The organism is Litoribacillus peritrichatus (assembly GCF_039537985.1).
Lineage (GTDB): Bacteria > Pseudomonadota > Gammaproteobacteria > Pseudomonadales > Litoribrevibacteraceae > Litoribacillus > Litoribacillus peritrichatus.
Map to the genome: position 1 here is coordinate 1,414,680 of NZ_BAABBN010000004.1, position 115,343 is coordinate 1,530,022.

Consider the following 115,343-nt stretch of genomic DNA (forward strand, 5'->3'; position numbering starts at 1 on the left):
GCCTTCTTGAGCAAATGCATCTGTTCGGGCCATGATGAAGAAATCATCATCCGTGCGTGCATCCACGCAAGCTTTAATACGATCAACCATTTCCTGTTTGGACACTATTTCTTTATTAGGACGATGGCCACAACGCTTTTGAGCAACCTGATCCTCAATATGAACAGCAGCAGCACCTGCTTTAGTCATTTCCTTGATTGTACGGCCAATATTGAATGCTCCACCCCAGCCAGTATCAATGTCCACTAATAATGGAAGTTCAGTGACCGCTGTAATTCGGCGTACATCTTCAATAACATCGTTCAGACTGGTCATGCCTAAATCTGGCAGTCCATAAGAAGCATTTGCCACGCCACCGCCAGATAAATAAAGAGCTTTGTGACCAACTCTTTCTGCCATCAGTGCACAGTATGGATTTACCGTTCCAACAACTTGCAAAGGATTATTATCAATAATTGCCTGACGAAATCTTGCACCAGGGGAGGTTTTACCAGTCATACTAATGGTCCTGTGTTTTTAGTTGAGCAAAATAGGCTTCAACAACTTTTCTGGATTGTTGAATATGCCTACGCATTAGAATTTCCGCCAGCTCGCCATCGCCGTCTTCAATTGCTTCAACGATTCGCTGATGATGAGTTAACGCTTGTTGGGGATGAGAAGATAGATTACTGAATTGGTGTCGATACATAAGTATCAGGTGGTAAAGTTCTTCGCATAATAAATGAATTAACTTTTTATTCTTGCTTCCGTAGATGATGCAATAATGAAAATCGAGGTCACCTTGTTGCTTGTAGTACGAGGTTCCGTCTTTAAAGTCTTCATCCTGCTCGTGTTTAAGCAGCAATGCTTTCAACTCGAGGACTTCATCGGCGGACATATTTTCAGCGGCCAGTCGGCAAGCCAAACTTTCCAGAGACTCTCTGATTTGGTAAAGCTCTATAAGCTCTTGGTGTGATAAAGAAACTACGCGGGCGCCAACATTGGGTGCTCTTTCTATCAACCCTCGAGACTCAAGTCTCGAAATGGCTTCTCGAAGCGGTCCTCGGCTCACGCCATACTTTGTCGCTAACGCAGACTCAGATATCTTAGTTCCCGGAGCTACATCCCCCGAGACAATGTCTTCCTGAAATTTCATTAAGACTTTATCGGCAAGCGTTAAATTGTTAACTACTTCCATTGACGACATCGCTCTTAGGTTTAAATTTCAAGAAATTGTAAACCAAAGCTCAATATTGTCAACAATATCAAATTAAATCCTGTCGGTCGGTTATGAAAAACAATGTATTTCTATAAAATTGTCGACACACTTCCTCATTTGTTGACAATTCATCACGTAAGAACAAAAAAAGCCGAGGAACAGTGCCTCGGCCTTTTTAATCTTAAGATATCAGATTGAACGAATGAATTATTTCATTAAGTCCAACACAAGTTTATTCATTCGGGCTACGTAACTTGCTGGGTCAGTTAATTGGCCACCCTCAGCTAGAGTTGCCTGATCAAACAAGATATTAGCCATATCAGAGAAGCGGTTATCATCCGTTTCTGTGTTCAGTTGCTGAATCAGAGGATGATCTGTATTTACTTCCAGTGATGGCTTGGACTCTGGCAACTTCTGACCAGCAGCCTCTAGCATACGACGCATTTGAAGGCCCATATCATACTGACCAACCACCAAACATACCGGCGAATCAGTTAAACGATTGGTGACTCTCACATCGTTGACTTTGTCTTTCAAAACTTCTTTAAGTTGCGAAGTCAGGCTTTCAAACGTTTTTTCTGCTTCTTCTTTCGCTTTTTTATCTTCTTCTGAGTCCAGGCTGTCCAGATCAAGCTCGCCCTTCGCAACATCGACCAATTGCTTGCCATCAAACTCGTTGAGGTGGCTCATCATCCACTCGTCCACACGATCAGAAAGCAACAGCACCTCAATGCCTTTCTTACGGAAAACTTCTAAATGAGGGCTGTTTTTAGCTGTCTCATGGTTTTCTGCAACAACATAGTAGATCTTGTCTTGAGACTCCTGCATACGCTCGATGTAGCTTTCTAAAGAATGCGTTTGCTCTTCTTTATCATCGTTCGTGGTTGCAAAGCGAAGAAGCTTGGCGATTTTTTCCTTATTGGCGAAATCTTCACCTGGGCCTTCTTTAAGTACCTGACCAAATGCCTTCCAGAACGTAGCGTACTTCTCTGGTTCATTGTTTGCCAGCTTACCAAGTACATCCAAGACACGCTTAGTAAGCGCAGTTTTCATGCTGGTTACGGCGCGGTCTTCCTGAAGTATCTCACGGGACACATTCAAAGAAAGATCATTTGAATCAAGCACACCTTTAATAAAGCGCAAATACATAGGTAAGAATTGTTCTGCCTTATCCATGATGAAGACGCGCTGAACATACAGCTTCAATCCACGAGGCGTATCTCTTTCATAAAGATCAAAGGGGGCGTTCGTTGGAATATACAATAAACTGGTGTAATCAAGCTTGCCTTCAACCCGGTTATGAGCCCAGGTAAGAGCATCTTCGAAATCATGCGATACGTGTTTATAGAACTCCTGATATTCTTCCTCAGAGATCTCACTCTTGCTTCTCGTCCATAGCGCTGTGGCGGTGTTGACTGTTTCGTCTTTTGGTTCTTCAGGCGCCTCACCTTCTTCAGTCGCTGGTGCGGGTTCACCTTTCATGATGATCGGCAGCGCAATATGATCGGAATACTTTTTGATCAGGCTACGAATACGGAAACTTTCTGCGAATTCTTTTTCTTCTTCTCGAAGATGAAGCGTTATTTCAGTGCCTCGAGTCTCTTTAGTAATCGCTTCAACAGTAAATTCACCTTCGCCTTCAGAGCTCCAGAATACACCTTGGTCTGCTGCGTCACCGGCTTTACGGGTTCTTACATCCACCTTGCCGGCAACAATAAATGCCGAATAGAAACCTACACCAAATTGACCAATTAACTGAGAATCTTTTTGTTGGTCACCTGTTAATTGCTGTAGGAAAGAAGATGTGCCTGACTTAGCAATCGTCCCCAAGTGCTCAATCACGTCGTCACGGTTCATACCGATGCCGTTGTCAGAAATTGTCAACGTGTTTGCTTCAGAGTCCACAGTGATACGAATGTTAAGTTCGCCATCACCTTCATACAAAGCACTGTCTTCTAAGGCTAAGAATCGTAATTTATCGGCAGCGTCTGATGCATTTGAAATTAATTCACGTAAGAAAATTTCTTTGTTGCTATACAAAGAGTGAATCATTAAATGCAGTAACTGCTTTACTTCCGTTTGAAAGCCCAAAGTTTCTTTTTGTGCTTCTACTGACATTCCTATCCCCTTTAAACTTCTCTATTTTGATCAATGTAATGATCGGCGAGATTTGAGCTCGTCAATCAATAAATGTTTGCTTGTGTTTTAAATGGGGCTGAGGTTTGGTATTTCAAGCAAATAACGTAAAAAAAAATTTATTTTTTGGGATATGTAATGCTTTTGATCTTCTCTTGAGGGACATGATACTCAATACCACCATTGGAGGCGCGTACAGATATGGACTTATGCGGTATGACCTTAACCAGCTCTCCGACCCGGCTTTGATTCTCGTTAGTCGTTACAATCACAAAGCGGCCGATTTTTTCAGTCAATGGGTCTTTTTTAACTACGGATTCGGGTGAGACAACGCTTTCAGGAGCTTCGTGCTTTTTTGCATCGTCCATTGCTTTCTTTTCTTCAAGGCTGTCCTGAGCATCTTGTTTTAATTTGTTGACCTGTGTCGCAGTTACTTGTTGGCCTTCCTGCAAGTCAGTGCCTTCAGGTAAATCATCCAAATATACGACATTCTCTTCTGCGCTATTTTCAGAGGGCTTGGAAGCCACCGTCACCAATAAATCTCGGAATTTTAATTCTTTAATCAAGGTTAGCGGCGTGTTGACCTCAACCACGCCTGATCCTAAACGTTTAGTGACCTTAATTACCCTGCTATTAGAGATTTCTTTAAACTCACCTGTTACGTTGATTTTATCAAGTTTATAAACCGTCACTTGCTTACCAACATACTGAGGTGCAAGACCAATAAATTCTGAAAAGAAAAGGGTATTTTGGTTACTTGGTCGTGTTTTAGGGGGTGTTCGGTAATTAACTAAAGTCTTACGGAGTGACAAAACGCTTCGATGATTAACAACTGGCTTCCCTAGCCTTTGATCTACAGTCAGGGTGACTTCTTTATCTAATACACCGTCTTTAATGATACGGATACCAACAATACTTTGATTATCAGATAAGGGCCTAATCGTCCCAAGCCGGTAATTGATACCTTCAGGTGCTGTTTTCCATATTTGATCAATGGCGTGCTTTATGTCATCTGGACTGATTTTGTCTAGAGAGCTGGCGTCATCGTCTCGGTCAAAATCTGCATAAAGTACTTTTTTCGAATCCTGAAGTGAAATTGAAATGATGAGTTGGTCATCTACTTTGTTTATATCCAACGCCTTGACATCCATTTCTTTGTAATTAAAGGTTTTGGTTGCCGAATCTTTGAAGGAATAATAAGCCTCAGGTGTGGCCAAATTGAGCGGCGTTGCCAGAGCTTGCTTGGATAAAGCAGCATCTAAAAACACCCACTCCTCCTCAGAGATAATATTGCCTTCTTTGGACACACTCAGCTTGCCGTCTTGAATTGATGCCAGATAAGGCGTGTCAGTTGGATCAGGCGTAGTTTCTGATAAGTTTGAAATTGACCAAAATACGGATGTTGCAATAAATAAAAGAGATGTGAGACATAAAGACCAAAACAAAACCTGGTTTTTGTTTCTGTGCTCATAAAGATAAGTAAAACAAAACGGAGGCAACCATTTAATGAGCCAGCCAGAACCGTGAGTTCTGGCCAAAACGACCCAGAGGCACAATATTACAGCAATGAATAGTACTAAGGTTGTTAAAAAAATAAGCCCAGCCATTTACCTTCACAACCCCTGAGTCGGTTGACTATTAGTTTTCAGGGATAAGAAAGTGCGCTCTAGCGGTGGTGATTGGCTCATTACGTGTTTTTTGCCACGCATAAATAGATACATTCGCAACTCTTTTTCCCTGACGAGTTAACTCACACTCTACAAATGTATCCTGATAATAGCCTGCCCTCAAATAATCTATAGAAAAATCTACAATTTTTGGGAGTTTAGGCACATCCTGGAACATCATGAGATAAAGAGCGGCTGATAATTCCATAAAGCCACCGATGACACCGCCGTGAATCGCGGGCAATAATGGGTTCCCGATATTTAATTTATTTGCGGGTAATTTGAAAATTACATCATCACCAAAGCGCTCACAACTTACACCAATTTTGTTTGCATAAGGGATCTGAGCTATCAGTTGAGAGTAATCTCCTGTTTCGTGAGCTTGTTTAACCAATTCTCTGATATTCATTTTCATTATCGCTTACCCTCCAACACTCGTGTTCGGAAATACTCCGGGGTAAATTCCGTTCCCAAACGCATAAAGGTTCCTACACAATGTGCAACAGGGTCATTCATGTCGTCTTGATATGCCGTACCGCGCGTAAAAACCACATTTCTAGAAACGCGATAACACTCTGCAAAGCCATAAATAGGTTTGTCTGGTTCGGCAGATTTTAAATAATCAATTCTAAGGTCTAACGTCGGACAAATCTCGAAGTCTTCAAGCGTACAAATCACTGAAGTACCTGAAGCCGTATCCATCAGAGTGGTAATAGCGCCTCCATGCATGATTCTGGTGTCTGTATTTCCAACCAGTGCTTCGTTAAATGGAAGTATCAAGGTAGTAGCTCCATTGTGGTCGACTTTATAGGCCTGCAAACCTATATCAACACAATGGGCCAACTCATCGATAAAACGCTGCGCCCTGCCAGTCAGTTCTTTGTTCATAATGGTACCGCTGTTTTTCAGAAATTAGTCTAACCGACCTCTAACAAGAGCTCGTAGAGTACTGGAATGAAATTCTCGATAATACAAAACACAAACAACTAAAATAGTGATTGCAATAAATAATGGAGTATTGATAAACCAGGTTAAAAAGGCCATGCCAAAATAATAGCCCCGTAATCCTAGATTGAAATGCTTCCCTGCATTGTCAATTACCTTCGCTGCTGAGCTGGCGAAAGCCTCTTTTCGCCCCGCTGATATATTTGGGTCATCTGAAAGAGGAGCAGCTCCGATCATAACTGAACAGAAACCATACTGTCTTAGGCACCAAGAAAACTTAAAAAAGGCATAAGCAAATATGCCTATGAGAATTAACAATTTAAAATGCCAGTTGCCTGAAGCAGAAACACTAAACAGCTCAAAACTGGTAATAAATTCTTCAACTTGTTGAACAGACCCCATCGCAGTGATCAAACCAGCAAGAATGATGATTGAAGTGGACGCAAAAAATGCAGCATTTCGTTCAAGGTTCGACACAATCGCAGCATCTGCAACACGGTTATCACGTGTGATAACTTTCAACATCCAGTCGTATCGATAATTGTGGAGTGCTGTGGAAAGTGCACTCTTCTTCTTTGCCAGCATCCGCGAAAGATGGACATAGCCAACCCATACAGTGAAAAAGAAAAGTAACGGAAGTACTTCTATTAGTGTCATATATCCCCCAACCAGCGCAGAGGATTTTATAGGAAATATCAAAGTTCACAACTGATTATGAGTATAATCACCGAAGAAACTTTTGAAAAATCCGCACTAACTGATAAGAGAGTCGCTCAAAAACTTTTAAAAAGAAGGCCCTTCTGCTCCACCTGTTCAAGTCAATAGGCTCAGATTTATCAAACTTTGCATTAAAGAATTCATCTATCGAAGCTAAAAAATCTGCATCCGTTGTAGCGTAGTTCAGCTCTTGGTTAAACCTTAGACTCAAAATATCTATATTAAATGAACCTAAAGTTACCCAGTTATCTACTACAATTATTTTAATGTGTAAAAATCGGTCTTTAATTTCATAGATAGAAACCCCTGCCTCAAGCAGTTTCTTATAACGCCCTCTTGCAAGATATTTCATAAAAAGCACGTCAGTAATTCCAGGAAGCAACAATCTCACATCCACACCTGCTAACGATTTTCTGGTGAGGTAACGCACCATTTTCTTAGTTGGGAAAAAATACGCGCTATTGATCCAAATTTTTTGCTTTGCTACCGATAGCTTTTTGTAAACGGCCCTTTTAATCCAATGTGTGGTTAAATGATGGGCGTAAAGCCAGCCCGTTAACTCCCGGTTAGTTTCGTTAAAAGGTCGATAGAGAGGATTGGCCAAACTGAGGCTTTTACGTGTTAAAGATCGAAATTTCCATGCATACAACTGAGCAATTTTCTTCACGCTATCGTCACTCACGCGAATCATTACATCTGACCAGTTAGAACGCTTAGACTCTGGATTATAAAAATGATTCGTTATACCTGCGCCACCGGTATAAGCGACTTCGCCATCAATAATAAAAAGTTTAATATGAGTTCGATACAGATTCCCTGTTAATTTACTCATCTTTAGGGGATGAAACAGGTGAATATCAATGTTTGCTCTTTGGTTTAACGAAATAACATCGCCAGCAATGCGACGGCTACCAAAAGCATCAAAGACCCCTTTTACTATGATGCCTTTGTTCGAGAGATCATGCAGAACCTCTTTAAATCTTTCCCATAAAGAGCCAGGTTCAATTAAGTAATTTTCAATGTAAACAAAACGCTTTGCGGATGATAAATCTCGAAGAATAGACGGATAAAAGTTAATTCCGTCAACATACAATTCAAGAGATCTATTCGATTGAGGTTCTATGTGAGTCATAGAGAAAATCAAGAACGGGATAGCAGAATGCTACCCCGATACCATGGCTACCAGCCAGTTACTTCTTTAAGTGCATTACCAATTTCAGCCAAAGAGCGAACCGTTTTAACACCCGCATCTTCTAACGCAGCGAACTTCTCATCAGCCGTTCCCTTGCCACCTGAAATAATTGCACCTGCGTGCCCCATGCGTTTGCCTTTAGGTGCGGTCACACCAGCAATGTAAGAGACAACCGGCTTGGTTACATTCGCTTTGATGTAAGCAGCCGCCTCTTCTTCAGCACTACCACCAATCTCACCAATCATTACGATCGCTTCGGTTGCCGGATCATTTTGGAACATTTCCAAAATATCGATGAAGTTAGAGCCAGGAATTGGGTCACCACCAATGCCAACACAAGTCGACTGACCAAAGCCGTAATCTGTCGTCTGCTTAACAGCTTCGTAAGTCAACGTACCTGAACGGGATACGATACCCACTTTGCCTGGAAGATGAATATGGCCTGGCATAATGCCGATTTTACATTCCCCCGGAGTAATTACACCTGGACAGTTAGGACCAATTAAACGGACTCCCAGCTCATCACACTTCACTTTTGCGTCAAGCATATCCAATGTAGGAATGCCTTCTGTGATACATACGATCAGTTTGATGCCTGAATTGGCAGCTTCTAATATTGAGTCTTTACAAAAGGGAGCAGGAACATAAATGACCGATGCTTCTGCCCCGGTAGCTTCGACAGCTTCCGCCACAGTATTAAACACAGGCAGGCCAAGGTGCGTTTGACCACCTTTGCCTGGTGTAACACCACCAACCATTTGTGTGCCGTATTCTATTGCTTGCTCAGAATGGAATGTGCCTTGACCACCAGTAAAACCCTGGCAAATAACTTTGGTATTTTTATCGATTAAAATAGACATTGTTTAGTTCCCTCCAGCCGCTTTAACCGCTTGTTGCGCTGCATCCGTTAAACTTGTGGCAGCAATAATGTTCAAGCCACTTTCAGCCAGCTTCTTAGAACCCAGCTCTGCATTATTTCCTTCCAAACGGACAACCACAGGAACCTCTACACCAACTTCTTCTACTGCACCAATAATCCCTTCAGCGATCATGTCACATCGAACGATACCACCGAAAATATTAACCAACACAGCTTTTACTTTGTCATCAGATAAGATGATTTTGAACGCTTCAGCAACACGTTCTTTGGTCGCACCGCCACCAACATCAAGGAAGTTCGCTGGAAACCCTCCATGCAATGCTACGATATCCATAGTGCCCATTGCCAGACCAGCACCATTCACCATGCAGCCAATTGAACCGTCCAAAGCGACGTAGTTTAATTCAAACTTTGCTGCATGCGCTTCACGCTCATCTTCCTGAGAAGGATCGTGCATTGCCTGCAGGTCTTTATGGCGATAAACAGCATTGCTATCAACACCAATTTTTGCGTCCAAACAATGTAAATCACCGTCTTTTTTGATCACAAGAGGGTTAATTTCTATCAGCGCCAAATCTTTTTCAGCAAACAAAGTCGCTAAACCAACAAAGATTTTTGTGAATTGCTTAATTTGCTCGCCTTGCAACCCTAACTTGAACGCCAACTCCCGACCTTGGTAAGGTTGTGGCCCAGCCAATGGATCTATAGTCGCTTTAAGGATTTTTTCAGGTGTTTCTTCCGCGACCTTCTCAATCTCCACGCCACCCTCTGTGGATGCCATGAAAACAATACGTCGCGTAGAACGATCGACTACTGCGCCAAGATAAAGTTCTTGTTCAATATCAGTGCAGCTCTCAACAAGGATTTTGCTGACGGGCTGACCGTTTTCGTCTGTTTGATAGGTGACTAAGTTTTTCCCAAGCCATTGACTAGCAAATGCACTGGCTTCTTCAGCGGTTTTAATTAACTTAACCCCGCCGGCTTTACCTCGACCGCCGGCATGAACCTGAGCCTTAACGACCCATTCATCTCCACCAATCTTCTTTGTTGCTTCTGCTGCTGCTTCGGGAGTATCCACTGCATATCCCTCTGAAACAGGTAATCCATACTGCTTAAAGAGTTGTTTACCCTGATATTCGTGCAGGTTCATAAACTAGTCACCTTCCTTATCATACTTTCGTCAATTATATTTCCGAAAAACGATTTACTTACGACGACGGTTTGCTTTGTGAATTGCATGACCATTCACTGCCAACGCAGCTTCATGAACAGCTTCACACAACGCCGGATGAGGGAACATAGTTAACCCAATATCCTCCGCTGTCGATCCAAATTCCATGGAAATCAAGATTTGTTGACACAGGTCAGCTGCATTAGGGCCAATAATATGACAACCCAAAATGCGATCTGTTTCTTCATCAGCAATGATCTTAACCATACCATCCGTATCATTCGCTGCTAAAGCGCGTCCACTTGCGCTAAATGGGAAAAATCCAGTTTTATAAGACTCTCCCGCAGCTTTTAATTCATCTTCTGTTTTGCCCACCCAAGAAATTTCAGGATGCGTATAAATAACAGAAGGAACTAAATCATAGTTAACCTGTGCTTTTTGGCCAGCAATACGTTCAGCAACCATAACGCCTTCTTCAGAAGCTTTATGTGCCAACATTGGGCCACGAACAACGTCACCAATGGCAAACACGCCAGGTACGTCAGTTGCGCATTGATCGTTAACAAAAATAAAACCACGCTCGTCCAGACCAACACCGCTATCAACAGCAAGCAGGCCTTCCGTATATGGTCGACGACCAACAGCAACAATTAACTTATCAACAACAACTTCTTGCTCGCCGTCTTTATCTGTGTACGAAACAGTAACTTGTTTACGCTTCACATCCGTGCCTGTGACTCTAGCACCCACACGAATATCTATGCCTTGTTTGGCAAATACTTTACTCGCTTCGCGAGCAATCTGACGATCGACAACGCTTAAGAATTCATCCTGAGCTTCAAGTACAACCACTTCAGAGCCTAAACGATTCCAAACACTGCCTAACTCTAAGCCAATCACACCAGCACCAATCACACCTAAGCGTTTTGGAACAGCCTGGAACTCCAGAGCGCCAGTTGAATCAACAATTATGTCGTCTTTAAGTGGTGCAGGAGGAATTTCAACAGGTACGGAACCAGTAGCGATAATGACATTCTCTGCTTCCAATGTTTTGGTATTACCATCATGGTCAGTGAATTCGATTTTTTTACCTGCCAGCAACTTTCCTGTGCCTTCAAAAGGAATCACACCATTCGATTTAAAAAGACCAGCAACACCGAACGTAAGTTTTTCGACTACTTCATCTTTACGCTCAATCATACGAGGAACGTCAATATCGACTTTCTTGATGCCAATACCGTGTGTCTCAAACTCTTCACAAGCATCATGATACTTATGAGAAGTGTCCAGAAGTGCCTTCGACGGAATGCAGCCAACATTCAGACATGTGCCGCCGAATGTAGCCTTGCCATTTTTATTAATATACTTATCGATACAAGCTGTTTTTAAACCCAACTGTGCAGCACGGATTGCAGCTACGTATCCACCTGGCCCACCGCCGATTACAACAACGTCAAATTTATCCGACATGTTAAATTTCCTTATTGGGCCAGCCATAAGGCTGGCCAGATGAGATTATAGATTGAGAAGGATTTTAGCAGGTTCTTCAAGCAATTCTTTGACTGAGACCAAGAACTGTACAGCTTCTTTGCCATCAATCAAACGATGGTCATAAGAAAGCGCTAGATACATCATTGGTTGAATTACCACTTCACCATTAACCGCCATAGGTCTTTCCTGGATTTTATGCATCCCAAGAATGGCTGTTTGAGGTGGGTTCAGAATTGGCGTAGACATTAATGAACCAAACACACCACCGTTGGTGATTGTGAATGTTCCACCCATCATATCTTCAATCGCCAGCTTACCCTCTTTGGCTTTTGAACCGTAATCCTTAATCGTGCTTTCTACATCGGCAAGCGTCATACCGTCGGCATCGCGCAGAACAGGAACAACTAATCCTCTGTCGCTGGAAACAGCCACACCCACATCATAGTAGCCATGATAAACGATGTCGCTACCGTCAATGGAAGCATTTACTTCAGGGAATTTCTTCAATGACTCAACAGCAGCTTTAACGAAGAAAGACATAAAGCCAAGTTTAGTTTGATGTGTTTTCTCAAACTGATCCTTGTACTTTGATCTTAGATCCATAATTGGCTGCATGTTCACTTCATTAAATGTTGTCAACATAGCAGCATTATGCTGCGCATCTAGCAAACGCTTAGCAATGCTGGCGCGTAAACGTGTCATTGGAACACGTTTTTCCAGACGACCTTCTTGGTTCAAAGGTACAATCGCTGGAGGCGGTACTACCACAGGAGCAGGAGCTGCTTCTTCAGCGGGAGCACTGGTTGTTTGCGCAACGGCTGAAGAGCCGGCCAAATCCGCTTGTTTAATAAAGTTAACGACATCTTCTTTGGTGACCAGGCCATTTTTACCTGTACCTGCAACCTGAGAAGAATCAACAGCATTTTCTTCCATCAACTTACGTGCAGCAGGGCTTGCAACTGCGCCCTCTGTGGGTTGAGGAGCATCTTCGCCCTGAGCTTCTGGCTCTGCAGTGGTTGCCTCAACGGCACCTTCCTGGAACAAAGCAATGATTTCATTGCTCAGTACAACATCACCTTCGCTCTTTAATACTTCAGAGATAACACCGTCTGCCGGCGCAGCAACCTCTAGAACAACCTTATCCGTTTCAATATCAACAATCAGCTCATCTCTTGAAACTGCCTCACCAGGCTGCTTATGCCATGTTGCAATATTACCTTCAGCAACTGACTCTGGGAAAGTGGGCGCTTTAATTTCTATGGCCATACTTATTCCTTATTCCTTTATCTGTGTACTGTACTTATTCGTTAACCAATCAAGGCGTCATCAATCATCTTATTCTGCTGCTCAACGTGAAGTGCCATATAACCTGCGGCAGGAGACGCAGAGGCTTCACGACCAGCATATTCAACTTCATAGTCAAGATGAGCAAAGTTAAGAGATCGCACAACCCGACGCATATGATGCTGACTACTGTACCAAGCGCCTTGGTTCATTGGCTCTTCCTGACACCAAACAACCTTCTCGATGCTTTTGTACTTTTTCAGAATATTTTTCAGATCATCTTCAGGGAACGGATACAGTTGTTCAATTCGGACAATCGCAACATTATTTAGTTCACGTGCACGGCGCTGTTCAAGCAAGTCGAAATAAACTTTACCAGAACACATAACAACTCGAGTGACGTCTTTAGCCTTTACGGTATCAACTTCGTCAATCACTGTCTGGAAAGAACCTTCTGATAGCTCTTCCAGTGTTGATATTGCTTCCTTGTGACGTAGCAAGCTCTTAGGTGTTAATGCAACCAACGGTTTTCTTAAAGGTCTGATCGCCTGACGACGAAGCATATGGAAAACCTGAGCCGGCGTCGTTGGCACACAAACCTGAATATTGTGTTCAGCACAAAGCTGAAGATAACGCTCTAAACGTGCAGATGAGTGTTCAGGCCCCTGACCTTCATAACCGTGCGGTAACAACATTGTAAGACCGCATAAACGACCCCATTTATGCTCACCACTGGTAATAAACTGATCAATTACTACCTGAGCGCCGTTTGCAAAATCACCGAACTGAGCCTCCCAGATAACGAGGGTATTTGGTTGCGTGGTGGCGTAACCATACTCAAAGGCCAACACGGCCTCTTCTGAAAGGAAAGAGTCATAGATGTCAAAAGTAACATCGTCCGTTGCTAATGTACTTAACGGAATATGACGAGAGCCATCTTTTTGATTATGCAAGACTGCGTGTCTGTGCGAGAAAGTACCACGACCAACGTCCTGACCAGTAATACGAACAGAATGGCCTTCTGCTAATAGAGAAGCATATGCCATTGTTTCCGCATAACCCCAGTTAATCGGTAGCGCACCGACCGTCATCTTGCGGCGGTCTTCAATGATTTTTTGAACCTGACGCTGAGTTACAAAACCCTCAGGCATTTCGTTTAGTTCATTCGATAAAGACTGAAGTTTCTTGAGGTCAATCGAAGTATCATGGCTTGCCGTCCATTCGTGCCCCAAGAAAGGCCTCCAGTCGACAAACATAGATTCATTTGGCTCACGCACCAAACTCTTAACAACATGACGTCCATTATCGAGTGCATCACGATAATCGTTCGTTAATGTTGCATACTCTTCTTTGGTAATAATACCTTCTGAAATTAACTTATTAGCATACAGCTCACACGTAGACTTCTGTGTACGAATTTTTTCATACATAAGAGGCTGAGTGCCTGATGGCTCATCCGCTTCGTTATGGCCTCGGCGACGATAACAAATCAAGTCAATAACAATGTCTTTCTTAAATTCAAATCGATAATCTGCAGCAAGCTGCGTAACGAAAAACACTGCTTCAGGGTCGTCAGCGTTTACGTGAAAAATTGGTGCCTGAACCATCTTGGCAACGTCAGTACAATACTCGGTAGAGCGAGCGTCTTCCTGCAGTGACGTAGTAAAACCTACCTGGTTGTTCACAATCACGTGAACAGTGCCACCTGTTTTGTAAGCTCTTGTCTGAGATGCCTGGAATGTTTCCATAACCACGCCCTGCCCAGCAAACGCAGCATCACCATGGATGCTGATAGGCATTACTGTTGTACCAATTGGATCTTTTCGGCGATCTTGGCGAGCACGTACCGAGCCCTCAACCACTGGGGATACAATCTCTAGGTGAGACGGGTTGAATGCGAGCGCCAAATGCACTTCTCCGCCAGGGGTCATCACGTTTGATGAGAAACCTTGGTGGTACTTCACATCTCCGGAGCTATCAAACTTGGCTCGACCTTCAAATTCATCAAACAGGTCTGCAGGTGATTTACCCAGAGTATTAATCAATACATTCAAGCGGCCACGGTGTGCCATACCAATTACAACTTCTTGAACTTGGTAGGTTCCAGCACGCTGGATAAGTTCGTCCATTAAAGGAATTAATGACTCACCACCTTCAAGACCAAAGCGCTTAGTACCTGGATACTTAGATTGAAGGTACTTTTCAAGCCCTTCAGATGCAACCAAACGCTCAAGAATGTGTTTTGCAACTTCTGCACTGTATTTAGGGTGTGATTTAACACTTTCAATACGCTGCTGTAGCCACTCTTTTTCTGCTGTATCAACGATGTGCATGTACTCAGCACCTACAGATGAACAGTAAGTTTTTTCCAGAGTATCGATGATTTCAGCTAAAGAAGAGTTATCGGAACCAGTCGCTAAGTTACCGGTTTGAAAAACCGTATCCAAATCCGCATTGGTTAAGCCATGATAGCCAAGCTGCAAATCAGGGACGTCATCACGTTGCATAAGATTCAACGGATCAAGATCTGCTTTTTGGTGCCCACGAACACGATATGCATTAATAAGGTCAAGAACCTTAACTTGTTTAATATCGAAATCGGAGCTAACTGCGCTTGCGGCTTTAGGGCGATTTGTATCTTTATTCTTAGCGTGAAGAATAAATGTTTCACGAATTGTCGAGTGAGGGATATCGTGAGGTGCGGCCTCGGTAGACCTTGGTAATCTTTCAAAATATGAGCGCCACTGCTCTGGCACTTCATTTGGATCTCTTAAATAAGCTTCATACATAGCTTCGACATAAGCTACGTTACCGCCCAAATGAGAGCTACCTCTTAATTGCTCCATAGAAGCTTCTTGCATTCGTTCCCGTCCTTAATGCACTGAGGTTTGACTGTTGTATTACAGCGGATGAGCCGTTTACAAACGAATCGTGGATGGTATCCACCTCTGGGTTAACTTTAGTTAATTTAGAGGATTATACTTTTTGAGTAAAAACCTCTGATTTTTCCGATATTTATCTATTTTTAGAATAAAAATCGAAAGAATGCAAAACTTCCCCCTACTTTCTGCTTGCAATGTTGTAATTAGTATATTTTATGTACTGCAAGCAATAAAAAAAGGGGCTTGCCAGCCCCTTTTTCTACATTACGATCCGCGCGATAGAAGCATGTTACGGATGTGCCCGATTGCCTTTGTAGGATTTAGACCTTTAGGGCAAACGTTAACACAATTCATAATGCCTCGGCAACGGAATACACTGAATGGATCATCCAGTTCTGCCAAGCGCTCTTCCGTGGCAGTATCACGACTATCAATCAAGAATCGATAGGCCTGAAGCAAACCGGAAGGACCGATAAACTTATCTGGATTCCACCAGAAAGATGGGCACGCAGTTGAACAGCATGCACACAAAATACACTCATACAAACCATCAAGGTGCTCACGTTCTTCTGGAGACTGCAAGCGCTCAATAGCAGGTGCTGGCGTATCATTGATCAAGTACGGCTTGATCTTTTCGTACTGCTTATAGAATTGCTCCATATCCACAACAATGTCGCGGATAACTGGCAAGCCAGGAAGAGGACGAAGAATCAGCTTGTCGCCTTTCACACACTCTGATAACGGAGTAATACAAGCAAGACCATTCTTACCGTTAATATTAACACCATCAGAACCACACACGCCTTCACGGCATGAGCGACGGAAAGAAAGACTCTCGTCTTGTTCTTTAATTAGATGCAAAACATCCAATACCATCAGGTCTTTACCACCTGGAATTTCGATATTGTAGTCCTGCATATATGGAGCTTCATCAGTCTCCGGATTGTAACGATATACGCTTACTAACATTATTCTATCTTCCTCATCGACCCTTGGATTAGTATGTTCTCACCTTAGGTGGGAATGCTTCTACAGTTTTAGGGGCGAAGTTTACGTCTCGCTTGCCAACACCTTGAGTGGTTGGATTGTAGATTGAGTGCTTAAGCCAGTTTTCATCATCACGCTCAGTGAAGTCGTTACGGGCGTGAGCACCACGACTTTCTTTACGGATTTCAGCAGAAACTGCAGTCGCGTAGGCAACTTCATATAAATTACCAAGCTCAAGAGCTTCAATACGCGCAGTGTTAAATGCCTGGCTCTTATCTTTGATGCACAAGTTATTTACGCGATTACCGATTTCTTTAAGAATGCCAAGGCCTTTCTGCATGCTTTCGCCGTCTCGGAAAACACCAAAATAAAGCTGCATACATTTCTGAAGGTCTGCACGAACAGTAGCAACATCTTCACCAGTGGTGTTGGTGTTGATTTTGTTCAATCTTTCTAGTGCATTTTCAAGATCGGTATCGGTAGCATCCATTACGTCAAAGCCTTCACGTAATTGCTTCTCAATCTGAATACCAGCAGCACGACCAAATACAACCAGGTCAAGCAACGAGTTACCACCCAGTCGGTTAGCACCATGCACAGATACACAGGCAACTTCACCACAAGCAAACAGACCGTCAATCACTGTTTCAGTGCCATCTTCGGCAACCTGAATTGCCTGACCGCCAATGTTTGTCGGAACACCGCCCATCATGTAGTGACATGTCGGAACAACAGGTACTGGCTCTTTAGCAGGATCTACGTGTGCGAACGTTTTAGATAGCTCACAAATACCAGGAAGACGACTATTAAGTACTTCTTCACCTAAGTGGTCCAACTTCAAGAATACGTGATCGCCATTTTCACCAGCACCACGACCCTCAAGGATCTCCATAACCATTGAGCGAGCAACAACGTCTCGACCCGCCAGGTCTTTAGCATTAGGAGCATAACGCTCCATGAAGCGCTCGCCATCTTTGTTAATTAGATAACCGCCTTCACCACGACAACCTTCGGTTACAAGCACGCCTGCGCCTGCAATACCGGTTGGGTGGAACTGCCACATTTCCATATCCTGCGCAACAAAACCTGCACGCAAAGACATACCAACGCCATCACCAGTATTGATGTGCGCGTTCGTAGTCGATTGATAAATACGACCTGCACCGCCAGTAGCCAGTACAGTTGCTTTTGCTTTAATGTAAACTGTTTCACCAGTTTCCATATCAATAGCAACACAACCAACCACTTGCCCTTTCTTGTTTTTAACAAGATCAACGGCATACCATTCATTTAAGAAAGTAGTGCCTGCAGCAAGGTTTGCCTGATAAAGCGTGTGCAATAATGCATGGCCTGTACGGTCAGCCGCAGCACAAGTACGAGCAGCTTGCCCGCCTTTACCGAAATCTTTAGACTGGCCACCGAAAGGACGCTGATAGATACGACCGTTATCAAAACGAGAGAATGGCAACCCCATGTGGTCAAGCTCAAATACAGCCTGAGGGCCTACGCTACACATGTACTCGATAGCGTCTTGGTCACCAATATAGTCGGAACCCTTGACAGTATCGTACATATGCCAGCGCCAATCATCGTTAGGATCAGCACTTGCAATCGCACATGTAATACCGCCCTGCGCAGATACTGTATGTGAACGAGTTGGGAACACTTTTGAAACTACCGCAGTTTTCAGGCCTGATTCAGCCAACTGCAAACCGGCACGCATACCGGCACCGCCACCACCAATAACGATTGAGTCAAACGTCATGGTGCGAACTTGATTAGACATATATTACAGCCCCCAAAGAATTTCAATCGACCACACTAGAAAAACAAACAATGTAACAATCACGGCTGCATTGAAAACAAAGCGAATCTTAGCTGGCTTAATATAGTCAGTAGCAATCGTCCATAAGCCTACCCAAGAGTGAGCAACTAACGAAAGAACCGCCAATAAAGAATAAATACGAACAGATGTGCAGCTAAAAAGCTCCTTCCACTGAGCGTAAGACATATCAGGGTTTAATAAAATGTAACCCACAATAAAAATTGAGTAGGTTGCCAAGATAACAGCACTTGCTCGTTGAAGTACCCAATCAGACAAACCGCTGCGGCTAAAATTTGTAACGCTAGTTACCATACCCAAACTCCTGCAAGAACAATCATTAATCCGCCCAAAACAAGCGTAATTATTGAGCCAGTTCGACCACCTTCTAAGGTTTCGCCGATGCCCATATCCATAAGCAGGTGCTTAATGCCTGCAACGAAGTGATAGCCAAGAGCAGATAAAATGCCCCAAGTAATAAGTTTTGCCACAGGGCTTTGTAAGCATTCTTTGAACTGGTTGAAACTTTCTTCTGAAGCTAAAGTCATATCTAAAGCAGCAAGAACGAAAGCCATACCGAAGAACAATCCAATGCCTGCTATTCTGTGCAGAATGGAAGCTTTTGCCGTAACCGGCAACTGAATCGTTGTCAGATCTAGGTTTTTAGGTCTATTGCTATTCACGGTTATACACTCTATCCGTTTGGGTCCGCGATGCAGACAATTACATCTACGAATGTTCGCAGTGCGAGTCTATCTTTGTACTAATGCAGAGACATTAGTGCATTACTAATAAGGAACGAGTCCTACTTATCCGGGTGTCACAATCCTGACCTAGGCCAAGAATTAAGAGCGCGGTGATTATAATCAGCAACTTAGAGAAATTCAATCAAGATCAGTGATTACCGGATTTGCACCAAGATCAAACGCAAAATAGACAGCTTTTAAAAAGGCGCACCATAATGAAACCTAACTTTAGAACATAAAATCACCAGCGCCATAAAAATAGCTAATTATCGCACTGAAAAGCTGCCTTTGATTGACAAAAAGAAGTTACAGCTTATAGTTACGGCACCAGTAAGGCACTTTGCGTCCATACTTTATCCGGGGATGAGCGCTAAACAGGGAAAATACCCTGGTCTTCCATAGGAAGTTAAAGAAAACGTATTACAAGGAGGCCTTGCATGGCTGATAAAAAAGCACAGTTGACTATAGACGGGAAAACCCTTGAATTCCCAGTTTATTCTGGAACTGTGGGTCCAGACGTTATTGATGTTCGAAGCTTAACTGCTGAAGGATATTTCACTTACGACCCAGGGTTTGTATCAACAGCAGCCTGTGAATCCGCAATTACCTATATTGATGGTGGCAAAGGTGTACTTCTTCACAGAGGTTACCCAATTGAACAACTGGCAGAAAAAGCCAGCTTCTTAGAAACTTGTCATCTGCTTCTGTTCGGAGAGCTTCCAACAGCAGAAGAAAAAGCAAAGTTTGAAGATACCATCACTCATCATACTATGGTCCATGACCAATTGAGTGATTTCTTCCATGGTTTCCGTCGTGACTCCCACCCAATGGCTATTATGTGTGGTGTAGTAGGCGCTTTATCTGCCTTCTATCATGATTCCTTGGACATCAACGACCCTCGCCATCGTGAAGTTTCTGCATACCGTTTGATTGCAAAAATGCCTACGATTGCTGCCATGGTTTATAAATACAGTATTGGCCAGCCGTTCATGTATCCTAAGAATGAACTTGGCTACTCTGAAAACTTCCTACACATGATGTTCAATACTCCATGTGAAGAAAAACCAATCAACCCTGTTATTGCTCGCGCGATGGATAAGATTTTCTTATTGCACGCTGATCATGAACAGAACGCATCTACATCAACGGTTCGCCTAGCGGGTTCTACTGGTGCAAACCCATTTGCTTGTATCGCTGCAGGTATTGCTGCTCTTTGGGGTCCTGCTCACGGTGGTGCAAACGAAGCCGTACTTAAGATGTTGGATGAAATCGGAAGTTACGACAAAATTCCAGAGTTTATTGACAAAGCAAAAGACAAAGATGATCCATTCCGTCTAATGGGCTTTGGTCACCGAGTTTATAAGAGCTATGACCCTCGTGCAGTAGAAATGAAAAAATGCTGCGACGAAGTACTTGCTGAACTTGGCTTGGAAGATGATCCTCAGCTTAAAATGGCTATGGAGCTTGAGAAAATTGCACTAGAAGATGAATACTTCGTTAAGCGTAACCTATACCCTAACGTTGATTTCTATTCAGGCATCATTCTTAAAGCACTTGGCATTCCAACAGAGATGTTCACTGTAATCTTTGCTACAGGTCGTACTCCAGGCTGGATTGCACATTGGCATGAAATGATCGGCGGCAATAACCGTATCGGTCGTCCTCGTCAGCTATACACTGGCGAAAAAGCAAGAGACTTAAAATAATAAGTTCTTACTTCAAAAAAGGCCGCATTTGCGGCCTTTTTTAATGCCTGTTACCAATTATCAATACTGAGGCTTTAATCGAACAGATACCAGCAATGCCAAAAACGCAGAAACCGCAGCAACATAAAAAATCACGTTTCGCTCTAAACCTGACTCCCATAAAAAACCACTGATAATAGCTCCGATCGCACCACCCAACCCAAAACTCACCCCGCTATACAGCGCCTGACCTCTTCCCGACAATCCAGAAGGAAAAAACCGCTGAACGTAGACCATACTTACCACATGCAAACAACCAAAAGAAAAAGCATGTAATCCCTGAGCAAACAGCACCAATGAAAGCGACTCAGGGAAATAACCAATGACCAGCCAGCGCAACACGGTCAGGATAATCGACAACACCAATAAGACGTATTCACCGTATTTTTTCAAATAATATGGAAAAATCAAAAATAAAATAATCTCAGCGACCACACCAACCGACCACAATCCCCCTATCCAATAATTTGAAAACCCATAACCTTCAAGGTACAAACTGTAAAACGAATAGTAAGCGCCATGGGAAAGTTGAATAAAAAAGCAAATCAGAAGAAAACTAACAACCGCCGGTTTTTTAAGGACAGGCATCAGCTTTTGGACCCTTTTTTTAGGGTCGCTCTCTTCGGTTTTTGCAAGCTCGGAAAGCTGAAAACTGATATAGGACGCAAATACGATTAATGCAATCATAATAAAAGGCAGCCATTGGATAGACAGCCACTCAAACACCACTCCCAAAGAAAATGAGAGCACAATAAACCCAATTGACCCCCATAATCGAATTCTGGAATATCTATTAGCCTGACTATCCAGTCGACACAAGGTATAAGCTTCAAATTGAGAAAGAATTGCATTCCAAAAAACAGAATAAACAACCCCAATAACGATCAGTTCAAGATAGTCAAAGCCCAAGATGTAAAAAGAAAATGAAATACCAGCAAATATTAACGAACAACGTATCACCGACATCAAGATATTAAAGCGATCCGACAAATAACCAGCAATAGAAGGTGCAAATATTTTTGTCGATAAGAATACAGCATGAAATGCGGCAATCTGCAGACCATCAAAGCCTTTTTCGGATAAAAAGATTGGCCAAAAAGGAAGCAAGCACCCCAGAAAAGCAAAATAACAGAAATAGAATGAAGACAGTTTAAAAGCCGGAATGACGTCATTCCGGCCATCACTTAGAAACGGTGAATCAGACATCCACAGAAGAAGGAATCACAGGTACAGATGTAGTCACGTCGGCATTCTGAGCACGGTGTCTCAACACATGATCCATCACCACCATGGCAACCATGGCCTCAGCGATCGGTGTCGCACGTATACCCACGCATGGATCATGACGCCCCTTGGTAATTACATCAATAGGCTCACCTGCTTTGTTAATACTCTTACCCGGAATCAAAATACTCGACGTTGGCTTAAGTGCGATATGAGCAATTAAGTCCTGACCCGTCGTTATACCGCCAGCCACACCACCGGAGTGGTTTGATAAGAATCCCTCTGGGCTCAACTCATCTCTGTGCTCGGAACCCTTTTGCTCAATAGAACCAAAACCATCCCCAATCTCAATGCCTTTAACCGCATTGATACTCATTAGCGCATGAGCCAGATCTGCATCCAAACGATCAAACACCGGCTCTCCCAAACCCGGAGGCATTCCAGAGGCAACGATAGTAATCTTAGCACCAATGGAGTCACCAGACTTGCGAAGCTTTTTCATATAATCTTCAAGCTCCGGCAACTTATCCACATCTGGACAGAAGAACGGGTTTTGATGAACTTGCTCCCAATCCAGCTTCTCCGTCTTGATCGGCCCCAACTGAGACATGTAGCCGCGAATTTCAATACCATAACGCTGCTTCAAATACTTCTTAGCTACAGAGCCTGCTGCAACTCGCATCGCAGTTTCCCGAGCGGATGAACGACCACCACCTCGGTAATCTCTTGCGCCATATTTATGCTCATAAGAGTAATCTGCATGGTTAGGACGAAATGTTTCTTTAATTTCAGAATAGTCTTTGGAGCGCTGATCGGTATTGTGAATAATCATACCAATGGACGTACCGGTTGTTTTGCCCTCAAACACGCCTGACAATATCTCAACCTGATCCGGCTCTTTTCTTTGTGTCGTAAATTTGGACGTTCCTGGTTTACGGCGATCCAAATCAACTTGAATTTCTTCTTCACTGATTTCAATACCAGGAGGGCAACCATCTATGATACAACCTAACGCTTTACCATGACTCTCGCCAAACGTTGTAACGGTAAATAATTTACCAAAACTATTACCAGACATTGATTACCCCTTAAGCTTCTTTACATGCCTCAGCAATTAATTGCTGATTCTCTATTAATTCTTTGCGCGTCATAACAAATACGCCGTCGCCACCATTTTCGAACTTCAGCCACTTGAACTTAACACCGGGAAAAGCAGCTTCTAAATTTTGCATGGAATACCCTACTTCCATGACAAACACACCATCGTCAGATAAATATCTGGCAGCATTCAGTAATATCTGTTTCGGTGCATCCATACCGTCAAAACCAGACAGCAATGCCATTTCCGGTTCATGCTCGAATTCATTTGGCATTAGATCAAAATCCTCCTGATCAACATAAGGAGGGTTTGCGAGAATTAAGTCGTACTTCACTCCATCCGGAATGGAAGAAAATAAATCCGACTGAATTGGAAATACTCGATCAGACAAATTATGGTCATCGATATTCTGCTGTGCCACTTCAAGTGCATCCATGGATAAATCCACTAAATCCACTTCTGCATCTCTAAATTGGTAGGCAGTTGCAATACCTATGCAACCACTGCCTGTACACATATCTAAAATTTTAGAAGGTTCATTTTCAAGCCAGCGATCAAAGCGTGATTTAATTAACTCCGCTATTGGCGAGCGTGGAATTAAGACACGTTCATCGACATAAAACGGTAAGTCACAATACCAAGCTACATTGAAAATATACGGTAAAGGAACACGCTCAACCAAACGAAGGTGTAAATTTTGTACAATTCGGGATCGCTCAGACGCTAACAAACCTGCCTGCTTAAAATCATCATAACTGTGCCATGGTAACGCCAAGGTAAACAGCACCAATTGAACACTCTCATCCCAGGCATTATCCGTTCCATGACCAAAATACACATCGCTTTGATTCATTGAACTGAAACACCAGCGAGCCATGTCTTGTACTGTTTTTAGCTCGGATACAGCAGGATCGTGATCCAAATCTTCTAGCTGATTCATAAGTAGCCCAAAAAAAATAAAGCGCTATTGTAACGAAAGTTAAAAGATTAGGCTAAACATGTTGATTCAATTGTTAATTTATTGCATTTAATACGAGTGAAATTGATTTATAGGGCTCGTTCAGCGCATTCACGCCCCAGTTGAATTAACTCTTCAGCTTTTTGAAAATCCAGTGTACCACATGCCTTAGCCGGTATTTGAATCATCACATCCGGCGGGTAACCTGCAACTTTATATTTGGCCAGAGAGCTTTGCATCGTATCAATGGCCTGATGAATAACATCAATTCGCCCCATTTTGATCATCGGTATCTGGGGGCCTTCATCTACTGCGGTTTGTAAGGACTTGTACCAACGAGATGTCCGCGTTTTAAAACCTTCCCACCAGTCCACATCTTCAGGCTTATTGTGTTCAGCAACTAACGCCTCAATTTCAGGGGTAAATAAATCACTGAACGTATCCAAAGACAAGGAGCTTGAATGACTGAAATCATGAGAGGCATATTCGTTGATGAGCTCTTTGCCTGCATCTGTTGAAATCAGGGATTCTGTTTCGGGTTGCTTCATTTCCTGTTCATCAAGAGGAACCGCATCATCCGCATTCATCATAGTAGGACAGGATTCTTTTCCCGCTAAATCCACGGCCACTATCATATCTGCATGGGCCGACACCGTAGGAATAATAGGTAATGGGTTCAACACCCCACCATCAACCAACAGCATTCCTTTTAGTGACACTGGTGTAAAGAGGCTGGGAATAGAAATAGACGCTCGCATCGCTCTCGTTAAACTGCCCTGCTGAAACCAGACTTCCTTTTGGCTAATCAAATCAGTAGCAACAGCCGTGAATTCAATTGGCAGGTTCTGAATTTTTACGTCCCCGACCATTTCTTTAATCACTTTAAAAAGCCGTTCCCCCCGGATTGCACCTGGCTCACGTAATGAAAAATCAAGCAGCTTAATAAAGCCTAATACAGAAAAATCAGAGGCCCACTCTTTGAATTCCGGCAATTTCCCCGCCGCATAAACGCCACCGACCAGCGCCCCCATAGAAGCGCCGGAAATCGCCTTAATTTTATAGCCCTTTTCCTCAAGAACCTCAATAACACCTATATGTGCGTAGCCTCGGGCTCCACCACTCCCTAGCACCAGTGAAACTGTTTTTGCCATAACCCCTCACTTCAAAGTGTTTAGCCGTTAGTTCTCAACAAAGATTTCGACCCATTGAGTTACGCCTTTCGCCTCAGGGTGTGTTGATGAAAGCGGCCCAACACCTCTTGGATCAAGATTCAAACCCGTTACAGTGGACATGATGTACTCCGAAAGCTGCTTTGCCAATTTCTGGCTTTTATCCATTTCGGTCTCTATGCCTTCATTGCTAATGTAGTGCCCGACCAAATAGACTCTCTGAGGCCTCATGGTTAATAATTTTTGACTTATATCTGCAATTATAGTCCTGGCAGACGTTGTCATAACCAATCGATCGGAAGCATTCAAGGAAACAGGTACAAATAGAGGTGTTTGATTGCGCTCAGGCAAATCACTTTTTTTGGTGATAGGGCCTGCGGCCACCTGATCAACAGCCGCAGTGACTTGATCCACCTGAATGTAAATTCGTTTGTTTGCTCTCACTATTCCATAAATAATGGCAATATGACTTCGCCCAGACGATCGCCAATGATAAACACCATAATGTTGAGATTGCTCCAAACCGCTCAGTTTCGGATCTTCATATATTTCATTCGCCCACAATGAGCTAACACCACAGTCTCGACCATGACACTGAAACCAAACTTCTGCATTGTTTCGTTGAAGTTGTTGCTGATAAAACCCCCACACCTCGCTCAACTCAAAGCCGTCATTCAACCGGTACAAAGATCGCACCAAGTTGGCATTCAGCCTCCGACTGTTACTGACATTGATCCGACCATTAACTTTCGCAACATTACTCAACACCAGGCGATAATCCGGCACTTCCTGAATTTCATTTTTTTCAACGGAGGTATAAGGAAATGGCTGTAGCTCCGCCCTTGTCTCAATAGAAAGCAAACATGTGATTCCAAAAACAAGATTTAATAAACATCGAATGCGACTTCGGTGCATGTACATATTCCTTACTCTTGATCCGTTAATGTTCAGTTTGAATAAATAAGTTTAGTGCTTCCGCCACTAAAGATGCAGACTCTTCCATATGAAGGTGATGCCCTCCGGGAAAAACAGACATTTGATAGTCTGAAAAGTACGTTAACCGTTTTTCTATCATTTCGGCCGGTATCAAGCTCTTTTCGGCTAAAATTAATTTCAGAGGTGATGTGATTTTAGTTAAAAAACCTTTTACTTGAGATTCACTAAGCCGCATCGGCGAAGGGACTCTTAAGCGAGGATCTGAAGACCATTCATACCCATTTTCAACCTTAATTGATGATCGCTCTACCAGTTTTCTTGAAGCCTCAAAACCCAGCCCTCCTATGCCTCGTTGCCGTGCCTTGGCCATAGTTTCCAAATCGGGATACACGGCCATATTATTACCACTTCCGATCAGCTGCTTATCAACAGAGTCCCGAAGTTGATCCGCAATTTCCGCTTCGTTATTCGATATCGGTCCAACCGCTTCAATCAGCGCCACCCTATCGACTAATTCTGGATAAGCAGAGCTGAACGCACTCAATAAAGCTGCGCCCAATGAATGACCAACGACAATGGCTTTTTCAAGCTCTAATGCATCGAAGATTCTTCGAATATCGGCCACACCATCAAGAAAATGATATAGCTGGCCTTCCGGTCGATGCTCTGAGTGGCCATGACCAGTTAAATCAAATGCTAAATAGCGGCGATCTTTTGAAAGTCCTGAAATAACAAGATCGAAACTGTTTGCGTTATCCAACCACCCATGAAAAAAAAGAACAGGAAGCTCACCGGAAGCCTCTCCCCACTCTTTATAAGCCACAGATAAATACCCAAGATCCAATCGTTTTTCCGTAAAGGTCATCCACTCACTCACTATTAATGATTAATTATTCACGCTCTAACTGTTTGCCACTACAACTCTGGCCTAATCTGCTGAACAAGTTCAAAACCGTCCAACCCTACATAATCACCCTTCAAGCAGCATGCATATGCAGTATCAAACATTAACTTGGGCATTGCAGCGCTTTGTAATCCATAGACTAAAGCATTAGTAAGCTGCGTGACCATCGGATTATGAGAAATAATTAAAATGTCGTTATCTTCAATGGACTCCAACCACTTGGCTATTTCTAAAAAATCCGTACCAGCCTGGAGCGTTTTTTCGGGTGTTTTGGCCAGAGACAACTCTTTAGAGACTATATCTGCAGTTTGAACTGTTCTTAGGTATGGACTATAAAAAACGTGGGTCTGAGCTGAAACGAGCGATCCCAGCTGCTTGGCAGTACTTATGACCTCTTTTTTCCCATAATCTGTCAAACATCGCTGAGAGTCGGAATCTGCACCATAAGACGCCTCTCCATGCCTCATTATAATTAACTTCATTATCTTCCCCTGAAAATCGGCTTATATCATGAATGTAGCGCGCTAAGTATATATACTCTATTCTGAATGTTTGCCCTTTAGCCTGAGTTAACTAATAACGTAGCCTTCCAAACATGAATTTTTAGACGGATCATTTTAACTATGTCGAACCAAGCTAAAATCGAATCAACCATTAAAATGCTCGCGCTGGCTGCTGCACAAATTGAAGCAACGATGATAGAGTCTGGCAATTCTGTATCTGCGCTGTCGAATTCGTTTTCGACCATTGCAGAGAAGTTTCATCACCTAGACGACCACAACGATGATACTGTAATCAGCCTGACTACAGAAGATTTTCAAGCGCTTCGAAGCAAGATCAACGAGGCCATTATTGCAATGCAGTTTTATGATCGCATGACACAGCGCTTGCATCACATTAATGAGGGCCTGAGCGCGACCTCATCGCTTCTCGAAAGCTCAACAAGTACTCCAGAGTCGGACTGGGTTAAACTTCAGGAAACCATAAAAAGTCGATACACGATGGAATCTGAAAGGGAGATGTTCGAGCAAATCATTGCAGGTTCACCACTTAAAGAGGCCTTGGCGTCTTTTAAGAATTCCAGCTCGACCTTCAACAACCAAGAAGAAATTGAGCTGTTCTGAAAACAGCTCAGTTAAGTATTTACAATAACTCTACAACATCACCAACGGATAAAGAGCCTTCGGCTCTAGAATGAACAGCGTTTTGACCAAAGTAAGTTTTATTTCCGATTCGGCGAGTGTTGGCCAAAGTAGTTATCACAGCTCGTTCTTTCTCTAAAGAAACAGGGTTTATTGACGGCATGACACACCTTGAACAAGGCTTAACAAATTCAAAGTCAATGCCGTTAACCCGGATGCCCTTCCAATCGTCTTCTTCATAAGCCCTGAGATCTTCGCCATCAATCACAATATTGGGTCTGAAACGAAGTACATCTATATCGTAGCCCAAGTCTTGGTTAAATTGCTTAATGGAGGCAACGGTTGTTATCAAAAAAGGGAAGCCATCCGCAAATCCAACTTTATCGCTCGGGTTGTTTGAGTAATCCTGATCCACCTGCCTCAACTGGTCATCACCGATATATACTAACCTAACGGACTGGCCTATTAATTCAGATAGCCAAGTAGCTACCTGATCGCCCTGATCCCACGCATCTTGGACATCGCCCCACACTTCAGTGGACATAAGGCCACTGCAGGACAAAGGCACATCAATGGAGCTGTTCTTATCACCAGATAAGTAACTTAAGCTCAGCACGGTACCTTCAGGTGTTTCCCTTAAAGAAGTATGAATTCGGCACATTAGCGGGTATTTACGCTGTGTAATAAACTTGCCAGTGTCCTGATCAACCACCATCCAGCGTCTGTCATTCAAAAAACCGGAATGAGATAATGTCCCGGTAGTTAAAGCCACTTGAGAGCAAGACTTCACTGGGTAATGAAAAAGGGAGTGGATAGTAAGACTGGACATAGCAACATTCCTTTGTATATTTCATCCAATCTTATTCAATATCGTATTTCGAATAAAGCCTGAATATTAATAAGTTACGTTAACTTACAATCTTTTATGCGCTGCTGAACCGCATCAGCTAATAAGTCTGGCTGAAATTTTGACAAGAAATCGTCGCAACCCACTTTTTGCACCATGGCTTTGTTAAATCCACCACTCAGTGATGTATGGAGAATTATGTATAGATCTTTGAGTTTTGGATCGTTCCTGATCTCTGTCGTCAAACGATAACCATCCATAGACGGCATCTCAGCATCCGTGATCATCATCAAATATTTTTCAGGTGGACTGACACCGGAACTGACCAACTCCTGAAGGTGACGTAAAGCCTGTAAACCATCGCTGCGTGACGTTACTTTAATACCAATTTTTTCAAGTGTGTCCGTCGCCTGAGCAATAGCGACGGTAGAATCATCAACCAGTAATATTTCTAGTCCTTCGGCGTATTGCATCACCTCAGGGTCAAGCACATCATCTGATACGTCTGTATTATATGGGGTGATTTCTGCCAACACTTTTTCTACATCAATGATTTCAACGATCTTATCTTCAATGCGCGTAATGGCGGTTAAAAAGTTCTGACGCCCTGAACCTTGCGGCGGCGGCAAAATATCTTCCCAGTTTAAGTTAATAATTCGGCTAACACCGCCCACCAAAAACGCCTGAACGGAGCGGTTGTATTCGGTCACGATAATGGTGCACTTTTCATCTGGCTGGATGGGACGCATACCAATGGCAGCACTTAAATCAATGACAGGCAAGGTCGCCCCACGAAGGTGTATCACACCACAAACATGAGGGTGCCTATGAGGAATCAGCGTGAGATTCGGTAATGGCAGAACTTCTTGAATTTTAAATACGTTAATTGCGTACTGCTGATTCCCATGCAAACGAAATGTTAGGATTTCAAGACGATTCTCGCCTACGAGCTGAGTCCTGGAATCAACGGAATCTAATATTCCTGACATTAATAACCTCTGTCATAAAACTATGGTTGAGTTACATTTATCGTGTACTACACTAAAATCTTTAGTTAAGTGTAGAACATTAAGCAACAATGACGTTAATTAAGATCATTATATGGATAACGAGTTATCTGAAAAAAAACCTCTCTTGGCTCGCCAACCTATTTTTGACTCTGGCCTGGCAGTTGCAGCATACGAACTACTCTTTCGAAACAGTGAAACCAACGAAGCAAACGTAATCGACGGTGAAGACAGCGCAACCAGCCAAGTCTTGCTATCAGCGTTTTCAGAAAATGATATTTCACAACTCACGGGCGTAGTTCCCGGCTTTGTTAACTTTACTAAGAACCTTCTTTTGAGTGACGTACCTTTTGATAAAAAAGGCCTGGTCATAGAAGTACTGGAAGACATCACCGATTCCAATGAAGTGATACTGGCAATCACGGAACTTAAAAATCAAGGCTATACCATAGCGTTAGACGACTTTGTCTATTCGCCCGATAAAACTGAACTCATTAAACTGTGTGACATCATTAAAGTTGATTTAATGGCCTACCCGGACCGAAAAGCGTTTCTGGCTGACGTTAAAAAAATTCAACGAACAAGAAAACGATTACTTGCGGAAAAAATTGAAACCCACGAAGAATTTGAACTGTGTAAAGCGTTAGGGTTTGAACTGTTCCAAGGTTACTTCTTTGCAAAGCCTCAGTTAATCAAAGGAAAAAGACTTTCCTACAACAAACAGGTCGTTCTCACTTTGATTGCTCAATTTCAATCGCCGGATGTCAAATGGAGTGATCTTGAGTCCGCACTTTTAAAAGACCCTGAATTAACCTTCAAACTGCTTAAACTCGTCAACTCAGCCGCTTATTCTAAAGGCCGAAAGGTTACTTCTGTTAAACAAGCCCTCACTTGGCTGGGGCTTAAAAAAATCAAATCCTGGGTCATTCTTTTGTCCTTATCCAACCTGGACGACAAGCCCAAAGAACTCACTGCGGTGGCATTAGTCAGAGCCAAAACATGTGAATTACTGTCTAAAAAGTTTGATTCTATCGATAGCGATATTTTCTTCACTGTCGGCATGCTTTCTTGTTTACCTGCGTTCATGGACGTCCCCATGAAACTTCTGCTTGAAAAACTCCCCCTTTCTGAAGAAGTTGTACAAGCCTTGCTGCACTATAAGGGCCACCTTGGTATAGTACTGGCAGCTGTCTTAGCGCATGAAAATGGTCTATGGGATAAAATTAACTGGAAGTTATTAAAAACCATGCAGATTCACGATCAAGACATCAATACTTTTTATCGAACCGCAGTGACATGGAGCAATGAATACATTCATGATGTCTAACACAGATTCAAACCAATGGATCGACATTGGCGTTAACTTATCCAATAAACAATTCAAGTCAGACCAACCTCAGGTTTTACAGGACGCAAAAGAATCCGGGGTCGAATCCATCATTCTGACAGGCACCAGCGTCAAAGAAAGTACTTTAGCGCTCAAACAGGCACAAGAATACGGCCTATATTCGACTGCCGGCATACATCCTCACGATGCTAAAGAGAACTCGACCGACACTTTTAAAAAGATCACCTCGCTTGCTCAAGACCCTAAAGTTGTTGCCATCGGCGAAACGGGATTGGACTTCAATCGCAATTTTTCAACCCCCGAAGATCAAATCGCGTCTTTTCAAAAACACCTTGAGTTAGCCACCCAAATACAAAAGCCTCTTTTTCTTCATGAAAGAGACGCTGCCGACCAAATGATTGACATGCTAAAGGAGTTTAAAAATGACCTGCCGGATGCCGTCATTCATTGCTTTACAGGTGTGAAAGAAGATCTGATACGTTATCTGGACCTTGGTTTATACATTGGGATAACTGGCTGGATTTGTGATGAGCGCAGGGGTTTTCATCTCCATGAGTTGGTCAAAATAATCCCATCAGATCGCTTAATGATTGAGACGGATGCGCCCTACCTTCTTCCCAGAACCCTGACGCCAAAACCTAAAAACCGACGTAACGAGCCAAAGTACTTACCCCACATTGGCGAATACATTGCAAACATCCTAAACAAACCAACACAGCAATTTGCAGAAGAAACGAATGCAAATACCAAACGTTTTTTTAAACTTCCTTAAATTTAGTGCCAAAAGATTCAATCATTAAGGCAGCGGCATCTAAAGAATTGAGAGCGATAAGAAAGTAAACCTTCCAGCAAATCAAGCTAACAATTCAAATATTTGGCCACACCAGCCAAATATTTGTTAACTATTCTGGGTAGCCAGTGATATCTCGAATGGATTTATACAGTGGCTGCAACTGTTTATACATTTTCAAATAAACTTCTTTATAAAGCCTCTGATACATATCCTGTGTTGGCTTATTCGGGTAAAAAATATCGCCAACGTGTGTCATGTTCGCAATGGCCTGATCAAAGCTCTTGTAATACCCTATACCAACTGCGGCATCAATCGCAGCACCTAAGCCAGAGGTTTCATAGGTATGAGGACGCTCAACAGGAATCCCAAAAATATCTGCGGTGATCTGCATTGCCGCGTTACTTTGTGAACCCCCTCCGGCCACCCGCACCTGAGAAATTTTAATTTTACTTCGCTTTTCAATCCGTTCTCGGCCTTCTTTAAGGCCGTAAACAATCCCTTCAAGAATTGCACGATAAATATGAGCTCGATTATGAACATCCCCAAAACCGATAATGGCACCTTTTGCATCCGGTCCAGGATTCTTCAAACCTGGTGTCCAATAGGGCTGAAGCATCAAACCCATGGAACCCGGAGGAACAGAGTTTACTAGCTCATCAAATAATTGCTCTGGTTCAATACCACGCTCTTTCGCCACATTAATTTCACGCAAACCAAATTGCTTTTTGAACCAGCTAACCATCCAAAACCCACGATAAATCATCACTTCAGTGCTGAATGCATTAGGAATAGCCGCTGCGTAAGGCGGGATCATAGGAATGGTTTCAACGTATTTTTCATTGATCGTATTGATCGTTGCCGTTGTTCCAAAACTTAAACAAGCGATATTTGGCGCAATACCTCCGGAGCCAATGATTTCACATGCCTTATCAGACGCTGCAGCAATAACCGGCAAACCCTCTGGTATGCCTGTAAACTCAGCGGCTTCTGACGTAACGGAGCCGATAGACGCTCCAGGATCAACCAACTCTGGCAATTGCTCAGGTTTCACCCCACAGGTAGCCCATTTCCAATCCCAGGAAGCAGCCCACTTCAATCGTTTATAATCAAAAGGGATATAGCCAACCTGAGAACCAATCGAGTCTCGATACTCTCCGGTCAATTTGTAGTTGAGATAACCAGAAAGAAGCAAATACTTAGCCGTTTTAGACCAGACTTCCGGTTGTTGCTGTTGTATCCAACGAGATTGAGTCTTAGCTCTGAAAGTGTTGATGGTATCAGTCAGCCCCAATACTTTAAATGCACTTCCCCACAACCCCCTTACAGGCTCAGAAATGTCAGCCTTACGTTGATCTAACCAAATGATCGCAGGCCTCAATGGTTGGCCATTCTTATCCAAGTTTACAACCGTACCACGTTGAGTGGTGATCGCCATTGACTTAATACGCGCCTTATCAACCGCAGGGTTTTGCCATAGCTGTTGGCAGGCTTGAGACAAACTCTTCCAATAATATTCAGGATACTGTTCGGCCCAGCCTGGATGCTTAGAAAAATACGCCTCTAGAGGCACTTTCGCTTTTGCAATCAAGGTTCCTTTTAAATCAAAAACCAAAGCCCTTAAACTTTGGGTGCCATTATCAATGGTTAAAATGTGATCGGATAGGTCAAGACTTGCTGCCGATACAACCTCAGATACAGACTGACTCACTAGACCGCCTCCTTAAGGTCACTTTGGGCTGAATTATTTTTAACACCGTGCAAAGAAGGTACGGCATAACATGTACGCCAAATATCCTGATAACGTGATAATTCAGAACACCACTTTTGCTCAGACCAACCTTGATGCTCTTCAAAGAGTTCTTGGATTTTTCGCCACTGACCCTTTGTTAAATCGGGCATGACATTACCAATCCGTGTTCGTCTGAATAATAAATCATCAAGATGAACAACCGATTCATGTTTTATTGCCCACTCAAGTTCCAACCAAGATGTATCGGAATGGCCAATTGAGTATTCTGCTTTATCATTTGAATGCATTGCATCAATCAAGTCGAGAGCTTCAAATCCGTAACGGCCGGACAAACGTCGCTTAACCCGGCCAGACAGCCGACCAATTTGATTCATTACATATAACGTGGATCGAAAAAACGGCTGACCAAAATCTTTAGTTCTTCGTAAGGCTGCGGCTTTTGGTAATCGAGATAAAACATCAAGCGCAATGACCCTGAATGTAGTGAGTTTTCCTCCGGAAACAGTGATCAGTCCTGGTTGCTGCCAAATGCTGTGCTCACGTTTTTCTCTGGATGGGTCTAACCCTTTGCCGCTTGAAATGACAGGCCTGACGCCAGCCCACGTTGAAATTACATCCGACTCGCTGATTTTACTGTCAGACAAATAGTAATTTGCGCCCTCAAGCAGATAATCCACTTCTTCCTGGCTGATGGACGCTTCATCATTTAACGACGGTTTATGATCAAGATCGGTTGTGCCAATAACAGCCGCACCTTGCCAGGGAAAGACAAATACGGGCCTGTCATCTTTTGGGTGAATCATCGAAATACTGCAGGACACCGGCAACCGCCAAAACGGCACCACCAAATGGCTGCCTCGTAACGGCCTTACTTCCGGGGAATCTGCACCGCCCAGTTTGGCAGCCCAGGCGCCAGTGGCATTAACCACAGTATCGGCCATCACCGAGTACTGAGCATCCTTCACAAGATCTCTTATCTGAACTCCGGTAACTGTGTCATCATCGTCTTTAAGCAATTCAGACACTTCTGCGTAGTTTACTGCTACCCCGCCATCACCTACAGCTTCTGATAACGTCCTCAGCACAAGTCGACTGTCATCCGTCACCGCATCGGCAAAGACTGATCCACCTGTGGCATTTCCTGGATGAATCGGACCTAACCAAGAGGGCAATTCCTGCGCATCCACAGATTGTCGGTATTTCTTTCCTGCAAAGAAGTCGTAAACACCCAGCAGTATCTGAAAAATCCAGCGCGGAGGAAATTGCTTGGGTTTATGCACCATAAGGTAACGCATAACATTAACAAGCCCAGGCAGTTCGGTCAGGTAACGTTGACGCTCCCGGACGGATTCACGCGTCAGCCGGATTTGCCCCTCTCCCAAATACCGTAACCCACCGTGCACCATTTTCGAGGATCGACTGGACGTACCCCACGCAAAGTCCTTTTGTTCTAACAAAAGCACTTTCAGGCCACGACGGGCCGCTTCCCGTAAGATACCGGCACCTGTAATTCCGCCTCCAATAACGATTAAATCGAACTTGTCAGCACTGGTGTCCTTTAAGACTTTCGAGCGAAAGTCCTCAGCAGACTGAGTTAATGTTTTATTGCGCATAAGACCCACCCGTTAAGCTGGCTTGAGGATTCAGTGTGAAAGTGGTCACACTCAACCACTTTCACACCACTGCGTTAAACAGCCTGTTTTTTTGAACTCACTGATTCGGTAGCCGTTTTTTCAACCAATAACTTTCCAGGGTTCATTTGGCTATTAGGATCAAAAAACTCTGACGTATGATGCAACAGCTCCGTCGCTACCGGGCCTTTTTCAATCGCCATATATGGCGCGTGGTCTTGGCCAACACCGTGTTGATGACTGATTGTTCCCCGATTATTAACAATCAATTCAGAGGTTGTATGCTTGAGCGTTTTCCAGCGCTCCAACGTCCCTTCATAAGTGTCCGCAGTACGGAATACATAGGTGGTGTAGATGCTGCAGCCCTGACCGTAAAAATGAGAAAGATGGGTAAATACATGCACATTCTCATTGTCTTCGCTTAACGCATTTTTTAAATTGGATTCAATGGAATTCAAAAGAAAATCAACGTTATCCCAATCCGTCGCAGTTTCCAGCGTATCTACTGCGTAACCTTTTTCCCAAAGCGTTTCACGCAGGTACGGGAACATGAAACGCTTTTCTTTCCAGCGTTTACCTAACATGGTGCCGGTATAAACACCGTCAAACTTGGCAATAATTTTCTTAATTTGAGTAAGTGACAGTGCATTCTGAGCTTTATTGCCTGTCAGGCCAAATGTCATCATGCACTTTTCATCACTGGCCCCTCGGAATTTCAAAAACTTCTCGAGTAAATTAATTTGATTTTCATGCCCTGCAAGCGCCAGCTGAGTTTCCGTTTCAATGACATTACTGAGACGCATCATGGACATAGGAATGCCGGCCTGAACCATAGTTCGCACACAGTTCAGTGCCATGCCCCATGTTGGTAAAAACGCAACAAAGAACTTTTCCTGATCCGCGATGGGCGTCACTCTGACCTTGGCTTCTGTAATAATCCCGAAACGACCTTCCGAGCCCATAAACCATTCGCGCATGTCCGGCCCTGCAGAGGAAGCCGGGTACGTTGGCAAATCAAAACTGCCATCCAAGGTTTCAATACGACCGCCGGCGAACAATTGCTCAATACGGCCGTACTTCAAAGATTGCTGACCGCTGGAACGGCTGGCAATCCACCCCCCTAACGTTGATAGCTCGAACGATTGGGGAAAATGGCCAAGGGTGTACCCCTTGGCTAAAAGTTGCGATTCCAGGAGCGGTCCAGGGACGCCCGCACCAAAAGTCGCAATTCGGCTTTGCTCGTCAAGATCCAGCAAACGGCACATACGGCTCATATCAACCGTAATGATCGGGCGAACGTCTTCTAACGGATTAATATGCCCCACCACACTGGTGCCGCCGCCGTAAGGAATGATCACCCAATCTTTCTTTTTCGCTTCATCCAATAAAGCTCTGACATCGTCTGATGATTCTGGATAACTGACTGCATCAGGATAAATCCCCATATTGCCGCTCTTCATGGCAAGCCAGTCTGGTAAGCTTTGGCCTCTGGCGTGCAAAATACGGTCTTTTGGTTCAACAGTGTATAACTCTGATTCAGGAAGTCTCGAATCCGGCACAGACGCTTCAACCTCTTCGTAGGTCGCATTCGCTAATGGCGTCGCTTTTCCAACGCGCTCCTCCAGAAATGACTGTCCGTTCTCTGGTAATTCAAGATAGGTGTTCTCGTCACCCCAACCATTCCAACGACGCATATTGCCGACTCCTTTAAATTGCTCTTACACTGGATAAAAAATACTATTTAGTGTCATGATTAGTAATTAGTGACACAGTCTAACCATGTTAAACTATTTTTCAGTGGCCAATTGGGACAGGCAAGTATCAAATTAAGTCAAAGTTCCATTGACCCTGTGTTTCATCAATAAAAGTTGTATAACGAATAAACTATGCAAATAGATAAGACTTCAAATACTTTGGGTACCGCATCCATACCACCTATTTTGCAATACTTGGATTGCTCGAAATCTATGGGCATCGATATTGATTTAGCTCTGTCGAATTCCAGTTTTCCGTCCAAACTTTTAAAAGATGACACCGCTCGGGCGCAAGGCTCTGATTTTCAAGCCCTGCTTTCAGAGCTGATCAAGTTAAGCAACAACCCTCTTTTCGGCTTACATTCTGCGCAATATGTTCAGCCCGGTTCTTATGTGGTGCTCGGCTACATCACAATGAACAGCAGAACAGTCAAGGAAGCGATTGATAAAGCCATGCCTTTTGAGAAGCTGGTCGGAGATATGGGCAGTACTGAGCTGACCCAGACTGACAACGGTTTACTCATGACCTGGCATTGCAACTACACAAACCCTGAGGTCATCCCTCACATGGTCGATAATGTGCTGGCTTCCTGGGTCACTTATTCACGATGGCTGGCTGACCGGCCTGAACAAGCGCCGATCGAAGTATGGCTTACCAAAGACAAACCGAATGAAGAAATACTGGCAGAGTATCAGGAAGTGTTTCGGTGCCCGATTAAATTTAACCAATCCACCAATACACTTGTGCTATCAAACGCACAACTAGAGTTTCCTTTACGTCGGCCAGATCCGATGCTTCTGAAAACATTAGAGCAGCATGCACAAACTCAGTTATCTGAGCTGACCTCCGACAATGACATCATATTCGAAGTAACACGAGCCATCAGAGATATCATGAGAACAGAGCCACCACGAAAAGAAAGGCTGGCGGAAGTATTAGGCGTGTCGGCAAGAACGCTTCAAAGAAAGCTACAAACCGCGAACTCCAGCTATCAGGAGTTATTAGACAATGTTCGCCAGGAGAGCGCCGAGTATTATCTGGCGTACAGTCAACTCCCTATGAGTGAAATTGCTAGTCATTTGGGGTTTTCTGACACCCGATCGTTTCATCGCAGCTTTAAGCTTTGGACAGACACAACACCTGGTGACTATCGAATACAAAAACAAACTCAATAATATGAGAAATGCCACTAAATCATGATAAAAGTTCCAGCCAAGCCAATAGTTGTGTTTGTTCAAACGGCCAACCAATTTCTTTACCGGTTAAAACATGCTGAAAAACAGGGATTCGTTCACCGTATGTACGAATCATGGTCTCAGCATCCTGCCCTTCTGCAATATCAACCAATTCAACAAACACTTCATTCAGATCAATAACAGAAGCGATCACCTGCACGGCCACATCACATAGATGACAACCCTCGGTGGTGTACAACAAAAACTCTGGAGCTTCTTCAGGCATAAAAGTTTGATCTTGAGCCATAGATTGAATCTCTCAATGAAAACAAAACGGCATCTTAACCAGTGTGTCACCATAAAAAAAGGGCGACCCCTTTCGGAGCCACCCTTTTTTGCGTTTACAAAGAAATTAATCGTCCGTCTCACCTAAGACTTCTTCTACTGACGCACCATCCTCCAGTTCTGGTGAAGAGCTTGCCGGTTTATCTCCAAAGAATTCAGGCACAATGCGCTCCAATAACGATTTTGCAAAATCCTGAACTTTTTCATTGGGTTTTGCGTCTTCAGCGTTTGCCCGATCCAGAATAAAATTATCAAGAAGTTCGAGCATCCCTAAAGGAGAGTCGCTTAATAAGCTCGCTTGTTCGACCATTTCAGTCATTCGGTTAGCGAAAGATTCAATGGGGTTAAAGATATTAGGCAAATTTGCCAAGCTCGGCGTTTCTTCACCTAAGTCCTGAACATTCTGATAAGCTCTGGTCGAAGCAGATACTTCGGTATAAGAAAAGTCTAACGCAAAGCTGGCCAATTCAGACGTATCGTATGACAAGTTCATTGCCTGATCCAAAGCACTGCCTAAATCACCATCAAAGAAGGACTGGGCAACCCCATCCACTTGACCTAAAAAGTCGTAAAGCGCTGTTAACTCACCTTCATCAAGATCTCCATCCACAGAAACACTGAATTGAGACCCTGAATATGCGGTGTAACCAAATTGCTCTGAGTCTTGTGTTTGTCGATACGAAGCCGCCTCGTAATCAACGCTGGCAAGACTGATGGTAACGGTATCACCATCGTTGGTTTTGATTTGAACCACACCAGATTGTTCACGGTAGTTTAAATCATTCCCGGCCACCAGGTTGTCCGGTCGAGACAAACCAGACGTTGGCTCCGTAGTTTCATCATCACGAGGCTCAACGACCTGATCAATTCGGTCATAGATTCTGGCTTCAGACGTATCAATATCCTGAGCCAGCTCATCCGACATGATGCCGGCATCACCGATGATTTCCCGAGCTTCACCAAAGCCCTGCTCCACCCCTTGTCTGGCGGCGCTGGCGAGTTCATTGATGCGTTCATCGGAAGCACCCGCATCTCGCTCTCGGTTAATGACCCCTTCAATGTAGCCGGATACGGTATCAACCACTGCGTCGATATCAAAGAATCCGGTTGCCGAAGGCGTTTCTTGAGGTTTTTCAAAACCTACGTTTGCTAATTTATTACCAACAATTCGGCTTAATAAATCGCCAGGAGAAGATAAAGAAGCTTTTTTAGGTTTATCAATGGATTCCCCTGCCTGCTCAGAAGCAGTCTGAGGAAGTTTGTCAGTTTTAGACTGCCCGCCGAATACAGACTGGTAAGAGTCTAAAGCTCCTGAGAAGTTCGTACTGAAGCCAACCATAGCGATATCACCTGTATAAAAAAAGACCAACCTATCTTGCATATCGGTTGGTCTTTTAGAAGCTTTAGCTAGAATTTGTAATTTTTTATTGCCTCGGATGAATGGCAAATCAACCAACATCGGTGAATGTTTTGCCTGCGTTCAAAATCCTTTGGAATTGAACGCTTTGTAACGTCCTGGACAGCAAAATTTGTTAACTCATTTTCTTCTAATTTAAAACTTCTCAGGTTGTTTGAAAAGACCAATACGCCATCTTTCGATAAAAGCTTCATTGCATTTTGAATGAGAGAGGCATGATCTCGCTGAATATCCAAAACACCTTCCATCTTTTTAGAGTTTGAAAAGCTTGGCGGGTCCATAAAAATAACATCAAATTCACCTGAGGCATTGGCCAACCAATCCATACAATCCGCTTTAACAAAGCGGTATTGTTCACCTTCCAGCCTGTTGAGTTCGAAGTTATCGCAAGCCCAGTTTAAGTAAGTGGAAGACATATCAATAGTGGTTACTTCTTTGGCACCACTGAGTGCACACTGGACGGACGCCACACCGGTATAAGCAAAAAGATTGAGAAAGCGTTTATCCTTTGCTTGTTTCGCCATCCATGCCCGCACAGGTCTGTGATCCAAGAATAAACCGGTATCCAGATAATCGGATAAATTGACTTTCAGTGTTGCCTCGCCTTCCTGAACCTGGAAGAAGTTGCCTTGCGAGTCCATTTTTTCGTACTGGCTCTTGCCAGACTGTCTTGCCCTCTGCTTCACATGAACATCATGCGTATTCAGTTCAAAGACTTCTGCTACAGCATCAATGGCATCAGCAAGTCGCTGTTGCGCTTTATGCAGAGGAATCGTTTTAGGTGGCGCATATTCCTGAATATGCACTCTGCCGTCATAGACATCAACAGCTACCGCGTATTCGGGTAAGTCTGCATCATATACACGGTAACAGCTGATTTGGGTCTGCTTGAGCCAGGATTTCAATTTTTTAAGGTTCTTACGAATACGATTGGCCAGCATCAACGAGCCTTCAGAGAGGCTTCCGTCTTCTTTAATCAATCCCTGAATGGCCTTTTCCCGAAGCAGCTTAAACAAAAGCAATCGAGTTTCGATGGCACCGTTCTTGAGTTTGTATTGCTTAAACGGCACCCAAGGCAGGCCCTTGGCAAGCTCCCAGTTACCAGCATAAATAGCGGCCTGATAACCTTCGTACTTATCCAGGAAGGTCACTCCTAATTGCTGATACAATTTGGCTACATCGTGTTTCTCTTCAAGGCGTTCACCGTAAGGAGGGTTCGTCACTAAAAGTCCGCGTTCACACGGATTAGGCGTGAAGCTTTGGAAGTCACCTGTTCTGAAGTGAATGAATTGGGCCACACCCGCTTTGCGAGCATTGTCTTTAGCTCTATGAACGACTTTCGAATCCTGATCCGTTCCATAGTAGATGGCCTTCAGGTTACTTGTGCCCTCAGCCCTGGCTTGCTTTGCTTCCGCAACCACCTCTTCCCAGACTGATTCGTCATGACCTGCCCAATATTCAAAACCAAACCGCTGCCTTAACAGACCTGGCGCGATATTTCCTTTCATAAGCGCCGCTTCAATCAGGAGAGTACCGCTGCCACACATAGGGTCGACCAATTGATCCCAGTCTGCATCTTGCGCGTTCCACCCAGCCCGAACCAAAACAGCAGCAGCCAGGTTTTCTTTCATTGGCGCCATGCCTGCAGACGGGCGATAGCCTCGTCGGTGCAAGCTTTCGCCTGAAATATTAATAAATAACTGAAAGTTGCCTTTCTTTAAAAAGCCATGCACCCGGATGTCCGGGGTATCTTTATCTACTGAAGGCCGGGTGCCTTCCACTGCATTAAATGTGTCTACAATCGCATCTTTGATACGAAAAGCACCGAACTGGGAGTTTTTTACAGATCGGTTGGTTCCCACAAAGTCAATTCGGAACGTATTACTGGACGTGAAGTGCTCTTGCCAAGGCACAGTGACACAGATTTGATAGATATCATCTGCCGTTTCCGCTTCGCTCTCAGCAATTTGCAGTAAAACCCGGCTGGCTAAACGCGACCAAAGACATAGCTTATACGCTTGCTCCAGGGTCGCTTCTAACAAAACAGCCCTGGGAGTTTCCTTCCCCTTAACACCGATTAACTCGGCAACTTCATCAAGCAACAGACCTTCAACGCCGGGAGGACAACTGATTACTAATTTATGAGTCTGCATTTTGAACGCCTATTCTGAAATATGGGGAATTATAGCCAATTTGAAGAGCGGCGATTATACAGTAAGGCTTGGGATTTAACAGCGAGAGACTTAATCTTCACCCTAGAATGATAGACTTTAGATCAAACCCATATTAAAGAGATTTTATTTATGGCCGAACTCCAAATGAGTCCGCCATAAAATCAAAGAATGAAGCCGTTATTCACTGAAACGAAATTGACGATCCGTTGGTTGCTGTTCATTGTCTGAGCCAGTGCCTGACCCTTGGTAACCATTATCTCTTGGAGGCGGACCTCTTCGATCTCGTCGTTTGGGTTCGTACTGACTCATGATGGATTCATACTGCGCTATTTGCTCAGCAGACAGTACAGAGGATAATTGTTCCTTGGTTTCATTTTTATGGTTTTCAATGAAAGAATGGAACTTTTCTCGCTGAATTTGCATCACTCTCTGAAACTCATAACGCTGCTGATCATCTAACTTCAACATACTGGCTATTTGATCAGGTCTAGGAGGATGACCTCTGGAATCTTCCATTCCGCCTCTATTACCCTGAGCTAAGGCCAATTCAGAACCCAGGCATAAAATCATCGCGGCTGTAAACATGTTAAGCCCTGAATGCTTTTTAAGTGTCATGTAGAATATTCCTCATTTATGATAAATCTGGCCAAAGCTTATAGACTAACTTTGCAAACAATATGAACTTACGGAGTAATCGGCCGTTATTGATTCGGTTCGTACTTATAACCTACGCCATAGACTGACTGTATGAGATCATGATCGCTGTACGTCGCAGCAATTTTCTTACGAAGCTTTTTAATGTGACTGTCAATGGTTCGATCACTCACCACTCGATGGTCGTTATAAATTGCATCCATCAACTGTTGCCGGCTATAAATACGCCCTGGTTCATTAAACATAACCAAAAACATTTGAAACTCCAGCGCCGTTAAATCCAGTTTCTCATTGGAGATTTGAACAATCATTTTCGCTTCATCTACCTGAATCAGCTCACTGGATGGTTGGACATCAATAACAGGTTGCTGACCCGCTCTACGCAAAATCGCTTTAACTCGTGCGACAACTTCTTTAGGGCTGTAAGGTTTACAAACGTAGTCGTCTGCCCCTATTTCAAGCCCCAGCAGGCGATCCACCTCTTCTACTTTCGCTGTGACCATGATGATTGGCACATTCGAAAACTCACGAGTGTGTTTTGCCACTTCAATGCCGTCCATACCTGGCAACATCAAATCCAGAAGAATCAAACTTGGTGCCTGCTGCTTAATGGCATTAAAAGCCATCTGGCCATCATAAAACGTCTGGGTTTGATAGCCTGCAGCCATCAGATAGTCTTCCATCAAGCGGGCCAGTTTGACTTCGTCTTCTACAATATAAATTAAATTTTCAACATTCATTCATTAACCTTAATCAGCACTTTCTTGACCCTTTTGAAAATCACAGATGTGTTAATAAAATCACACATCCTTAAATGTGATCGAGACCTTTAAACCACCCAAAGTGGAGTGACTGCAATGAATAACACCACCATGAGCTTCTGTAATGTTCTTACAAATCGCCATACCTAAACCGGAACCACCGGTACCGCGACTTCTGCTTTTATCAACACGATACAGGCGATCAAAGAGCAACGGTAACGATTCAGTCGGCACCCCTGGTGCGCCATCCTCAATGATAATTTCCTGGATGTTATCTTTCACTTGTAAAGCAACATAGACCTGAGACGGTGAGTCGGTATACCTGAGACTGTTGGACAATAAATTATTGATTAACTGCCTTAACCGTTCACGATCACCGTGTATATTCTTAGGTTGTCCAAAGAGGCTGTATTTAAGCGTTAATCCCTGCTTAATAAAGAGAGGCTCCATGCTATTCACAGTGGAAAGCAATATTTGGTTCAGGCTGACGGAGTCCATTTGGTAATCCAGAGCACCAGCATCAGACAAAGTAAGTACCCTTAGGTCTGACACCATTTTCTCAAGCATACTGACTTCTTCCTGGAGACTGGTTACTGAGTCTTGTGTTAACGGCCTGACCCCGTCTCCTATAGCTTCTAACTCGCCTTTTAAAATAGCCACAGGCGTTCTAAGCTCATGCGCTATGTCAGAGCTCCATTGCAGACGGGATTGCTCATTTTTTTCAAGCACTCTAGAAAGGTAATTGAAATCTTTAACGAGCTGACCAATTTCATCTTTTAACTTAACTTCACCCTTGATCAGCTGCACCTGAGCGCCGTACTGACCTTTAGAAAGACTCCTCGCGCCCCTCGCCACAGACATGATGGGATGTGAAATTCTGTTCGCCAACCACCAGGCAATCACGGCGCATAAAGCCAAAGTACATAAAGAGATTACGATAAAACCAATGGTTTGCTGGATGATAAAATTCTTTTCTTGTTTGGCTATTTGGGACTTGGATGCTTTGTATGCGATGTATGCCGTCTTACTCTGACCATTAAATACAGGGAAATACACTACGTCATCTTCTGGCCAGATGTTTCCGAACACTGGGACGTAATCAAGATCGACCAATGAAACTCTGTTCGATATACCACCATTAGGGATCGGCGGAGGTCGTCTGAAACTTTGTCGCTTCGAGTTAAAATCGGGCGTTGGTCGGTCTGAATAGTCGCTTTCAAAGTGGATGGGTGGCGGAGGCTTTCCTCCTCTGTTTAACAGGGACTCGCGTTCATCTGGATCGGCATTAGAGAGCAATGCATCACGCACCGTATCATTCCATTGTTTCGAACGAATGGTTTGAAGACGTATTTCAGACCGAGACACACGGCTGCTCATCAGCTCGGCAATTTTCTCAATGGAAGCAATTTCACGTTGTTTCACATATTCAATCAATCCACGATAAAACGAAAATTGATTAAAAATAAAAAACACAGTGATCAAAACAACTGAAAATCCGGCAAATATTGTAAATAGCCGAGATCTAAGGGTTTTAAAATGATACATCCAGCAGCCAGTATGGATTTCCAATCAAAGTTAAGAAGTCAATAATAAGTCTACCTAATCAAGCCTAACTTAAAAGGTTGGCCGCACAATATCCTTATTTATTTCACAAACCGCCAGTCTTGACAGTTTGTAAAATCATCACTTATTTCAACCCCCTACTTATTGCCGGCTTGACCATAAGTACGCTGTAAGTAGTTGAGGATTTTCTTTGACTGAAACAATTTTTCGCCGGTGTTCGGGTCCTCTAGGTAAGGTACCATCACATCACCATGTTCAGCCAAAAAACGTTCTCGCTTTGAATCTTTTACCGGCTTATAAGGCCCTCGATGAAACCGAAATGCAGCTGGCCCCATGTCTGCACTTTGTTGTTTCCCAAGGCTCACCATAGTGTAAGGTATCTCAAGCTCACACAATAATTCTCTTACTGGCCGGGAAAAAGGGCTGGACTCAAAACTGTAAAGAGTCAGAGGCTTCTCTGGCATCAAAGAAGATCTGGCTTTTTCACCACGGCCACCACGGAGAAGTTGAGATGTCCAGTTGATCACGCCATCAAAACGCGTACCTGAATACTTCTGAGGAACGGCTTTCTTACCATACTCATTAAATAAATATTCAATAATAATTTCTTTTGAAATCAGCTTCTGCCCGGTATTTTCATCCACTAAACAAGGAATCTGCACACTGCCGGAAACCTCCTTCAATGTATGCTTAAAACGAGTACCACCTTCAGGGCAAGGTAAAATCTTAACATCAAGATTTAATTCCGTTATGACTTGCCTGACACTACGACAGTCAGGGCAGCCCTCCCGATCAAATAAAACAATTTCCTTTTCAGGCTGTTCAGTTTTCCGAGAACCAGTTGTACCTTTCCAGCCGGTCAACGAAGAAACCAAGGTGGAAGTGTATACATTGATGAAATGGTTAATCATATTCGCTCCATGAATTTTCAAACGTGCATTTATAGTTTTGCACCACAAGAATAACAATAAGTTGCAATCGCCTTGTGATCTGTTTTGTCACATCCCGCGCATCTCTTAAACGTCAGCCCTTCTTTTTGCATTTTATTGGCCAGTTCAGCAGTGAATATTCCGGTGGGTACTGCGATAATGCTGTAACCCAAAATCATAACCACCGAGGCAATGGCCTGACCAGCTGGCGTGTGCGGGGATATATCTCCATACCCAACTGTGGTCAGAGTAACAATGGCCCAGTAAATACTTTTTGGGATACTGGTAAATCCATTTTCAGGCCCCTCTATCACATACAAAACTGCGCCAAAAATGGTCGCGAGCGTCACCACAAAAAACAAAAACACGGTAATTTTCTGGCGACTGGAATTTAATGCCGACAATAAGAAATTAGCCTGATGAATGTAGGTTGAGAGTTTTAATACTCGGAAAATACGAAGAACACGCAACAGTCTAATGACCAGAAATTCATTCATTCCCGGTATGAACAGCGCAATGTAAGTGGGCAATACTGAGAGTAAATCCACTAAACCATAAAAACTGAAAATATATTTAAAGGGTTTGGGGTTCACCCAAATTCTTACAAAATATTCAATAGTAAAAAGAACGGTAAAAAACCACTCTAAAGAATACAACCAAGTTCCGTGACGTTCATTGATTCTTTCAACGCTGTCGAGCATGACAGCAGCAACACTGAGCAAGATACTAAGAATTAATAAAACATCAAACGCCTTGCCCGCTTTTGTATCAGTTTTATAAATAATATCAAAGACTTGATCACGCCAATCATTAAAGCGAGTCATTGAAAAACAGCTCCTTTCTGTTAGTCTTATTAGTACTACTTTATTAATTTACAACGCTAAAGGTGAAATGACACTATCATGTCGAAAGGATCAGAAAAGCACAAGCAACGAAACGATGCTATCTCCTACTTTGGAAAAGATTTAGTACGCAGATCTGGTTCTCATTGTGAACTGTGCAATGCACACGGCACAAAGCTCATCATTCATGAAGTTCCACCCGTTCCTCGCGAGCCAGATTTTGATCATTGTATTTTTATTTGTGAGACCTGTTCCGGACAAATTGATAAACCAAAAACAGTTAACCCTGATCACTGGCGCTGTTTGAACACTTCAGCCTGGAGCCAGGTCCCTGCCGTTCAGGTAATGTCTGTGATAATGCTTGATCGGTTGGCATCGGAAGACTGGGCTGTAGAGTTAAAAGATCAACTCTATCTTTCGCCTGAAATACAAAATTGGCTAGAAGATATTCACTAAAACGAACACTGCTTTTTTTGAAGCAAAAAAAAGAGCACCTTAGAGGTGCTCTTTTCAGTAACCTTTAATATAAATTAAAGAGCTACGATGTTCTCTGCCTGTGGGCCTTTTTGACCTTGAGTCACAGTGAAAGAAACTTTTTGGCCTTCAGCAAGGGTTTTAAAACCAGCGCCTTCAATTGCACTGAAGTGAGCAAAAACGTCTGGACCAGACTCTTGCTCAATAAAACCAAAACCTTTTGACTCGTTGAACCACTTAACAGTTCCAGTAGATGTAGACATAATATTTCCTATTTACAAAAGTAATTTAATAACCTCTAAGAGGTTGGTCGTGCTGAAAGTATTGCTTTACTTATGGAAACAGGACGAACGAAGTACTACAAAGAACTACGAAAGGTGTTGCATAAATATAAAAATTCTTTCTAAGCTGCGAACGATAATAAACGAGTCTGGCGATTAGTCAATCATAATATCAATATTTTTTGTTTAAATATTAGTCAATCAACATTATGAGCGACTGAAATAGCAACGACACCCATAAAATCACCGGCGATCAAATTTTCTTTTTGACGTTTTAGGCTTTGGCGTAGATTTCGTTGTCCCGGAGCGCTTAGTTTTGGTTCGCTCAGAATCATTTTTTAACTTCGAGCGGTTCTTTGTGGTGTGTTTGAATGCTGGCGTTTGCTTCTGTGGCTGAACTTCTGTTGGACTCTTTGGCAAGCCGGGTGTTGAGGTGGTTTTCCGAGACCCTTTTAAGGCGTCGTTCAACTCCGCCATTTCGTCCCCCGTTAGGTTCCGCCATTGACCCGGCTTTAAATTCCCTAAAGCCACGTTCATAATTCGGGTACGTTTAAGCTTTGTTACCTCATACCCCAAATATTCACACATTCTGCGAATTTGGCGATTAAGACCCTGCGTTAGAATGATTTTAAAAACAAACTTGCTTTGCATGGTCACAACACAAGGCTTAGTCACGGTATCAAGGATCGGCACGCCACGAGACATACGATCAATAAAACGTTCACTCAAAGGTTTGTCGACAGTGACGATATATTCTTTATCGTGCGCATTTTCTGCGCGGAGAATTTTATTAACAATGTCTCCATCCGAAGTAAGAAAGATCAGCCCTTCAGACGGTTTATCTAGGCGGCCAATAGGGAAGATTCTCTCTTTATGACCAATAGCGTCAACAATATTCCCCCGAACATTCCGTTCTGTGGTGCAAGTAATTCCAATAGGCTTGTTATAAGCGATATAAATGCGATCTGATTTATTGACGGCACTTGCTTTGATGTGAGTTTTACCAACGTAGACCTGATCTCCAGGTGACACTTTTGTACCTAACTCAGGAACCTTACCATTAATGGTCACTTGATTTTGTTCAATTAACTTATCCGCTTCTCTTCGAGAACAAAAACCAGAATCGCTGATAAATTTATTAAGCCGAATTTCACCACTACTCACAATACACGCCCAAACGTCACAATTTTAAAAAAGCGTATTAAATCATATTGAAACCAAAGAAGCTTGCAAATCCCCTGCGTGCGAATCAGGGGATTTGATATCGTTCGAAAAGTATCAAACAATAAAACTTGCAGCCATATCTTTCAGTTTGTAGGCAAGTCCTGCCTGCATTTCTGCAGATATTCGGATTTGCTCGCCACCCGTTGCTGTTTGAGTGGTCTGTTCATTGATGTTTTTGATTTTAAGAGCAACTTCATCACTGACAGTGGATTGCTCTTCGGTAGCTGCAGCCACTTGAGAAGATATATCTACCAACGATTCAACTGCCAATAAAATATCGCTCAACATTGTTTTGATGGACTCGGCTTGGTTTGCACTCATGTCTGCACTTTGCTGACTGATTTGCATTTTAGAGTAAGCAGTTTTGCTGTCTTCCTGAAACTGAGCAACGATGTTTTCGATCTCAACCGTCGATTCTTGTGTACGTTTAGCCAAATTTCTCACTTCATCGGCTACAACAGCAAAACCTCTTCCCTGCTCTCCCGCTCTTGCAGCTTCAATGGCTGCATTAAGGGCAAGCAAGTTGGTTTGCTCAGCAATGCTCTTAATCACTTCCAGAACACTGCTGATGGTTTGACTGCTTTCATGTAATTTGTTGATGGACTCGGCCACCTCGAATACTTCATGGGAGACTTGATGGATTGCGGCACTGGTTTCAAGTACCGCTATTTGTCCCTTATTGGCAGCCTCTTCCACTTCTTTTACCGACGTTACTGTTGACTGGGTATTTACGGCAACCTCGTTAATTGACAGCGACATTTGCTCAACTGCCGTTGAAATCTGAATTGTATCAGCACGCTGGCGATCCAGGTGCTTTGCATTGTCAGCGGAGACTGAACTGGCTTCCTCTGCAGTTGTGCTTAACTCAAGGCTTGCATCGTTCAAGTTATTCAATGTTGTACTGAACACATCCAGCATATGATTCAATTGATTTGAAATCATGCCTAACTCGTCGTTTGCGATTAATTCAGATCTGTTTTTTAAATTCTTATCACTGGCTGCGCTGTTAATCACTGAAACAATGGAAGCCACCTGGCGATTGAGATCCCGTACAATTTTAGTTGAAATAACAAGCGCACTGATAATTACAAAACAGCTCATTACCAACCAAGCCCAAAACTTAAAAGATGCTTGATCTGTGTGCTTTTGAGCGAAATTAAGAATGTCCTCCGCTATCTTGTCTTCCACTTCTTTTAGCACATTAATTCTGTCAGTTGCATGCCGAAACCAAGCCGATGCTTCTTCATTGAGTTGTTTTTCTAAAGCTAATACCCGGAATCGATCAACATGAGCAAATGAACTGTCTTTGATGGATTTCTTATATGTTGAAAGTAACGCCTTGGTAGTAAAACGTTCAAAAGACGCCAGATAACTATCCTGCAGCGTCATCAGTCTGATGAACTTTACAAACATGCCTTTTGAAAAAGCTTTTTGTGAGAAGGTCGAGCTTAAAACGGCTCGCTCAATGCCTGCACGCTCTTTGCCTTGTAAAAAATTATAATAGGCAGTTAATTGCTGAGTCAGGTGAGAGTCCGGAGACAATTCACTGATAAAAGGGATCATATCCAGCATCAAAGCATTAACTTCAGTGTAATATCCTAAAGCCTCTGATACAGAAATGGACTGACCATCAACTCGAGACCTCAGACTGTCTATACGTTTCAACTTAGATTGAGCTTTTGAGATCAACCGATTGATCTCTGGCTGATCAATGGACGTTTGTTGATCTTTAAGAAAAGTATTGAGCGCATTTAATTTACTATCCGTACGCTTTCTTTGCGTGCTTAAAGTATCTCCAAAACTGGTTCCTTTCGAACCAAGGAAACCTGCGGTGGCTCCACGCTCCTTTTGCAGCTCATGAACCAGATCACTCGCGCTCACCGTTAATGCAACCAACGTTGATATGCGTTCCATCCCAGTTTTATCTTGGGCAAAACCTACCAAATTAAAACCTGAATAAGCAATGATCGATAAAATCAATGGAATCACTACCAAGCCAAGTTTACTCTTTAAAGATAAATTCATAATCGCGTTCCGCTCCTATAACTGCATTTTGAGCCATTTGCTCAGGAAACATTCTCGATTTTTAATTATTAGGAGTACGAGAAGCGGCGCATTATATGAAAAATGAAAATCAAACCTCAAACAGTTAACCATTTAGTTAACACTCAATAATCCAATCATTTGATCTCAATCATCGAGTGCTGCACTTATTATCTGAATTCAGGATTAAAAAAAGTTACTTAACCCATACAGAACGCAACCAGAAAAAGTACGAAAACTATTTACGGTGCTTATCCCTGATGACCAACAAACGGATTTCTGTCATGTCTTCCATCGCAAACCGGATACCCTCCCTGCCAACGCCCGAGTCCTTAACGCCTCCGTATGGCATATTGTCCACTCGCCAACTGGGTACATCGCCAATGACAACGCCGCCGACATCCAATTCATCCCAGGCTTTATTCATTTTGTAAAGATCACGGGTAAAGATGCCTGCCTGCAAACCAAATTTACTTTCATTGACACTTTTCAATGCCTGATCAAAATCCGAAAACTTACTTAAAACAACCACAGGGCCGAAGGCCTCTTCGGTGACCAACTGAGCATTCTCCGGAACGGACTCAAGAACGGTCGCTTCTAACATCGCCCCATCTTGCGAGCCTCCGGCCAACAAAACGCCACCCATTGTCAACGCCTCATCCACCCAGCCTTTAAGTCGATTTGCTTCTGATAATGAAATCATCGGCCCAACAAACGTATCTTCGTCTTTAGGGTCCCCCATTTTTAAATGCTTCACTTGCTCCACAAATCGCGACTTGAACTCATCGTAAAGCGCGTCGTGCACCATGATTCGCTGAACACCAATACAACTCTGGCCGGACTGATAAAAAGCACCAAAAATAATACGCTCTATGGCATCTTCCAGATCATCAGTGTCTTCATCTACAATGCAGGCTGCATTACCGCCCAGCTCTAAAATCACCGGTTTTTTTCCTGCCCTCGATTTCAAATCCCAACCGACGTCGGGAGAGCCTGTAAAACTCAGTAGCTTCAAACGATCATCCACAGTAAACAGATCCGCCCCATTTCGGCTACAAGGCAAAATGGAAAACGCACCTTTGGGCAAGTCAGTTTCAGCCAACACTTCGCCAATGATCAAAGCACCAATCGGTGTTCTACTCGCCGGCTTTAATACAAACGGACACCCTACCGCCAATGCAGGAGCAACCTTATGTGCAGCCAAATTCAAAGGAAAGTTAAAGGGTGAGATAAAAGAACACGGACCAATCGGAACTCGTTTGTACATGCCACTGTAGCCCCGCGCCCGTGGCGCAACTTCCAGATTCATGATCTCGCCCCCCATACGAACCGACTCTTCTGCTGCAATCCGGAACGTATCTATTAATCGGCTTACTTCTCCTCTAGCATCCTTAATCGGTTTTCCCGCTTCAATACAAAGTGCCATAGCCAATTCATCAAATCGTTCTGTAAATCTTTGAACACAATGATTAAGAATATCTTGCCGTTCATACGGTGCCATCACTCTAAGTGCTTCCTGGCTTTTAACTGCAGCTTCAATGGCCTGATCAATGGCTGCTTCATCCGCTAACGCCACCTTGGTCGCAATCGCTCCCGAGTATTTATCAGTTACATCCAGACTTTCGTTAGCGTATACAGCTTCATTTGCGAGATAATAAGGGTAATTATTCTTCAACATACCAAACACCTTAATCCTTCTGGTTCGTTAAACTTTCGCGCTTAATTTACGTAATTGATTATTTAGAATTTCGTCGTTTTCGCTGTAATCAATTGGAACATCAATCAAGTGCACCGCGTGGTCTTCCATGCACTGTAGAATGAGAGGCAACAGCTCATCGGCGGCCTGAACTCTGTGCCCTTTACCTCCGTACGCTTGAACGTACTTCACAAAGTCCGGGTTGCCGTAATCCAGGCCAAATTCGTCAAATTGCATATTCGCCTGTTTCCACTTAATCATTCCGTAAGCATCATCCCGAAGAATGAGCACAATCAGATGTTGGTTTAAACGAACAGCCGTCTCAAGCTCCTGGCTATTCATCATAAAGCCGCCATCTCCACAAATAGAAATCACAGGCCGATCAGGGTGAACCAGTTTTGCAGCCATCGCGGAAGGCAAGCCAGCGCCCATCGTGGCCAGTGCATTATCCAGTAACACGGTATTCGGCATTTGAGCTTTGTAGTTTCTTGCGAACCAAATCTTATAAACACCATTATCCAACGCAATAATGCCATTTTTCGGCATGGCTCTTCGTACATCCGCTACAAGGCGCTGAGGAAAGATAGGAAACCGGTCATCATTACAACCATGAGGCAATTCTTTTTCTTCAGCCGCTTTAACTTTATCAAAATAGCTAAAGTCCCAGTGGCTTTGGGGTTGTAGGTTTTCAAGAATCGACCACACACTGTTCGCAATATCTCCAATCACTTCAACCTGGGGAAAGTAGACAGGGTCAACTTCGGCTGCGTTGTAGTTAATATGCAAAACTTGCTTGTCGTTATTTCTCATGAAAAAAGGCGGTTTTTCGACAACATCATGACCCACATTAATGATTAAGTCTGCGTGTTCTATGGCCCTATGGACAAAGTCTCCATCAGATAATGTGGTATTCCCCAAGAAGAGAGGTTTCGTTTCATCCACCACCCCTTTCCCCATTTGTGTAGTCACGAAAGGAATGTTCATTTCATCCACTAACCGGGTGAGCATTTTACTGGACATTTTCCGATTGGCAGCCGCTCCGATCAAAACCAACGGTGTTCTTGCAAGCTCGATCATATCAACCGCTTGCTTGATGGATTTTACTTCTGCAGTAGGCCGTCTTATTTTGCTTTCAGGGATCAGGTTCGGGTTGGTTTCTTCACAGGCAATATCTTCAGGTAATTCAAGATGTGCAGCACCCGGACGTTCCGCACTGGCCATTCTGAAGGCCTCCCGTACTTGAGATGCAATCCGTTCACCACTCACAATTTGAGCGGTATATTTGGTTAGAGGACGCATCATATCAACCACATCAAGCACCTGAAACCGCCCTTGTTTACTGGCTTTTATCGGCTTTTGACCTGTAATCATCAACATTGGCATTGCACCAAGTTGAGCATAAGCCGCCGCTGTAACTAAGTTTGTTGCGCCAGGGCCAAGTGTCGACAGACATACACCCACTTTACCGGTTAATCGACCATAAGTTGCAGCCATAAAACCGGCAGCCTGCTCATGACGGGTTAAAATCAACTTGATAGTCGACGTTCTGAGAGACTCCAATAAATCGAGATTTTCTTCACCAGGTATTCCAAATATGTATTCCACGCCCTCTTGCTCTAACGCTTTTACAAACAAATCCGAAGCTTTCATCAGTTAAACGTCCTTTTGTGAATTTCATTTAAGACTAGCAGCCTGAAACTGCTTTAAAATGAAATTAGTATTAAGGAGCGTGTGACAAATGTCTGATTGAATTTAGTAATCGACCTCATTAAAAGACCCAGCCGTTCCAATTATTTAAGTCTGAACCACTTGGTTTTATGCAACCACCTGTTTTCTTTGATTCATAACTCCAACAACCGATAAACAATATAAATCAATAATTTATAGCACACACCCATCTAATCACATTAAGTAATGTCTTTTTCACTATGCTCTGAACTGGCGCTAAACAACCGGGAGATCAACAAAACGCCGACCACAGACAGAGCAAAGGTCAGGAGATTCATTAAAAGAGAATTGAAGTCTTCTTTGGGCCAATAATAAGCAGACATAAACGCCAGAGAGTTATTGATGACATGTGCCAGGATGCAAGGCCAAAGCGACCGGGTCAGATAAAATAACCATCCGATAAAGCAGCCCAGAAAGAAAGCAGATGGCATCTGATACCAGTTCAAATGCACAAATGAAAATAACAACGACGAAAGTAAAATGGCGTTCTTAGGCGCATAATGATAAAGAAAGCTTCTCAGGATGAGGCCTCTGAACAATATTTCCTCAAGCACTGGCCCAATGATGCAAACACTTAACACAGCAAAAATGTCCGGCCGTAACATGTTTGAAAGCACCATGAGACTGTCTCTGTCTTCAGGCACAAAATAGACAATGACCGTAATTAAATCGGAATACCACCATGTTGCGGCAATGAATATCAACATCAGCAATGGCAAGGTAACCACGATCGTACTTTTCACAGAGTTACTCGATGAGTGAAAAACCTGAGCATAATTAATACCCGTCATCGACATTAGAATTGTAATTAAGAATCCGGTACTGACAAAAACAACCACATTTGAAATGGCACCTCCAGACCCCACACCTATCCCAAAATCGTGAATAGTGATAGCTACAATGTATTCAAATGCAAATAACAGAATTGTGGCGCCCAATGCTTCCACAAAGTTGATCGGCTTAAGCTTCATCTCAGTCCCTGAGTTAATATTTTTATAATTGAGACACCATTCTACCTGACATCGTGATTGATTAAATCAGAAGTCAGAGTTTATCCGATTTAAAGTAAAACCGGTTGCATTCCTCAGATTGGAAGTTATTATTCAGGTATGAATATTAAAAACGCACTAAAAATGAACATAGAAAAAACCAGCCTACTTCAAAGTGGCTCTTTTTCTGCGTCCTTACAAAATGCGTTTTCATCAACTAAACAAGTAACTGTTTATTGGTACTTTGCTGAGTATTTCTTTGGCTATTACTTTAGCCAACAGCTGGGCCAACGTTGAGATAACATAAAAAATTCAACAGGCAGCCCGGCAAAATCAGCCGACTGCCAAGAGAACCCCGATTAGCAGTCAGCTGGTCGGGGTTTTTTTATGGTTCGTTCAAACACACCATATTTGCTGTACGAACACTTTTGGGGATCAACAAATTTAAACTTAAAGGAATAAATGATGAGTACGAACGTAAACCACGCTATGACAACGCCAACCAAATCTGTGAGTTCAGTTGCCCCTGCTGCCAACGATGAAACCAGTAAGAAGACCATGGCCAACAGCCTTGCTGTGAGGACGTTACCCACACCAAGGCAGCTAAAGAAAGCAATCCCCCTAAATGAAACATTAAGTGTTCAAGTAGATCAGCACAGACAACAAATATCGGATCTTTTATCCGGAGCGACTGCAGAATCTAACAAGTTCCTGATCATCACAGGCCCTTGCTCCCTTCATGATGAAGAAGCGGCTTTGGATTACGGCCGTCGTTTGAAACTCTTGAACGATCAGCTTTCTGATAAATTACTCATTGTGATGCGCACTTACATCGAAAAGCCAAGGACAACCACTGGCTGGAAAGGACTTGCTTATGACCCGGAAAGAAACGGTAATGGCAACATTGAGCTGGGATTAACTCGCTCAAGATCGGTATTATTGAAGCTGGTAGAAATGGGGCTGCCTCTAGCGGTTGAAGCATTGAACCCAATGACCATGCAATACATTGATGACTTAATCAGCTGGACTGCGATCGGTGCACGCACCGCCGAATCCCAAATTCATCGTGAAATGATCAGCCATCTGGCTATGCCTGTGGGTATAAAAAACGGTACCGACGGTTCAGTCGACACAGCGGTTAATGCGATGATTTCTGCCAGCCGAAGCCATCACTGCTTAGGAACCGACATCGACGGCAATATCGTCATGCTTGATACGCCCGGAAATCCGGATACTCACGTGGTACTGCGCGGTGGCCGCAATCTGACCAACTACGATGCAGACAGTATTCACCGAACATTAGCTCAGCTTGAAAAAGCAGTGGATGAAAACACACTGCACCCAAAAGTAATTGTTGACTGCAGCCACGACAATGCTCAAAAAAAGCACGAGCGCCAGGTCGATATCGCCATTGAAGTCATCGAACAACGGGTTGGATTAGGTAAAAATGCACCTAACCAAGGCATCGCAGGAATTATGCTGGAAAGTTTCATCGAACCAGGAAAGCAAGGGATGAGTGGCCCGAATCAAGACGGCAACTTATGCTATGGCCTTTCCATCACAGACCCTTGTTTGGGGTGGGAACAAACAGAGAAATTACTGAAGGCCTTACACGCTAGAATGGCCTAAGGGCTTGAGCCATTTAAACATCAACCGTTTTTAGGCTTACTGGTAATCGGCCTATCAATTGCGCCCCGGAGTATATTTTCTTAATCTCCGGGGCTAAAGACTCTGTACGGGAAAAAGAAATTAAACCTTAATGGTTCCTTCCATAAAAGTAACAGCACGTCCCGAAATCTTTACCCTATCCCCTTCCAACTTACAAAGCAGTTCACCACCCCTTGAAGACAATTGAAGTGCACTGAATTCATTTTTACCAAGCTTCTCCGCCCAATAAGGAATTAATGAACAATGCGCAGAACCCGTCACAGGGTCTTCAAGAATGGACGCCTGAGGCGTAAAAAACCGAGAAACAAAGTCTACATCTCTACCTTTAGCCGTTACAACAACGCCACCAGGGTCAATATTAATTTGATCAAAAATCGCTTTATTAACCTCCAGGTTTCTTATTTCGTCTTCACTTTCAAACACCAATACATAGTCCCGAGATTTTAAAACAGCCACCGGTTTGAAATTGAGAGCACTTAAAATTGAGTCCGGAGCCGCAGAGCGCTCAGGAGGCCTTGAGGGGAAATTTAAAGTTAATATCGCATCATTAACCTCTACGGCTAACGAACCGCTTTTTGAATCAAAATGAATCACAGAGCTTGGATATTCAAGATGCTTACTGATAACGTGAGCCGCTGCTAAAGTGGCATGACCGCAAAGATCCATTTCAATTTCAGGCGTAAACCAACGAATATCAAAGCCGTGTTTGTTAGGCACAATAAACGCCGTTTCCGCCACTGCATTTTCCATCGCTATGTTTTGCATCATGTCATCCGTAAGCCAGGATTTCAATGGACACACTACCGCAGGATTGCCACCAAAAGTCCGATCTGTAAAAGCATCTACTTGGTAAACCTCTAGTTTCATTTTATTTTCCTTTTAAAAAATGCATTGTAACGAATACTTATGCCCTTTTAACAAAAATACTCAATCAACACATACCCACTAACCAGCGGTCGACTTTTCATCGCAATTATCACACCCATCTTAAGAATGACTATCATTAACTAAAGTGCTTTTGTTAAAGCGAAATTTTCTATGTCTGGCATTTTAAAAGTCTGGATTATCACTCTTCTGCTCGCTTTCCTTGCTCCCCAGGGGCATGCAAGCCCGGCTGCTTGGGTGATTGATATTAAAGGGGCTATCGGGCCTGCAACTTCAGACCATATGATACGAGGACTAGAGTTTGCCAACGAGCAAAATGCTCCTTTTGTCATCCTTAGAGTGGATACCCCCGGCGGACTAAGTTCAGCCATGCGTCAAATGATAAAAGCCATTTTGTCATCAGAGATACCCATCATTGCGTTTGTATCGCCAAGCGGAGCCAGAGCTGCCAGCGCCGGAACATACTTATTGTATGCAAGTCATCTTGCTGCAATGGCACCTGCAACCAACCTGGGTGCGGCCACACCGGTACAAATAGGCACACCATCATTACCTGAATTGCCTAAAACCCCCACACCAAAAGAAGAGTCTCCGGATAGCCCTAACGATCAGCCCAACAATCAAGCCAACAATCAAGCCAACGATCAGCCCAAGGATTCAGAAACGAACTCGGAACACTCAGCGACCAGTGCCATGGAGCGAAAAATAATTAATGACGCCGTAGCCTATATACAAGGGCTGGCGGAGTTAAGACAACGAAACAAAACATGGGCTAAACAAGCCGTTGTGAAAGGCGCTAGCATTTCCAGTGAGCAAGCATTAAAAATCAACGTCATAAACTACATCGCTGAAAGCATCCCGGATTTACTTGACCAAATAGATGGCCAAACCATAGTTATAAATCACCGGGATATCCGAATCCAATCTCAAAAAATCGACGTTTATTATCACCCCATCGATTGGAGAAGCGAGTTTTTAGGGGTAATCACCAACCCTAATGTCGCATACATTTTGTTATTAATCGGTATTTATGGATTGATTTTTGAGTTTTCAAATCCCGGCATGGCCGTGCCTGGCGTTATTGGCGCGGTATGCCTGCTACTTGCCATGTACGCTTTTCAGGTTCTGCCGGTTAACTATGCCGGACTGGCTCTGATCGTGCTTGGGCTAAGCTTAATAATCGCTGAAGCATTCATTCCCAGCTTTGGCATTCTGGGTTTTGGTGGCATTGCGGCCTTTGTAATGGGTTCAATTATCTTAATGGACACGAAGGTGCCTGGATTTCAAATTGCTATCCCATTAATTGCGTCCATCGCTGCCGCTGGCGCACTTCTTTTACTCATCACCTTGATACTGGTGGTTAAAGCAAGACAACAAAAAGTAATTACCGGCACATCTCAGCTGGTAGGGTCGTCCACCTCAATAGAACGAATTCATAACGGCGTTCCTTATGTTCGTCTAGAAGGTGAATTGTGGCAAGCAGAGAGTCATCAACCACTGGACACGGATGACAAAGTCAAAGTCACTTCTGTAGACGGTTTAATTCTTAAAGTTGATAAATTACCTGGAGAGTAGATATGCACTTCATCGCTGGATATTACGGCTTCTTTGTTCTTATCTTGATCATTGTAGTGTTGTTTTACATATTCCGTGTGCTTCGTGAGTACGAACGTGGCGTGATTTTCATGCTTGGCCGTTTCTACAAAGTGAAGGGACCTGGATTGATTATCGTCATCCCTGTGTTGCAACAAATGGTGCGGGTGGATCTGAGAACGGTGGTTATGGATGTCCCGACTCAAGATGTTATTTCACGGGACAATGTTTCGGTCAAAGTGAATGCAGTCATATATTTCCGGGTCGTAGATCCCAATAAAGCAATCATCAATGTTGAGAATTTCTTAGAAGCGACCAGCCAGCTGTCTCAGACCACGTTAAGATCAGTTCTGGGTCAGCACGAGCTGGATGACATGCTTTCAGAACGCGAACAGTTAAATGCAGACATCCAAACTATTCTGGACAAACAAACAGACGCTTGGGGAATCAAAGTTTCTAACGTCGAAATCAAGCATGTTGATTTGGATGAAAGCATGGTACGTGCAATTGCAAAACAAGCCGAAGCCGAAAGAGAAAGACGCGCCAAAGTTATCCACGCAGAAGGTGAATACGAAGCCTCTGAAAAGCTATTAAAAGCCGCAAAAGTGCTGGATCAGCAACATCAAGCCCTCCAGCTTAGGTACTTACAAACACTGGTGGAGGTTGCCGGTGACAAGAGCTCCACCATCGTCTTCCCCATGCCAATAGACATTCTGGAAGGTCTGAATAAACATAGAGAAAAGTGAACAAAAAAGTTTACTTGCCTTAATATGTATTAGTTCGGATTTTATAGGGTCAGGTCGACTACGATTTTGCCCATTTGCTGATTCGACTCCATATATTCGTGCGCTTTTGCAATATTATGAAAACTGAATACTTTATCAATTTCAGGAATTAATACACCTGACTCAAACAACGGCATTAGAAACGCTTTTGCGTGCTCAAGTCGGGTCATATCCTGAGTCAATTCGAACAAAGTATAGCCTCGAATAGTGAGTCCTTTTGCCAATGCAGTAAACAACGGGTATGGAGTTTCAGCGCCATCCAAAGCCCCGTACTCAATGATCATGCCTCCCTGCCCTGCGACTTCCGCTAAGTCAGACAACAACGGGCCTCCAATCGCATCAAATATTAACGCAACGCCTTCACCCTCTGTTAACTGTTCGATAGTGAACACCAAGTCTTCCTGATCGGTCACCACAACATGATCAGCGCCTTTATCCAGAAGAAACTGTTTTTTAGTTTCACGACGGGTCGTCGCGATCACTTTAGCACCACGACTTCTGGCAATCTGAATAGCAGCAACACCGACACTGCTACTTGCTGCTGTAATCAACACAAACTGATCTCTGGCTAATTTTCCAATATCAATCAACGCGCCATAAGCGGTGATGTATTGCATCCATATTGAAGCACTTTGAGCCGCTGTAAAATTAACAGGTGATTTAACCACCGCATAAGAAGGCACGTTTGCACTCTCACCATAAACTCCGAATTTACTCATTGAAAAGGCAGGTACAGTGCTGACGAAGTCCCCCACCTTAACATTTGTAACCTCACTCCCAACGGCCTCGACAACACCAGATGCCTCGTATCCCAATCGGGAAGGTAACTCTGGCGTTTCAATGTATGCGCCATTCCTGAACATAACCTCTGCACGGTTTAGACCGATGGCCCTTACTTTGATTTGCACTTCGTCTTTTTCTGGCGCAAGAATCGGTAATGTTTCCATTCTAAGAACCGAAACATCACCCGTCTGATGAAAGCGTACTACTTTGGCATGCTCTGACGAAGCCTCTCGGTTTTCTTCAGAAAGGTCCGTTTGCGTATTCGAAATTTCTAGATTTTGAGTGCTCATTTAATGATCCTGAACTTGTTTAACCAATAATATGAAATTGGCTGTCCATGCCTTGATCTCTGATTGGAATGATTTCCTGGTAAGCGTCCGAGTTATACCACTTCACGGCACTGTCTTTATCCGGAAACTGAATAACAACTTTCGTTTGAAATGCAGACTCCCCGTGTAATGCCTCAATCGGCCCCTTCCCGACAAACTCGCCACCAAAGGGAACCAAAGTCGCGCCAGCCATGCTGCTGTACAAACTTAGTTTTTCTTTGTCTTTTGGCGTTAAATCAACAACGATCAATGCAGTCATTTGCTTATTTCCTTTGTGAGTTGAAGTTGACACAGCATAGAGAAGCATTAATTATTAAACAATTACCATTAACTTAACCCAGTGTTTAATTTTATGAACAGTGTAAAACTTATCCCCTCTCTTTTAGTCTTTGCAGAAGTCGCTAACCAACAATCTTTCACTGGTGCGGCAAAACATTTGGGCATGAGTAAATCAGCAATCAGTCAACAAATAAGTCGATTGGAGAGTGATATTGGCCAGCAACTGCTCTCAAGAAATACACGCGGCATGTCTTTGACTGCAGCAGGAAAGCGGCTTTTAGGCCGTTGCGAATTGTTAAAGGATCAAGTTAATCTTGCTTTGGATGAAATCAATGACAGCCGAGAAGAGCCTTCAGGTAGCTTCGCTCTGACCATTCCTCATTCATGTGAAAAAAGCATTGTTATTCCGGCATTGCGACAACTCTGTATTGAGTTCCCTAAAATAGAACCTGAGCTGTTAGTCACAGACACGCCAACCGATCTTATCCAAAATAAACTTGATGTATCTATTTATGGTGGCGAGTTAAAGGACAGCAACTACAGAGCACTGCCGATAGGTACTTGCGTTGAAGTCTTTTGTGCAACGCCTGCCTATGTTCAAAAATATGGTCAGCCAGAATACAAAGAGGATTTAACCAATCATAGAGTTATTGGAAATTCATGGCAGACGAGTCCTCTGCCTGTCTTTAAGAACAATATGCTTGCAGAAAAGGAGCTGATAGAGCTCAGATACTTTGCTAAAACGAATACACTGCCAAGTGCTTTAGAAATGGTCAGTCAGGACATGGGCATTTCATTGTTGCCGGAATTTGTGGTTCAAACAGCCATCCAGGACGGGCAGTTGGTTCGGGTGCTTAATCATTATCGTGGCAGTCAATGGCCCTTCTATATGGTTCACCGCTTCCATGGAGATAAACCCGTGCACATCAGCCGTTTCTACCAACTCATCAAACTGTATTTTTCGAAAGCGAATTCAAACATAAGCCAACATAGCAAAGGCAGTACTTAGATTTGATATTCGGGTATTAAAGTTATTCTCTGTCTCGCCCCTATCTGAAATTCCACGTTATTAACATTACTGAAACAATCGCTACCACTTCATCATAGGTGCAGGATTAAGAGGATGCCTTACGAACCACTTTGCAGCTCGTCGCAACAACATTTTATGAAAGCCTGCGTTGGGAAACTATTCTGGTACTGTCTCAACCGTTTCTCTACTCATACACAAAATTTCGGAATGTTTCATTTCTGAACCCTTAACGGTTCGATGGCTATTGATCATAGATTAGTGAAAAAGCTGAAACCTGAAATACCATCAAAGAAACAGCGCGCTAAGAGCTTGAATCAGATACTTCACATCGTCCTCAGAGGTATAACGTCCAAAACTGATTCGTAATGAAGAATGAGCAAGATCAGCTGAACGCCCCATCGCCAGAAGTACATGAGAAGGCTTTCGATCTGCAGATGAACACGCAGAGCCTGACGATACCGCGAAGCGTTTCAAGCGCATCATCAGCTCTTCACTGTCTCTACCAGGAAACGATAGATTTAGAATGCCTGGATAATGACGGTCTTGATCTCCGTTTATGATCACACCGGACAAGCCAGATACAGCGTCAACCACCCGATCATAATACGCTTGTGAGGTGTTCAAATCGGCGTCCATACGCTCCATTGCAATCTCACAGGCCTTACCCAGGCCAACAATTTGTTGTGTCGGAAGCGTACCGGAGCGCATACCCTTCTGATGGCCTCCCCCGTGAATCAAGGACATCAAAAGAGACTGAACCTCTTTTCTTACAAACAATGCCCCAACACCTTTTGGCCCATAGAATTTATGAGCAGACAAAGACAGTAAATCAATGTTTGAAGGATTCACGTCAATGTTCAGTTTTCCAGCGCTTTGTGCTGCATCCACATGAAATAAAACTGATTTTGATCGGCATAACTCACCAATCTCAGTTATGTTCTGAATCACACCCGTTTCGTTGTTTACATGCATCAGACTAACCAACAAGGTATCGTCCCGGATCACAGAGAGCACTTGATCCTTGCTGATTGTCCCCTGCTGATCCGGGGTCAAATAGGTGATACTGAATCCCTTTTGCTCTAGAAAAGCACAGACATCCAACACCGCTTTATGTTCAGTCGCAGAGGTTATGATATGACGCTTGCTGTTGTCAGGATGCAACGCCAGACCTTTCAACGCCAGATTGATGGATTCAGTCGCACCGGAAGTAAACACCAATTCAGAAGGAGCAGCACCTATCAACTTAGCCACTTGCACTTTAGCGCCGTCAATAAGTTCTGCTGAGTCCCAACCAAAAGGATGATACACAGACGCAGCGTTGCCAAACGAACCGTCAAATGACATGCAGTGATTCATTGCCTGAATCACTGCAGGGTCAACCGGTGTCGTGGCCGCATAGTCCAGATAAATACATGGATGATGTGCCGTCATAAATCACCTGTTTAGTTAGGACAAGGGGCACCTTGGTCGATCCAAAGCTGCATAGCAGTGACAAACTCTTGATGTGTACCAGGAGCAGGCGACCGCCCTGGTCCAGGATTCCATGCCCAACGAATCAAAGGATCGTCACTGACATGATGAACGAACTCTTTTTCAAAGGTCTTCATATCATCACGGCTACCACGGAAAGCCAAAAAGCTGTTCTTGCCTGGGTCTAACCAGTTTTCACACAACTGCTGCGGCGAAATATCGGCAGGCACTATCATGGTCGGTGGCGGCATGTGCCAGACAAAGCCCGGCATCAGATCGTTCGCTGCCCCCGGTGGCATACCGGGTGAAGCGCCATTCTTGTTTTGGTGACAACTTCTGCAATTGACCGGCTGGGTCGAGTTGGGCACCTGAACAAAGTGATGGTTTTCTAGGGTTAACCTAAGATTATTGGCACTGCTGATGTTCATTGGATGCGGCCGACGTTCGTCGCCCACGGTTGGCCGATGAACACCACCGTCCATAACGCCATGACAATTACTGCACCTCGGATGTGTAGCCACTTGATGCAGATATTCAAATGCCGTTTCACCACTTGGTGACGCCTTATAGTCCTTATAAGCATCACTAAAAGCCGTGTTAGACAAGACAAAGACACTAAGGATTGCCAGTAGATAACGCCAAGCGAGAGTAAACAAAGAAACCATCACACCGTCTCCTTATTTAATGCATCAAGTACATGTTGCGGCTTCATTGGTAAATCACGCAGACGGACACCCACAGCGTTAAACACCGCATTACCAATGGCCGGAGCTACGCCGATCACGCCTGGCTCACCGAGTCCGGTTGGCACCTGATCACTTTCGACCAATTCAATATCCAACTCGGGCGCATCATTCATACGCAATGGCAAGTAGCTATTTAGGTTTACATCCTTCACCTGACCTTGTTCAATTTCGGTGAATTCGTGCAGTGCCAGACTCACACCCCAATACGCACTGCCTTCGAGCTGAGCCAAGGCACCATCCGGATGAACAATCACCCCGGCATCCGCCACCATAGTGACTTTTTTAACATCGATCTTGCCCGTAGAACGATCCACCTTCACGTGAGCAGCCGTTGCAATCCAGGCTGGCATGGTGCGTTCCTGACCGGCAGTGATAGCGATACCAATGCCTTCATCAGCAGGTAATGACTTACCATACCCTATACGTTTCACCAGCCGTTCCAGAGTGTTCTTCAAGCGCAATGCGCCACCCACACTTTCTGGCGCACGTCCAGCCTGCTTACCTTGGCCATCCAACATTGACAGTCGGAACTGAACTGGGTCAACGCCAGCTTTATGGGCAATCTCATCTATGAAGGATTCCAGCCCCCATACAATCCAGCCTTGCCCAACCGAACGCAGCCAGCCCGGTAAAAACGTTTGTTGAGCCAAAGCGTTGTTAATGGCTCTGGCCCGATGGTTTCTCATGCTGTACCAATGGTCAGCACCACTGGCAGAAAAGGGATCGATCTTGCCCTTCTTATCGACACTTTCCGGCATAAAGCCAGGCGCCATCGTCAGAGTTGGCCAACCTGCTGAAAAGGCATGTTCCAAACCTGTCAGTTGCCCTTGCGCATCCAAACTTGCATCTAAGCGCGCGACCGATGGTGAACGCACTTGATCAAATCGGGAGTCATCCTCTCGGGTGAACAACAACTTAACCGGCTTGCCAATCTGCTTCGCCGTCAACGCTGCCGGGATCAAATAATCACCCCACAAGCGACGACCGAAGCCTCCGCCCAGGTAGTATTGATGCATGATTACCTTATCTTGCTCCACCCCTAAAGCTTTAGCCAAGGTGGGCAAGGTCAGCGACTGCCACTGGTTTCCACCGTGAACATGCCAAATACCCTTATCAAAATGAACAGTGGCATTTAACGGTTCAAGTGCAAAGTGCAACGCCGTATTAGTTCGATAGATGGCATCTAAATGTTTGTCTGCGGACTTACTGGCACCAGGAACATCGCCCTCATCCACAAATAAGTAGCCTTCAGAACGATCATTAACCTGACGCTCACCTTCATCAAGAATATCTTGTTCGGAAACCTTGGCCGTCGGCCCGGCCTGATACGTCACCTTCACCAAGTCCGCTACTTTCATCGCAGTTGGATAATCCGACGCCAACACGGATACCCAGCCTTGTAGCGTCTCACTAGGGTCTTTCAGGATTTCATAGCCGAGATAACCCTTAACCGCTTTTGCCTTACTGTCATCCACCGTGACCACTTTGCTGCCATAGCGAGTTGGCGGCACAATCGGGCGAGCATAGACCATCCCCTCGATTTCAACGTCGATTCCGTATTTTGCTGTGCCATTGGTTTTCGCAGGAATGTCTAACGCCTTAAAGTGACCGCCAATTAATTTATGATTGGCCTTCGCTTTAATAGGCATTTTGGCCAACGCTTCTTGATCAAACGTCTGGTTAAACTGACCTTTTTGAACCAATTCCCCAAAGCTCACCTTACCTTTTGGTGTCAGAACATGGCCATGCTCAGTTGTGCAGTCTTTGGCAGAAACCCCTTTAAGTTTCGCTGCAGCGTCAATCAAGGCAATCCGACCGGCAGCCCCCGCTTGGGAAAGCGGTTTATATGAGGTAAAAATCGACCAGGAGCCCCCGGTCACCATAAAGCCCCATTTTGGGTCTGTATCTACATGGTGAATACTCACTTGTTCCCAGTCTGCACCCAGCTCATCCGCAACAATACGAGCCAATGCCGAACCGACGTGCTGACCCATTTCTGCCTTTGAGATATTCACTACAACCTCACCGGAGCCTTTAATTTCAAACCAAATAGTCGGTGAGAAGACTTTATTTTTAAGGGACTCGGTAGCAGATACCGTAGACGCCATCACCCCCGGTGCAAACGCCATCATTAACGAACCACTGACCGAACCAATCAGAAAGTTACGGCGAGAGATAGTACTTTTGTGTTTCAGTGCTTTTAATGATCTCATCTTAGGCCTCCAACTCTTTATCCGTCTGCGGTTCATAAATTCCCACGCTTGAATCTGCAGCAGCTCGCTTTACCGCTTTTTGGATACGCTTATAAGCCATGCATCGACATAGGTTGGCACTCATGTGATTGACGATGTCCTGATCACTGGGGTTGGGGTTGTACTTCAGCAAGGTAGCAGCCTGCATAATCTGACCTGACTGACAGTAACCGCATTGAGGCACCTGCTCTTCCACCCACGCTTTTTGCATTGGGTGTTCATTGTTCAAACCTTCAATGGTGGTCACCTGAGTGCCCTTTACCAGTCCCACAGGGTAAGAACAGGAACGAATGGCGTTACCATCCACATGCAAAGTACAAGCACCACACATGGCTATACCACAGCCGAACTTAGTGCCTTTCAGTTTAAATTCATCACGAATTACCCAGAGCAATGGGGTATCTTCGGCCGCATTGGTCGTCACTTTCTGACCATTGAGATAGAACTCGATCATTACCTTCTCCTAATCAATGCATTTCCTCTGAAGGGAAACTCTTGTTGGTCGTGCTGCTGTTTGTCGTACTAATATGTTTCTTACTTATATGTGTCGTGCTAATGGCTTTGGTGTCTGAACGTGAACTGAACCTCTCAAACTGCACTCTATCCGTTACTCACTAACTGTTTAGTTAGCCGATCTTCGGGCGCTAATGTAAGGCTCAGAGATTGAGCTGAACGCCCCTCCAACACCGCCTGGCACTCGGCAAGAATCGACAAGGCAATGCTCTCCGGAAGCTCTCCGCCTAGATCAAGGCCAGCAGGCCCAGCGACATACCGAGCCAGGCGTTGAAAGCGATCAGACGTATTAATACCTGCGTTGTCTAACACCTGCTGACGTCGATGAACTGGCCCTAACATCGCCAGATAATTCAGTTCAAAAGGAGCCAGCACCTCCACTGCAGAAGAATCCAGAGTTATGCTATGGCTCATGACAACTGCTGCGTCTACTGGATAGGTGTTGAGGTACTGGCTAAGACAGTCGATACCATGCCGGAGTAAATGATCGACCGATTCAAAAAAGCTAGGCCGTGCGTTTGCAGGCCTCGGGTCCCAGACCGTTGTTTGCCATCCCAACTCTGAAGCCATGTGGGCCAGTGGTCTGGCATCGACGCCACCACCAATAATCAATAGATGAGTTCGAGGTTTCACGGGAATAGGCAACGAATACCCGCTTAGACCAAGCAGATGACCAGATGGTGAACCCGTATCTGTATTTTTTTGATCATCCGCATGAAATTGATTCGCCAAGCCATCGCCACTTGCACGCGTATCAAGGACGTAAACGCCGCCTTTGCCTGAGGCTAATGCGTGGTGCATGTGTTCCAACGCCAGATAGTCGTTATGTTTCGTAATTGGCTGCAACAAGATATCGACAACACCGCCACAACCAATGCCTAACTGAAAGGAGATGTCATCTTCATCGTTACCGTCATAAGTCACTGCTTTAGGTTGCCCCGTTAACATCACCTTTCGTGCATGCCGTTGAATGTCGCTCTCAAGACAGCCACCACTGAGCAAGCCCAATTGATCCCCCTCACCGCTGAACAACATCATGGCTCCAGCCTTACGATAGCTGGAGCCCTGTGTCCGAACGACAGTACCTAATACCCACTCTGTTTGATCCTTACGATCAATCCAAATCGATAGAAGATGTGAAATATGATTTGCCATCAGCTCTACTCTTCGCTACCACGTTTAATGAGTTCAACTCGAAGAAATGCGGGCAATAGTTCACCCTCCCGGCAGTATCCAAGAATTGAAGATTAAAAAAAATTAGTCACCTTTTGGTAACCACCCTAAGAACCAGGGTGGTCAATCTTGATCACTCAAGCTCAAACAACATATCGGTACGTATGATGTATTTAGTGCCTTTGCGGATCGGCTCTGAGCTGTGCAAGCAATGCAACGGGTGACGTCCATGAGGAAAACACAACACACCACCCGCTGGCGTACGCACATCCACCGTTTTAACGGAGGCGTTTCTACGTGCTGGCTGTGTTGGGTCATCAGCGTTAACCAGGAAACGTGTGGCCCCGCCTTCGAAGTCCTCGCTTAACAAAATCAAGAAAGTCATCTGGCTATAACGGTCGGGATACGCGTTGGTAATCAATTCGCGATCAATCACTCGAGATCCCGGCCATGCACCATCAATGTGGTTTTTGAAGAAGTCACCTTCGCCATAGCGATAAAAACGAAACCGAGCGTTTATTCCAACCGGACGTTTCCCGTCGAAAGCATCCAGCTGGGTATTCGCTAATTGCTCAACCCGCTGCCAGATCAGCTGATCAGTGGTTTGATCCGTCACCCAGGTTACGTTGTCGTTATGACGAACTTCTCTGGGTAACGACACTGCCGCGTCTTTGAGATAGCCCAAGTGTTCAGTAATCTCGATAAAGCGCTGGCACTCTTCCTGTGAAAGGACATTCAGTAATTGATAGGCTGCTGGCACCTCGGGCACGTCTTTTCTGATAATCACAGACGTATCGTAATTTTTGTCCAGCCTCACCGGGTTAGGCTGCTCATTTGCCCAGGTCGGTAACGATGGATTCTCAGCCCCTGGTTCGCGGGCTACGACATAAAATGACGAAGTTTCTTCATTCTTCATAGTTTGCTCCTAAAAATTGATCACCCGAACCTGACTGAATTGTCGATGCCCTGCTTTTGAGCCATGAAACCCAAAGCCGCTTTGTTTAGCCCCTACCCAAGGGCTATCCCCTGGGCCACCAACACCCTGATTTACTGAAACCATGCCAGCTTCTAGCTGTTCAGCGACTGCTGCGGCATCCTGTCCGCCAAAGACCACCGCCCCTAAGCCATAGATGGAATCATTAGCGCGCTCGATAGCTTCCTCAACATGCTCAAATTCGGCCATCGCAACAACCGGCCCAAAGGTTTCTGTTTGTTCCAGTTGCATATCAGGTGTCATACCAGCAACGACGGTAGGCTCCACAAACGGTAATGTATAATCGGCCTGCCCCATCAGAAAACGCGCACCTTTCTGCTCCGCATCCTGTAATTGACTTACCACCCGCTGATGCTGGTCAGCAGAGGCTAATGGCCCTATGTTTACACCCGGTTCATCCCACCCACCTGTTAGGTAGTATCGGGCATGAGCCATGACTTGCTGATAAAAAGTATCAGCAATACTTTGATCCACATAGACGCGCTCTGTTGACGTACACATTTGGCCTGCGTTCTCAAAGGAACTGGCTACCGCAAAACGTGCCGCCGCTTTGATATCGGCGCTAGCCAGAACAATCATCGGATCATTACCACCCAATTCCATCACCAAGCGTTTCAGTTGAGGCGCCGCATTGGCCATGATGTTCCGACCTGCGGCAACGGAGCCTGTAAAGGCAATCATCTGTATGTCGGACTGAACCAGTGCTTGCCCGACTTGCCCATCACCATGAACAATTTGCAGGACACCGTCAGGTAACTGGGACTGTAGTGTTTGAATGAATAAATCCGCTACCAAAGGTGTGTGTTCGGAAGGTTTCAAAATCACACTGTTGCCAGCGACCAACGCAGGAATCAACAAATTGTTAGCCATCGCCAAAGGGTAATTCCACGGAGAAATAACCCCGACTACTCCCAAAGCTCGATACTGCAACTCACTTTTGGCCGCCAAGCGTTCCGGTTGAAACGCATCAACGGCCTCTTCAATCATGTAAGCCGCACTTTGCACCACACCATGCGCCTCATAGCTGGCGCGACGGAAATCCTTACCCATTTCCTGACTGATCAAAGTAGCCAGCTGCGCCTGATGGGGCAGTAACTTCTTATAAGCATCAGATAATTGTTGCGCGCGCTCTGAAAGCGCACGTTTGGCCCAAGCCTGTTGTCCGACTTTGGCCCGTTCAACGGCCTGCGTCAGTTGCTCTTGCGTGGTAACAGCCACATCCCCCACCACAGATTGATCTAGAGGGTTCACCGAATAAAGACGACTCATATTAGTGATCCTCAAAGAACGCAATGGTGCGAATTTCTAGACTGCTTCGCAGTGCACTAGGGTGTGCAGCTTCTATCGGATCAACGGCGGTGTGCGGCACCCCGTTGAGCTTGGTGCCCATTTCACTATCGAAGACTTTGATTAATAGCGCTTCTCCCGGCGCCATCTCAGAAAAGTAATACCATTTGTGATCAGGGTTATATGAAATTGCAGCAATTTCACCTTCGCGATCTGGATACAGAAGCCTCAACGGATGGTAATCCGATTCCTTGGCCGTACTGATATCGACCATAGCCAAAGGCGATTCTTCCACCTTGTGATAGATAGGCATCCAAAGGTTGATGAATTGAAAACGTTTCTGTCTTAACTCCGGACGCGAAATCGTTTCTTGATACAAACGGTGTTCCGCAGAATTTGAGGTGTAATCGTTGTGAGCGGTTTTTACAGGCGAACGGTGCTGAGTCGTTTTCTCACTAGCTGCTTTAGATCGAAATGTATGATCAAAGACCAGAACCTCAGAAGCCCCCAAACGGGATTTCAACCACGACGAGACAGCCGGAAGCAGATCGTCTTTAATACCAGAAGAACTATCGAAACGATCATAGTTAAAATCAACCTCAACCAACTCGAAGCCTGAAGCACTCAACGAGAATCGGGTGTTTGCAGCTCGCCCATCCTCAATATCAATCAATCTTTGCTCTATACGGTCACTTAACTGTTCGCTGCCGGGACCAAGATGTCGCTGGTCATACACCAAATCTCGCCCTGGCTTTACATAATTAACGGTAAACATAACCCTCTCCTGACCTATTCAGATCACTTACATTATTTAAAAGCGATTTTAAGAGCCCATAGATACAAACAAAAACAAGATATAAATGTTATTGATACAACAAAAACTTGTATTAATAACATCAACCACTAACATGACTTACCAACAGACATTTTTACCAACCGACATGAGTTACCAACTGACTAGCTAAAAACAGAGAGACAAGTGAGCGCGCTTAGTAGAATCGACATTAAACAACTCAGGGTTCTTCACGGCCTTCTTCAGGAACGTAATCTGTCCAGAGTTGCCAATCAGTTGGGTGTCACCCAACAAGCCGTCAGTGATCAATTGAAAAAACTGAGAACAACCCTCGATGATCGCTTGTTTATTCGCACCAGCAATGGCGTCATTCCTACGCCTTATGCGGAATCACTGCAACCGAAGATAGACCATATTCTGAAGGCCCTTGAGGATTTACTCACGCCCGACGAGTTGGATCTTCAAGCGATCAATAAAACATTTACGATCAGCTCCACTGATTTAGAACAAGTCGTGATTCTGCCTCATCTGGTGAAAATTCTGCGCAGAGAAGCGCCGGGCGTAAAACTGGCAATAAAGAAACTGGAGCTAGACCAATTAGCTTCCGCACTGTTAACCGGAGAAGTGGATCTCGTTATCAGTAACCCGGATTTCGTGCCACCCAACTACCCCTCACAATGTTTATATGTTGAGGAGTATTGCTGTGTCGCCTCTTGTGATAACCAGCAGGTTAAAGATGAGATGACAATCGCAGAAATCGCTCAAATCCCTCAGTTAGTAGTTTCCCCTTCGCGAGGTGATTTTACTGGTGCCGCCAACCAATGGTTTCGTGAACAAGGCCACCCGAGAAATGTGGTGCTTTCAGTCCCAACCTTTACAGCTGCAAAAGCGTGCATTGCACAAAGTGATCTCTGTGGTTTTATACCGTCTCGTCTTCTGCCCAATGCGAACCTGAAGAGGATTACATTAGATAAAAACATTCCGGGCTTTGAAGTCATCTCTGTTTGGCATCAACGATCCAGCCAAGACCCGCTTCATCGCTGGATTCGAGATCAATTGCTCAAGATAACAGACAAAAAAAGAGAGGCTTAATCAGCCTCTCTGCTAGGGAAGAAAAAGCGGTTCGCGCTCAAACTAGCTCCTCTGCAATTACTCGCTCTAATACTGATTTAAAGGTATCGATCTCCTGAGCGCCGGTCAAAGTAACTCCATGGTTAAAGATGAAAGCCGGAACCCCCTGAAAACCATAGCTTAACCATTGCTGCTCTAATGTTTGAATTATTTGGTGCTCCGTATCGTCCCCCAAAAGCTGTCGAGCTTCATCTGCATCAAACCCTACGGATGCCGCGATATCGACTAATTGATCAGAGTCCGAAATGTCTTGCTGATGAGTGAAGAAGGCTTCAAAAAGCGCCTGGGACATAGCCTCTTGCAAGCCTTTTTCTTTCGCCTTATGAATTAATAAATGAGCCTTGCGAGTGTTATACATCCGCATTTCATCAAAGTAGTTAAAACGAAAACCCAGCTCTGCACCTAACTCGGTCAGATGCTTTCGTGCTGCAATACTGCCTTCCAGTGTCGTTCCATACTTTGCCGCTAGATGACTTCGTAAGTTCTCACCCTCCGGACTCATCTGTGGATTCAACTCAAACGGATGCCATTCAATACTGATCTTGTCTTCTAATTGCAGCTCCTGAATGGCCTTTTGTAATCGCTTATAGCCAATCACACACCAAGGGCAAACGACATCAGAAAGAATATCAACCTTCAACAAAGTTGAATGATTCAACGGACTGTTCATTTTTCACCTCTCAGCTGAGTACTTTACGGTTGAACAGACACCTGGCTGATAAGCTGGTTACTGCCTTTACTTTCAACAATCACAGCCACCACATCGGTCTCACCAATATTGGTTACTTGGTGACTCCAGGCTGAATGCCACATCACATGGCCATCCGGCACCTCAACTTCCAGCGCTTTCCCTGTCCCTGTAACAATTCTCAATTTGCCGCCTTTTTCGAAATACACGGTTTCATCCTGGTGACGATGAAGCGCATCCGCCTGATTCGGTTTTAACACCATTTTCAACACCAAGACCTGATCATTTTCCAACAGCACTTGGTACATCTCTGGCGATGCTATATGAGCGGCCGGTATGTTTTCATTAACCCCCGTTCCTTGATTGGTTTGCGCACTCGCTAATGAATTGATCAGCAACAACCCAATGACCAAAACAGACTGAATAACCTTAAACATGCGTAATCCCCCTACTGCATTTTCAATCAGGGCAATGTGTTTAATTCATTGCCCTGGCTTATAACCTGACAATTTGATGGAATTAAAAGTGCTTATCGATATGAGCAGCGAAACGTTTGAAGTCGTTCTCAACGTCTGCATTCTTCATCACGTCGTAGCACACAAACGTCTCCATAGGCTGCATACCGAAGAAACGGAAATTCATGTGCATTGGGAACCACAAGTCATCAACACTCTTGCCTTGGAACAAGTATTCGTCCGGGTTATTAAAGGCTTCTTCCGGTGCATTGAAAGTCAACGACAGCATGTACTTGGTATCCGTTAACGTACCACCTGCCCCGTAGTTTTCTTTCGGTGCCGATTCATTTCGACCATCACCATGACACAGAGCGCCCCCCATGCCAGCGGTGTAAACGTCATCCATATACTTTTTGAAGGTCCAAGGTACACCCATCCAGTTCACGGGTGATTGCAAGAACACAACGTCTGCCCATTGATGATTCGCAAGCTCCTCTTCAACATTATAAGTCTCACCAACATGGACTATTCTTACCTTATGCCCTTTTGCTTTAAGCAATTCTTCAGCCGCCTGTACCAAGGTTGCATTTAACTTGCCTTCAGCAAATGGGTAGTAATGGTGTGCATTTAAAATTAATACGTTACTCATGGGTTCATCCTCACTTAACAAACAATCATTGTTAGCGTTTTCGCTTAGTGGTTTATTATGGTAACCTGTAAACCAAATACAATTAGTTTACTTTTGGTAACCTACTATTTTTTGAGGTTTTAATATGGAAAGCGTCATCAAAGTCGATGCCCGAGGCAAAAAAACGGTGCAGAACGCCTGCAATGAACCCTGCTCGATTGAAAAGGGCATGAGACTGATTGGCGGTAAGTGGAAAGGCTCCATTATTTATCATTTAAAAGATGAGCCAGTGCGATTCAATGATCTAACCCGCATGTTGGGCGGGGCCAGTAAAAAGATGGTAGATCAACGGCTTAAAGAGCTTGAAGAAGAAGGCATGGTGCTTCGAAAAGTCATTAACGAACGTCCAGTCGCAGTAACGTATGAACTCACCGAATTTGGCCAATCGGCATTGGATATTTTAGAAACACTGCGGATTTGGTCTGAAGAACACAACGTCGGGAATTAACTCCAGCTCGATCAACGCCGTTTGTCGGACTTATTCCCAGATCAGTGTGATATATCCAAAGATTCACTAGGTTACCAAAAAGCAACTAATTGTTTTTCTCATCGGCTCTCCAATAATAGAAAAGATCACAAGCACATTATTGGAGAATCGTCATGACAACATTCAAACTTGAAGCGGGTGCCCCGTTTCCATCGTTAACCAAATCCGGCTTGAATGTCTCGGACAGAGATCTAAGCAAACCCCAAGGCAATTTTGACTGGCAAATGCTGGTTGTTTATCGCGGTCGCCACTGCCCTTTGTGCACCCGATACATGAATGAATTGTCTGCGTACACCGCTCGATTGAATGCCATCGGCATTGATGTGGTCGCAGTTTCTGGCGACAGCTTGGCACAGCTGGAAGAACACACCAGTCGCCTTGATGTGAACTTCCCTCTCTTTTATGGTTTAACCACCGAAGAAATGAAATCTTTGGGGCTGTACATTTCACACCCAAGATCAGAACAAGAAACCGACCACCCATTTGCGGAGCCAGGTCTGTTCATCATCAATGAGCAAGGCACCCTTCAGGTTGTCGACATTTCAAACAACCCGTTTGTACGCCCAGATCTGGAAAACCTCATTTCCGGTTTGGAATGGATTCGCAGTAATAACTATCCGATTCGTGGGACTTACGCCTACAGCTAATCAGGAGAGTTATTTCCATGGCACTGCAAGAACACCCGATGTGGAGAAAACCACAACATCATCAGGATCTGGATCACGCCCACGATCACGTCCATTGGGTAGAGCTGTTTTATGATCTGATTCATGTGGTCACTATCTTCCTTCTTGGAAACTACTTATCTCACCACTTAAACCTTGACGGTTTTCTGGTGTTTTGCGGTGTCTTTATTGCCTTGTGGTATGCATGGGGCGAGCTCAGTATTTTTAACTCCATTTACGTCAGTACAGACGTTTGGCACAGAGTCATCATGTCCGTCATGATTTGTACCTTGATGTTTATGGCAGCCGCAATTCCATCCATCGGGGGTAAGGGCTGGGCCTTCTTTGCTCTTGGATTCGCAGCTAACCGGGCCATGCTGGCGATGCTGTATTTCAGAGCCCGAAGAAATAACTCTTCGACCCATTCTTTGTGTAATGAGCAAATCAGGACTTTCTCGATATTTGCCATTATTTTTGCCAGTACAGCATTCATACCACAGCCTTATTGTTATTGGGCCTTCGGGGCAGCCATCGTAGCTACCCAGGCACTGTACATGATCCCCAGGTTATCCATTTTACGATACGAGCGATTTGTCCCTCGCCTCGGTCATATGGCGGAACGTTTCGCACTGCTAACGTTAATCGTGCTTGGTGAAGGGTTCTTTAAGCTGGTTGTAACGCTTTCTGAAAAAGGCATTTATAAAGTTTCCCCTGACGTGCTAGTGAATTTCATCATTGGCGGTGTGTCCATGTTCATCATGTGCTGGATCTACTTTGATTTTGTAGGTAACGGAAAGCCCAAAGATGACAAACTTGGTACTTTGGTCAAGTGGTGGCTGGCTCATTTGGTTCTTATGATTTGTGGCGTGATGGTTGGCGTAGCGCTCGCTGCTGAAGTAAAGATTGGTTTCTGGGAACCCTATCCTACCAAGTACGCTGCGATTGGATGTTTTGGTCTGGCAGGTTATATCGCCATGCTGTGGGTGCTAAAAAACGTTATTGAACATCGCGTTGCTTCGGACTTTGGCCGCTGGGATGTTCGACTTTTTGGCATCGTAATGGCGATTGGCTGTTTCTTTATTGTTCCTCACGTGCCCGCCATCGTAGCAAACTTCATTTGGGGGTTTGCATTACTCTCGCAAATACTTTTTCCATTAACGCGTGCATGGTTGACCTTTCGTCATGAGTAACACCCTATCTTCTAACGCTCACATTGATGAAAGCCTAAGAGCCAAAGTCTATTGGTGGTTAGAGCGACCGGACCGAAACGCCTTCGGTCCTAAGTTGCTAGAAATAATCCTAATCGCACTTATCATTTTGAATGTCAGTGCAGTCATCATTGAAACCGTAGACTCAATATATCAAAGCTGGAAATTCGCCTTTGATCTTTTTGAAACCACCTCACTATGTATCTTTATCTGTGAGTATCTATTGCGGTTATGGGTCGCCCCCGAAAACCCGAATTCACAAAGCCGGATGTCTTGGGTACGCTCACCGGTCGCGATCATAGACCTATTAGCCATATTACCTGCACTACTCTACCTGTTGATCCCCATCGACCTCCGTATTCTTCGTGCTTTCCGAATGCTACGTTTGCTGAAGCTCACCCGCTATTCACCAGCGTTAAGCATGTTACTCGCGGTTTTTGAGGAAGAAGCCGGTGCCTTTTTCGCAAGCTTTTTTATATTAATGCTGATGCTTATCTTTGCAGCCAGCGGTGCCTGGTTGGCTGAGCATACGGTACAACCAGACGCCTTCGGCTCGATACCTTCTGCAATGTGGTGGGCAGTCGCTACTCTCACAACGGTTGGCTATGGTGATGTCACACCAATTACCATAGCAGGTAAGAAATTTGGTGCTTTGATAACAGTCATTGGAATCGGTATGGCCGCTCTGCCTGCCGGTATTATTGCTAGCGGCCTCAATGAACAAATCCACCGCCGCCGTTCCAGCATGCAACGAGAATTCAGAAAAGCCTTAGAAGACGGCATGATTTGCGAACAAGAAGAGGAAGATATCGAAGCCTTGAGAAAGCAATTAGGGATTTCATCTCGCGCTGCAGATCATATTCGTGAATCCGTTTATGCGGAAATGAAGGCCAAGATAGGCATTACCTGCCCCCATTGCGGAAAACCCTTGGATCACGAAAGCAGCAACACGTAAGCACAACCTTCCTTCTAAAAAACAGCTGAGTGTTTAAAGTTTGGAACAAGATCACTCACTACCCGATTTAAGGTTGAAAACTAACCATTTCACTCAACCCATCTTTACACTGTATACCAGCTCTTCTAGAATGTGGCCTTTCTTTCTGCAGAGAGCTCTTTTATGACACTACTTCTGGTAAGTTTGGGAATCGTTTTACTGGCAGCAATTTACTACTTTGCAACTGCAGCAAAGAAGCCATCTTTAATTTATCAAGCCACGTCATTTAATGACGCCATTGTTAAAGCCACCAAAGCCTTAAATCATCGCTATTTTGCAACTCCATGGTTGTTCAATACGCACTTGCAGCTAATAGTGCTTGGTTTCATAAAAGGCTTTGCCAAACCGTTGGAATATGACCGACATGATGTCTTAACCATGAAAGACAGTGGTCAGGTATCCGTTGATTGGCTGGGGTTAGATTTACCGGAAAACACACCCACCATGTTGGTGTTGCATACGATTTCGGGCAACCCACAAAGTATGCGTGGTTTTGTACGCTATGTGCGAGAGAACCTGGGTTGGCGCGTAGCACTGTGCGTTCGCCGTGGTCATGGCGAGTTAAGCCTGAAAACTGCCAACTTCAATACCATGGGTAATACCGATGATTTCGCTGCTCAAATAGAACATATTCAAGCGTGCTTCCCTCAGTCAGACTTATACGCCACAGGCATTTCAGCCGGTTCGGGCGTGCTTGCACATTACTTAGGAAAAGTAGGAAATAATACTCCGATTAAAGCCGCTGTAGCCTACTGCCCAGCCTATGACATGCGTAATGCCTTTACCCGCGCAGTGCCTTTTTACAGCAAAATGATGGCAAAAAAACTTCATAAGCTGTTCATCACACCAAACAAAGCTGTGCTTCAGCATTTAGACTCTTTTGGCGCATTAACCAACACCCAGGATCTGCACGAATTCCATCAACACTTGTATGAAGTCGCGGGTAACGAAAGCACCGAAGACTATATGCTCAAATCCAACCCCTCTGAAGTCTTTGATTCAATCAAAGTTCCTACGCTTATTCTGAATTCCAAAGATGACCCTGTCTGTCACATCGACAATGTCTATGAACATCAACATCGTATTGAAGCAATGGACAACGTCATCCTTGTGCTAACCGATCGAGGCAGCCACTGTGCGTATTTTGAAGGCATGACAGCAAAACCCTGGGCTAACAGGCTAATTACAGAATACTTCACTTCTGTTTATGAGCTTCAAACTGAGATGCAAAATCAAGATGACTACGCAATAGCTGTAACCTAATCAAATTCCCATTGATGAATGGTAACATCTCTGTGGCAAGTTAATAGAAAATCAGGTATTAACGCTAAACGATCCAAAAGAAACAACGATTTAGCCAACCTCACTGACCCAGCCACTCAAAGAACATGGAAGTAAAGAGCGATGGATGAAATGATGGTTAATTGTTCTGATTAGCTACCTAACCTTAATCAGCAGCTTTTTGCTAGCTCTGTTTCTTCATTACCCCAAATAAACGAGCCTTACGAATAGGATTACTAGCAAATGAAAATCGTTGGGATATTTCTTACCTTATTACTCTCGCAGTCAGCTCCCAAACCTAGCTGCACTAGTTAAGTAGCTTTACCATGCGCATTTTAATGCGCATAATAATGTATAGCATTTTTGAGGATCAAACCATGGAACCTTTATTTAATTCAGGCGCACCTAAAAAACCAACAAACCTTAGTATAAACAGTGATTTACTTAGAAAATGTAAGGCTATGAATATAAATCTTTCCGCAACGCTTGAAGAAGCATTAACCGAACTGCTTGCCAAACAGAACCAAGAGAAATGGGCTGAAGAGAATAAAAATGCGATTAGAGCTTACAACGAATTTGTTGAAGAGAACGGCTGCTTTGGCGATGAGTTCAGGGAATTTTAATGGCTCAGTTCGACGTTTACCCAAACCCTAGCCGTACGACACGCAAAACCTTTCCCTACATTGTTGATGTTCAAAGTCCAGTCATCTCTGATATTGCCACGCGTATTGTAATACCACTTGGAAGGCTGGAAAGTTTTAAAAACGAAAAAATGGAAGGTTTAACTCCGGAAGTGGAATACAGCGGGGAAAAGCTCTTATTACTTACCCCTCAACTTGCATCCATTCCTACAAAAGCATTGAAAGAACCGATTGGATCATTAAGCCATCTACGCAACGATATTATCGCTGCGATAGACTTTGCTATTACGGGCATTTAGCGCTTTGTGAATAATATGTCACCTAATCAACGTTACTAGACAAAATTTCGTCATCTAACCAGCGAACAAGTAAGGCGCCAAACTCTGTTGCGATATCTAAATCGGGAAATTGCTCGCTTAGTATTTCGCAAAGAGATTCTATGCTTTGCCCGGACTGAAGTAGCTCTACGGCTTTCGTTTCAATATGAGAAAGGCTGCGAAAGTGAGGAGAAGTCTCTTTTCTCCATACCATGACAGTCATCGGTTCACGCAGTTTAGTAGCAGTTGATGCCTCTTTGTCCAGATTTACGGCATGCCAAATATCTAAACTGTTCCACTTTTGCGTGGTTAAACACACCGTTGGTACGAGTTTCAAATGAGAGATACCTCTGCCAGATGCAACGATCTCCTCCAAGACAGGTTTAGTTAACGCTGGGGAATCTGCCCCATCAAATGCTCGACGCAATAACCAATCCATCATGGCTACTTCAAACACTTCCTGACAACTTGGTAACTCTTGTTTTAAATAATCCGGGAAGTGTTGGCCGTACATGCCAATATTTGTGTTTGTGCTCGGGTGCCCTTCAATATAGGCGTATGCCAGCGTTTCAAACAATTCCTCGGTAATGTAGTTCGCTGTATGTTCAAAGGTATCAAGCAGTGTCTCTGCCAACCTTACCCTGTACGCGTTTTGATAAATGCTTAAACGAAATTCAGCCGTTAGACCTCTTGATGAAGCGGATATCCAATCAGCGTCCTGGCAGTTTTGAGCCAACAATTGACTTTGAAATTGGTTTTGTAATTCCTCCAGTTTCATGACGCCACCCTTTGATTGATCACTTCACTGGCAATACCCCGAGCGATGTCCAATTCTGACAATAAGTCTTCGAGTGGCGGGATATTGTCGTCGCGCTCTATCATGGTTGGAATAGGACCAAAATGTTTAACCGCTTTCCGGTAAAGTTCCCATACGCCATCACATACCGGATGGTCATGCGTGTCAATCAAATGATCACCATTGTTTTGGTGCCCCGCCAAATGGAACTGTGCAATGCTTTCCGCTGGGACGCCCTGCATATAATCATCGGCCGAAAAGCCATGATTAAAGGCGCTGACATAGATGTTGTTGATGTCCAATAGCAGTTTGCAGCCTGTTGAGCGACACAACGCAGACAAAAACTCCCACTCATACATTTCAGAGCTTTCAAATTCCAAATAACTGGAGACATTTTCCAGAACAAGTGGTCGTTGCAATGCATTCTGGGCCTGGTGAATGTTGCGAGAGACTACTTCCAGAGCCTCATGGGTAAATGGCAAAGGCAATAAGTCATGCATCTTTCTGCCATGCACACCGCTCCAGCACAAGTGGTCAGAAACCCACATGGGTTGAACTCGCTGTTCAAGCGCTTTCAGCTTCTTTAAATAAGACGTATCAAGCCCATTGACCGAGCCGACTGATAGCGAAACACCATGCATAACCATGGGATAACGTTCTCGGATTTTGTCCAACATCATTAATGGTTTGCCACCATCAACCATGTAGTTATCGGACAGAATTTCTAACCAGTCAACGGGTTGCTGCGTGTTAAGAAAATCATGATAGTGTTGAGTTCGTAACCCGAGGCCAAAGCTAAACATGAACTACTCTCTTTCAAAGGGCTTGTTATGAAGATGGGAGATCCGGGGAAATCTAATATCTTATCAATCTAGTTTATAAAACTGTTGATGCTCAAGACTGGCAGATCAGTTGAAATTGAGAGCTTTCGCCAGCGGTATGTTTGCCCCCCGTGCAAAGCTCTCAACATCAATAAGCGTCGTTCAATTAACCTTTGATGTCTGCAATGGTGCCACCTGCGTCTAGGCAAGCTTTCGCACTCATACCCTTGAAGCCGTGACCGCCACAAGCGTTCTGGCCTTTACAGGCATGCTCAGCAGTCTTACAGTCGGAATTCCCTTTGCATGAATGAACACCGTAGCAGTGGACTTTGTCGCCTGCACTGATTGCAGCACCTGAACTGCCTGCAGGTTGGTCAGCAGCAATGGCTGATGTGCTAAGTGCAAAAGCAACAGCGGCTGTAGCCAAGCTAAAGTTTGATTTTGTATTTTTCATCTATAATCTCCGGTTTATGTAACACTGTCTAAAAAACGACCACCATAAGGCGAATCTCAATCTCGTATTAAGATTCTGCAAACGACACAATTCCAACATCGGTTTGTAGTTAGAAGGTTTCATTTGCCCTTGTTGTTTGTCGACAGTGTATGCATTTCTTCTACTGGAGTTATCACGAAATTGTCACGGTTCGATAACGATATAAAGAAAACATGAAATTAGCCGCCACGCGATGGATTCGACATGATGACATAAGCCGTAATATCACAAGAGTAAAGATGGCGGGAAGCGAAAACTGCTTGTTCTCTAACCAGCATCGGCGAGGTTCCGGAATCAAAAGTTCGTCGAACACAGCGTGATACACAATGGTAGTAAGATTTGAGCTTTACGTCGCTAGGAGATGGGATTGACCTTGGAAAGTGAAGACAAATGAACCGTATATAAATACAGTCTTGAATACTATCGGCCAATCTTCTAGTATGTTCCCGGTTACCCGATTTAGCTCACGCACCACTCAACAAATTCATTTATATGACTATTGTCTTCAAGCACTTCATTTAGTGGATTATCCAATAGTTTTTGCTTGAACTTATACCATTCACCAGTTTCTTTAGCTTCAAGGCAAAGATGCGGTTCAATTGCCCCAAGCGACCACACCCAAATAGAGCTATTTTTGAAATATTGGCGAATATTTTCAATATGATCTTTAGCTTTTTCTTCTTTCGCTAGTAGCTCAAATATATCCGAAGCTTTAAAGTTATTTCCTCTTGTTGGGTTCCTTCCATTCAGTAAGAAACCATGTTTAGGTTGTATCTCTTGAATTATGTCCAAACAAGACTCCAGATCTGGATGATGTTTATCAATCAAATTTTTTGATTTTGCCACTGTGAAAGCAAAATCTAAATCTGCTAAAGCTTTCGCTGGAATATTCATCTCGTTTAGGATTGAAAGCATACCCGGAATATTCGGTAATCCCGTCGCAATTACTAGCGCTAACTTTTCCTCACCTAAAGTTTTACCTCTAACAGCCTGAAATAGAGTAGGCAATACGTGTTTCTCTGTATCTCCCTCTGCAATCAATACCATATCGGAAAACAAAATTTGCCCTAGGTTATATGTATCAAAAAGCAGCCGAGCTTGTGATTCATTATCATCTAAAACTTTCTCAATTGCCTCTTTTAATCGACTCTCAACAACTGTGCCTTCATCATTTTTACGGACAATATTAGTAATTGAGATATCAATTTGATCAATCATAAAAGGTGAATGAGTAGAAAAAACGACCTGATATCCTTTTTTTGCCAAAGCCTTCAAAGAACCACGTATTTGCTCGATGGCTTGCGGATGGAGAAATAGTTCAGGTTCATCAATAAGCAATAGATTAGTCTTACCTTCTTTCGTTGCATCTTTAGTTATTTCTGCAAGATGTCTAATTAGAGTCATTTGTATAGCTCGTTGAGCTCCATGCCCCATATTAACGAAGTCAGTGACTTGCTGATTCCCAGTTTCCTTTACTTTGATGTTACCTTGTTTAAATAGATCACTAATGTCAGGAGTGGGAATATCTATGTTAAGTGTTAACCCTGGGAAAAAGTCTCCAATTTTGCCATTGATTGAATCATCAAAATCTGAGAATTCCTTCAGTCTTTCTTCTCCGTCAAGGTTAAGCTTTTTACCTATAGCAGATAGAGCAGTATTTATTTCTTCGCCTTTAGTTTTGATGATTTCTTTTTGCAAATTTGAAATCAATTTACCTATTGTGTTGCCTGCTTTGAATTTAGAAACATCTTCTGCTGAATCTTCCATGGAGTTTATAAATGTTGGTTCAGGAAATAATGTCGTAATAGCTTGAGGTAAACCGTTTGGATTAGCCCATTCATCTTGGAGCTTGCCGGGAGACCTTATTCCAAGCACAACAGCATTTTTAGCAGTACCAGGTTTTTCTTGGTAGAAACGAATATCTAATGTGCCATTTTCAATATAGGGCTCAAGGCTAGATTTTTGATTTCCAGAAAGGTGATTAAGAGCTTCGTCCCCCAACCCGACCAAACGAGCAATTATTTCTATAGGTTTGTCAGGGTCAAAAAAGTTTGAAATTGTTTGCCCTTTCCCACGAACCAAAGCATCTAAACACTTTAAGATGTTAGATTTACCCGCATTGTTATAGCCAACTAAAGGCGTGAAAGGTTCTAATTTAATTAGCGTTTTCTTGCATGAACGATAATTGTGAATCTCCATTTCAGCTATGCGGTGCATAGTATTCCTCCTAGTAAGCTAACAATTAATCAACAGAACTAATCCGTAACCCAAACCATTCCCAAAAGTTGGTTATTATTAAATCAATCAATTCCAACTGAAATCAATGAGATAGTCAATTACCTTCAATTACGGGTAATTCATACCCAACCTCTATGCCTGCTGTACCAAGGGCAAACAGCACTAACGCGGCTGGGTTGTCAGCAAAGGTAAACCCCAATTCAGAAGTAGCAACACCTATCAACTTAGCTACTTGGATTTCAGCTCCGACTATGCTTGCAGAAAAGGAACTGATAGAACTCAGGTACTTTGCTAAAACGAATACACGGCCAAGAGCTTAATCATTATCGTGGCAGCCAATGGCCCTTCTATATGATCCACCGCTTCCATGGAGATAAACCCGTGCACATCAGCCGTTTCTACCAACTCATCAAACTGTACTTCTCGAAAGCGAATTCAGACACAAGTCACACACTTAACACATAACCAATAAAAAAAAACTTATACAACAAACTTAATCTTAACTATAAACAGAATTATTCCCTAATATCAGATCTCGTTGTTGTTCAATAACATCAATCAAGAAATCCCTGCACGCCCGAACTCTGGCGGTGGATCTTAAATCTGCGTGACTTAATACCCAAACCCCCCAATTCGACGGGGTAAGTGGTAAATCTAACCGCCTCAAACCAGGTTCCGCATCAGCAACATAGCAAGGCATTCTCGCAACCCCTAAACCATTTTTGACAGCTTCAACCATCGTCATGATTTCACTGACTCTTAGTGCAACCGCCGAGTCAGGAAAATGATCTTGTAACCATTCAGGCACCTCTTTCTCATGCCGCCATAAGACAACGGTGTTTTTCCGTTGGCCCTGTTTCAAGTAGGATTCACTGGCATAAATACCATGCTTTAAGGGCAAGACTTCTTTACCTATGAGATACTCGGGAGGTTTAGGGCTCAGCCTTACTGCGATATCTGCCTGCCTGCTGTTAAGATCTATCAGATCCGTAGAAGAAATCAGTTCTAAATCAATCTCCGGGTATTTATTCACAAATAGCGGAAGTTTCGGTGTAATAAGACGATTCAGTACATCGTATGAAGCCGCCAGCTTTAATGAACCCCTGAGTTGAGCGTCCATGCCGAACACCTCCCTGTCAGCAGCATTCATAAGTTCCTCCATGCCAACCGCATGAGGCATCAGGTTTTCACCGACTTGAGTCAATGCGTAACCCGATGGCATCCGATCGAATAACCGACTGCCTAACATGCCTTCAAGAGCCGATATTCTTCGTGCAACCGTTGTATGCTTCACGCTTAACACCCGGCCTGCACCACTGACCGTTCCTTCCCTTGCCAGCGCAAGAAAAAATCTTAAATCATCCCAGTTCAAGACTTACCTCTGTAATTCACACGCAAATAACCACGTCACCTTTTAACCTGAGACAAGGCATTTCCGACATACGTTATAGTCGTGAATATAGTGGCTATGATAATATCCGCGCCCTCTTGTCGTCAGGCCACAATAAACGATCATTCAAGTGTCTACAAAATGACACTGCATTCGTAGTTTCCACTCTTTCGACTCAGACTTTATATCAAAAATTAAACATTTATTAGAGAAATAACCTGAAATGAAAACTATCTTAAAGACTATTGCGTTGCTTGCTGTTGCTACCCTTTATGGCTGTGGATCAGGAGGTTCTGGATCAGGTTCAGGCCTGTCCTCTCAACCTTCAGGGGGATCTAACGTAATCAGAAACCTTTCGTTACCTGAAAATGGCGCTACGGTCACAGCAAGCTATGACGCAGATGGCGCGCGTTCTACCGTAGACGAAGATAAAACAGCGGCTGCATTCTGGAGTGGTAATATCAGTAATGATTACATTCAGATTGATTTTGGCCAAACAAGCCAAATAACCGAAATCAATGTTTATACCAACCGTCTGACGTTGGGTGGTGATGATGTCTGGATTTTTGAAGTATCCAATGATGGTGTGAACTGGGAAAGAGCGCTTATGCCAAATGATAATGACCCAGCCACTTACAGCTGTGGTACTACTCAGCTGTCTTTTGGTGAGAGCAGAGTAAGATGCGTAAATATTTCGCCAATACTTAAAGCCCGCTACGCTCGTTTGACTGTCACCGAAGCTGACGCTAGTAACGTAGCTGTCATGCGATTCTATGAAATTGAAGTTATTGGAAAATAAGTAAGTTTCAACTGCCAATGATAGAGTTCACAGAGCCATACATGCTCGGTGAACTCTTCTTAATAGCTGCTTTTTAAACCCCATCCAAAACACGAACTCTCAATATTTCTCGCTCATCAAAGTGCTGTGTTCTCAACTCTTCGATCAATCGAGATTTTTCGGCATCGGAATACGACCCAGCTTGCAGATGTTTCAACTCTAATCGGTAGTCATCCAGGCGTGTTTGCCATACTTGCCTTTCTTCATCGAGAGTCTTTAATCGCTCAGCCACTTCCGGCCCCAGTTGCTGCTCCCGATATAAGTTCACATCATCTTCACTCAAGCCTTCGGCTCGCATAGCTTTAATTTTGGTACGAACCTCTGACAACTGATTGGCTTCACTGTGCGATTGAACTACTTCAAAAGATGTATTTTGATTCAGCACCGCCAGTTGTTGAGATTTCTCCTCTTCAGACAACGAGCTATCTTGAAGTATCTCGACTTTACTGATCATATAATCGTCATACTCGTCCTCTTTAGAATAAAATGCAGCAATGACCTCTTCAGAAAAATAGTCCGATCTTGAATTCCGAACAGCTTGTTTAATTTCTTTGATTAACGACATATCCGTCGAACCGGATACAGCCACTTGATCGGCGTATTGGTTCTTAATTTCACCAATATTGTTTCTGTATTGAAGATAGTTTTCTAATAAAGCCATTCCTTGATGGTAGGCCGTGTCGCCCAGCTGGGATTTAAACTCATATTCAATACGAGCAAGAATATTCTCGATTGGCTCTTCACCCATAGCCATTAAATAAAACTCAATGACACGCTTTACTCTCTGATCAACAATCAGGTTACCTTCGTTATCCTCTTCCAGTGCGGCTGGTTTTGGCGCATCTATAAGTGAACCAGGTAAGTTCTCATAAAATGCATCATCAGGCTTTTCTCTCTGCTGGCTGCCATCCACTAATGCACTTATCAATGCAGGATCAACCGTTTGCTCTTTGATTACTCTCTTTAATTTTGGCTCTTCGTTGCTTACATCTTCTACCTCGGATACGTTATAAGGTAATGAATCATCTTCGCCCAATAAGAAAACGACACCGGCCAATACAAAAAAGCACAGAATAAGCGCAGAAGAAATAACCTGATAAAAGCGAGCCATAAGTTACACCTCAATAAGCTTACAAATTGAAAAATCGAGGCACAAACAAGTGCCTCTGTGTTTATCTAAAGACGGATATTAAAGCCCTGCAGACTTTAAACGACGCGCCTGAGAAGAGTAAATCGGTAATGGAGCCGATGACCAAAGGCCACGCAACCCAAAGAAACCATTAATTTCGTCGCCATGGTTCAAAGTGTAATCATCACGAATCACATCGCCCATGTGCGATGAGCAACGTTCAACCAAACCATCGTTCGCTTGGCCACTGTGTAATGCATTGGCCAATGCCAACACGCCGTCTAACGGGTCCAGCACATTCGAATCAAAAATCGCATTGTAAGTACCACTCCAAGAATAATAACGAACCCCATTCACCTGATGTTGACCGTCATTCACAGAGTAATCTTTAACCCAGTTTGGCCACCACCATGATCCAGCATTATAAGATGGCGTATCCTTACATGAACCGGAACGCACGCCTTGAGGATATTTGGCGGTATAAGCTGAAGCGCCCTCTTCATTCAAAGCTTTAATTGCCCCAATAGCATTAGACTCTTGACTCGGATCACCAGACACCAACGCAATCATGCTGCCGATTGCATTACCTATGGCTATCGCAGGGCCTTCCAGAACAGTCTCATTAAACAGATTTCCGACTTTACTTCCATAATGAGGGCTGCCAATTGACGTCACCGACGCGACCAGGTCCGGTCTTACCGCTGCAACGTATCGTGAAGTTGTCCCACCTTGAGAGTGACCCATAAGGTTCACTTTTTCGGCACCTGTCGCCGCCAAAACGTCTTGAATGTAAGCAAGAAGCTCTTCGCCTCTCGCTTCATCACTGTCCCAGCCTGTGATCTGAGGGGTGTAAACCTGTGTTGCCCCCACACCACTCAACTCACCTTTAACGCCATAAAAGTAGTCCCCCAGAACTGAGTCAAAGCCTGAAAGACCATGAACCAGCACGATAGGATATTTAACTGCTCCGGAAGAATCAGCCATCGCTGTCGTACTGGTTACTGTTGAGCCAAAAACGGCGCCGACGAAAGAAAGAGACACCATGAGTTTTTTTATTTTTGTTTTCATAAGTTGTTTACCTTAAATAAGGATATTGCTAGTGATGAGGTAATTTCCCCAAAATGGCAGGTTCTAATCTTGAAATAACAACAATGAGAGTTATTAAACATCCATTAAAACAACTGCCTACCTGACCCAGTGCATTTATTATTGTTTTTACACCAAGTGCCTAGTGACACAGAACGCTGTTTAAGGTCTATTCAATCCAGAGTTGATTAAATTAGCGACTTTTAAAGCCATTAACACTGACACATCAGGCCAGACACAGGGACAAATCAAGACAATCGACAAATGGGTCATCTGCTGACCCCACCTGAATGGGCGGGAAACAGGGGAAAAGCGCTAGCGGAACATTTCAAGATTAAGAGAAACAGGATTACCTAACCAATAGGCAAAGTCGGTGTGGTCTTTCAAGTCATCTCCCGTTAACGCATGAACAAGAATGCTCAACCCTTGTCTGTTTTGATCCAACCACGGAATCAGCACTTCAAAGTGTTTGCTTCCAAACGTAATCTGACAGCTCCAGCAAGGGTGAGGCCCAACCTTTTGTTTATGGAACCGCCCTACTTTTAAATCAAATTTATGTTTTACTTCCTCACATAAATTTAAAGCGACGTCTTCTGTTTCTCGATCAAAATAAACATGAGCATGGTAAGCTTTGTAAACATTTTCCGGTCGTCTGACTTTTGTCATTTTAAGGCTACTCTTCTAGAATTTATGCCAATACGTTTCAGGAACGTTACGTTGCCGATCAGTCATTAATGGGTTCTCTAACTCAAAAACCCGCCTTTGACTTGGTTTAATCGTTTCCAGTACATTTTTTATCACGGGATGACTCAGGAAGTGATCTACAAACGCGCCTTTGCGATAAGCTTCTTTCAATCCTTTTTCGATGAGCGTTGCCAGGTGTTCATCTTCTTTGCGCAGATAAAACATATAATCCAGCGGGTAACGGATCAGAATATAGGACTCAACAACCAGAGTTGGCGATTTCACTGAGCGCTGTTGAATTTCTACAAACACCTCGTTAATGCCTCGATTAAAAGCATTGAATCGCCCTTTTTCTAACATCAGCCAAAGGTTCTCATATCTGGATTGAGTCACTTCAAATCCGGCATGTTGGAAAATCAGAGTATCAGGCCAACCGATACCAGAGCCTACAACGACTTTCTTTTTTAATTCTGCCAACGTTTTTATTTCTTTAAACATAGCCAAATGTTTTTCTGTCGTTGCAAAAACGCGTTGGCCTAAAAGCCCTCTGGTTAGAGGGATATCAATCTGCCTGAAATTTGCTTCACGCTCAGCAGAGAAACCACTAAAAAAAACGTTGTAGTCTACTTCTTCGTATTCCAAATCTCTGAAAGCCCTGGTTTGCATTGACTTCAAAGGGACCAAAGTCAGGGTGGTTTCTTCACCCGAATGCTCAAGCGCCAGCTTCAATACCGAAATTTCATATGAAAACACGTCAGAACCGGCAGGCAGTAAGCCCAACCGAACATCTATGGGATCGGCATGAACAAAATCAATAAAGAGGCTTAACCACAGCAACGTCCAACGTCTCATTTTCCATCCCCGCTATTATTTTAAATATAGTCGAGGAGATCCATACTTTTATATTAAAAAACTCTTTTAATCCCACCTGTTTAGGCACGCCAAACCTATTAATAAAACATAAAGTTGCATAATATATACAATACTCTCAAGATTGTTATGCATAAGAGTACTTAACAACAATAAATACAACTAACTCAAATGGATATTGAAGCTATGAAGCGCTTTCATAAACTAGCCTTGGCGGCTGCCATTATGTCGTCATCCGCACAGTCATTCGCAATGGAAACTCTAAACGACGACTTTTTGTCTGACATGACCGGTCAATCCGGTGTATCAATAGACTTAAAGGCAAGAGTATTGATTGATGAAGTGGTTTATACCGATACAGCCGCAGGCCCTGCTCCGCTGCCTACAAATATCATTGAAAACGGGTCTGGTATTTCTATAGACCTATCCACTCGAGTGTTAATCGATGAAGCTGTTTACACAGACACAGCCCATGTTGCGCTTGATGCGCTTGGTAATCCAGTCCTTAAAGACGGAGGCCAAATAGCCTTTGGTGCTATCCGCTTTGGCGGAGCTAATGTTGGAGACAAAACACCAGGAGCAAGCAATACATTTTTGGACGACATCAAGATTGATATTGATGTAAATGAAAGCGGTGACCTTGAGATCTTAATAGGAACCCAGGATTTCATTGGTTTCTTACAAGGAACCAGCGAAGTGGACTTCGGTTTAACACTGGGTGACTCGGCATCTGGCGTTGCTGGTTTGCAACTTCGAAGTGCTGACGGCACAGTGAATACCAACCTTATTGGTGATATGTCAATTTCCGGCGTTCTTGGCCCTGTCGCTATCATTGTCTCTAACGACGGTGCGGGTGACACCAGCGGTTTCATTAATGCGGCCGGTTTCTTTGCAATTGATGACGGTAGTATTGATGTCCCTATACTTGGAGTGGGTATATCCAACCTTCGAATCTATCAAGATGCGAACAAAGGCGCTCTAGGCGCTGCAGGTGTTGCCCAAGGAGGAATGGCTTATTTCGATGTAGTGGTAGATACTGTGGACACTGCTTATTCTTTAGCTAATCCATCTGATATTGCAGGTACAGCGACTCACTTCGCGGTATCTGATGCGTTACTTTTAGACATTAATAGTTTTAATGTGGATATGGACCTTGATTTATCGATCGGAAACTCGGTTGCAACAGGCAACTTATCTAACTTGGTAAGCAGTTCATTTGGCCATGTTCACATGGAGAACCTGGACATTTCAGGCACTTCTCTGACTATCTACGGTCACTAGCAGAAGTCAATAAACGATAAAAGTGATTCATGCCCCATTCCATTATAGCCAGGGGCATGAACTCATATATATACAATAGTGTTTACTGAACAAATCTTGTTAATATTGAAGAAGGCGGCGCACTTGGCGGCTCTACATGAGACTGCATAATCAATTTATGTTCTACAATGTTTGCAGCCTGAGTGGCACTACTGTTAGTGGAGTCAACTTGTGATAATACTTTTGCTGATCCATGCTGGTCTATCCCTTCCTGAAGTTCTATAGGGGAAGAAACTTGAGCATCAAAGGTATTCAGCTCTTCATCGTCCAACGGAATTAAATTAGTTTTGTTGTCCCCCATTGAAACACAGGAAAAAAGCAACAAAGTGATGAAAATCGACTTCTGCATCCTACAATCTCTGACGTCATTCTTAGTTAACCAAAAATAATACAAGACTCGTTTCGCGAAATTCAACGCTTGTCAGTTAACATTTTTAATTCTCAGGCAACTCAAACCCATATTGATGAAGAATGTCCCGATAAGCATCTGTTTTCATAAAGGCTTTTAACTTACGGGAAAACGCATTTGCCAGTGGTAATGACCCGCTTTTTACTTTTGAGAAAGCAATATAATCCGGTGCGTAATCAATTTTTGGTTCTAAAAATTTAATTTCATTCACTATTCCCATTGAGGTAGCAAGAGCCGTCATTACAGGTTTATTGCCAACACCTATATCGACTTTTCCACGGTGCAGAGCTTCCAGTAATGCAGTCGTTGAGCTGTATTCTTGTTTCAAAAGCTGAGTATTTTCACTGTAATTCTTACCATGCCAATAGCCTGAGACGTTTCCGAAACTTCTTTTTGATAGCTCCAACAGTTGCCCAGAAAACTCTATGTCGCTTGAGTTTGAAACAACCAAGGAGCTGGATTCATAAATGTGAGGAATATCGACATACCAAACATCTTTTGCACGTTCTTCGGTTTTAAAGTACAGAATCACCATGTCAATCCGGCCAATTGCCAAATTATATTGCACCCGTTTCCAAGGAAAACGTTTAAACGTTAAATGATGGCCCAACTGTTTGGCCACATGATGAGCAATTTCTGCTGCGGCCCCCTTAAATTCTCCGGCCTCTTCATAGTAAAACGGCTTATAGTCCGTCTCACTAACCCCAACAATAAGTTCTTTTGCGTTGACTAAAGAACACAATATCAAACAGAAAACCGCGACAAAGTGTCGAATCAACCAAGCCTGATAATCAGATTGAGTAAGTTTCATTTTCATAACCAAACCAAGACTTCTACTCGATTTAAAGTAAGGGACAAGGAAAGCGCTAACTTCAGTATAGACGTGCAGAGAACATATGAAGCATTTCTAGATTAAGAGAGCTGTCTGCTGCAACTCCATAGCTACTGTAACAATTGCAGCACCTGCTGAGGGCGGCTATTGGCCTGCACCAAAACGCTTAACCCAGCCTGCCTCAGTACCTCCAGTCTTGCCAGCTCAGCGGCTTCAGCCGCATAATCAGCATCCTGAATTCTTGATAATGCAGAACTTAACGCTTCACGTTGAATCATCAAGTTATCAATAATAGATTCCAATCGACTAAATGCGGCCCCAACAAAGGCTCTAGTTAAAGAAAGCCTTTCCAAAGCTGAATCCATCAACGTTATTGCGCCTTCAGCATCTTCTGAAATATCCACATCACTGATTCCCAACGCTTCTGAAGTGGCACCAAACAAAGGAATTTCGATAGAGTCATTTGAGCTGGCACCAAACTGAATCCGGATATGCCTGAATGCTAAGTCTTCGAAGTCGGATGCGTCTTCAGGTACTTCACTCGACTCAACTATAAAATCGGATGGCCAGTCTTCTTCCCATTTCTCAAGAGGGTCACTATTGTAAGCCAAGGGGTCAAGAACTGCGTCCTCAGCAGAAATGGTCTCATTTGCAGGGCTCACATCTGAGCCTTGAATAGAACCTGTATCGGTATTAGCCAAGTTAATCCGCTCATCAAGATAATCTGCACCGGAGGCTCTATAGGCTGCCAGAAAAGTCGCCTCATCGGTAAATGCACCGCCTGTAAACCCAGCACCTGAAACATAAGCGGATAAGCCACCTAAGTTTGTTGCTACGTTGGTGATAGCTTGATCCATCGTTATCGAAGACGGGTCTGTTTCCAATTCCGACATTACATCAATGATGCCATTCCCTCCTGCGGCTCGTATAGCATCATGTAAATACCGGGTTGCTATCGTAGCTGAAGAGTACTCCGCACTCGAACCACCCCATGCTTCTGGTGTTCCTGGCGCAGTAAATGCCTGCTGTACCAAGGCGGTGCTACTGCCCGCCGCAGCTAAATCAATTGATATTCTTTCATCAGCTCCATGAATAAATTCGGCTGCGCCCTCTTTAAACCAGGTATTGATGGTCGCAAAGTTAGTACTGACAGCCATCACCGCATGCACCATCTCATGGGCAATAATCCGGTCATTATAAATCGGCGCTGAGCCTCCATTCGGTAAATTTGGTGGGGTAAAATCCGCCATATCCACCACTAACTCTACGGAACCACTCACTGCAGGCCCTGTTGCACCATACAGTGCACGAACAAAAGCCGCTGTTCCCCCTGCGCCGTCACTGTCCGGGTCTCCTGCAGTGGCTAATTTAATTGTAAGGTTTTGATCGTTACCCTCAAGGCCATAATATTGTCGTATCAAAGCTTCGGAAGACTCAAGCCACCCTTCTGTTAATCCTTGCATCACAGCTAACTGATCTTCATCATCAATCAAAGATACAACTTTAGGGCCATCAACTTCGGCCGTAACCAGCTGTGTGTTGTCATTCAATAAACCGATCCCATTGAATGATGTATTTCGGGCAACTTGATCAATATTATTGATTAACTCGTAAACCTCAGCTTGCAAAGCAAGCCGGTCTATATCATTTAACGTCCCGTTATTGGCCTGAATGGCCAAATCACGAATTCTTTTAACGTCGCTGGTGATGGACTCAAGTCCTCCATCCATCGTTTGAAGTAACGAAATGCCATCACTCGCATTTTTGATACTTTGGGTTTTTTCCCGAATGCCAGCTTCAAACCTGACAGACATGGTTAAGCCAGCAGCATTGTCTTTTGCACTGTTAATTCTTAACCCGGAAGATAAGCGTTGATAGACCACGGAAATCCCACGCTCAGTTTCATCTAACAGACGTTGAGCTCTGAGCGAGGCAATGTTGGTGTTGATAATTAGCAAAGAAAATCCCTTTTACTGCCATTTATCCAAAGAACACATAAAACCTAAAAGTATGCATAACTTATCGACAGCAACAGAGAATCCTTAACAAAAATTAATCTCCTGCAGCAAGGGATCTATAGGCAGATTTCAACAGGGCCTTGCTATAAACCAAGTGAAAACCAGATAAGGCGTGAAAAAAGAATCCGAATGAAGCTTCTTTTCCACTGCTTCCGCTTGGTACAACAACAGACCCAAAGTATAGGCGAGTTTTAGTTTCGGTATCGTTACTCAGATCCTCCGTCATTAACCAAGAACGTGTCTTCGACATATAGTCACACATCAAGATCTGATTGGCTGCTCGACCTTCCACAGACCAAGCCGCAAATTGATCTCTGGTGGCAACTGCAAGTTCTCTTGCTTCCTCATCCGTTGAAGGTCTACGAGCAAACCAGGAAAGAAGGTGCCGCTCTGCCTTAAAAAGCCGAGTGGTATAAAAGGCCTCTATGTATTGCTCAAATGTCACGTTACGAGGCACATCAATGTAAAAGCAATCCGTATAACCGCCCTTCTCTTGGTATGGCTTTGATAAAGCGATATCGGGTAGGTCTGTTGATTGAATACCAGTCATATTTACAGTTACCACTCAAGTCCATGAATTCAGATTCCAAGCCACCAACTATATTCCTACTCTCTCATATTTGCACTTCGTTCGTTGCAGCAACACGAAAGATCAGAACCTCATCGCAGTATCAAAAGCCAATACTCAAAGTGCTTCAATAAGCGCCTTGCAAGAGCAGAATTGTTTCCACAACAGTCAAAAACTACATTCTGCACATCAACTAAAAAACAACCGCCCGAAAAAAGTAAAGGAAAACGTCATGATGATTGATGAAGTACAAAGTAACAGTCAAAGCTGGTTATTTTTCGTGAAAGTCTCTTTTGCCATTTCTTTAATAGCGATGGCAGCTGGCATCGTAATCCTTCCTGCCGACCTGATGGTCAAAGGCTATCTCGCCATCTCTGCCTTATTCGTAGTGAGCTCGACGATTACCATGTCGAAGACACTGAGAGATAACCACGAAAGCCAAAGACTGATTAATAAATTATCTGAGGCCAAAACACAGCAGATTATTAAAGAATATTCAGACAGCTAAGCAAACATATGAATTAAGCACCGACACATAAATTGCCCATTTGAGAGCGATATCAGGAGTGGTAAAAATGAATACAATGAGAAAAATCTATACGGCCATAAGAGGTTCAGCAAGGGAAAATGCCGAATCCGTGATTGACGCCAATGCCATTCGTATTTTTGAGCAGGAAATTTTGGATGCTGAACAAGCCATCATGCAGTCAAAACAAAAACTTGCCTATATCATGGCGGAACGAGTACAGCTAGAGCGTGCCAGCCAGCAGCTCAGCGAACAAATCAAATCGAGAGAATCACAGACAGCCAAGGCGTTAAAAATTAATGATGAGCCATTAGCCAATGAACTGGCAGAAGACATTCTCAACAAAGAACACGAAAAAAGCGCGCAATGGACAGCCATCAAGAATTTAACCAGCCGAGAACAAGCGCTCTCACAAAAGATTCAGCAATCGGCACAACAAGTGCTGACTTTCCGAAGGGAGTTGGGCATCGCTAAAGCCAATGCATATGCTCAATCTGCTTCATCCCAAGTCGGCCCGCAGACGAGTGCACTTGAAACAAATTTATCTGATTTAAAAATATCTCTACAGAGAATCCAACAGAAACAACAGCATTTAGATGATACTACCAACGCATTAAATTCAATTGAGAAGGCAATTGGAGAAAGCTCTCTTGACCAAAAAGTAGAACAAGCAGGGTTAGGAGCAAGACAGGCAGAGATTCAGTCTGTTCTGGAACGAGTGAGAGAATAGCAATCAATTTTTTTCTTTATAAAAAAGCAGCGCAAACGCGCTGCTGAAGTTCATATAAAAAGTTGATAAAAGTTCAAACTCTAGCCAGCAATGACTTTAGCCGTACCGGTAGCCGCTTGCCCTTCATTTTCGTCTCCGGCTGAGTACAAATCACTTTCAGCCGCCGCCAGCATTTCAAACTCTTCTTGTGCAGACTTTGCCACCAAGTGGTTCTTGCTATAGAAGAAATAATAAAGCGCACCCACAACATACAGAACAATCGTGTAGTTAAAAGCTCTAGGGTCAAACGCATACACACCCGTCAGTGCGACTACCGATAGAATTAAAGCAATACCAGAAGTAACCACTCCACCCGGGGTTTTATACGGGCGAGGCATACCTGGTTGTTTGATTCTCAATAAAATGTGACTCAGAGCCATCAGCGCGTATGAAATGGTTGCACCCACAACGGCCATAGCCAACATTAAATCCCCTTCACCGCTTAGTGATGCGATAAAACCAAATACACCAGGAATGATCAACGCCCAGGTTGGGGCTTTACGCTTACTGGTCAGAGATAAGAACTTAGGCAAATAACCGCCACGAGACAAAGCAAACACCAAACGGCTGTAGCCATAAATGATGGAGAAGAAAGACGCAATCAATCCCGCCAGCCCCAGTACATTTACAATCGTAGCCAGACTTTCATTTCCGCTCAGTTTCAATGCATCAACCAATGGAACCGCACTCTTACCAATTACTTCTGCACCAGCTGAACCGGCCAGCAAAAACACCACCAATAGTGCCGTCACCAGTAAGAAAACCATGGCGCCAATAATGCCTTTTGGAACATCTTTTCCAGGGTCTTTAGCCTCTTCTGCCGCCAAAGGAACGCCTTCTACAGCAAGAAATAACCACATAGCAAACGGCAAAGCAGCCCAGACGCCGTACCAACCAAACGGCATTATTTCAGACGCTCCGGCAGCATCTGTCACTGCAATATCGAATAGATTTGAGGCATCAAAGTTACCCCATAAAGACACCGCTGTCGCAATGATGGCAAATATCGCAAGAGCAGTAATTACCATCATCACCTTCAAAGCCTCACCAGCGCCTAATAGGTGAACAATAATAAACACCGCGTAAAAAGCGGCATAGACCATGGGGCCGTTTATACCGAGAAGTTCTTCCACAGCAGAACCAATGAATATCACAATGGCAGCCGGAGCCAGCGCATACTCAATTAAAATCGCCAACCCTGTCAGATAGCCTCCGGCCGGCCCCATCACTTGACGGGCAAAACTATAACCACCACCTGAAGCAGGAATTGCCGCCGACATCTCAGCCAACGAGAGTACTAATGTAAAGTACATTAATGCCATCAAACCTGCGGCGATAGCAAAACCACCCCAGCCGGCCTCAGCAATCCCAAAATTCCATCCCGCAAAATCTCCAGAGATCACATACGAAACCCCAAGACCCGCCAATAATAGCCAGCCCGCACTGCCCTTTTTCAACTGCCTTTTGGCAAGATAATCCTGATCCAATGTTTTTGTAGACATAGATACACCTTTCGTTAGTTAGTAAACAAAATATAAAAATTTAGAAATGAGTTTTTAACCGGGCGTCAAATCAACTGGTTAAGAAGTTTCCGCCATCATGACTTGCTTCAATGCTTGTTTCTTCGGAACGCTCTTTTAACTGAACGCCTGTCAGTTTTCGACGTTTTGATTCTTGTAATAAATACATTAATTTATGGGCCGCATGATCATGAGGAAGTCCGGCTTCTCTCACGTTTGAAATGCAGTTTCGATAGGCGTCAGTCAAGCCAACTTTTGGAGCCCAGGTTAAATACAACCCCAGGCTATCAGGAGAACTCAGACCAGGTCGTTCTCCGACCATAACAAGTACGACGTTAGCACCCAGCAACTCCCCAACCTCATCACCGACAGCCACTCGTCCTTGTTTCACTACCGTTAATGGTGCTATACGCCATTTTGAGCCAGTATCGCTGTCCAGCACTGCATTCAACTTGTCAATAAAAGGAGCAGCATTCACTTGAACGGCAAGGGATGAAAGCCCGTCTACCACCACTATGGCTAAGTCATAACGTCCTTGTTCACCTTTTTTCATACGCTTTTTTACGGCTTCCAAAGCGCTCACTGAATCATTATTTAATCGCCGTCCCAAATCAGGCCTTTGCAGGTAGGTAGCACGGTCAATGGCTTGGCTTTGCAAGATCAACGGCGTTGCTAGAGACTGAGGCAAACTCATTTGGTCGAGCTCCATTTGAAGTTGCTCAACGGACAAAGGCAGGTGTACCGCATCTTGAGCTTGAGCATGAGCCAATTGAAATTTGAGTAAATGTTGCGTAGGAATGCTCACGCCAGCCCGACCTAAACCAATACGAGCATCGGTGAACGCCCTCAATTGATCCCACGGATTTTCAACCACACCAGTACTCAGTTGCTTTGCCTTTTGAGCATCAGATATCAGTTTGATTTTGGATGAGGACGAATTAGTCATGGTTGCTCCCTCCGACAACATTTAACAATGGTTTTCGAAAGGAATTCGGCACTGCAGAATTTAATGTAAAACTGTCCACTTCATTAAAGATCGCCATCTCTGCCAACCAACGTTCAAATTCAGGTGCAGGTTTTAAATCCAGCGCTCGTCTTAAATACAAAGCATCGTGGAACGACGTGGTTTGGTAGTTCAACATGATATCGTCTGAGCCTGGAATCCCCATAATAAAAGTACAGCCCGCCACACCTAACAGAGTTAACAAATTATCCATATCATTCTGATCTGCCTCTGCGTGATTGGTGTAACAAACATCGCAGCCCATTGGCAGTCCCAGCAACTTACCACAGAAGTGATCTTCCAAACCGGCACGGGTAATCTCTTTACCATCATAGAGATACTCAGGACCGATAAAACCAACCACGGTATTGACTAATAACGGATTAAATTTACGTGCAATGGCGTATGCCCGTGTTTCGCACGTTTGCTGGTCCAGTCCATGATGCGCATTGGCAGAAAGTGCGCTTCCCTGTCCCGTTTCGAAGTACATCACATTACTTCCAACGGTTCCTCGATTAAGCGATAAAGCTGCGTCTTCAGCCTCAGCCAAAGTATCAAGGCTAAAACCAAAACTGTGGTTGGTGGCTTCTGTCCCCCCGATGGACTGAAACACGAGGTCCACCGGCGCGCCTTTATTGATGGCCTCAATGGTATTGGTTACATGAGTCAACACGCACGATTGAGTGGGTATCTGGTATTTTTGAATTACCTCATCCATCAACTTCATTAATTTTATGGATTGAGTCACATTGTCTGTTGCCGGGTTAATACCAATCACTGCATCACCATTGCCGTAAAGAAGGCCATCCAGAATACTCGCGGCGATTCCTGTCACATCATCGGTTGGGTGATTAGGTTGCAGTCGGGTTGAAAACCGACCTTTCAGGCCGATGGTATTTCGAAATGCCGTCGTAACCTCACATTTCTTAGCCACCAGCATTAAATCCTGATTTCGCATCAGTTTACTGACAGCAGCTGCCATTTCCGGAGTAATGCCAGGTCTCAACCGAATCAGTTCAGCGGTGGAAGCTTCGTCACTTAGCAGCCAGTTTCTGAAATCCCCTACGGTTAAATGCGAAATGGCCTGAAAAGCATCGTTGCAGTGCTCGTCCATTATCAACCGAGTAACTTCATCAACCTCGTAAGGTACGAGCGCTTCATTTAGAAATGCCTTAAGTGGCAGCTCAGCCAAGGTTAATTGGGCAACCGCTCTTTCTTCCGCAGTTTCAGCAATCACACCCGCTAACCGATCACCCGAACGCGCCGGTGTGGCCTTTGCCATCAGCTCAGCCAGGTTTTTGAAACCGTAAACTTTTTGACCTAACTGATATTTGTATTTGTAAGTGGCATTCATACATCGAATTCCTTAAGTCTCTTCGCAGCCAATTCCCTTCTGACTTTGACAGTTGAACACGAGTTTATTAAATCCGTAAGTCATGCTGAATAAATTCTAGTTTAGGAACAGCTTTTGCTCGTTACTAAGGTAACAATTAAAAAACTTACAAGTTATCGAATATTGGCAAATCGGAAAAATCTTTATTGAACAACCATTTAGTCAAGATTCATAACCTAAAGTCTATGACAAAAGGCAGTACCGAAGGATGATATTAAGTCAGCACAAGACTTCAATCGCACCAAATAAGTGCAAAATTAAAACATTTGAGGCAAACGACGCCGACGAACACGCACATAACTTAACCGACTGGCAGCAAGAATATGATCAAACCAGCGCCGGTGGGTTTTATGGCAGCATCAGGGAACTTGCTTTAAAAGACTTACAAGTGTTTAAAGAACAGACCAGTAAAGCACTAAACCAATCTTGTAAGGTTTGGCCGAATAGTATTTGGTTAGGCATTCCCGAGTTCTCTGAACAGGAAAGCCGCATTAATGGCCTGCCTGTTAATGAAAACACGATTATGAGCAGACCGGGCAATTGTGAATTCGAACTCGTGACCCCGGAAAACTTCAATATCTTTGGCATCGTTGTTGGTCAGGCGCAGCTACAAACCATGGCAAACATACAGTGTATCGAATTAAATTGGACTGAGTTAACCGACCACGGAAGGTTCGATGTGCCTGAATCAACACTCACCTCCATTCGTTTTGTATTAAACCGTTTACTGTCTTTATCATCTGAACAAACACCGGAACGTTTGAAAAAAGACATTTTGATGATGGCGTTATTGGAGGTACTCCAAAAAGAAGTGCCTAATCAGTCTATGACACCCAGTTACGGCCACAGGAAGCAAGTCGTAGATACAGTAAAAACACACATTGCACAAAACATCGAAGAACCACTGACCATCACTGATTTATGTGAAATTGCGAATGTCAGCCGAAGAACGCTTCAATACAGTTTTGAATCCATCATGGGCATCAGCCCTCTTCAGTTTTTAAGAATGAATCGATTAAACGGTGTCAGGCGAGTTCTCTACCATTCATCTCAGACTCTGCCCATATCAGACATTGCCTCACAATGGGGGTTCTGGCATCTAAGCCAATTTTCAAAAGACTACAAACAATTATTTGGCGAGCTTCCATCGGAAACAAGACAACGATCAAAACATTTAAAGCTACAGTAATATTCAAGCGTTTTAATAACAGGCTATTCTCATAATAGCTAAGCCCATTTAAAGGAGCAGCGAATGGATCAACCGCCTTTGATTGGCATCACATCCGACCATGTAATCCAAACGTCCCACTCGTACTACTCAGCGGGCGAGCGATACATTAATGCCATCACTCAAGGTGTAAAAGGGATTCCGGTAATTATCCCGGCAGTACACGAGCAGTCAACATTATTAAACCAGTTAGATGGCTTATTAATCACCGGAGCATACTCTAACCTCAACCCAGAGTATTACCAACAGGCAGATCAAGATGTTAACGGCCTGAAAGATCCCTCTCGGGACGCCTTTAACTTGTCCGTCATTCCCAAAGCCATTGACTTGGGTGTACCTATTCTCGGGATATGCCGAGGTATTCAAGAAATGAACGTTGCACTGGGCGGGACACTTCATCAAAAGGTGCATGAGCAACCCGGATTAAACGATCACAGAGAAGACAGAAGTCAACCTATGGATGTTCAATATGGCCCTTCTCATTCAGTGATCATTCAACAAGGCGGTATTCTTAGTTCAATCGTAAAACAGCATCATGAAATATTAAATGCCAGCACTCTATTTAACAGTTCCAATCAACAACTGACGGTCAACAGCGTCCACGGTCAAGGAATCAATACGCTGGGCGATCATTTAAAAATTGAAGCGTTGGCAGAAGATGGATTGGTTGAAGCAATCAGTGTCATCAGCCACCCTTTTGCTTTGGCTGTACAATGGCACCCCGAATGGCAGTTTCTAGAAAATCCTTTTTCTATCTTGATGTTTCGGGAATTTCAAAATGCTTGCGTGTCTTATAAACAAGCAAAGATGCTCAAAAAACAAACAGCTTGCCGGTAACATCACCGACGGCCTGTTTCATCCACGCCATTGACGAAATGCCATCTTTCGAAAAATCACCTATATTTATTACCTATAATTAAGAGTATCTAAATTACTAAGACCACCAGAGTGGATATTAATGCACTTCCATGTCTCTCATGCTTACATTTTGTTCATCCAACTAAAGGGCTCATTCCAAGCGGCGTCAGCTTCGGTCAGGCGTTCGATGGTTTCAAACCCAACCTTTCTCTGGATGAAGTTACAACGCATGAGCAAATGATAACCATGCTGACCTTGAAGCGATCTACGAGCGATTGTCGGACGGCTCGATCCGTAAAATCGAGCAGTCCTATCTAAATGCTAACTGACTGCAAGCCCTTTGCTGGTTTCTTTTTCCCGAAGTCGGCTTCTGCGTTTCAATGCCATTAAAACGCCCATGAAGGTTAAACACAGAGTCATGACAGACACGGTTACAACCAACACATCCCGGTTGAATCGCCCCATCACCGGAATTAAGAAATTCCACTTATGAAGTGTCGAAAAAGCCCACCGCTCCGGTCGATCTAACCAGTGTGTCTGATCAACCAAAATGCCGGTCGTTGGATCGATAAATAACACCGATTTATCTTCATTACCTAACGCGATTTTCCATACCGGCAGACGTTTATTTCTGAAATCATAGTCCGGTCCAAAATGCGTTACCCGGTCGACTGAAATGACTGAGTCAGATGTTTCACCCGAAAATTGAAGAGCAAGCTCCACCGCTCGTCTCCGATCTTCGCCTCTATCACCAACTTTCATTTGCGAACCCACATCAAAATATAATGAAGTATACTCAGTGGAACGCCCCTGGTATTTCTTCTCAAGCTTTTGCTGATCATTCATTCCTTGCTCAGGAAGCTGATTCGCAACGGACACTCGATATTTCAGAGTTTCTGAATCTAACTGCACCAACGAAATGGCATTAATCGGTAATCCAGACAGTGAGTCATTAAAACCTTGCGAGTCTGGAACTTGATCTAACAAAGCTGAATCAACTTCAAGGGGCTTTGCCAGACGCATTCCTGCTGCCGATTCAACATAAGCCATTTGAACCAAGTGGTATGCACCTGTGACCGACCAGGCAAACAGCGGCACGACCACCACATAAGACAAACGCCTATGCCAACGTCGTTCACCCTGCTTAATTTTGCGTGATTTAATCAGCATAATAAGAAACAAGCCACTGATTGACATACCCGTCAGACACAACATCGCCAGAAAAACACCCGCAACTCTCAGATTGTCTTGAGCATCAAAGATATTGAACGTGTGTAAGACCTGAAATACCCATTGAATGAATGATTTGGTTTCATTGGTCAAACTCGCTAACGCCATAGTTTCGGTATGGACATAAGCTGTTAACTTGTCATCACCCTGAAACGTAACCACATACACAGGTAATAACCGATTTACCCATGGGTAACCTTCATCAAACTCCGTCTTCTTCTCTATGTTGACAATGTCACCTTGAGATCGCCCTGTGTAATGACTTGCCAACCAACGCGCCTGGGCTTCATCTTGCAAATCCACTCTCTGCTGAGTGTCCAAATCGAAATACTGACGAATCGGGTTCGTCTCTGGAGCATTTTCACCCGTGATAGTTAATTGAAGCAAAGGGGCATTGGCCGACGGTACCACCTTAGCAACCCTTAATTCCTTACCATGCATCCATTGCGAATTTTCTGTTTTAACAATGATATTTGAGATAGCTTCCAATGACTGAGAACTCAGGCTTTCGCTCTCAAATACAGGCGGCTTAAACGCCACCTGCTTTGGTCCAAACCAGGACATTAAAGGATGGCAAATCCCGGAAATCACCCAAATTGCAACAAAGGCTGCACTCCACCAAAGCAGCTGGTTATGGAGCTTAAGCTGGCTCTTACGAAGGTTTTTAGACTGTTTCATAAATCACACCTAGAGCACATTTACTTTGATGCCAAAGACACCCGTCATCGGGTTGCCTGGGCGATAACTGATTTCAGAAACACCCACCTGATTCGAGGTATACGTTGAATAACGACGATCAGTCACATTCATCACTCTGGCAAAGAAGGATACGTCGTCCGAATAGTCGTAATTGGCTCTCAAATTAAACAAGTTATGACCATCGTATTCTGAGGTATTGGTTTCGTCTGTGTAATAACTGCCAAGATGCTCCCACTCAGCCTCGAACGAAGCTTTTGGTAAAAATTCAGGATAATAATTCAGTGTCACATTACCGATGGTTTTAGGTGCTCTAGGAAGGTCAAACCCTTCAAAGTTTCGGGTTTCCTGAACGAAACTACTGCATACAGGAGGCCTACAACGGTAGATGTATTCAAAGTCCTTATACTCTTGTTTTGTGTATGTAAACGCCAGCGCATAAGTCACCTCATCCGTCACGTCACCCCGTAAAGATAATTCAACGCCTTTATGCGAAGTTTCACCTGCGTTGGTGGTCTTACGATCACTTTCATCAATGTAAGAGACGATGTCATCTTTCACCGTCATGGTGTAAATCGCCAATTCATATTGATGTGAACCAACCAGCTGGCCCCTAAGTCCTAACTCAAAGCTGTCACTTTTGACTGGTTCAAGTTCCGTCGACTCCTGAGATGATCCGGGGCGAAACAATTGACCCACAGATGGCGCCCTGAAGGCATGACGATAATTAAAATAGGCCGCATGTTTCGGATGGAAGTTAAACAAAATGCCGGCTTTAGGGCTGAACTCATCAAACTCGATGGATTGAGAGTCCGGTCTTAAATGACGATTATCAACGGCTTGATTCGATAAATGATCCTCATAATCCACTTCAAAATAGTCATAACGTAGGCCTGCATCCAAACGAACTTTAGGCAACACTTGCCACTCAGTATGGAAATAAGGGGAAACCGATAACTGATCCGCATCGTAATCATAGTGCAGCACACCCGTCTCACTGTAGTCGGTATAAATATCCCCTTCTTGTGTCAATGTAATGTCTTTCTCTTCGTATTTCGAAGGTGTGTAGTCCACATCCATTCCAACGATGAACTTTCCTTTTCCTGACCACACGTTCTGACGCAACTTGGACATCAAGCCATAGGATTGAAACTCCGTCTTACGAATGTTCGGATCATAAGTAATCATCCAGCTCGGCATCATTTCCGTATCGTTGTCACGGAAATACGGGATAAAGGAAATTAAGCGGTCTTCATTCGGCTGAAAAGTAAATTCATTAGATAAACGGAGCGCATTCACATCACGATAACCGATGTCCCCGTGATAACGGTTCTTCTTCGGGTTGTGACGGTAATCATGCGATTCAAGACTGGAAACGCCACTCTGATCCACTTCGGTATAGCTCAGAATGGTTTTACTGTTCCAAAGGTTATTTAACTGGCTGTCGAAACGTAATGTGGTTGAAAGCCGGGAATAGTCAGCTTCCTGCCGGTAGCCTGAGTTATCAGTAACGTTCACATCAGCACGAAAGCCCGAGTCTTCACTGACTTTGTCTCCAACCGTCGCTAGCATACGCTTCCAACCGTAAGATCCTGCTTCAACCTGTGCTGAGGCTTCTGGTTGCTCCGGACTTGGCTTAGTTATCGAGTTGATGATGCCACCAATGGCATCACTGCCGTATAACGCCGAACCCGGCCCTTTGGTTACCTCAACACGATTACTTTGAGGCATATTCACTTCGTATAAGCCGTTGTGATTAAAGAAACCCGTAGGACGTGTAGGAATGCCGTCTTCCAGAAACAAATACACGCCACTGGTAGTAATCGGCTGGCGTATGGAAGTCATGTGCCCTTCACCACTGAGGTTATTGATATGAACACCAGCACTGCGATTCACTAATTCAGATGGGTGCGATGGAGCAATATAATCAATATCCACTGAATCATAGGTAGTAACCGAATCCGTAATTTCAGATTTGGTTTGTTCTTCACGAGTACCGGTCACAACAATTTCGCCAAGAACAATCGTATTCGTTTCTGAAGCCAAAGCACCGGATGCCGATACATGGGATGAAAGAAACAATGAAGAAACGAAAGAACCCACTACAATGGGAGAAACAGCTAACGCCAGCGGCGATAACTTTGAGAATCGGATTTCCATATGTATGCCCTGATTACCAAATAGTCTTGTTATCGCTTCATCCATAACTTGTCAGATGCAAGAAATAAAACAAAGCTTATATTTTTGGCGGCATTCTAGAGAGAAAAAATAAGAGTGAAAATGCGACTAATTGTCGCACCTAATCGACGAATATCTTTTTTTAGTTATCCATCTAAACTAAGAATTCTGCCCAAAGAGTGATGATAATCCTTTGATTTAAAATAAAAATTCGCCTTCAGAAGAATCTCGTCTTAGACTCATTAACAACACTAATAATCTGAAACCTCTTGGATTTGAGCAAACCGGTTATGCGATCTATATCAATAAAAGGTACATTTTTTCTGTTTCTTAAGTGCTTTTTCACTCTTATCTTATTAATAACTTTGGTGGTTTTAATTAATACCCTTCGGTTTAATTCATCTTTTCAACCTGCTCCCATTCAAAAACAATCAAAAGAAATTGTCAGTTCGTTCTCAAATAACGAAAAACAGTCAATCACCCAAAGACTGTCCCAATCCATCCAATTCAAAACCCTATCAGACACGAGCTCGGAGCACCCATATTCATCTGAATTCACTGCTTTCAACCAATTCTTAAAATCTGAATTTTCAACCGTCTTTCAACACCTGGAAGTTAAAACATTTAACCAGCATTCCATCCTGTTGAAATGGGCAGGCTCAAATTCAAAACTGAACCCCGTATTATTTTTAGCACATACCGATGTAGTCCCCGCACAAGCTAATAACACCCAAAAATGGGTTTACCCTCCGTTCAGTGGCACCATCGCAAAAGGATACATTTGGGGCAGAGGCTCATTAGATAACAAAGTCGGTGTACTCGGACAATTAGAAGCCATTAATCAGCTACTGGCACAAAAATTTCAGCCTGAAAGAACCCTGTATTTTGCCTTTGGCCACGATGAAGAAAGCGGTGGAAAACTCGGCGCGATGGCGATTGCAAACCACTTTCGCAAACAGAACATTCGTTTTGAGTTTTTAGTGGATGAAGGAATGATGATCACTAAAAATCTGGTTCCGAACATACCTCACCGCGTCGCTTTAATCGGGCCAGGCGAGAAAGGCTACCTAAGTCTGAAATTGAGCGTCGACAGCCAGGGAGGTCATTCATCCAAGCCTCCGATGCTAACGGCATCCGGCCGCATTGCCCGCGCAGTGGACAAAGTTCAGAGCGAACCCTTTAAGATCAATCTTAAATACAGCGCCGAATTCATTCGCCACCTGGGTGATGACGCCCCTATGTTACAAAGAATGGTCATGGCCAATCCATGGTTATTCCAACCAGTGGCTTCAAGTCTGGTGCCTCAGGTGCCTGAACTGTTGGCCACATTAAGAACCACCACCGCCCCCACCATATTAAAGGGAAGCACTAAAGATAACGTGCTTGCGACGGAAGCCAGTGCAGTCATTAATTTTCGGATTTTACCCAGCGACTCGATTGATTTCGTAATAAATGAAACCCGAAGAAAAATAAACGATCCCGAGGTCACTATCCAAGTTTATGGCACACCCAGTGAACCCTCAAAGATCAGTTCGACCCAAGCTTCTGGCTTCCAGATAATTCGTCAGAGTATTTTAGAGGTGATCAATGAAGAACCCATTACGATTGCACCCATGCTGGTCATTGCAGCGACCGACGCAAGGCATTATCAGAACTTAACCGAACAAAGCTACCGTTTTTCTCCTTATACCATTACCCCAGAAACCAAAGATGGGTTTCATGGCATCAACGAACGAATCTCCGTTGAAAGTTATATAGAAGCGGTACATATTTATCAGCAATTAATTATAAACAGCAGCTTGCCATTTTAAAGCACCTACCAACCCATCAGCTCAGAGCTTTTCTTAGTTCATCCGGCACATTGGTAGGCCGCTTAGTTTCCTCTGAAACACAAACGTAAGTAATGTCCGCCGAGAATGCTTCTGTCTGAGGCAGTATATTTCCCTCCACTTTCAAACAGAAAGAATGGACACCCACAACCCCCACACTCACTTTCAAATAGAGTTCATCATCCCAAGTGACAGGATGAAGAAACTCTTGCGAAAAGGCTCGCACGGGCGGTAATACACCCAAATCTTTCAACCGTTTAATACAGGCTCCGCCAAGCCACTGGCCTAACGCTTCGTGGGTTGCCTCCAATGCAAAATGCGAAAACCTGGGTGTGTAAACGATGCCTTCCGGGTCGCAGTCGCCAAACAATACTTTGCGCTTTATGAAAACAGGCTCAGCCATAATATCCACTCTCTAATGAATCTCTTTTTTTGAGTAAAGCACATCTTATTGAAAAGCTGAGTGAATAACTGAGTCAAAAGTCCAATACTGAACGTTAACAAGAAAACCTGAAAATATTTACAACAACATGCGTTTACCATCATCTGAAACCACCACCTGAGGTACGTACCCCCAGACACGGTTCACTTGAGGTGCATTCAAAACCATATCCGGTGGCCCTGAATCAATTACTTGGCCCTCATCCAGTAACCAACATGTATCGCTGTAACGCAATGCGTGATTCAGGTCATGTAAAATGGCTATGACGCCCCAATTACGATCATGAGATAAAGATTGAGCCAAAGATAACATTTGATGCTGTTGACCCAGGTCTTGGGCCGAGGTTGGTTCATCCAGAAGTAACAGTGGAGACAGTTCAGCCTGCGACAGCTGCACCAACACACGCGCTAAGTGTACACGTTGCCGCTCGCCTCCTGACAATCCTGAGTACGGCCTTTTTTGAAAATGCACGGTATCAGTCGCTTTCATCGCCTCCAGCACCAACTGACGCCCTTCAGCTTTACTGGCCTTTAAGGGAATGAGGCCAAGCGATACCACTTCTTCAACAGAAAATGGAAATTCCAACTGACTGACTTGCGGTAACACGCCTAAATGCTTGGCTAACGAGAGGTTTTTCCATTGTTTCATTGGCTTTCGATGTAAAGATATTTCGCCTTTAAACAACACTTCCCCACCGATTGCCTTAAACATGGTGGACTTACCCGCACCGTTTGCTCCTAATAACGAGACAAACTCACCCTCGGCACAGTCCAAAGAATGAATGTCCAGCAACTGCTTACCAGACACGGAGTAACAAAGATTCTTAATGCTTAACATAGTTTATTCACTTAATGGCGTTCACTTGATTACAAATAGGTGACCGTTAAATCAGGCTCTTACGACGCTGAAACAGAAGAACCATAAAAAATGGCGCACCCAGCCCGGCTGTAACCAAGCCAACAGGCATTTCAGATGGCGCCATCCAGGTACGAGCCCCCATATCGGCCAACAACAGCAACCCACCACCTATTAAACCGGATAGCGGCAATAAAACCCGGTGATCAGGCCCGACTAACATTCGCACCAAATGTGGTACAACCAATCCCACGAAACCGATGATGCCCGACACAGAAACCGCTATCCCCACACCTACAGCCGTTAGTACTATGGCTTGCCGTTTAAACGTTTCAACGTCAATACCAAGGTGCCGAGCTTCAGACTCGCCTAACAGTAATGCATTAAGCGCATTGGCCTTTCGCTGAAAAAAAGTTCCGATCACAACCACCGTAATCAAAACCAAAATCAAGTCCGTTGCAGATGCAGCGGCAAAAGACCCCATTTGCCAGAGGCTTAGATCCCGCAATGCTGTATCACTCGCCAAATAAGTAAGTAAACCGATCATTGCTGTAGAAAAAGCCGTTATAGCTACGCCGGCCAATAACAAAACCACAACAGACGTGCCTGAACCGGAGCGGGCCAAACTATAAACGAACAGCGTCGTCAACAAACCACCAACAAAAGCAGCCAAAGGAGTCGCCACGCCTTGAACGGCCACGGGCAACAGCACAATTGCGATGGCGGCACCTAAAGCGGCTCCGGAAGAAACTCCGATAATGCCTGGGTCAGCCAAAGGGTTTCTGAACATGCCCTGCATTACTGCACCGCATTGCGCTAATATAGCACCCACCATCAACGCCAATAACGTTCTTGGTAATCTTAAATCCCAAACGACTGCGTACTCATACTCTTGTAAAGAACTCAAGCCGCTCCCCCAAACACCATCCCATACGGCCACCAAACTGGGAAAAACAGGTAAGTCCATTGGCCCGGTTGTGATTGACAATGCAACCAAAAGCACAAGACCTATCACCAACGGTGGGGTTAAAACTTCTGTGGCCCAGCGTTTTACAACCACCACTATTTACTCAACTCACCGGTTAGACGAACCGCTTCATCCATCGCAGATAAGGAAATACCTGAAACCAAGGATCTTGCATCGACATATAGGATTTTTGACTGCTTTCCGGCCGGAGTATGAGACAAAACCGGATGTTGTTTGAGCAAGTCATTCGGCGCGTAGTCACTCTCACTGGCAACCAGAATAACGTCAGGTTGCATGGACAAAAGCGCTTCAGGCGCAACCGCTCTGTAGTTCTTAAACTCCGCAAGGTTCTTGCCATTGAGCAACTTAATCAAGGCGTCTCCGGTTGTTCCCTCACCGGCTTGTTGCATTCCACGTCCTTGAAGATAAAGTAAAAAAACAATTTTTGACTGGTTCTGATGTTGAGTAATTTCAGTTAACGTTTTATTTAACAACTCGCTTCGCTGATTAACCTGGTTCACTAAAGTATTTGGCGATAAAGCCAGGGCGCTGGCAATGCCTTCAATATTCTCAATCAAACCTGCCGGTGTCTTAGCGGAAGGCAATAACAAAAACGAAGTATTGGCCCGCTTCAACGCAGTGATCGCCTCTTTCGGGCCAATGTGTTCACTACCAAATACATTCGAGGGTCTTAAACTCATCAACCCTTCAGCAGATAAGTTTCGGTGATAACCAACCACTTCAGGAGTGAAAGGCTTAGGCACCTTGCTGGTCACATCGACACCCACCAGGTTAGCCCCTTGACCTAACGCTAACAGTATTTCAGTGGCCCCTGCGTCCGTACTCACAATTCTTGGCGGTTCAATGGCATTAGCTACCATCGACATTAAGCTTGTAATTAACACCAACAAAATCCAATAAGGTTTTTGGAAAGCAATAAACTTCATAACATTCTCACAAGTCGTTTTCATTAACAGGTTTAGCTTCAATTAACTTTATTCAGACTGGCTCATCACAATCTGAACGTTTTCCATAGCTTGAGCGTTCAACAAGGACATCACTTTGACTAAATTTTCTGCATCCGCTTGTTTATCGGTGGCAATAGAAATGCGCTGCCCGGACGATATCTTGCTTAATAAACTCGTTTCAAAAGAACGCCAGGATGTATAGGTAACCTCGTCTATTGCCCAGATCGGTGATTGCTGCTGAATGGTAATTACCAAAGAGTCTGGTTCTGCCAAAGACACTGCACTTTGCTCAACGGCCTCTGGTATGTTCACCGGCAATTTCAACAAAGGCGCATTGGCCGTAATCAACAGGAAAACAATGATAATAAAGACAATATCAATGAGGGGGGTAAGCTCCAACGCTGGAGGTTCTTGCCCGGTATTCAAGGTGCTTTTGATCATGCTATTGAACCTTGTAAGCCTTCATTGCCTGTATTTAAATTGGCACCACCTGCACCATCAGAAGTTCCCTTTTTTAAATCACAAGAACAATCATTTACATTAATATCAATACCTTGAAGCATGAAGTTAAACTTATTCATCACATATTCGGTATCGGCAATAAGATTATCTGTCCACATCAAATAGCCATAAGCACCAGCAAGCGCAGGCAACGCAATCAATAGTCCGGCTGCAGTGGTATGCATGGCCAGCCCCAAACCTTCTGCCAGCATCGATGGCTCAATTGCGCCTGTAACTATGGCTAAATCATCAAACACCTGAATGAGCCCCAACACCGTTCCGAGCAGCCCCAATAGCGGAGCCAGAATTGCGATCACCTGTAAGAAACGAATGCCAGAATTCAAAGAGCGACGACGTTGTTGCAACCAAATTTCAGCTATCTCTTCTCTAACCGCTTTATTCTCGGATTGGTGCAACATCAGCAAATTCAAACCTCGGACTTTCAGTCCAGCCATTTTTTTATTCGGCCAAAATAAGGCGTCTTGATTGAGCCGGGCTCTGCGAAGAGAAAACCAACTAAGAACGACTAACTTCTCGAAAACAATCACACAAACGACCATTGATAAGAGCATCAACGGGACAGACAAAGGGCCTAAATGCTGTTGCACAAAACTGAAATCAAACATATTGAGTTACCAGATGATTTAAAACTTAATTCAATGAAAATTCGACAGGTATTCGTACCCGAGAAGCAATGGTGTATGAACCCGATCGTCTGGGTAAAAAGTCCCACTGGCTAACCGCCTTAACCGCTGCATGGTCAAGGCTGTCCACGCCGGAACTGTCGAATACCTCCAAACGTGTTTGCTTTCCATTGCGGTCAAGCCAAACATCCAACCAGACAACACCCTCTTGTCCTCGTTTACGCGCCAACCGGGGGTAATTGGGTGGCTGTGGCGGTGCTTTAAAACGTGGATCAGAGACAATTTCATCGTGAACACCCTCGCCCTTTTCATGCTGTATGGCCGATTTTGCCAAACTGACGTTCTCGGCTTGAGGGTCAATAACAGCATCCTCGTCCTCCGAAGACTGATGAAGTACTTCCTCAGGCGGCTCTTCATGCCTAATCATTTTTTCAGTCGAATCACTTTTAACAACCTTTTTAGCAATCTTTAAAGGTTGCTGAGCTTCGAGTCGGTTAGGCTCTTTGACGTTCGAGGTCTTTACCACATCAAGCCCAGGCAATGAATCAGGCTCAACAGATTTGAGAACTTCCTTGTTCAAAGCCGAAGCCTTTTCATGCTGCACGGCGGCTTGTTCCATTTCTTTTTTCGCCGGCATCAATTTTTCTGTCGGTCTGGCTTTTTCTGTCATTCTGGACTGTTCGTTCGCAACAAACGAAAAGGAAACAGACAGAGTTTGGCTGCCCTGACTTGCTGAAATGGCATCGTCTTGTTCAATTACTTGGTACTTCGAGTACGCCCAACCATGCACAATTAATGCGCAGGCGAAGCAAGCCACACGAAGAATAACCCCTTTAAACCGCTTCAAAACCAACCCCAATTTGTGATTTCAAATTTATAATTGCGAATGCTAATGATAAACATTATCATTCGCAACTCTTTTAAAGTAACCCATTCAGTTGGAATAAATTATGTCTAAAGCATTAACCGCGCTGGCAGTTGGTAGTCTCAGTTCTTTATTGATTACCCAAACAGCTGTAGCCAACCAAAATCCCGTACACGAGAAGAATCAAAACGTTAAGGGTGTTACCGAGTTCAAAAAGGTAATGGTTAAAGCGACAAGAGTTGAGCAGGACTCAGACGAAGTGAACCGCTCTGTGGCAATCGTAAATAAAGAAAAACTTGAAGAAACTCAGGCAAATTCCGTGGCAGAGGTCGCATCCTATCAGGCAAATATCTCTGTTGCCGGAGGAGCTGTCCCCGGCAACCATAAAATTAATATCCGAGGCCTGGAAGGTGATAAAGTCTTGCAAGTGATAGATGGTGCCAGAAGTAACACCAACTTCTCTCACCGCCCTTCCTTCTTCCTTGATCCTGAGCTGCTCCAATCCTTTGAAATCATGAAAGGA

The 115,343-nt window shown here is 44.0% G+C and carries 108 protein-coding genes (2 of these 108 cut by a window edge); 26 read left to right on the top strand and 82 right to left on the bottom strand.

All coding sequences use genetic code 11. From position 1 onward, the window contains the following. The 17 genes from prpB to sdhC form a co-directional block, all read right to left on the bottom strand. Positions 1-498: the 5' portion of a methylisocitrate lyase gene (gene prpB, locus ABD744_RS07625; protein ID WP_344797082.1), read on the bottom strand. The gene continues 393 nt to the left of window position 1, outside the view; 498 of the gene's 891 nt are visible here — the first part of the coding sequence; its start codon is at positions 496-498; the stop codon falls past the left edge of the window. Position 499: 1 nt separating this feature from the next. Continuing rightward, positions 500-1,177: a GntR family transcriptional regulator gene (locus ABD744_RS07630; RefSeq protein ID WP_344797084.1), complete on the bottom strand. Its 678-nt coding sequence runs from the start codon at positions 1,175-1,177 to the stop codon at positions 500-502. A gap of 228 nt (positions 1,178-1,405) precedes the next feature. Then, a complete protein-coding gene (gene htpG, locus ABD744_RS07635; RefSeq protein ID WP_344797086.1) occupies positions 1,406-3,316 on the bottom strand; it encodes a molecular chaperone HtpG in 1,911 nt (636 codons plus the stop codon). A 137-nt stretch (positions 3,317-3,453) separates the two neighbouring features. Continuing rightward, entirely contained in the window at positions 3,454-4,941 is a 1,488-nt protein-coding gene (locus tag ABD744_RS07640; RefSeq protein WP_344797088.1) for a hypothetical protein, read from the bottom strand. A 31-nt stretch (positions 4,942-4,972) separates the two neighbouring features. After that, positions 4,973-5,416 (bottom strand): PaaI family thioesterase, encoded by a 444-nt coding sequence (locus ABD744_RS07645; RefSeq protein ID WP_344797090.1) that lies wholly within the window; start codon positions 5,414-5,416, stop codon positions 4,973-4,975. Beyond that, a complete protein-coding gene (locus ABD744_RS07650; protein ID WP_344797092.1) occupies positions 5,416-5,889 on the bottom strand; it encodes a PaaI family thioesterase in 474 nt (157 codons plus the stop codon). The genes ABD744_RS07645 and ABD744_RS07650 overlap by 1 nt, the downstream gene beginning before the upstream one ends. Positions 5,890-5,913: 24 nt before the next feature. Then, positions 5,914-6,603 carry a DUF599 domain-containing protein gene (locus tag ABD744_RS07655; protein WP_344797094.1) on the bottom strand — a complete coding sequence of 230 codons (690 nt, stop codon included), beginning with the start codon at positions 6,601-6,603 and terminating at the stop codon, positions 5,914-5,916. Between the two features lie 67 nt (positions 6,604-6,670). Then, entirely contained in the window at positions 6,671-7,795 is a 1,125-nt protein-coding gene (locus tag ABD744_RS07660; RefSeq protein WP_344797096.1) for a phospholipase D-like domain-containing protein, read from the bottom strand. A gap of 47 nt (positions 7,796-7,842) precedes the next feature. Next, on the bottom strand, positions 7,843-8,715 hold the full coding sequence (sucD, locus tag ABD744_RS07665) for a succinate--CoA ligase subunit alpha (RefSeq protein WP_344797098.1): 873 nt from the start codon (positions 8,713-8,715) through the stop codon (positions 7,843-7,845). A gap of 3 nt (positions 8,716-8,718) precedes the next feature. After that, complete coding sequence (gene sucC / locus ABD744_RS07670; protein ID WP_344797100.1) at positions 8,719-9,885, bottom strand: ADP-forming succinate--CoA ligase subunit beta; 1,167 nt, start codon at positions 9,883-9,885, stop codon at positions 8,719-8,721. A gap of 54 nt (positions 9,886-9,939) precedes the next feature. Further along, positions 9,940-11,376 carry a dihydrolipoyl dehydrogenase gene (gene lpdA / locus ABD744_RS07675; RefSeq protein WP_344797102.1) on the bottom strand — a complete coding sequence of 479 codons (1,437 nt, stop codon included), beginning with the start codon at positions 11,374-11,376 and terminating at the stop codon, positions 9,940-9,942. A gap of 45 nt (positions 11,377-11,421) precedes the next feature. Next, positions 11,422-12,663 carry a 2-oxoglutarate dehydrogenase complex dihydrolipoyllysine-residue succinyltransferase gene (odhB, locus tag ABD744_RS07680; protein ID WP_344797104.1) on the bottom strand — a complete coding sequence of 414 codons (1,242 nt, stop codon included), beginning with the start codon at positions 12,661-12,663 and terminating at the stop codon, positions 11,422-11,424. 41 nt (positions 12,664-12,704) lie between these two features. Continuing rightward, on the bottom strand, positions 12,705-15,542 hold the full coding sequence (locus ABD744_RS07685) for a 2-oxoglutarate dehydrogenase E1 component (RefSeq protein WP_344797106.1): 2,838 nt from the start codon (positions 15,540-15,542) through the stop codon (positions 12,705-12,707). Between the two features lie 285 nt (positions 15,543-15,827). Further along, the gene (locus tag ABD744_RS07690) at positions 15,828-16,532 is read right to left on the bottom strand and encodes a succinate dehydrogenase iron-sulfur subunit (protein ID WP_344797108.1); all 705 of its coding nucleotides are present in this window, start codon (positions 16,530-16,532) and stop codon (positions 15,828-15,830) included. 28 nt (positions 16,533-16,560) lie between these two features. Next, entirely contained in the window at positions 16,561-18,336 is a 1,776-nt protein-coding gene (gene sdhA / locus ABD744_RS07695) for a succinate dehydrogenase flavoprotein subunit (RefSeq protein WP_344797110.1), read from the bottom strand. Between the two features lie 3 nt (positions 18,337-18,339). Then, the gene (sdhD, locus tag ABD744_RS07700; RefSeq protein WP_344797112.1) at positions 18,340-18,687 is read right to left on the bottom strand and encodes a succinate dehydrogenase, hydrophobic membrane anchor protein; all 348 of its coding nucleotides are present in this window, start codon (positions 18,685-18,687) and stop codon (positions 18,340-18,342) included. Beyond that, on the bottom strand, positions 18,681-19,055 hold the full coding sequence (gene sdhC / locus ABD744_RS07705) for a succinate dehydrogenase, cytochrome b556 subunit (protein ID WP_344797114.1): 375 nt from the start codon (positions 19,053-19,055) through the stop codon (positions 18,681-18,683). The genes sdhD and sdhC overlap by 7 nt, the downstream gene beginning before the upstream one ends. A 500-nt stretch (positions 19,056-19,555) precedes the next feature. On the opposite strand from sdhC, the gene gltA reads away from it, so the two are divergent. After that, positions 19,556-20,824 carry a citrate synthase gene (gene gltA, locus ABD744_RS07710; protein WP_344797116.1) on the top strand — a complete coding sequence of 423 codons (1,269 nt, stop codon included), beginning with the start codon at positions 19,556-19,558 and terminating at the stop codon, positions 20,822-20,824. 60 nt (positions 20,825-20,884) lie between these two features. Here the strand turns inward: gltA and ABD744_RS07715 are convergent, their stop codons facing one another. From ABD744_RS07715 to sixA, 7 genes are all read right to left on the bottom strand, one after another. After that, positions 20,885-22,069: an MFS transporter gene (locus tag ABD744_RS07715; RefSeq protein ID WP_344797118.1), complete on the bottom strand. Its 1,185-nt coding sequence runs from the start codon at positions 22,067-22,069 to the stop codon at positions 20,885-20,887. Beyond that, on the bottom strand, positions 22,062-23,165 hold the full coding sequence (gene aroC / locus ABD744_RS07720) for a chorismate synthase (protein WP_344797120.1): 1,104 nt from the start codon (positions 23,163-23,165) through the stop codon (positions 22,062-22,064). The genes ABD744_RS07715 and aroC overlap by 8 nt, the downstream gene beginning before the upstream one ends. Before the next feature lie 10 nt (positions 23,166-23,175). Further along, positions 23,176-24,126 carry a 50S ribosomal protein L3 N(5)-glutamine methyltransferase gene (prmB, locus tag ABD744_RS07725; protein WP_344797122.1) on the bottom strand — a complete coding sequence of 317 codons (951 nt, stop codon included), beginning with the start codon at positions 24,124-24,126 and terminating at the stop codon, positions 23,176-23,178. A 107-nt stretch (positions 24,127-24,233) separates the two neighbouring features. Next, complete coding sequence (locus ABD744_RS07730) at positions 24,234-25,295, bottom strand: patatin-like phospholipase family protein (protein ID WP_344797124.1); 1,062 nt, start codon at positions 25,293-25,295, stop codon at positions 24,234-24,236. A gap of 27 nt (positions 25,296-25,322) precedes the next feature. After that, positions 25,323-26,228, bottom strand: coding sequence for a DUF4892 domain-containing protein (locus ABD744_RS07735; RefSeq protein ID WP_344797126.1), 906 nt, complete (start codon positions 26,226-26,228; stop codon positions 25,323-25,325). Between the two features lie 25 nt (positions 26,229-26,253). Further along, entirely contained in the window at positions 26,254-27,114 is an 861-nt protein-coding gene (locus ABD744_RS07740) for an alpha/beta fold hydrolase (RefSeq protein ID WP_344797128.1), read from the bottom strand. A gap of 50 nt (positions 27,115-27,164) precedes the next feature. Then, positions 27,165-27,635 carry a phosphohistidine phosphatase SixA gene (sixA, locus tag ABD744_RS07745; RefSeq protein ID WP_344797130.1) on the bottom strand — a complete coding sequence of 157 codons (471 nt, stop codon included), beginning with the start codon at positions 27,633-27,635 and terminating at the stop codon, positions 27,165-27,167. A gap of 141 nt (positions 27,636-27,776) precedes the next feature. On the opposite strand from sixA, the gene ABD744_RS07750 reads away from it, so the two are divergent. After that, on the top strand, positions 27,777-28,277 hold the full coding sequence (locus ABD744_RS07750) for a hypothetical protein (protein ID WP_344797132.1): 501 nt from the start codon (positions 27,777-27,779) through the stop codon (positions 28,275-28,277). A 19-nt stretch (positions 28,278-28,296) separates the two neighbouring features. Here the strand turns inward: ABD744_RS07750 and ABD744_RS07755 are convergent, their stop codons facing one another. Continuing rightward, a complete protein-coding gene (locus ABD744_RS07755) occupies positions 28,297-29,124 on the bottom strand; it encodes an MOSC domain-containing protein (RefSeq protein ID WP_344797134.1) in 828 nt (275 codons plus the stop codon). A gap of 74 nt (positions 29,125-29,198) precedes the next feature. Further along, positions 29,199-30,131, bottom strand: coding sequence for a chemotaxis protein CheV (locus ABD744_RS07760; RefSeq protein WP_344797136.1), 933 nt, complete (start codon positions 30,129-30,131; stop codon positions 29,199-29,201). Positions 30,132-30,243: 112 nt separating this feature from the next. Between ABD744_RS07760 and ABD744_RS07765 the strand changes: the two genes are divergently transcribed. Beyond that, the gene (locus tag ABD744_RS07765) at positions 30,244-31,476 is read left to right on the top strand and encodes an EAL and HDOD domain-containing protein (protein WP_344797137.1); all 1,233 of its coding nucleotides are present in this window, start codon (positions 30,244-30,246) and stop codon (positions 31,474-31,476) included. Next, positions 31,466-32,269 carry a TatD family hydrolase gene (locus ABD744_RS07770; RefSeq protein WP_344797139.1) on the top strand — a complete coding sequence of 268 codons (804 nt, stop codon included), beginning with the start codon at positions 31,466-31,468 and terminating at the stop codon, positions 32,267-32,269. Before ABD744_RS07765 ends, ABD744_RS07770 begins: the two co-directional genes overlap by 11 nt. Before the next feature lie 130 nt (positions 32,270-32,399). On the opposite strand, the gene ABD744_RS07775 is transcribed toward ABD744_RS07770, so the two are convergent. From ABD744_RS07775 to ABD744_RS07785, 3 genes are all read right to left on the bottom strand, one after another. Next, positions 32,400-33,998, bottom strand: a complete 1,599-nt coding sequence (locus tag ABD744_RS07775; RefSeq protein ID WP_344797141.1) for an FGGY-family carbohydrate kinase — start codon at positions 33,996-33,998, stop codon at positions 32,400-32,402. Beyond that, positions 33,998-35,653, bottom strand: coding sequence for a glycerol-3-phosphate dehydrogenase/oxidase (locus tag ABD744_RS07780; protein ID WP_344797143.1), 1,656 nt, complete (start codon positions 35,651-35,653; stop codon positions 33,998-34,000). Before ABD744_RS07780 ends, ABD744_RS07775 begins: the two co-directional genes overlap by 1 nt. A 74-nt stretch (positions 35,654-35,727) precedes the next feature. After that, on the bottom strand, positions 35,728-37,365 hold the full coding sequence (locus tag ABD744_RS07785) for an FAD-binding oxidoreductase (RefSeq protein ID WP_344797145.1): 1,638 nt from the start codon (positions 37,363-37,365) through the stop codon (positions 35,728-35,730). A gap of 192 nt (positions 37,366-37,557) precedes the next feature. Here ABD744_RS07785 and ABD744_RS07790 point away from each other — a divergent pair, with 192 nt between their 5' ends. Further along, positions 37,558-38,601, top strand: a complete 1,044-nt coding sequence (locus ABD744_RS07790) for an AraC family transcriptional regulator (protein WP_344797147.1) — start codon at positions 37,558-37,560, stop codon at positions 38,599-38,601. Between the two features lie 19 nt (positions 38,602-38,620). On the opposite strand, the gene ABD744_RS07795 is transcribed toward ABD744_RS07790, so the two are convergent. The 8 genes from ABD744_RS07795 to ABD744_RS07830 form a co-directional block, all read right to left on the bottom strand. After that, a complete protein-coding gene (locus ABD744_RS07795; RefSeq protein WP_344797149.1) occupies positions 38,621-38,908 on the bottom strand; it encodes a glutaredoxin family protein in 288 nt (95 codons plus the stop codon). A gap of 105 nt (positions 38,909-39,013) precedes the next feature. After that, entirely contained in the window at positions 39,014-40,327 is a 1,314-nt protein-coding gene (locus ABD744_RS07800; RefSeq protein ID WP_344797151.1) for a DUF5610 domain-containing protein, read from the bottom strand. A gap of 26 nt (positions 40,328-40,353) precedes the next feature. Further along, positions 40,354-42,516: a bifunctional 23S rRNA (guanine(2069)-N(7))-methyltransferase RlmK/23S rRNA (guanine(2445)-N(2))-methyltransferase RlmL gene (gene rlmKL, locus ABD744_RS07805; RefSeq protein ID WP_344797153.1), complete on the bottom strand. Its 2,163-nt coding sequence runs from the start codon at positions 42,514-42,516 to the stop codon at positions 40,354-40,356. Positions 42,517-42,714: 198 nt separating this feature from the next. Next, the gene (locus ABD744_RS07810; protein ID WP_344797155.1) at positions 42,715-43,152 is read right to left on the bottom strand and encodes a hypothetical protein; all 438 of its coding nucleotides are present in this window, start codon (positions 43,150-43,152) and stop codon (positions 42,715-42,717) included. 86 nt (positions 43,153-43,238) lie between these two features. After that, positions 43,239-43,931, bottom strand: coding sequence for a response regulator (locus ABD744_RS07815; protein ID WP_344797157.1), 693 nt, complete (start codon positions 43,929-43,931; stop codon positions 43,239-43,241). 60 nt (positions 43,932-43,991) lie between these two features. After that, complete coding sequence (locus tag ABD744_RS07820) at positions 43,992-45,374, bottom strand: ATP-binding protein (RefSeq protein WP_344797159.1); 1,383 nt, start codon at positions 45,372-45,374, stop codon at positions 43,992-43,994. 278 nt (positions 45,375-45,652) lie between these two features. Further along, positions 45,653-46,426 carry a glutathione S-transferase N-terminal domain-containing protein gene (locus tag ABD744_RS07825; protein ID WP_344797161.1) on the bottom strand — a complete coding sequence of 258 codons (774 nt, stop codon included), beginning with the start codon at positions 46,424-46,426 and terminating at the stop codon, positions 45,653-45,655. 29 nt (positions 46,427-46,455) lie between these two features. Further along, on the bottom strand, positions 46,456-47,268 hold the full coding sequence (locus ABD744_RS07830) for an ion transporter (RefSeq protein WP_344797163.1): 813 nt from the start codon (positions 47,266-47,268) through the stop codon (positions 46,456-46,458). Positions 47,269-47,346: 78 nt separating this feature from the next. On the opposite strand from ABD744_RS07830, the gene ABD744_RS07835 reads away from it, so the two are divergent. Then, on the top strand, positions 47,347-47,742 hold the full coding sequence (locus ABD744_RS07835) for a phnA protein (RefSeq protein WP_344797165.1): 396 nt from the start codon (positions 47,347-47,349) through the stop codon (positions 47,740-47,742). A 74-nt stretch (positions 47,743-47,816) separates the two neighbouring features. Here the strand turns inward: ABD744_RS07835 and ABD744_RS07840 are convergent, their stop codons facing one another. From ABD744_RS07840 to ABD744_RS07865, 6 genes are all read right to left on the bottom strand, one after another. After that, entirely contained in the window at positions 47,817-48,023 is a 207-nt protein-coding gene (locus ABD744_RS07840; RefSeq protein ID WP_344797167.1) for a cold-shock protein, read from the bottom strand. 261 nt (positions 48,024-48,284) lie between these two features. After that, positions 48,285-49,205 carry a 23S rRNA pseudouridine(2604) synthase RluF gene (rluF, locus tag ABD744_RS07845; protein ID WP_344797169.1) on the bottom strand — a complete coding sequence of 307 codons (921 nt, stop codon included), beginning with the start codon at positions 49,203-49,205 and terminating at the stop codon, positions 48,285-48,287. Positions 49,206-49,319: 114 nt separating this feature from the next. Next, on the bottom strand, positions 49,320-51,290 hold the full coding sequence (locus ABD744_RS07850; RefSeq protein ID WP_344797171.1) for a methyl-accepting chemotaxis protein: 1,971 nt from the start codon (positions 51,288-51,290) through the stop codon (positions 49,320-49,322). Between the two features lie 256 nt (positions 51,291-51,546). Further along, the gene (locus ABD744_RS07855; RefSeq protein WP_344797173.1) at positions 51,547-52,986 is read right to left on the bottom strand and encodes an aldehyde dehydrogenase family protein; all 1,440 of its coding nucleotides are present in this window, start codon (positions 52,984-52,986) and stop codon (positions 51,547-51,549) included. 27 nt (positions 52,987-53,013) lie between these two features. Then, positions 53,014-54,654, bottom strand: a complete 1,641-nt coding sequence (locus tag ABD744_RS07860; protein ID WP_344797175.1) for an acetolactate synthase large subunit — start codon at positions 54,652-54,654, stop codon at positions 53,014-53,016. A 257-nt stretch (positions 54,655-54,911) separates the two neighbouring features. Beyond that, positions 54,912-55,703: a CPBP family intramembrane glutamic endopeptidase gene (locus tag ABD744_RS07865; protein WP_344797177.1), complete on the bottom strand. Its 792-nt coding sequence runs from the start codon at positions 55,701-55,703 to the stop codon at positions 54,912-54,914. Positions 55,704-56,186: 483 nt separating this feature from the next. Here ABD744_RS07865 and ABD744_RS07870 point away from each other — a divergent pair, with 483 nt between their 5' ends. Then, positions 56,187-57,350 carry a 3-deoxy-7-phosphoheptulonate synthase gene (locus ABD744_RS07870; protein WP_344797180.1) on the top strand — a complete coding sequence of 388 codons (1,164 nt, stop codon included), beginning with the start codon at positions 56,187-56,189 and terminating at the stop codon, positions 57,348-57,350. A 120-nt stretch (positions 57,351-57,470) separates the two neighbouring features. On the opposite strand, the gene ABD744_RS07875 is transcribed toward ABD744_RS07870, so the two are convergent. Then, positions 57,471-58,256: a PhzF family phenazine biosynthesis protein gene (locus ABD744_RS07875; RefSeq protein WP_344797182.1), complete on the bottom strand. Its 786-nt coding sequence runs from the start codon at positions 58,254-58,256 to the stop codon at positions 57,471-57,473. A gap of 171 nt (positions 58,257-58,427) precedes the next feature. Between ABD744_RS07875 and ABD744_RS07880 the strand changes: the two genes are divergently transcribed. Both ABD744_RS07880 and ABD744_RS07885 read left to right on the top strand, forming a co-directional pair. Continuing rightward, positions 58,428-59,849: an NfeD family protein gene (locus tag ABD744_RS07880; protein WP_344797184.1), complete on the top strand. Its 1,422-nt coding sequence runs from the start codon at positions 58,428-58,430 to the stop codon at positions 59,847-59,849. 2 nt (positions 59,850-59,851) lie between these two features. After that, positions 59,852-60,613 carry a slipin family protein gene (locus ABD744_RS07885; RefSeq protein ID WP_344797186.1) on the top strand — a complete coding sequence of 254 codons (762 nt, stop codon included), beginning with the start codon at positions 59,852-59,854 and terminating at the stop codon, positions 60,611-60,613. Between the two features lie 41 nt (positions 60,614-60,654). Here the strand turns inward: ABD744_RS07885 and ABD744_RS07890 are convergent, their stop codons facing one another. Both ABD744_RS07890 and ABD744_RS07895 read right to left on the bottom strand, forming a co-directional pair. Beyond that, entirely contained in the window at positions 60,655-61,725 is a 1,071-nt protein-coding gene (locus ABD744_RS07890) for a zinc-dependent alcohol dehydrogenase family protein (protein ID WP_344797187.1), read from the bottom strand. A gap of 19 nt (positions 61,726-61,744) precedes the next feature. Then, positions 61,745-62,023 carry a DUF1330 domain-containing protein gene (locus tag ABD744_RS07895; RefSeq protein ID WP_344797189.1) on the bottom strand — a complete coding sequence of 93 codons (279 nt, stop codon included), beginning with the start codon at positions 62,021-62,023 and terminating at the stop codon, positions 61,745-61,747. 93 nt (positions 62,024-62,116) lie between these two features. On the opposite strand from ABD744_RS07895, the gene ABD744_RS07900 reads away from it, so the two are divergent. Next, on the top strand, positions 62,117-63,052 hold the full coding sequence (locus tag ABD744_RS07900; protein ID WP_344797191.1) for a LysR family transcriptional regulator: 936 nt from the start codon (positions 62,117-62,119) through the stop codon (positions 63,050-63,052). A 306-nt stretch (positions 63,053-63,358) separates the two neighbouring features. Here the strand turns inward: ABD744_RS07900 and ABD744_RS07905 are convergent, their stop codons facing one another. The 8 genes from ABD744_RS07905 to ABD744_RS07940 form a co-directional block, all read right to left on the bottom strand. Further along, the gene (locus tag ABD744_RS07905) at positions 63,359-64,504 is read right to left on the bottom strand and encodes a cysteine desulfurase family protein (protein ID WP_344797193.1); all 1,146 of its coding nucleotides are present in this window, start codon (positions 64,502-64,504) and stop codon (positions 63,359-63,361) included. 11 nt (positions 64,505-64,515) lie between these two features. Then, complete coding sequence (locus ABD744_RS07910) at positions 64,516-65,208, bottom strand: hypothetical protein (RefSeq protein WP_344797195.1); 693 nt, start codon at positions 65,206-65,208, stop codon at positions 64,516-64,518. After that, entirely contained in the window at positions 65,208-67,502 is a 2,295-nt protein-coding gene (locus ABD744_RS07915; RefSeq protein WP_344797197.1) for a xanthine dehydrogenase family protein molybdopterin-binding subunit, read from the bottom strand. Before ABD744_RS07915 ends, ABD744_RS07910 begins: the two co-directional genes overlap by 1 nt. Before the next feature lies 1 nt (position 67,503). Continuing rightward, a complete protein-coding gene (locus ABD744_RS07920) occupies positions 67,504-67,995 on the bottom strand; it encodes a (2Fe-2S)-binding protein (protein ID WP_344797199.1) in 492 nt (163 codons plus the stop codon). 146 nt (positions 67,996-68,141) lie between these two features. Then, entirely contained in the window at positions 68,142-69,209 is a 1,068-nt protein-coding gene (locus ABD744_RS07925; RefSeq protein WP_344797201.1) for an XdhC family protein, read from the bottom strand. Positions 69,210-69,360: 151 nt separating this feature from the next. Further along, complete coding sequence (locus ABD744_RS07930) at positions 69,361-70,143, bottom strand: prolyl hydroxylase family protein (protein ID WP_344797203.1); 783 nt, start codon at positions 70,141-70,143, stop codon at positions 69,361-69,363. Between the two features lie 9 nt (positions 70,144-70,152). Next, complete coding sequence (locus ABD744_RS07935) at positions 70,153-71,490, bottom strand: aldehyde dehydrogenase family protein (RefSeq protein ID WP_344797205.1); 1,338 nt, start codon at positions 71,488-71,490, stop codon at positions 70,153-70,155. Position 71,491: 1 nt separating this feature from the next. Further along, positions 71,492-72,283 carry a CmcJ/NvfI family oxidoreductase gene (locus tag ABD744_RS07940; protein WP_344797207.1) on the bottom strand — a complete coding sequence of 264 codons (792 nt, stop codon included), beginning with the start codon at positions 72,281-72,283 and terminating at the stop codon, positions 71,492-71,494. 204 nt (positions 72,284-72,487) lie between these two features. Here ABD744_RS07940 and ABD744_RS07945 point away from each other — a divergent pair, with 204 nt between their 5' ends. Continuing rightward, positions 72,488-73,393: a LysR family transcriptional regulator gene (locus tag ABD744_RS07945; protein ID WP_344797209.1), complete on the top strand. Its 906-nt coding sequence runs from the start codon at positions 72,488-72,490 to the stop codon at positions 73,391-73,393. A 37-nt stretch (positions 73,394-73,430) separates the two neighbouring features. On the opposite strand, the gene ABD744_RS07950 is transcribed toward ABD744_RS07945, so the two are convergent. From ABD744_RS07950 to ABD744_RS07960, 3 genes are all read right to left on the bottom strand, one after another. Then, positions 73,431-74,102 carry a DsbA family oxidoreductase gene (locus ABD744_RS07950; protein ID WP_344797211.1) on the bottom strand — a complete coding sequence of 224 codons (672 nt, stop codon included), beginning with the start codon at positions 74,100-74,102 and terminating at the stop codon, positions 73,431-73,433. Positions 74,103-74,125: 23 nt separating this feature from the next. Then, entirely contained in the window at positions 74,126-74,557 is a 432-nt protein-coding gene (locus tag ABD744_RS07955) for a cupin domain-containing protein (RefSeq protein WP_344797213.1), read from the bottom strand. An 82-nt stretch (positions 74,558-74,639) separates the two neighbouring features. After that, positions 74,640-75,224, bottom strand: coding sequence for an NAD(P)H-dependent oxidoreductase (locus tag ABD744_RS07960; protein WP_344797215.1), 585 nt, complete (start codon positions 75,222-75,224; stop codon positions 74,640-74,642). Between the two features lie 124 nt (positions 75,225-75,348). Here ABD744_RS07960 and ABD744_RS07965 point away from each other — a divergent pair, with 124 nt between their 5' ends. The 7 genes from ABD744_RS07965 (at position 75,349) to ABD744_RS07995 (ending at position 80,838) form a co-directional block, all read left to right on the top strand. Continuing rightward, positions 75,349-75,711 (top strand): winged helix-turn-helix transcriptional regulator, encoded by a 363-nt coding sequence (locus tag ABD744_RS07965; protein ID WP_344797217.1) that lies wholly within the window; start codon positions 75,349-75,351, stop codon positions 75,709-75,711. 152 nt (positions 75,712-75,863) lie between these two features. After that, the gene (locus ABD744_RS07970) at positions 75,864-76,397 is read left to right on the top strand and encodes a redoxin domain-containing protein (RefSeq protein WP_344797219.1); all 534 of its coding nucleotides are present in this window, start codon (positions 75,864-75,866) and stop codon (positions 76,395-76,397) included. Between the two features lie 17 nt (positions 76,398-76,414). Continuing rightward, positions 76,415-77,605 (top strand): low temperature requirement protein A, encoded by a 1,191-nt coding sequence (locus tag ABD744_RS07975; protein ID WP_344797221.1) that lies wholly within the window; start codon positions 76,415-76,417, stop codon positions 77,603-77,605. Next, a complete protein-coding gene (locus ABD744_RS07980; RefSeq protein WP_344797223.1) occupies positions 77,598-78,578 on the top strand; it encodes an ion transporter in 981 nt (326 codons plus the stop codon). Before ABD744_RS07975 ends, ABD744_RS07980 begins: the two co-directional genes overlap by 8 nt. Positions 78,579-78,740: 162 nt before the next feature. Then, the gene (locus ABD744_RS07985; protein WP_344797225.1) at positions 78,741-79,880 is read left to right on the top strand and encodes a YheT family hydrolase; all 1,140 of its coding nucleotides are present in this window, start codon (positions 78,741-78,743) and stop codon (positions 79,878-79,880) included. Positions 79,881-80,275: 395 nt separating this feature from the next. Further along, on the top strand, positions 80,276-80,521 hold the full coding sequence (locus ABD744_RS07990) for a type II toxin-antitoxin system CcdA family antitoxin (protein WP_344797227.1): 246 nt from the start codon (positions 80,276-80,278) through the stop codon (positions 80,519-80,521). Beyond that, positions 80,521-80,838, top strand: coding sequence for a CcdB family protein (locus ABD744_RS07995; RefSeq protein WP_344797228.1), 318 nt, complete (start codon positions 80,521-80,523; stop codon positions 80,836-80,838). Before ABD744_RS07990 ends, ABD744_RS07995 begins: the two co-directional genes overlap by 1 nt. Before the next feature lie 22 nt (positions 80,839-80,860). Here the strand turns inward: ABD744_RS07995 and ABD744_RS08000 are convergent, their stop codons facing one another. From ABD744_RS08000 to ABD744_RS08020, 5 genes are all read right to left on the bottom strand, one after another. Next, entirely contained in the window at positions 80,861-81,634 is a 774-nt protein-coding gene (locus ABD744_RS08000) for an HvfC/BufC N-terminal domain-containing protein (protein ID WP_344797230.1), read from the bottom strand. Continuing rightward, positions 81,631-82,455 carry an MNIO family bufferin maturase gene (gene bufB / locus ABD744_RS08005; RefSeq protein ID WP_344797232.1) on the bottom strand — a complete coding sequence of 275 codons (825 nt, stop codon included), beginning with the start codon at positions 82,453-82,455 and terminating at the stop codon, positions 81,631-81,633. The genes ABD744_RS08000 and bufB overlap by 4 nt, the downstream gene beginning before the upstream one ends. A 184-nt stretch (positions 82,456-82,639) precedes the next feature. Then, positions 82,640-82,927 (bottom strand): BufA2 family periplasmic bufferin-type metallophore, encoded by a 288-nt coding sequence (gene bufA2 / locus ABD744_RS08010; RefSeq protein ID WP_344797234.1) that lies wholly within the window; start codon positions 82,925-82,927, stop codon positions 82,640-82,642. Positions 82,928-83,425: 498 nt separating this feature from the next. Next, the gene (locus tag ABD744_RS08015; protein ID WP_344797236.1) at positions 83,426-85,183 is read right to left on the bottom strand and encodes an ATP-dependent nuclease; all 1,758 of its coding nucleotides are present in this window, start codon (positions 85,181-85,183) and stop codon (positions 83,426-83,428) included. 520 nt (positions 85,184-85,703) lie between these two features. Continuing rightward, positions 85,704-86,576: a LysR family transcriptional regulator gene (locus ABD744_RS08020; RefSeq protein ID WP_344797238.1), complete on the bottom strand. Its 873-nt coding sequence runs from the start codon at positions 86,574-86,576 to the stop codon at positions 85,704-85,706. Between the two features lie 241 nt (positions 86,577-86,817). On the opposite strand from ABD744_RS08020, the gene ABD744_RS08025 reads away from it, so the two are divergent. Further along, positions 86,818-87,393: a discoidin domain-containing protein gene (locus ABD744_RS08025; RefSeq protein WP_344797240.1), complete on the top strand. Its 576-nt coding sequence runs from the start codon at positions 86,818-86,820 to the stop codon at positions 87,391-87,393. 73 nt (positions 87,394-87,466) lie between these two features. Here ABD744_RS08025 and ABD744_RS08030 read toward each other — a convergent pair whose 3' ends face one another. From ABD744_RS08030 to ABD744_RS08045, 4 genes are all read right to left on the bottom strand, one after another. Beyond that, positions 87,467-88,543: a lipase secretion chaperone gene (locus tag ABD744_RS08030; RefSeq protein WP_344797242.1), complete on the bottom strand. Its 1,077-nt coding sequence runs from the start codon at positions 88,541-88,543 to the stop codon at positions 87,467-87,469. A 78-nt stretch (positions 88,544-88,621) separates the two neighbouring features. Further along, positions 88,622-89,629 (bottom strand): esterase/lipase family protein, encoded by a 1,008-nt coding sequence (locus ABD744_RS08035; RefSeq protein ID WP_344797244.1) that lies wholly within the window; start codon positions 89,627-89,629, stop codon positions 88,622-88,624. Positions 89,630-89,962: 333 nt separating this feature from the next. Next, entirely contained in the window at positions 89,963-90,313 is a 351-nt protein-coding gene (locus ABD744_RS08040) for a DOPA 4,5-dioxygenase family protein (protein ID WP_344797246.1), read from the bottom strand. Between the two features lie 15 nt (positions 90,314-90,328). Then, a complete protein-coding gene (locus ABD744_RS08045) occupies positions 90,329-91,183 on the bottom strand; it encodes a hypothetical protein (RefSeq protein ID WP_344797248.1) in 855 nt (284 codons plus the stop codon). Between the two features lie 204 nt (positions 91,184-91,387). Between ABD744_RS08045 and ABD744_RS08050 the strand changes: the two genes are divergently transcribed. Next, positions 91,388-92,482, top strand: a complete 1,095-nt coding sequence (locus ABD744_RS08050) for a DUF6160 family protein (RefSeq protein ID WP_344797250.1) — start codon at positions 91,388-91,390, stop codon at positions 92,480-92,482. 82 nt (positions 92,483-92,564) lie between these two features. Here ABD744_RS08050 and ABD744_RS08055 read toward each other — a convergent pair whose 3' ends face one another. From ABD744_RS08055 to ABD744_RS08070, 4 genes are all read right to left on the bottom strand, one after another. Then, the gene (locus tag ABD744_RS08055; RefSeq protein ID WP_344797252.1) at positions 92,565-92,870 is read right to left on the bottom strand and encodes a hypothetical protein; all 306 of its coding nucleotides are present in this window, start codon (positions 92,868-92,870) and stop codon (positions 92,565-92,567) included. Between the two features lie 85 nt (positions 92,871-92,955). Continuing rightward, a complete protein-coding gene (locus ABD744_RS08060) occupies positions 92,956-93,741 on the bottom strand; it encodes a substrate-binding periplasmic protein (RefSeq protein ID WP_344797254.1) in 786 nt (261 codons plus the stop codon). A 131-nt stretch (positions 93,742-93,872) separates the two neighbouring features. After that, positions 93,873-95,720, bottom strand: a complete 1,848-nt coding sequence (locus tag ABD744_RS08065; RefSeq protein ID WP_344797256.1) for a flagellinolysin — start codon at positions 95,718-95,720, stop codon at positions 93,873-93,875. A 94-nt stretch (positions 95,721-95,814) separates the two neighbouring features. Continuing rightward, positions 95,815-96,330, bottom strand: a complete 516-nt coding sequence (locus ABD744_RS08070; protein WP_344797258.1) for a hypothetical protein — start codon at positions 96,328-96,330, stop codon at positions 95,815-95,817. Positions 96,331-96,580: 250 nt separating this feature from the next. Here ABD744_RS08070 and ABD744_RS08075 point away from each other — a divergent pair, with 250 nt between their 5' ends. Together ABD744_RS08075 and ABD744_RS08080 are read left to right on the top strand one after the other, a co-directional pair. Beyond that, positions 96,581-96,856, top strand: a complete 276-nt coding sequence (locus ABD744_RS08075) for a YiaA/YiaB family inner membrane protein (RefSeq protein ID WP_344797260.1) — start codon at positions 96,581-96,583, stop codon at positions 96,854-96,856. A gap of 67 nt (positions 96,857-96,923) precedes the next feature. Further along, a complete protein-coding gene (locus ABD744_RS08080; protein WP_344797262.1) occupies positions 96,924-97,604 on the top strand; it encodes a PspA/IM30 family protein in 681 nt (226 codons plus the stop codon). Between the two features lie 80 nt (positions 97,605-97,684). Here ABD744_RS08080 and eat read toward each other — a convergent pair whose 3' ends face one another. From eat to ABD744_RS08095, 3 genes are all read right to left on the bottom strand, one after another. Then, positions 97,685-99,145 carry an ethanolamine permease gene (gene eat, locus ABD744_RS08085; protein WP_344797264.1) on the bottom strand — a complete coding sequence of 487 codons (1,461 nt, stop codon included), beginning with the start codon at positions 99,143-99,145 and terminating at the stop codon, positions 97,685-97,687. A 70-nt stretch (positions 99,146-99,215) separates the two neighbouring features. Then, positions 99,216-100,109 carry an ethanolamine ammonia-lyase subunit EutC gene (eutC, locus tag ABD744_RS08090; protein WP_344797266.1) on the bottom strand — a complete coding sequence of 298 codons (894 nt, stop codon included), beginning with the start codon at positions 100,107-100,109 and terminating at the stop codon, positions 99,216-99,218. Next, positions 100,102-101,520 (bottom strand): ethanolamine ammonia-lyase subunit EutB, encoded by a 1,419-nt coding sequence (locus ABD744_RS08095; protein ID WP_344797268.1) that lies wholly within the window; start codon positions 101,518-101,520, stop codon positions 100,102-100,104. The genes eutC and ABD744_RS08095 overlap by 8 nt, the downstream gene beginning before the upstream one ends. Before the next feature lie 247 nt (positions 101,521-101,767). On the opposite strand from ABD744_RS08095, the gene ABD744_RS08100 reads away from it, so the two are divergent. Together ABD744_RS08100 and ABD744_RS08105 are read left to right on the top strand one after the other, a co-directional pair. Further along, positions 101,768-102,748 (top strand): helix-turn-helix domain-containing protein, encoded by a 981-nt coding sequence (locus ABD744_RS08100; RefSeq protein ID WP_344797270.1) that lies wholly within the window; start codon positions 101,768-101,770, stop codon positions 102,746-102,748. 63 nt (positions 102,749-102,811) lie between these two features. After that, positions 102,812-103,624, top strand: a complete 813-nt coding sequence (locus ABD744_RS08105; RefSeq protein WP_344797272.1) for a gamma-glutamyl-gamma-aminobutyrate hydrolase family protein — start codon at positions 102,812-102,814, stop codon at positions 103,622-103,624. 342 nt (positions 103,625-103,966) lie between these two features. On the opposite strand, the gene ABD744_RS08110 is transcribed toward ABD744_RS08105, so the two are convergent. Beyond that, positions 103,967-105,553, bottom strand: coding sequence for a PepSY domain-containing protein (locus tag ABD744_RS08110; RefSeq protein ID WP_344797274.1), 1,587 nt, complete (start codon positions 105,551-105,553; stop codon positions 103,967-103,969). 9 nt (positions 105,554-105,562) lie between these two features. Next, positions 105,563-107,731: a TonB-dependent receptor gene (locus tag ABD744_RS08115; protein ID WP_344797276.1), complete on the bottom strand. Its 2,169-nt coding sequence runs from the start codon at positions 107,729-107,731 to the stop codon at positions 105,563-105,565. A gap of 662 nt (positions 107,732-108,393) precedes the next feature. Here ABD744_RS08115 and ABD744_RS08120 point away from each other — a divergent pair. Next, positions 108,394-109,560 carry a M20/M25/M40 family metallo-hydrolase gene (locus tag ABD744_RS08120; protein WP_344797278.1) on the top strand — a complete coding sequence of 389 codons (1,167 nt, stop codon included), beginning with the start codon at positions 108,394-108,396 and terminating at the stop codon, positions 109,558-109,560. 16 nt (positions 109,561-109,576) lie between these two features. On the opposite strand, the gene ABD744_RS08125 is transcribed toward ABD744_RS08120, so the two are convergent. The 7 genes from ABD744_RS08125 to ABD744_RS08155 all read right to left on the bottom strand — a co-directional run bounded on the left by ABD744_RS08125 (position 109,577) and on the right by ABD744_RS08155 (position 114,802). Further along, positions 109,577-109,981 (bottom strand): acyl-CoA thioesterase, encoded by a 405-nt coding sequence (locus ABD744_RS08125; RefSeq protein ID WP_344797280.1) that lies wholly within the window; start codon positions 109,979-109,981, stop codon positions 109,577-109,579. A 117-nt stretch (positions 109,982-110,098) separates the two neighbouring features. Then, the gene (locus ABD744_RS08130) at positions 110,099-110,857 is read right to left on the bottom strand and encodes a heme ABC transporter ATP-binding protein (RefSeq protein WP_344797282.1); all 759 of its coding nucleotides are present in this window, start codon (positions 110,855-110,857) and stop codon (positions 110,099-110,101) included. A 46-nt stretch (positions 110,858-110,903) separates the two neighbouring features. Next, the gene (locus tag ABD744_RS08135) at positions 110,904-111,938 is read right to left on the bottom strand and encodes a FecCD family ABC transporter permease (RefSeq protein ID WP_344797284.1); all 1,035 of its coding nucleotides are present in this window, start codon (positions 111,936-111,938) and stop codon (positions 110,904-110,906) included. Further along, complete coding sequence (locus tag ABD744_RS08140; protein WP_344797286.1) at positions 111,938-112,789, bottom strand: heme/hemin ABC transporter substrate-binding protein; 852 nt, start codon at positions 112,787-112,789, stop codon at positions 111,938-111,940. The genes ABD744_RS08135 and ABD744_RS08140 overlap by 1 nt, the downstream gene beginning before the upstream one ends. Before the next feature lie 48 nt (positions 112,790-112,837). Beyond that, the gene (locus ABD744_RS08145; protein WP_344797288.1) at positions 112,838-113,251 is read right to left on the bottom strand and encodes a biopolymer transporter ExbD; all 414 of its coding nucleotides are present in this window, start codon (positions 113,249-113,251) and stop codon (positions 112,838-112,840) included. Next, positions 113,248-113,937: a MotA/TolQ/ExbB proton channel family protein gene (locus ABD744_RS08150; protein ID WP_344797290.1), complete on the bottom strand. Its 690-nt coding sequence runs from the start codon at positions 113,935-113,937 to the stop codon at positions 113,248-113,250. Before ABD744_RS08150 ends, ABD744_RS08145 begins: the two co-directional genes overlap by 4 nt. Positions 113,938-113,962: 25 nt before the next feature. Beyond that, positions 113,963-114,802 (bottom strand): energy transducer TonB, encoded by an 840-nt coding sequence (locus ABD744_RS08155; RefSeq protein WP_344797292.1) that lies wholly within the window; start codon positions 114,800-114,802, stop codon positions 113,963-113,965. Between the two features lie 103 nt (positions 114,803-114,905). Here ABD744_RS08155 and ABD744_RS08160 point away from each other — a divergent pair, with 103 nt between their 5' ends. Further along, positions 114,906-115,343: the 5' end (the start) of a TonB-dependent hemoglobin/transferrin/lactoferrin family receptor gene (locus ABD744_RS08160; protein WP_344797294.1), read on the top strand. It continues 1,668 nt past the right edge of the window; 438 of the gene's 2,106 nt are visible here — the first part of the coding sequence; the start codon lies at positions 114,906-114,908; its stop codon lies beyond the right edge, outside the window.

Excerpts from the sequence above, each read along its gene's own strand:
- rlmKL (WP_344797153.1), bottom strand. The coding sequence starts at position 42,516 with ATGCAGACTCATAAATTAGTAATCAGTTGTCCTCCCGGCGTTGAAGGT.
- ABD744_RS07655 (WP_344797094.1), bottom strand. The coding sequence starts at position 6,603 with ATGACACTAATAGAAGTACTTCCGTTACTTTTCTTTTTCACTGTATGG.
- ABD744_RS07830 (WP_344797163.1), bottom strand. The coding sequence starts at position 47,268 with ATGACTCGCTTTAATGATTGGCGTGATCAAGTCTTTGATATTATTTAT.
- ABD744_RS08150 (WP_344797290.1), bottom strand. The coding sequence starts at position 113,937 with ATGTTTGATTTCAGTTTTGTGCAACAGCATTTAGGCCCTTTGTCTGTC.
- ABD744_RS07645 (WP_344797090.1), bottom strand. The coding sequence starts at position 5,416 with ATGAAAATGAATATCAGAGAATTGGTTAAACAAGCTCACGAAACAGGA.
- ABD744_RS07800 (WP_344797151.1), bottom strand. The coding sequence starts at position 40,327 with ATGCAAGATAGGTTGGTCTTTTTTTATACAGGTGATATCGCTATGGTT.
- ABD744_RS08125 (WP_344797280.1), bottom strand. The coding sequence starts at position 109,981 with ATGGCTGAGCCTGTTTTCATAAAGCGCAAAGTATTGTTTGGCGACTGC.
- ABD744_RS08045 (WP_344797248.1), bottom strand. The coding sequence starts at position 91,183 with ATGAGACGTTGGACGTTGCTGTGGTTAAGCCTCTTTATTGATTTTGTT.
- ABD744_RS07995 (WP_344797228.1), top strand. The coding sequence starts at position 80,521 with ATGGCTCAGTTCGACGTTTACCCAAACCCTAGCCGTACGACACGCAAA.
- ABD744_RS08100 (WP_344797270.1), top strand. The coding sequence starts at position 101,768 with ATGATATTAAGTCAGCACAAGACTTCAATCGCACCAAATAAGTGCAAA.
- ABD744_RS07915 (WP_344797197.1), bottom strand. The coding sequence starts at position 67,502 with ATGAGATCATTAAAAGCACTGAAACACAAAAGTACTATCTCTCGCCGT.
- ABD744_RS07935 (WP_344797205.1), bottom strand. The coding sequence starts at position 71,490 with ATGAGTCGTCTTTATTCGGTGAACCCTCTAGATCAATCTGTGGTGGGG.
- ABD744_RS07810 (WP_344797155.1), bottom strand. The coding sequence starts at position 43,152 with ATGACACTTAAAAAGCATTCAGGGCTTAACATGTTTACAGCCGCGATG.
- ABD744_RS07850 (WP_344797171.1), bottom strand. The coding sequence starts at position 51,290 with ATGAATTTATCTTTAAAGAGTAAACTTGGCTTGGTAGTGATTCCATTG.
- ABD744_RS08115 (WP_344797276.1), bottom strand. The coding sequence starts at position 107,731 with ATGGAAATCCGATTCTCAAAGTTATCGCCGCTGGCGTTAGCTGTTTCT.
- ABD744_RS07980 (WP_344797223.1), top strand. The coding sequence starts at position 77,598 with ATGAGTAACACCCTATCTTCTAACGCTCACATTGATGAAAGCCTAAGA.
- ABD744_RS07910 (WP_344797195.1), bottom strand. The coding sequence starts at position 65,208 with ATGGTTTCTTTGTTTACTCTCGCTTGGCGTTATCTACTGGCAATCCTT.
- ABD744_RS07715 (WP_344797118.1), bottom strand. The coding sequence starts at position 22,069 with ATGTCTGATTCACCGTTTCTAAGTGATGGCCGGAATGACGTCATTCCG.
- ABD744_RS08055 (WP_344797252.1), bottom strand. The coding sequence starts at position 92,870 with ATGCAGAAGTCGATTTTCATCACTTTGTTGCTTTTTTCCTGTGTTTCA.
- ABD744_RS07870 (WP_344797180.1), top strand. The coding sequence starts at position 56,187 with ATGAGTACGAACGTAAACCACGCTATGACAACGCCAACCAAATCTGTG.
- ABD744_RS07960 (WP_344797215.1), bottom strand. The coding sequence starts at position 75,224 with ATGAGTAACGTATTAATTTTAAATGCACACCATTACTACCCATTTGCT.
- ABD744_RS08130 (WP_344797282.1), bottom strand. The coding sequence starts at position 110,857 with ATGTTAAGCATTAAGAATCTTTGTTACTCCGTGTCTGGTAAGCAGTTG.
- ABD744_RS07985 (WP_344797225.1), top strand. The coding sequence starts at position 78,741 with ATGACACTACTTCTGGTAAGTTTGGGAATCGTTTTACTGGCAGCAATT.
- ABD744_RS07640 (WP_344797088.1), bottom strand. The coding sequence starts at position 4,941 with ATGGCTGGGCTTATTTTTTTAACAACCTTAGTACTATTCATTGCTGTA.
- sdhD (WP_344797112.1), bottom strand. The coding sequence starts at position 18,687 with ATGGTAACTAGCGTTACAAATTTTAGCCGCAGCGGTTTGTCTGATTGG.
- bufA2 (WP_344797234.1), bottom strand. The coding sequence starts at position 82,927 with ATGAAAAATACAAAATCAAACTTTAGCTTGGCTACAGCCGCTGTTGCT.
- ABD744_RS08080 (WP_344797262.1), top strand. The coding sequence starts at position 96,924 with ATGAATACAATGAGAAAAATCTATACGGCCATAAGAGGTTCAGCAAGG.
- ABD744_RS07885 (WP_344797186.1), top strand. The coding sequence starts at position 59,852 with ATGCACTTCATCGCTGGATATTACGGCTTCTTTGTTCTTATCTTGATC.
- ABD744_RS07975 (WP_344797221.1), top strand. The coding sequence starts at position 76,415 with ATGGCACTGCAAGAACACCCGATGTGGAGAAAACCACAACATCATCAG.
- ABD744_RS07970 (WP_344797219.1), top strand. The coding sequence starts at position 75,864 with ATGACAACATTCAAACTTGAAGCGGGTGCCCCGTTTCCATCGTTAACC.
- sucD (WP_344797098.1), bottom strand. The coding sequence starts at position 8,715 with ATGTCTATTTTAATCGATAAAAATACCAAAGTTATTTGCCAGGGTTTT.
- gltA (WP_344797116.1), top strand. The coding sequence starts at position 19,556 with ATGGCTGATAAAAAAGCACAGTTGACTATAGACGGGAAAACCCTTGAA.
- ABD744_RS08060 (WP_344797254.1), bottom strand. The coding sequence starts at position 93,741 with ATGAAACTTACTCAATCTGATTATCAGGCTTGGTTGATTCGACACTTT.
- ABD744_RS07750 (WP_344797132.1), top strand. The coding sequence starts at position 27,777 with ATGTCGAACCAAGCTAAAATCGAATCAACCATTAAAATGCTCGCGCTG.
- ABD744_RS07740 (WP_344797128.1), bottom strand. The coding sequence starts at position 27,114 with ATGACCTTTACGGAAAAACGATTGGATCTTGGGTATTTATCTGTGGCT.
- bufB (WP_344797232.1), bottom strand. The coding sequence starts at position 82,455 with ATGTTTAGCTTTGGCCTCGGGTTACGAACTCAACACTATCATGATTTT.
- ABD744_RS07690 (WP_344797108.1), bottom strand. The coding sequence starts at position 16,532 with ATGTTAGTAAGCGTATATCGTTACAATCCGGAGACTGATGAAGCTCCA.
- sixA (WP_344797130.1), bottom strand. The coding sequence starts at position 27,635 with ATGAAGTTAATTATAATGAGGCATGGAGAGGCGTCTTATGGTGCAGAT.
- ABD744_RS07730 (WP_344797124.1), bottom strand. The coding sequence starts at position 25,295 with ATGGCAAAAACAGTTTCACTGGTGCTAGGGAGTGGTGGAGCCCGAGGC.
- ABD744_RS08095 (WP_344797268.1), bottom strand. The coding sequence starts at position 101,520 with ATGAATGCCACTTACAAATACAAATATCAGTTAGGTCAAAAAGTTTAC.
- ABD744_RS08110 (WP_344797274.1), bottom strand. The coding sequence starts at position 105,553 with ATGAAACAGTCTAAAAACCTTCGTAAGAGCCAGCTTAAGCTCCATAAC.
- ABD744_RS07815 (WP_344797157.1), bottom strand. The coding sequence starts at position 43,931 with ATGAATGTTGAAAATTTAATTTATATTGTAGAAGACGAAGTCAAACTG.
- ABD744_RS07955 (WP_344797213.1), bottom strand. The coding sequence starts at position 74,557 with ATGTTTAAGGTTATTCAGTCTGTTTTGGTCATTGGGTTGTTGCTGATC.
- ABD744_RS07865 (WP_344797177.1), bottom strand. The coding sequence starts at position 55,703 with ATGAAGCTTAAGCCGATCAACTTTGTGGAAGCATTGGGCGCCACAATT.
- ABD744_RS07925 (WP_344797201.1), bottom strand. The coding sequence starts at position 69,209 with ATGGCAAATCATATTTCACATCTTCTATCGATTTGGATTGATCGTAAG.
- eutC (WP_344797266.1), bottom strand. The coding sequence starts at position 100,109 with ATGACTAATTCGTCCTCATCCAAAATCAAACTGATATCTGATGCTCAA.
- ABD744_RS07890 (WP_344797187.1), bottom strand. The coding sequence starts at position 61,725 with ATGAGCACTCAAAATCTAGAAATTTCGAATACGCAAACGGACCTTTCT.
- ABD744_RS07760 (WP_344797136.1), bottom strand. The coding sequence starts at position 30,131 with ATGTCAGGAATATTAGATTCCGTTGATTCCAGGACTCAGCTCGTAGGC.
- ABD744_RS08000 (WP_344797230.1), bottom strand. The coding sequence starts at position 81,634 with ATGAAACTGGAGGAATTACAAAACCAATTTCAAAGTCAATTGTTGGCT.
- prmB (WP_344797122.1), bottom strand. The coding sequence starts at position 24,126 with ATGAATCAGCTAGAAGATTTGGATCACGATCCTGCTGTATCCGAGCTA.
- ABD744_RS07780 (WP_344797143.1), bottom strand. The coding sequence starts at position 35,653 with ATGCGCAATAAAACATTAACTCAGTCTGCTGAGGACTTTCGCTCGAAA.
- ABD744_RS07685 (WP_344797106.1), bottom strand. The coding sequence starts at position 15,542 with ATGCAAGAAGCTTCTATGGAGCAATTAAGAGGTAGCTCTCATTTGGGC.
- ABD744_RS08050 (WP_344797250.1), top strand. The coding sequence starts at position 91,388 with ATGAAGCGCTTTCATAAACTAGCCTTGGCGGCTGCCATTATGTCGTCA.
- ABD744_RS07765 (WP_344797137.1), top strand. The coding sequence starts at position 30,244 with ATGGATAACGAGTTATCTGAAAAAAAACCTCTCTTGGCTCGCCAACCT.
- ABD744_RS07950 (WP_344797211.1), bottom strand. The coding sequence starts at position 74,102 with ATGAACAGTCCGTTGAATCATTCAACTTTGTTGAAGGTTGATATTCTT.
- ABD744_RS08025 (WP_344797240.1), top strand. The coding sequence starts at position 86,818 with ATGAAAACTATCTTAAAGACTATTGCGTTGCTTGCTGTTGCTACCCTT.
- ABD744_RS07965 (WP_344797217.1), top strand. The coding sequence starts at position 75,349 with ATGGAAAGCGTCATCAAAGTCGATGCCCGAGGCAAAAAAACGGTGCAG.
- ABD744_RS07930 (WP_344797203.1), bottom strand. The coding sequence starts at position 70,143 with ATGAAGAATGAAGAAACTTCGTCATTTTATGTCGTAGCCCGCGAACCA.
- ABD744_RS07860 (WP_344797175.1), bottom strand. The coding sequence starts at position 54,654 with ATGAAAGCTTCGGATTTGTTTGTAAAAGCGTTAGAGCAAGAGGGCGTG.
- ABD744_RS07840 (WP_344797167.1), bottom strand. The coding sequence starts at position 48,023 with ATGTCTACATCTACTGGAACTGTTAAGTGGTTCAACGAGTCAAAAGGT.
- ABD744_RS07905 (WP_344797193.1), bottom strand. The coding sequence starts at position 64,504 with ATGACGGCACATCATCCATGTATTTATCTGGACTATGCGGCCACGACA.
- ABD744_RS07880 (WP_344797184.1), top strand. The coding sequence starts at position 58,428 with ATGTCTGGCATTTTAAAAGTCTGGATTATCACTCTTCTGCTCGCTTTC.
- ABD744_RS08015 (WP_344797236.1), bottom strand. The coding sequence starts at position 85,183 with ATGCACCGCATAGCTGAAATGGAGATTCACAATTATCGTTCATGCAAG.
- ABD744_RS07855 (WP_344797173.1), bottom strand. The coding sequence starts at position 52,986 with ATGTTGAAGAATAATTACCCTTATTATCTCGCAAATGAAGCTGTATAC.
- ABD744_RS07735 (WP_344797126.1), bottom strand. The coding sequence starts at position 26,228 with ATGCACCGAAGTCGCATTCGATGTTTATTAAATCTTGTTTTTGGAATC.
- lpdA (WP_344797102.1), bottom strand. The coding sequence starts at position 11,376 with ATGTCGGATAAATTTGACGTTGTTGTAATCGGCGGTGGGCCAGGTGGA.
- ABD744_RS07900 (WP_344797191.1), top strand. The coding sequence starts at position 62,117 with ATGAACAGTGTAAAACTTATCCCCTCTCTTTTAGTCTTTGCAGAAGTC.
- ABD744_RS08075 (WP_344797260.1), top strand. The coding sequence starts at position 96,581 with ATGATGATTGATGAAGTACAAAGTAACAGTCAAAGCTGGTTATTTTTC.
- ABD744_RS07630 (WP_344797084.1), bottom strand. The coding sequence starts at position 1,177 with ATGGAAGTAGTTAACAATTTAACGCTTGCCGATAAAGTCTTAATGAAA.
- ABD744_RS07660 (WP_344797096.1), bottom strand. The coding sequence starts at position 7,795 with ATGACTCACATAGAACCTCAATCGAATAGATCTCTTGAATTGTATGTT.
- ABD744_RS07790 (WP_344797147.1), top strand. The coding sequence starts at position 37,558 with ATGCAAATAGATAAGACTTCAAATACTTTGGGTACCGCATCCATACCA.
- aroC (WP_344797120.1), bottom strand. The coding sequence starts at position 23,165 with ATGTCTGGTAATAGTTTTGGTAAATTATTTACCGTTACAACGTTTGGC.
- ABD744_RS08070 (WP_344797258.1), bottom strand. The coding sequence starts at position 96,330 with ATGACTGGTATTCAATCAACAGACCTACCCGATATCGCTTTATCAAAG.
- ABD744_RS08145 (WP_344797288.1), bottom strand. The coding sequence starts at position 113,251 with ATGATCAAAAGCACCTTGAATACCGGGCAAGAACCTCCAGCGTTGGAG.
- ABD744_RS07755 (WP_344797134.1), bottom strand. The coding sequence starts at position 29,124 with ATGTCCAGTCTTACTATCCACTCCCTTTTTCATTACCCAGTGAAGTCT.
- odhB (WP_344797104.1), bottom strand. The coding sequence starts at position 12,663 with ATGGCCATAGAAATTAAAGCGCCCACTTTCCCAGAGTCAGTTGCTGAA.
- ABD744_RS07825 (WP_344797161.1), bottom strand. The coding sequence starts at position 46,426 with ATGATTAACCATTTCATCAATGTATACACTTCCACCTTGGTTTCTTCG.
- ABD744_RS07920 (WP_344797199.1), bottom strand. The coding sequence starts at position 67,995 with ATGATCGAGTTCTATCTCAATGGTCAGAAAGTGACGACCAATGCGGCC.
- ABD744_RS07650 (WP_344797092.1), bottom strand. The coding sequence starts at position 5,889 with ATGAACAAAGAACTGACTGGCAGGGCGCAGCGTTTTATCGATGAGTTG.
- sdhA (WP_344797110.1), bottom strand. The coding sequence starts at position 18,336 with ATGTCTAATCAAGTTCGCACCATGACGTTTGACTCAATCGTTATTGGT.
- eat (WP_344797264.1), bottom strand. The coding sequence starts at position 99,145 with ATGTCTACAAAAACATTGGATCAGGATTATCTTGCCAAAAGGCAGTTG.
- ABD744_RS08140 (WP_344797286.1), bottom strand. The coding sequence starts at position 112,789 with ATGAAGTTTATTGCTTTCCAAAAACCTTATTGGATTTTGTTGGTGTTA.
- ABD744_RS07990 (WP_344797227.1), top strand. The coding sequence starts at position 80,276 with ATGGAACCTTTATTTAATTCAGGCGCACCTAAAAAACCAACAAACCTT.
- htpG (WP_344797086.1), bottom strand. The coding sequence starts at position 3,316 with ATGTCAGTAGAAGCACAAAAAGAAACTTTGGGCTTTCAAACGGAAGTA.
- ABD744_RS07895 (WP_344797189.1), bottom strand. The coding sequence starts at position 62,023 with ATGACTGCATTGATCGTTGTTGATTTAACGCCAAAAGACAAAGAAAAA.
- ABD744_RS08030 (WP_344797242.1), bottom strand. The coding sequence starts at position 88,543 with ATGGCTCGCTTTTATCAGGTTATTTCTTCTGCGCTTATTCTGTGCTTT.
- ABD744_RS08040 (WP_344797246.1), bottom strand. The coding sequence starts at position 90,313 with ATGACAAAAGTCAGACGACCGGAAAATGTTTACAAAGCTTACCATGCT.
- ABD744_RS08105 (WP_344797272.1), top strand. The coding sequence starts at position 102,812 with ATGGATCAACCGCCTTTGATTGGCATCACATCCGACCATGTAATCCAA.
- ABD744_RS08035 (WP_344797244.1), bottom strand. The coding sequence starts at position 89,629 with ATGAAAACAAAAATAAAAAAACTCATGGTGTCTCTTTCTTTCGTCGGC.
- ABD744_RS07835 (WP_344797165.1), top strand. The coding sequence starts at position 47,347 with ATGTCGAAAGGATCAGAAAAGCACAAGCAACGAAACGATGCTATCTCC.
- ABD744_RS07770 (WP_344797139.1), top strand. The coding sequence starts at position 31,466 with ATGATGTCTAACACAGATTCAAACCAATGGATCGACATTGGCGTTAAC.
- ABD744_RS07940 (WP_344797207.1), bottom strand. The coding sequence starts at position 72,283 with ATGTTTACCGTTAATTATGTAAAGCCAGGGCGAGATTTGGTGTATGAC.
- ABD744_RS07795 (WP_344797149.1), bottom strand. The coding sequence starts at position 38,908 with ATGGCTCAAGATCAAACTTTTATGCCTGAAGAAGCTCCAGAGTTTTTG.
- sucC (WP_344797100.1), bottom strand. The coding sequence starts at position 9,885 with ATGAACCTGCACGAATATCAGGGTAAACAACTCTTTAAGCAGTATGGA.
- ABD744_RS07785 (WP_344797145.1), bottom strand. The coding sequence starts at position 37,365 with ATGCGTCGTTGGAATGGTTGGGGTGACGAGAACACCTATCTTGAATTA.
- ABD744_RS07875 (WP_344797182.1), bottom strand. The coding sequence starts at position 58,256 with ATGAAACTAGAGGTTTACCAAGTAGATGCTTTTACAGATCGGACTTTT.